This is a genomic window from Bacillus sp. KICET-3 (genome assembly GCF_033261025.1).
Classification (GTDB): Bacteria; Bacillota; Bacilli; order Bacillales; family Bacillaceae; genus Bacillus; species Bacillus sonorensis.
Genome location: NZ_CP137345.1, coordinates 57672 through 173014, shown reverse-complemented (window position 1 = coordinate 173014; position 115343 = coordinate 57672). Strand labels below are relative to the sequence as shown.

The following is a 115343-nucleotide window of genomic DNA, read 5'->3' as shown; positions in this document are numbered from 1 at the left end:
CAAATACAATCAGAAACAGCTGGATTGAATTCCATAAAGAGTGAGATCTGAATATTTCCAGCGCAAACCGGTGGATCGTCAAAAAAATAACAAATCCCATTTGGGCGATGACGCTGAAAATCATGCCCACACCGATAAACCAAAACAATACAGAAAGAATCTCCAAAACCTCAAACGATAGAAACAGCTCCTTGTATCTTCCCCATTCAATGGCAAAACCGACAATGCTTGTCGTCAGCGCTCCTACTCCTAAAACAGAAAAGAAAAATCGAACGAGATTACGGCTTTTCATTTAGACTTTCCAACCCCTAAGTTATCGCTTCACGATGCGATATTTTGTTATGCATAAATTTATGAAAGACATTCATATTAAAAGTAAGACGAGTTATCGAAAGGAGCTTAAGCATGTTAAAACCCGCAATGCTATGGATAAGCTGTTTTTTGTTCCTATCTGTAACAGCTTGTGCTCCCAAGGACCAAGCAGCTGAGATGGACTATGATGAAACCAAAAAAATGGTTGTCGATATATTAAAAACAGATGACGGAAAAAAAGCGATTCAAGAAATATTGAATGATGACAAAATGAATGAAACGCTTGTGATGGATGAAAAAACGGTCAAAGAAACGGTTGAAAAAACGCTGACTTCCAAAAAAGGAACTGAATTTTGGAAGAAGGTTTTCGATGATTCGAAATTCGCTGAAGGCTTCGCCAAAACGCTTCAAAATGAGCACGAAACTGTGCTTAAGAAGCTGATGAAAGATCCGGATTATCAGAAAATGCTGATGGGTGTCCTGCAGGATCCTGAAATGGCGAAAAGATACGGCGATCTCGTCAAAACCAGGGAATTTCGAACCCAACTTCAGCAAGTCATCACAGAAACTCTTGCAAGCCCTCTTTATAAAAAACAATTTGAAGAAGAGCTGAAAAAGGCAGTTGAAGAAAGCGTCAAAGACGAAATGAAAGGCGGCGGGGATAAACAAAGTTAAAGCACCCGCCACAAGCTTCTTCCTTGGAAGAAGCTTGTTTACATATTTTCCTTATATGCTGATGCTTTCATCAATTTTTTTGGCGATATCCATATAGATAAGACCTGTCGGGTGGGTTTCATCATATACTGACGGTGCAAAATCGCTGTCATCCCAATCCGGCTGCTTTAACGGGATTTTCCCCAATAAAGGAACGCCAAGCTCTTCGGCCAGCTTTTCTCCCCCGCCTTTGCCAAATACATACTCTTTTTCACCTGTTTTGGCGCTTTCATAGTAAGCCATATTTTCGACGATTCCCACGATGTCATGGTCGGTCTGCAAGGCCATAGCCCCTGCTCTGGCGGCGACAAAGGCAGCGGTCGGATGCGGAGTGGAAACAATGATTTCCTTGCAGCTCGGAAGCATTGAATGAACATCAAGGGCCACGTCTCCCGTACCAGGCGGAAGATCTAAGATAATATAATCGACATCTCCCCATTCCACTTCATTAAAGAAATTGTTCAGCATTTTTCCAAGCATCGGACCTCTCCAAATGACAGGCGCGTTGTCTTCAACGAAAAATCCCATAGAAATAACCTTGACGCCAAACCTTTCAACAGGTATGACCTTTTCGCCTTCTATTGTCGGTCTGACGGTGATTCCCATCATATCAGGCACGCTGAATCCGTAAATATCAGCATCAATTAACCCGACTTTTTTTCCGATCCGTGCAAGGGAAACAGCCAAATTGACTGAAACAGTCGATTTGCCGACACCGCCTTTACCGCTTGCAACCGCTAAAAAGACGGGCTGATTTTCCTTGTTCAGCAATGTCCTGTCCCCTTCGGGAGCGGATTGTGCATATTTCATAACAATTTCTTCCGGCAGCTCTTCAAAACGCAGGCCTACTGTTTCGGCTCCGGCTTCCTTCAGCCTTGTCACGATCTCCTGCTGCAGCTGCATTTGTTCGGCAGATCCCGTTTTTGCGAGCGCCACTTTTACGCTGACATGCTGTTTTTCAGGCTTTACTTTGACGTCTTTGACAGCAGCAAGCTCTCTAAGCGGCTTTTGAAGAAAAGGCTCGTACAAATCGCCGACTATTTTTTTTACATCGTCTTCTCGCATCATTGAATCTCACCCTCTGTTGTATTCGTTTACAAAATAAGTATAGCATATCTTTCCTTATAGTGTCTTTGACGTAAAAAGAAACCCTCCTTATTCAGGGGGGTCTCTGTCTTCTGTAAAGTAACGGAGCACGCCTTTATAAATTGACGCTGCGATCTTGTCCTGATATTTGGGCTTTGCCAGCTGTTTCGCTTCTTTCGGGTTCGATAAAAACCCGATTTCAACAAGCGCTCCCGGTTTTTTTACATTTTGCATCAGATAAATGCCATGAATCCGTTTTGCTCTCCGCTCCGTATTTTCAAGGTTGTGCCTTAATTCATCCTGAATAAACTTGGCTGCCCGTTCGTTTTCTTCATACTGCCCGTAGAAAAAACTTTGGGCGCCGCTCCACCGCGCTGAAGGAATCGCATTTAGATGAATGCTGAGATAAAGGTCGGCTTCCGAATTATTGATCATATCCACCCGCTTCCGCAAATCTTCAGCTTTTCTTCGGCTGAGTCCTTTCGTTTCTTCGAGCGCAAGATCATGATCATCTTCCCTTGTCAGCAGCACCAAAGCACCCTGCTCTTGAAGATAATCTCTGATTCGCATAGAAACTTCCAGCGCCACGTCCTTTTCGAGAATTTCTCCGCTTGTAGCGCCCCCGTCAGGGCCCCCGTGCCCTGGATCAATGTAAATGATTTTTCCGCTTAACGGCAGATTCCACGACTTCCATGAACCATCATTATTGAATTGATACTGAAACAAACATAATAAAACGACAAAGCCGAGCAAAAACCCGAGCCATTTTATTTTTTCTTTCATCCCTTTCCCTCCCGCTTGTCCTTAATACAAGATATGGGACAAGGAAAGGAAATATGATTCTGGTTCGGCGATCCGCCCATTTTATCTGAGGCGGAGCTTGATGCGTTTTTCCCTCTCGCTGAAACCTTCCTTCCACCAGGTTTGGATAAAGTGTTCACAGGCATAATAGAGCCCTTCATGGGAAATTGTAATATTGAAAGCCTCCGACCAGCTCAAGGCGTATTCATAAAGTTCATGCAGCAGCTGTTTTTCTTCTTGTTCGGAACGTGTCATTGCTTTTTGGACGGACTCTCCATAATAGCCGAACTTCCCGAATTGAGCGCCGAGCAAATATGCTTCAATCGCAAAATCAATACAGCCGTCATATAAAATATCCGTATGTTTTGAAAAAAAATGAATTAGAGGAGTGAAGCATTCCTCTGCAATATTCATGATTTTTTCAATCGAGAGCTCCCGCAGAAGCTTCTTTTCCAAATTCATCTGTTTCTTTTGTTTCTCATTCATAAAGGATAAAACAACTCCCATAACACCGCCTCCTTTTTACCTTGTATTGTGCAATTAGGATCGGAAAATCATGCTCAAGCGGTGAAGGGAAACAGAGGAAGAAGCCGAAAATATTAGGAGAGGTTAGTTTCAGCTCATTTATGCGCGCCATCCAAAAAGTGTTCTGCAAAGGAAAATCAGTTTTTAGTCTTTTCTTCTTTTCAATACTTGTTTAATCATCTGTCCAGCAGCATAAATAAAGGCGCAATGATCGATTGGCTAAATCGATTCATCGTGCCTTGTATCAAGCAAAAGTTTTACTTTTATATCACCGCGGTGAGAAGTTCTTTGAGCTCACGGTATTTGTTACGGCTCACATTGATAATCTTTTTGCAGTTTTTAATTTTTAGATTATACGACTTCATGTAGGTGTCTTGGATGATTTCCTCAATCTTATCCAACGGAACGAGGAAAGACTGATGGGTTCTAAAAAAGTTGCTCCCTTTAAGCATTTCCTCAAGTGTCATCAAACATTGACTTGACTTAATAATCTTTCCATTTTCAAGATTTATGCAGGATTTTCTCCCCACCTTTTCAATATACAAAATGCTGTCTACATCTACGAGATGGATTTTGCCGCTAGAACTGATGCCTATCTTTTTATTGTTTCTTTTTGAAAAAGCCTTATGATTTCGAAGAAGCTCTACAGCTGATTTGAGTCTTAAAATGTTAATCGGTTTGACTAAAAAATCAATAGGATAAAACTTATATCCATCCAGAGCGTATTCTGTGTAGGAACTCATGAACATGATGCTGATACTGGGATAATACTCTTTCAGATATTCAGCTAAATCGAAACCGCTTGACTGCTTCAGATTGATATCGATAATGACCAGATCGACTTCATTCACAGACTCCAGGTGGGAAATCAACTCGCTTATTTCTCTTGTGATTAATTCAAATCTAGCATGACTGATGCTGTCCGAAACCTCTTTGAAGAAATCAAGAATATCTTGATCATCATCAATCACGCATATTCTTACCGTCAATGATCGTCACTCTTTAAATCCTCAGGCAATTCCGGTTCATAAGCAAACCAGAAACAGCTGCTTAGTGAAGTAATTGAATTGAAAAACAAAGCGGATACACCAATCAAATAAGTAATAAATTTCACCATATCCCTAGTCCCCTTTTATTTTTTATTAAACCTCTTATCAAAAGATAAGATGATTTTATGCCATGAGTCAGTCAAGGTAATGCTTTGCATGATCATTGCGATCCAAATGCCGTATTGAAGCTGGCTGTCAACCAAAAGGCTGACCAGCATGAGACCCAGAAAAACGCCAATCGACCTATATTTAATCTTTGTTCTCTGTTGAGGACTGAATACCTGCATCTTTTTATGCAGTTTCGGTGATTTTTTTAAGATAATGAAAAATGACAAGACAATCAGGCCAATCAGCATCCATTTCATCCCCCGGGAGAAGTGAAAAGCAAATTCTATGGATATGTACGTGATCACCATAATTTGAAACGTGCTGAAAAATAAACAGGAGTAATAACCTTTAAAGTGGCTTCCCCCTGAAAACATTCTCAAAAATCCGCCCGCCGACAAGATGACCATGGCTTGTATCACGCAGTCAAAATAACAAGCTATAATAAATACCAGGAGTATTTGATTGATGGCGGCAAGCATCCACTCAAGCCCGTATCGTATGCTATCTTGCCTGCTACGAAAATCAGGGTTGTAATAAATGATCTGTTCCGAAATTTTTTTTGACAAGTAATTGGGTGTGAACTTAACCATCGCCTAACTCCTTCGGAATCCTGACTTTGAAGACGATCATCCTATCGATGATCTCCGGAAAGATGAATCCTTGATGCTTCTCAACGACTGATTTAACGATATGGAGGCCATATCCCCTTCCCTTCTTGCCTTTCGTAGAAAATCCTTCTTCAAAAATCCGATCTACCATCTCAGCGAACCGCTCTACGTCTCCAAAGTTGCCTACATCTATTCTGTAGTAACCTTCTCCGGAATCAATCTGGACATATACTGTCCGTTCTGGAATATCACCGAGTTCTTTTACGGCTTCCACTGCATTCATGATCAGGTTTCCAAATATTTTATTTGTTTCAAAAAGCTTGCATGGAAAATCCCTCAGACTATCGCTGATTTTATAGTGAATACGAATATCTTCCTTTAAGGCTTTATCCTTATACGAAAGGAGCAGGGCGCTGAGCGCGACAATCATCGAATCGGGCACACACCATGAGTTGCTGAAAAAGTCCAGTTTCTACAGTGAATTCTATAAAGAAATGATTTCATAACACGCTCTTGGATCGTCAAGAAGCGTGTCTTTTTCTAAAATTCGTAAAGCAAGCTTTACAATAAGTGAAGTATACTTTACAATTTAACTGAAATAACTAATTATGGAGGATGATTACCATGAATATCGAACAGATTGCGGTATACGGAAATAGTATTGGAGGAGTGGTGATCCTCGCCTGCCTGGCAATTATCTGGATAGTATCGAAGCGTATGGGCAGGGATGAACGGTCAGAAGCAATTTTCCTAAGAGTCTACTCCTCTATGTTTTATGTGCTTGCAGCGCTTATCGCACTGAGTATTTTCTTCGGATTCGGCCATGACATCAGTGGACTAATGTATCAAAAAATAACGTCATTAATGTTTGCACTAAGCGTAATTTTCGGTACTATCTATCTGTTCATTTTGAAAAGAAAGTACTGATTCCACATTTGACGAATAAAACAAGGAAAAATGCGATCAAGGGGATGAAAAAATGGATGAACATCAATATATTCTGGAAACGAGACAATTAACCAAAACATACCGTAAAACAGATGTTGTGAAAAACGTGAATTTGTGCATTCAAGAGGGAGAAATTTATGGCTTCCTCGGTCCAAACGGTGCGGGAAAAACGACGACGATTCGCATGCTGCTCGGACTCATCAACCCGACAAAAGGCGAAACGAGAATCTTTGGGAAGGACTTGAAAAGCAATCGGCTCGACATTCTGCGAAACGTCGGTTCACTTGTGGAATCGCCGTCATATTATCCTCATCTCACAGGCGAGGAGAATCTGGAGGCGATCCGGAAGATACTGAATGTTCCGAAGTCTAATATTGACGATGTGCTTGAGATGGTCAGATTGACGAAAATGGCGGACAAGAAAGCGGGAGAATATTCGCTCGGCATGAAGCAGCGCTTAGGCATAGCTGCAGCGCTGCTCGGATATCCGAAACTCGTCATTCTCGATGAACCAACAAACGGATTGGATCCGGCGGGAATCCTTGAAATACGCGAGCTCATCCTCAGACTGCCGTCCGATTACGGCATTACCGTCATGATCTCCTCGCATTTGCTTTCTGAAATTGAACAAGTAGCCACCCAGGTAGGAATCATCGCCAACGGAGAAATGCTCTTTCAAGACGCGATCGGAGAGCTCCGTTCGAAGGCCGATACAAAGATTGTATTTTCGACAAGTGACACGGACGGGGCGTTAGACATTTTCTCGCGTGAGGGCGTAGAGGCAGTTAAAACACAGCGCGGCCTGATGATTGAGGACAGGACTGATATGGAAATTTCCCGGCTCGCCAGAAAACTCTTTGAAAATGAGATTGACATCTTCCGAATTTACGACGAATCGAAATCACTTGAAGATATCTTCCTCGACATAACTAAAGGGGGAGAAACACTGTGATCTCTGAACTGTTGAAATCTGAAATTCTGAAGATCAGAAAACTGACATGGGTAATCGTCATTTTCGGCCCACTCGGAGTCGTCGCGATGCAAGGGGCCAATTATGCGCTCCGCTTTGATTACCTCATGTCGCGGAACCCGGATAAATGGCTGTTCCTGCTTGAAAACATCCATGCCTACTGGCCGCCTGCCCTCCTTCTCGGAACAACGATGATCAACTCGCTGCTCGCGGGAATGGAACATCATGCAAATATGTGGAAGAAACTCTTTTCCCTCCCCGTTAAACAATGGAAAGTGTACCAGTCCAAGATTATCATCATTATCACCATGATGCTGATCTCGACAGCTATACTTCCTGCGGGCACATATGTGCTCGGCAGACTGCTTGGATTTTCGGAGACATTTCCGCTCGGGGATGCGTTGATGATGAGCTTTTATACATTATTTGCAGCACTACCTTTCGTTTTTTTACAGTTTTGGCTCTCAGTGAAATATTCCAATCAAGGCATCGCTTTGACAATCGGCATCGCAAGTGCAGTGTTTATCATGTATGCTTACGGACTGCCTGAGTGGATGCCATGGAAATGGCCATTGTTAATAGATGGTATAGGGAAAAGCACCCTCTCAGTCATAAAGGGATTGGCCGTGGGACTGCTCATCTATTTATTTGCCTTGTTATCCCTATCACGAAAGGATGTCGCATAGTATGTTCTATCAACTATTGAACTTGGAGTGGCTGAAACTAAAAAATTCAAAAATCTGGTTTATCGTGCTCTCCAGTCCAGCCCTTTCCGCTGTCATCGGTTTTTTCCCGCTCTTCAGCATTGGCTCGAGCAAATGGCTTGCACTGAGCACACAAATGATCCTTACGCACAGTGCGCTGTTTTTGCCATTGTTGACAGGTGTACTTGCCGCTCTACTGTGCAGTAACGAGCATGCCCACGGCGGATGGAAGCAGCTGTTGACCCTGCCGGTGAGCAGGGTTCAAGTGTACGCTGCCAAATATGTCATCATCATGATCTTGCTGCTATTCACGCAGCTGTTTTTCCTGATCGGCGTCTGGTTTGTGGGAAGCGTTCAAGGATTCGGCTCTCCGTTCCCCTGGTACAGCCTGGTCATGAGCTGCCTTATGGGATGGCTGTCGTGCCTTCCGCTTGCCGCCCTTCAGTTTTGGCTTGCGACCTATTTTAAAAGCTTTGCCGGTCCAAGCACCGTCAATGTAATGCTGACATTGCCGGCTATCCTCATTGCCAACTCGGAGCTGTTGGGACCTCTTTATCCTTGGTCTCATCCAATGCTCAGCATGACACAGGCTTTTTCAGCTGCTATGGGCGGAGATGCTGGCTTTTTGGCGAATGAATCAGCTTTTTATCCGACGCTGATTGTCAGCTTCGTTGCATTCATCGGCGGCGGTGCTTTATATTTTCACAAAAAGGAATGGACATAGAAATTGATCAATGGGGGACAGGTATGAATGCAGAAAACAAACAGAAAAAAAAACTGACGAACCGGCTTCCGGAATGGCGGGCGCGCACCAAGATGACCCAGCAGCAATTAGCGGAACGGGCAGGTGTGAGCAGGCAAACAATCATCTCAATTGAAAAAATGAAATACACCCCTTCCCTCACGCTCGCATTTGAAATTGCACATGCGTTCGGCTGTTCGATCGATGATGTATTTGAATACAAAAAAGAAGATGTGTAACGAAATAGAAAGGAGCGACGATTCTTGATCATCGAAACGAAAGGCGTGACGAAAACATACAACCGCATCGATGTCGTGAAAGATGCCGGTTTGCTGGTTCCGGAAGGAGAAGTATACGGATTCCTCGGTCCTAATGGCTCAGGAAAAACAACGATGATGCGGATGTTGATGGGCTTGATCCGCCCCGATTCCGGTGAGATTCTTGTGTTTGGAAATAGAATGCCTGATAACCGGATTTCAATTCTAGCCAAGACGGGCGCCCTGATTGAAAAGCCCTCCTACTATGAACATCTGGACGGACGCGATAATTTACGTATACTGGCCACCCTGCGCGGAATCTCAGACAACAGGGCTATCGACTGGGCGCTTGAAAGAGTCGGTCTGCACCGCGTCGGGTCTAAAAAAGTAAAGTCATATTCACTCGGCATGAAGCAGCGGCTAGGCATTGCCAGCGCGATTCTTCACAACCCCAGGCTCCTGCTGCTCGATGAGCCGACAAACGGATTGGATCCTGAGGGGATCCATGAAATACGGGAGCTAATCCGCGAACTGCCGAAAAAAGAAGGTGCCACTGTTCTTGTATCGAGCCATCTTCTTGGAGAGGTCGAGCAAATGGCAAATCGGATAGGTGTCATTTACCATGGAAACCTTCTGTTTCAAGGAGAAATGGCGACATTGCTCTCCGATCAAAAATCTAGTTGCATCATCCGCTCGACTGAAAGCGGAAAAATCATCGATATTCTGCGCGAACATGGCTTAGAGACCCGCATTGACCGGGCCGAGCAAGTGCAAGTTTCTGGAGCAGTAAAAGACAAAATAGAAGGCATTTTGATTGAAAATGAAATAACCGATTTTCATATAAACGAATCTCCAGGGACGCTGGAAGAAGCCTATCTACAGCTAATCCGTTCCTCCGAGGTGTCTGTATGAAAAGCGTTTTTGCAGCCGAGTGGCGGAAACAAAGGCCGGCAGCCCTCCTGCTGCCATTATGTTCCGGACCGCTCCTGATTTTTGCGGCCTGTTGGACAGTGATGCTCTATTTGACAAAAAACGGGCGAACCGCGGAACAGGCCTTCACCGTCCTTTATGAGCTTTGCACCTTGACTTGGAGCTATCTCATCATCTTTGTGGTGATGATGTTCACCTTGTTAGTGAGCGGGGTTGAGCACAAATCGGGAATGTGGCCCGTTCTCCTTTCCACTCCGCATGCAAAGTGGAAGCATTTTTTTGTAAAAGTTATTCTAGCCACCTTACTTGTCCAGCTATTCGGTTTGATCCTGTGGCTGCTGATGGGCGGACTAGGCTTCATATTCGGAGAGACATTCCCTGAACCATTGCTCTACACGGCATTTCTGTTTGCACTTCCTTTTGTTGTCTTTCAGACGTCTGCATCAGTCGTGGTTGAAAATCCGTATATTTCCGTCAGCATCGGGATGGCGGTTTTCCTCTTTCATGCTGTGCTGCCTTATTGGTGGCTCCCATGGGGGCCGCTTGCTGAACTGTTGCAGGCCGGAACACAGGCAAACAGCTTATTACCAGTTCTCATGCTGGTGTCGACACTGGGGTACGGCATGTTATCTTTACTGACTTTTTACCAAAAAACTTTTTCTTCCGGAGGTGAGTGAAATGGCAAGCTTTCAGCAGGCGTTTTCGGCAGAATGGATCAAAATTAGAAAAATGAAAATCTGGCTGATGATCATTATCCTAGTTGCCCTGCCTGTCATCTACGGATGGATTATTCATACAAAAATCATGATTGGAAAGTACGATTACAATGAGGCGAATTCTTGGCAGATGCTGCTGATGATGACCCAGATGTTTTATGGTACGGTCTTCTTTCCGATTATCATCTCCCTGATTACGGGCACAATGTCCAAATACGAAAAACAAGCAAACAATTGGGAGCATTTGCTGATGATTCCTGCAAAGGGAACAGTGTTCTTTTTAAGCAAGATGGCTTGGACCGTAATCATCATTCTGTCCGCACAATTGCTGATGTTCGGTTTGCAGATTGTCCTTGGCTATGCTTCTGGATATACGGACCAAATCCCGATAGGCACTTACTTATCGGCCGTAATCCTTGGAACGGCCGGGGCAATCAGTCTCGGAACGCTACTGTTCTATTTTTATCTGCGAATGAAATCCGCTCGGACGGCCCTGATGATCAGCATATTCTTAAGTTTCCCCTCCTTCTTGGCCTTTTCGAACAATACGGACTCGTTGATTCCAGTCCTTTATCCATGGGCACTGCCGCTCTATGGGATGACAAATGTATATGCCGGCACCGACAGGCTGGCAGTATTTTTTATCGTCTGCGTCGCGATGACAGCGATCTTCTCGCTGCTCAGCATTAAAAAGTTGAATAACAGAACCTTTTATTCATGATAGCCTGATAAAAAAGCCAATAAAAACTACTAACTTCTCGGCAAATTCAACATGTACGGTAGGCTGGGAGGAAAAATCATGAACATAAAACGAATTCACATATTATTATTGTGCCTGCTCGTCGTGATCGTCTTTGCCCTGCCCGGGCAGGCTTCCGCTAATAACAGTCAACTTGATAGATATACGATTTACCTAGAGAGCCCAGCCCATCACGATGATTGGGTGAAGACACTTATTGAACGAAACATAAAACTTGTATACTCAGTCGAAGAAATCGGGCTTTATCAGATAGAAGGCAGACAAAAAGAGGTTCAAGAACTGGCGGCTGAAATAAACTACATAAACAGCCATAACCAATCTGTAGCCATGCAGCCTGCCTCACTGCATAACACTGCTCCGGCGGAGGCGACGATATTTGGGGGCACCCCTACTCTATGGGACGACTTCCAATGGGATATGAGAAAAGCGACCAATAATGGACAGACTTATCAAATCACCGAAGGAAGCAAAAACACAATCGTGGGTATCATTGATTCCGGAATTGACATGAACCATCCAGATTTGAAAGAAAACATCCTCTCCGTCCGAAACTTTGTGCCTAAAGGGGGACTGAGAGGACAGGAACCATATGAAAAGGGTGATATAAACGACAGCACAGATTACCTGGGACACGGAACATTTGTAGCCGGTCAAATTGCGGCAAATGGATTGATGAAAGGGATCGCACCAGAAACAGGAATCAGATCTTACAGAGTATTCGGCGGGAAAAGCGCTGACACAGTCTGGATTATTGATGCGATCATCCAAGCGGCGATCGATGATGTCGATATTATCAACGTCAGCTTCGGTACATTTCTTGTAAAACAAAATCGGAAGAACAAACAAATGCCTGATACGGATGATCTGGCTGAAATTAAAGCTTTTAAAAAAGCAGTCTCGTTTGCCCATAAAAAGGGCAGTGCCGTTGTAGCCTCAATTGGAAATGAAGGCCTTGACTTGAAAGACAAAAATGCCGTATTTGAATATTGGCGAAGTACCAAACAGGAGGACTTATCGGCAGACGGCAAAGTCATTTTGATTCCGGCCCAATTGCCGAATGTCGTCACCGTTTCCTCAATAGGTCCAAGCGGAATGAGATCCGTCTTTTCCAATTATGGAAAAAATGTCGTCGACATTGCAGCCGATGGAGGCGATCTCCGTCTTTTAAATGAAGTGGGCGAGGATCGATATTACGGAGAAGGACTGTTCAGGCAGGAATACATTCTCGGTGCAGCTCCCGGAGTAACCTATACATTCTCAATAGGCACTTCGATCGCGGCCCCAAAAGTATCCGGCGCTCTGGCCCTTCTGATTGATCAGAAACAATTGCATGACAAACCAGACAAAGCTGTTAAAATCCTGTTAAAAAATGCTAATCGGAACGCTGACAAAATAGACACCGGTGCGGGAGTATTAAATGTCTATCGAGCATTGACTGATTGAGTGTGCGAAACTAAAAAGTTTCCCCCTTCCCTTTGAAAAAGCAAAAGAACTCATCGGTTCTTTTGCTCTTTTTATAGCTGGACCATTATTTTAAGCCCGTTTTCACACATCATCCGGGGGCTATACCCTCTCGCTGCCCTCCCTCTCCTCAACAGCCTCAATAAACGTTTACAGCTCCGCTAAGAGGTCAAAGGACCAAGCACAACCAAAAACCCATTAAACCATTTTCAGAAGGCTGAGAACCGTCTTTTAAAGGCTTTTCTATGTCTGCTATCTTATACAATCGTCGTGGCTTCCAATCAAATGATTTGAGAGCATTTAACATGCTATATTTACGTTTTTAAAACTGAGGTGCACGGGCACGTTCTTTTATTCGCATCGCGAGTCAGAAGTCGAGCGCGTTTTTAGAATTGAACGGTATTCCGGATCTGCTTCAAGTAAAAATGAAAAATAAACGCCGGAAAATCCAATTAACCAGTTTCCTTTTATGCAGTTTGAAGCCCGATTTTCAGGAGAAGGAAAAGTCCGAACAGATAAAGAGAGGTGAGGCAATGAATGGATTGTTTCAATATAATTGGCAGGTTCGCAATGAAGGGTTTGACTGGTGCTTGCATCAGTCACAGGAGGAACTCGAAAAGAGGCGTTCAGGCGGTATGGAGAGCATTTTGATAAACCTGTTTCATATTGTCGATGTTGAGGTGAGCTGGATCTACGCCATTTTATAAAAGCCAGACTTCAACCCTAATTTTTCCGATTACAAGACGATTCAGCAAATCATTGAAAAATATCGCCCCGAAGAAGTTGAAAACGTGGTTTTCGAATTTACCAGCGCAGCCGAAAAAAACTGGTTAAAGCGTCTTGGTCTGAAGAAGCATACACGCAAGGTGATATTTTAAGGCACTTGATCGCCCATAAAATTCACCATATCGGACAAATTTCTGTCTGGGCAGGGGAGATGAACAGTGTTCCGGTATCCGCTTCGTATGTAGAACGGCGGATTTCTAATGATACACGTGAATGAGGAGAGCTAAAGAAATAGGCTCTTGGTTGAGTTGCCGCACTCATTACTGCTCTCCAAACCTACTTCATAATAACGGGTGCAGCTGTGAAAAAGGTGCATTTAGCTAATAAGAATACATCGGATATTAAATATACCTAAATGAAGCTTCATCTTCACAAAATAACAATGGGTAAGTATTAAGGAAGTCTAGCAGCGCTTAGTTCACTCTGATATACAAATCCCACTAAAAGAAAAAAGGTGTGGTCAAAGCTCTTTTCAGACATAAAAAACCCCCAAGCATAAAGCTTGAGGGTCTTTGAAACGCCATAATTAACGTTTTGAGAACTGAGGTGCACGGCGTGCGCCTTTAAGTCCGTATTTTTTACGCTCTTTCATACGTGCGTCACGAGTCAGAAGACCGGCACGTTTTAGAGTTGAACGGTATTCCGGATCTGCTTCAAGCAAAGCGCGGGCGATACCGTGACGGATTGCTCCAGCTTGACCAGATAAGCCGCCTCCATGTACGTTTACTAAAACGTCATAAGTACCAGCTGTTTCAGTCAAAGTCAATGGTTGTTTGATATCTTCGATTAGAGCTGCAGATGGGATGTGTTCGCTGATTTCACGATTATTAACGACGATACGGCCTTCTCCTGGAACTAAACGCACACGCGCTACAGAGCTTTTACGACGGCCAGTACCGTAATATTGAACCTGTGCCAAATTGGTAACCTCCTTTAATTAACCGCGAAGTTCGTAAACTTCAGGTTTTTGTGCTTGGTGTGGATGCTCAGAACCACGGTATACGTTCAATTTTTTGAACATTTGACGACCTAGAGAACCTTTTGGAAGCATGCCTTTGATCGCAAGCTCAAGCATTTTCTCAGGGTAGTTCGTACGCATTTCAAGAGCTGTTCTTGATTTTAATCCGCCTGGATGCTGAGTGTGGCGGTAGTAGATTTTGTCCGTTAACTTTTTACCAGTTAACTCGATTTTTTCAGCGTTGATGATGATCACATGATCTCCAGTGTCAACGTGTGGTGTGTAAGTTGGTTTGTGTTTTCCGCGAAGGATAGATGCAACTTCTGTAGAAAGACGTCCTAGCGTCTTGCCAGCAGCATCAACAACTAACCACTTGCGTTCGATATTACTTGCGTTAGCCATAGGTGTTGTACGCATTAAATTTCCCTCCTAAATGGATCTGCCATTTTCAATAAACTTCAATTACGTTCTATTTCAAAACACAATAAGTTTCCGGGGCTTATCGTGGGGTTGAAATACATACCATATGATATCTTATAACTTTCTGTACTCGCTGTCAAGAAAATGTTACACCTGGTTTAGTTGTCATAGATGACGTTCCATAAATACAACCCATGAGCCGGTGCAGTGCGCCCCGCCGCATCGCGATTTTTGGCAGCGATCATCTTTTCGATATCATCGGGTAAAAATTTGCCGGTACCGACATCAAGAAGCGTTCCGGCAATAATTCTGACCATGTTGTACAAAAATCCGCTTCCGACGATCCGCATTTGCAGACCGTCTTCGGTTTCAGACCATTCAAGCTCATATATCGTCCTGACTTTGTCCTTCACCTCGGTTTTGGCCGTGCAAAAGCTTGTAAAATCATGGGTGCCGACTAAATGTTGTGCTGCTTTTTCCACCATTTGCAAATCGAGCTCATATGGAACATGATATGCATAATGCCGTTTAAACACATTCAGGTGTCTGCCCCTGTAGATCATATACCGGTATTCCTTTTTTTTGGCGGAAAATCTCGCGTGAAATTGATCATCGACGGCCTCCGCTTTGGTTACCGCTATATCATCCGGGAGAAGGGCATTTAAAGCATACGGCCATTTTGTTTCAGGGATGGAGAGCTGGGTGTCAAAATGAATCGTCTGTCCGACCGCATGAACACCGCTGTCTGTCCTTCCGGATGCCACGACAGGGATGCGCTCCTTTGACTTGTGGAGGGTCTTTAACGCCCGTTCCAGCTCGTCCTGAACGGTTCTTTGCCCCGGCTGCACCTGATAGCCGTAAAACAGATGCCCGTCATATGAAATGGTGCACTTCATTCTCATCACATATCACCTAAGTCCGCAAGAGGATTAATAAAACGGCAAGAGCGGCTAACAAGAGGAGAACGGAAGTATCCTTCCATTTCCACGTCAGCTGCCTGTATTTCGTGCGGCCTTCCCCTCCCCGATAGCCGCGCGCTTCCATGGCCGTCGCCAGTTCTTCGGCTCTTTTAAAGGCGCTGACAAACAGCGGCACCAGAAGGGGCACGATCGCCTTGACGCGGTCTTTCAGCGGGCCGCTTGTGAAATCTGCGCCTCGCGCCATTTGCGCCTTCATGATCTTATCTGTCTCTTCGATAAGGGTCGGTATAAATCTCAGCGAAATGGACATCATTAAAGCGAGTTCATGAACGGGAAGCTTCAGCTTTTTAAACGGACCGAGCAGATGCTCAAGCCCATCGGTTACTTCGATCGGTGTCGTCGTCAATGTTAACAGCGTCGTGATGACGATCAAATAAATAAACCGAAGCGAAATAAAAATCCCCTGAACAAGTCCCTGCTCATAGATTTTAAACAAGCGAAGATCGGCGACTACGGGCCCTTCTCTTGTCATTAGGATGTGGAGCAGAAACGTAAACAGCACGATCCAGACAACCGGCTTCATGCCTTTTAAAAGGAAGCGGACCGGCACGCCTGATAAAGCGGCCGCAAGAACCGTGAACACGCCAAGCAAAGCGTAGGTTAATGCATTGTTAGCAAAAAAAACGATAAAGACAAAAAGAAAAATGGATAACAGCTTCGTACGCGGATCAAGACGGTGAATGACAGAGGAACCCGGGACATACTTGCCGATAATGATACTGTCCATCATAGGGCATTTTCCTCCTGAAAGAGTGCTTTGATTTCAGAAGCTGCGTCTTCAATCGTCAGGATGGGCGCTTTGAACGTAATGCCAAGCGTCTCTTCAAGCCGTTTTTGAAACTTAATCGTTTCCGGCAGATCAAGACCGAAAGCGGCTATTTCATCCCTTTTGGAAAAGATCTCCCGCGGGGTTCCTTTGGCTTTTACAGTGCCTTTATGCATCACGATAAGCTCATCGGCGTAGGCTGCCGCATCCTCCATACTGTGTGTGACAAGAATCGTCGTCAGCTTTTTCTGCTTATGAAGATCATAAAACATATCCATAATCTCTTTGCGGCCTCTCGGGTCAAGACCTGCAGTCGGTTCATCAAGAACGAGAACCTCGGGTTCCATCGCCAGCACTCCCGCGATTGCCACGCGTCTCATTTGTCCTCCGCTCAGCTCAAACGGTGACCGGCCTGACACCTCTTCAGGCAAGCCAACCAGATTCAGCATATCCCACGCCTTTTTTTCCGCTTGTTCCTGGCTCATGCCAAAATTAACGGGACCAAAGGCAATATCCTTCAACACCGTTTCTTCAAAGAGCTGGTGCTCCGGAAATTGAAAAACGATGCCGACTTTTTTTCTGAGGGCTTTGAGCTGTTTGTTCTTTTTGCCCGCTTCAATTACGTCGTCGCCAAGCCGAATCTGTCCTTTCGTCGGCATTAGCAGCCCGTTCAGATGCTGAAGCAAGGTTGATTTTCCCGACCCTGTATGCCCGATAACGGCGACATACCTTTCTTCCTTGATCACGGCATTGATGTCGTAAATCGCCAGGCGTTCAAATGGCGTTTTCATCTGGTATCGGTGTTCTACATCTTTGATCGCAATGTCCATAGCTCATTCACCAATCCTTCTTGTGTCAGATGATCGCCCTTTACAGCAAGCCCCTTTTCTTTTAAGAGCTGGCCGAGCTGATAGGAAAAAGGCAAGTCCAGTCCGATGTCAATCAGGTCTTTGTTGAGGCGGAAAACTTCCTCCGGAGAACCCTCGGCATATTTCTTTCCGCCGTTCATGACAATGATCCGGTCCGCTTTCGCCGCCTCGTTTAAATCATGGGTTATTGAAATGACTGTCACCATTCCTTGGTCTTTTAACCGTCTGACCGTTTCCAGCACTTCTTCTCTCCCCAGCGGATCAAGCATTGAAGTGGCTTCATCAAGAATCATGATGTCAGGCCGGGCGGCAAGCACTCCCGCAATCGCAACACGCTGCTTTTGTCCTCCTGAGAGATGGTGCGGCTCTTGATCGAGAAAGTCCTGCATGTTTACCTGTTTAACAGCCCAATCCACCCTTTCCACCATATCTTCTCTTGGAACTCCGTTGTTTTCTAAACCAAAAGCCACATCATCGCGAACGGTTGTCCCGACAAATTGATTATCGGGATTTTGAAACACCATGCCGACTTTTTTTCTGACATCCCAGACCGTATCTTCCGTCAGCTTGATGCCGGCGACTTCAATCGATCCTTCATCAGGCAGGATCAGGCCGTTCAAAGTACGGGCAAGCGTCGATTTCCCGGAACCATTGTGCCCGACAATCGCCAGCCATTCCCCTTTTGAAACATGAAAAGATACATGATCAAGCGCAGGTCTTTCCGCTTCTTTTTGATAACGGAAGGTGATATCCTCTACAGCTATTAATCGCTCTTGATTCATTTGCCCGTCCGGCCTCCTCTCATCTAAAAACTCCGCTGATCTGACTAGTCGTTCAATCTAAAAAAAGGGCATAGATCCAGTTAAAAACTGTCCCGCCCTTCTTTAGACACACAATATATGTGATTAAACCAATTCGATGATAGCCATTGGTGCTCCGTCACCACGGCGAGGACCAAGCTTCATAATGCGTGTGTATCCGCCTTGGCGCTCTTCATAGCGAGGTGCTACATCAGAGAAAAGCTTTTGAAGTGCATCTTGGTTTTTCTCTGCGTCCGCTACCTCATTGCGGATGTATGCAGCTGCTTGGCGGCGTGCGTGTAAATCTCCGCGCTTGCCAAGTGTAATCATTTTTTCTACAACAGAGCGAAGTTCTTTAGCACGAGCTTCTGTTGTTTCGATTCTTTCGTTGATGATCAAGTCTGTTGTAAGATCACGCAGCATTGCTTTACGCTGTGCACTAGTGCGTCCTAGTTTTCTGTATGACATGTAGTGTCCCCTCCTTTATTGAAATACTCTATCTGAAATAAAAAACACACGAAAATCCTAGTTCACATTGAAACTAGTCAATCGTCTTTGCGAAGGCCAAGTCCAAGCTCTTCAAGTTTCGCTTTCACTTCTTCGAGTGACTTGCGACCCAGGTTGCGGACTTTCATCATATCTTCTTCAGTCTTGTTCGCAAGCTCTTGAACCGTATTAATGCCCGCACGTTTCAAACAGTTGTAAGAACGAACGGAAAGATCAAGCTCTTCAATTGTCATTTCCAGAACTTTTTCTTTCTGATCTTCTTCTTTTTCAACCATGATTTCAGCATGCTGGGCTTCGTCGGTCAAACCGACAAAAATATTAAGGTGTTCAGTCAAAATCTTTGAACCAAGCGCAATCGCTTCTTTTGGTCCAGTGCTTCCATCTGTCCATACGTCAAGCGTAAGTTTGTCATAGTTTGTAATCTGACCCACACGAGTATTCTCAACTTGATAAGATACACGAGAAACAGGTGTATAGATGGAATCAATCGGGATGACGCCAATCGGCTGATCGTCTCTTTTATTCGCGTCAGCTGGGTTGTACCCGCGACCTCTTTGAGCGGTTAAGCGAACTCGGAAACTCGCGTTTTGGCCAAGAGTCGCAATGTGAAGATCAGGATTCAAAATCTCAACATCACTGTCGTGGGTAATATCAGCAGCCGTTACAACTCCTTCACCCTGAACATCAATCTCAAGCGTCTTCTCTTCTTCAGAGTAGATTTTCAGTGCAAGTTTTTTAATGTTTAAGATAATCGTTGTAACATCTTCAACAACGCCTTCGATCGTCGAAAATTCATGCAGTACACCATCTATCTGGATCGATGTTACAGCGGCACCAGGGAGTGAGGATAAAAGGATACGACGTAAGGAGTTACCCAAAGTTGTACCATATCCACGCTCAAGTGGCTCTACGACAAATTTACCATACTTGGCATCGTCGCTGATTTCAACCGTTTCGATTTTTGGTTTTTCAATCTCGATCATTTCATAAAACCCTCCTTCAAAACGTCGAAACCCCGGAAAGAACTTCTCTGATTCTATCCGAAATTCCCCATTGTTTAGTCCCGTATGTGCTCAGGCAACGAGTGTGCATTCGTTTTATAAATTAACTGTATCATAACCCATTATTGACAGGGACACAAAATCTATACAAACAAATTACACGCGGCGACGTTTTGGCGGACGGCATCCGTTATGAGGAACAGGTGTTACGTCTCTGATCGCTGTTACTTCAAGTCCGGCAGCTTGCAGCGCACGGATTGCAGCTTCACGGCCAGAACCTGGTCCTTTAACAGTAACTTCAAGAGTTTTAAGTCCATGTTCGATAGAACCTTTAGCAGCTGTTTCAGCAGCCATTTGTGCAGCGAACGGAGTGGATTTACGAGAACCTTTAAATCCTAGAGCTCCGGCACTTGACCAAGAAATAGCATTGCCATGAACATCAGTGATTGTAACAATCGTGTTGTTGAAAGTTGAACGAATATGAGCGATTCCAGATTCAATATTCTTTTTCACGCGACGTTTACGCGTGTTTGATTTACGAGCAGCAGCCATTGATTAATTACCTCCCTTGCTTATTTTTTCTTGTTAGCTACAGTACGACGCGGACCTTTACGAGTACGCGCGTTATTTTTAGTATTTTGACCGCGAACAGGCAATCCGCGACGATGACGAATTCCGCGGTAGCTTCCGATTTCGATCAGACGTTTGATGTTAAGAGACACTTCACGGCGAAGGTCACCTTCAACTTTCAATTTGTCGATTACGTCACGGATTTTACCAAGTTCCTCTTCAGTTAAATCACGAACGCGAGTGTCTTCAGAAACACCAGCTTCTTTTAACACTTGCTGAGCCGTTGTACGGCCGATTCCAAAGATGTATGTTAATGAAATAACAACACGCTTGTCACGTGGGATATCTACACCAGCAATACGAGCCATCTCTCTCGCACCTCCTTAAAAATTATCCTTGTTTTTGTTTATGCTTTGGATTTTCACAGATCACCATTACTTTTCCTTTTCTGCGAATGACCTTGCATTTTTCACAGATCGGTTTAACTGATGGTCTCACTTTCATGTGTTTCCAACCTCCTTCAATTTCCGGAGTGCTTTATTTGTAACGGTACGTAATTCTACCACGAGTTAAGTCATATGGAGATAATTCTACCGTAACTTTGTCTCCAGGTAAAATGCGAATGAAGTGCATGCGGATCTTACCGGATACATGAGCCAAAACCGTGTGGCCATTTTCAAGTTCAACTTTGAACATTGCGTTTGGCAGCGTTTCGACTACAGTACCTTCCACTTCAATTACATCGTCTTTCGCCATTCAAGTGTTCTCCCTTCTTCAAATCAGTAACTTGCTCTCTGACAAATTTCAATAGAGAAAACCTCAATTTTCCATTTGTCACACGCCCAGTTTCGTTTATACTGTTCTGAACTTCCGGAGATACGCAATCATAAAAGGTTAAATGATTGATATTCTTTTTCTTAGGAGAATGAAATTTACGCTTTTCTCCGTCTGCTACCAGCACATGATGATGATCGAATATTCCAATGACAATTGCGTATTGGTCCAATTCGCGACCTCGTATAATACGAACGAACTGTCCAATTTCAGGCGTTTTCCGACTCATCTCATTCACCTAGGCTTTTGTCAGTATATCAAAACCTGTCTCCGTAATCGCAATCGTGTGTTCAAAATGAGCACACTTTTTCCCGTCCACAGTAACAACCGTCCAGTTATCAGCCAGTGTTTTGACATACCGGCTGCCTGCGTTGACCATCGGTTCAATGGCCAAGACCATGCCAGGCTTTAACCGCGGGCCTTTGTTCGGCGGACCGTAGTGAGGAATTTGCGGATCCTCATGCAGATCCTGACCGACCCCGTGTCCGACATATTCCCTAACAACTGAAAAATGTTCGCTTTCGACATACGTTTGTATTGCGTGGGAAATATTCGACAAACGTTCACCCGGTTTTGCTTCCTGCAAGCCCCTATATAAAGATTCCTCTGTCACGTCCAGCAGCTTTTGATCATCATCGCTGATCGTTCCTACTGGATAAGTCCATGCAGAGTCACCATGATAACCGTTTAGCTTCGCACCGATATCGATGCTGATGATGTCTCCGTCACGAAGCACCCGGCTGCCCGGAATACCGTGAACCAGTTCTTCGTTGACCGAAACGCAAATGCTCCCGCGAAAACCATTATACCCTTTAAAAGATGGGATTGCACCCTGCTTCGTAATAAAACGTTCGGCAATTTGATCCAATTCTTTTGTCGAGATGCCGGGTTTAATGTGCTTTTTCAGCTCCTGGTGAGTTAAAGCAACAATCCGGCCCGCTTCACGCATGATTTCGATTTCTCGGGGAGTTTTACAAATAATCATTTGTCCAGGCCTCCGAGAAGCTTTCTTATATCAGCGTAAACTTCATTGATGTGCTGTTGCCCGTCAATGTTTACGAGATATCCTTTATCCGCATAAAAATCGAGTAAAGGCTGAGTTTGCTTCAAGTTAACCTCAAGCCGTGTGGAAACGGTAGCTTCATTATCATCTGCGCGCTGATAAAGTTCTCCTCCACACTTATCGCATACATTTTCTTTTGCAGGCGGATTAAAGACTAAATGATATGTTGCACCGCAATTTTTGCAGATTCTGCGTCCGGTAAGACGTTCCATCAATGCATCTTTATCGACTTGAATATTGATGACATGATCAATCGACTTGCCTAGTCCTTTAAGAATTTCCTCAAGTGCTTCAGCTTGTGCGACTGTTCTCGGAAATCCGTCCAGAAGAAAACCCCGGTCACAATCATTCTTGCCAAGTCTCTCCCTGACAATACCAATCGTCACTTCATCAGGAACAAGCTCGCCTTTATCAATGTATGATTTGGCTTCAAGTCCCAGATCCGTTTCTTCTTTCATCGCAGCGCGGAACATGTCTCCTGTTGAGATATGAGGTATCCCAAAATCGTCAACAATCCGTTCAGCCTGTGTTCCTTTACCGGCTCCAGGCAGTCCCATTAAGACTAAGTTCATTTTGGATTCCCCGTCCTCTCTATTTTAAGAGGGAATGGGCCCATCCCATTTCCTCTAGTGCTTCATAAATCCACGATAGTTTCGTTTCACCAGCTGGCTTTCAAGCTGCTTCATTGTTTCGAGTGCTACACCGATCACGATCAGCAAACTTGTTCCGCCAATTTGTGCAGAAGAAGGCAGCCCAGCAATATTAACGAACAAGACAGGAAGAATGGCAATCACGGCCAAAAATATGGAGCCGACAAATGTAAGTCGATACAAAATGCTCGTAATTCTATCCTGAGTCATTTTTCCTGGACGAACTCCCGGAATATAGCCACCTTGTTTTTTAAGATTATCGGCCATTTGTTCAGGGTTCACCTGGACAAATGCATAGAAATAGGTAAAGGCAATAATCAATGCTGCATAGATTGCCATTCCGACCGGATGCGTGTAATCAAACGTTTTTTGAATCCAGTTCGTTACATCATTGGAGCCAAAGAATGATGCCACAGTCCGCGGCGTAATGATAAACGAAACAGCAAAGATGACTGGAATGACACCCGCCGGATTGACCTTCAGCGGCAGATGTGTAGACTGACCGCCGGGAGCAGGTGAACGGCCTGAACCTTTCGCATATTGAATTGAGATTTTTCTAACTGCCTGTTGGATAAAAATAACGCCAACGACAATCGCCAAAATCGCAAGCAATATAATGACAACCTTTAAGATTTGCATGAACAGCTGATCTCCAGCATCTTCAAACTGCTGAACGTAGATCTGATTGATCGTCTGCGGAATGCCGGCAACGATCCCAGCAAAGATGATGATGGAAATTCCGTTGCCTACTCCATGGGACGTAATTTGTTCACCCAGCCACATTAAAAAAGCAGTTCCAGCAGTCAGAACAATCGCAATGGTCAAATAGGTGCCGACTCCCGGGTCACTGATTAACGCGCCGCCGGCCATGTTATTAAACCCGTAAGACATACCTAAAGCCTGGATAAATCCAAGAACGATTGTGAAGTACCTTGTGAACTGAGCTAATTTTCGGCGACCAACTTCCCCTTGCTTCGACCATTCCGTAAACTTCGGAACAACATCCATCTGCAGAAGCTGAATGATGATTGAAGCGGTGATGTACGGCATGATCCCCATCGCAAGAATGGAGAAGTTGTATAATGCACCGCCGCCAAATGTGTTTAGGATCCCAAATACGCTCATTTGATCCTGTGCCTTCAGGACATCTGTATTTACATTCGGCACAGGAATGAATGAACCGAGACGAAAGACGATAAGCATTAAAAGAGTGAAGATAATCTTATTCCGAATATCCTTCACACGCATAAAATTGGAGATTGTCTTAAACAAGTTAGATCACCTCAGCTGTACCGCCAGCAGCCTCAATTGCTTGTTTAGCAGAAGCGGAGAATTTATTGGCTTTAACAGTTAATTTTTTTTCTAATTTACCGTCGCCAAGAATTTTCACTCCAGATTTCAACTTGCTGATTACACCTGTTTCCAGAAGAAGTTCAGGAGTAACTTCCGTCCCTTCTGCAAAGCTGTTGAGTTTGTCTAGGTTGACCACAGCGAATTCCTTGCGGTTGATGTTTGTAAAACCGCGTTTAGGAAGACGTTGGAATAAAGGCATTTGTCCACCCTCGAATCCAGGACGTACACCGCCGCCAGAACGAGCGTTTTGACCTTTATGACCTTTACCAGCTGTTTTACCGTTACCTGAACCAATACCACGACCTACGCGGTTGCGCGTTTTGCGTGAACCTTCTGCGGGCTTTAATTCATGAAGTTTCATTAGGACACCTCCTTAGCCTATCATTTATTTTTATTGTTCTTTTACAGAAACTAAATGAGATACTTTGTTAATCATTCCGCGGATAGCAGCGTTATCTTCGTGAACGACTGTTTGGTTTGTTTTCTTTAAACCAAGCGTTCTCACAGTGATGCGCTGATCTTCCGGGCGACCGATTACACTGCGTTTGAGGGTAATTTCTAATTTAGCCATTAATGTTCCCTCCTTATCCTAACAGTTCTTCTACAGATTTTCCACGAAGCTTCGCAACATCTTCAGCGCGTTTCAGTTCGCTTAATCCTTGAATTGTTGCACGGATCATGTTGATCGGTGTGTTAGAACCTAAAGATTTAGAAAGGATATCAGATACACCGGCAAGCTCAAGCACCGCACGTACTGGGCCTCCAGCGATAACTCCCGTACCTTCAGCAGCAGGTTTTAACAAGATGTTTCCTGCACCGAAACGTCCGATGATTTCGTGTGGAATTGTAGTTCCAACCATTGGTACTTCGATCAAATTCTTTTTCGCATCTTCAACAGCTTTGCGGATCGCTTCCGGCACTTCTTGTGCTTTACCAGTTCCGAATCCGACGTGACCGTTTTTGTCACCGACAACGACTAGAGCTGCGAAACGGAAACGACGACCACCTTTAACAACTTTCGCTACGCGGTTAACGGTAACTAAGCGTTCTTCTAACTCTAATTTGCTTGGGTCAATACGACGCATATTCATATGTCCCTCCTTCTTTTATTAAAATTCCAATCCAGCTTCGCGTGCAGCGTCAGCCAAAGCTTTTACACGTCCATGGTAAAGGTATCCGCCGCGGTCAAATACGACATTGGTAATACCTTTCTCAGAAGCGCGTTTTGCAACAAGCTCTCCAACTTTTGCAGCCGCAGACGTATCGCCGCTGTTCTCGGCGTTAAAGTCTTTATCAAGAGTAGATGCACTCACAAGTGTAACACCGTTCACGTCATCGATCACTTGCGCGTAAATATGTTTGTTTGAACGGAAAACATTTAGACGAGGTCTCTCAGGCGTTCCTGAAAGCTTCGCACGAACACGAGCGTGTCTTTTAAGACGTGCAGCATTCTTGCTTGTTTTCGTAATCATCTGGGTCACTCCTTTCTCACTTTAAGCGGTTTTACTTAGCAGATTTACCTTCTTTACGACGAACCATTTCTCCTTCATAGCGGATCCCTTTACCTTTGTAAGGCTCTGGAGAACGTACAGCACGGATGTTGGCAGCAGTAGCTCCAACGCGCTCTTTATCTGTACCTTTTACGACTATTTTTGTTTGAGATGGAACTTCGATTTCAATTCCGTTTTCAGGAACGATTTCTACAGGATGTGAGTATCCAACGTTTAAAACAAGTTTGTTTCCGGATTTAGAAGCACGGTAACCGACACCGACTAATTCCAAACCTCTTTCAAAGCCTTTGGATACACCTTCAACCATGTTTCCGATGATGCTGCGGGTCGTACCATGCAGCGCGCGATGTTCTTTATTATCAGAAGGACGTTCTACAGTCAGTACATTGTCCTCAATTTTGATGTTCATATCAGGATGAAACGTACGAGTTAATTCTCCTTTTGGTCCTTTCACGGTTACAGTGTTGTCGTTCAACGCAACTGTAACGCCTGAAGGAATCTCAAGTAGCTTCTTACCTACACGAGACATACCAAGCACCTCCATTCATGTTAAACTTTCTTACCAAACGTATGCTAATACTTCTCCGCCAGCTTGTTTAGCGCGGGCTTCTTTATCTGTCAACACACCATGTGATGTAGAAAGAATTGCGATTCCGAGTCCGTTAAGTACGCGAGGCACTTCGTTTGACTTAGCGTAAACGCGCAGACCAGGTTTGCTGATTCTTTTAAGACCAGTGATGACACGTTCGTTGTTTTGTCCGTATTTCAAGAAAACACGGATGATGCCTTGTTTGTTGTCTTCAATGTATTCTACGTCACGGATGAAACCTTCTCTTTTCAAGATTTCAGCGATTTCTCTTTTCAATTTAGAAGCAGGAATTTCAAGCTTCTCATGACGTACCATGTTTGCATTACGAATACGAGTCAGCATATCTGCAATCGGATCTGTCATAACCATTATTTAATAACCTCCTTCCCATAAACGGGGATTACCAGCTGGCTTTTTTAACGCCAGGAATTTGTCCTTTATATGCAAGTTCACGGAAACAAATACGGCAAAGCTTAAATTTACGAATAACAGAGTGTGGACGTCCGCAGCGTTCGCAGCGAGTGTACTCTTGTACTTTAAACTTCGGTGTACGTTTTTGCTTCGCAATCATTGACTTTTTAGCCACGATTTCGCCTCCCTTTCATTGATTATTTCTGGAATGGCATACCTAATTGAGTTAATAGTTCACGTGCTTCTTCATCTGTATTGGCAGTCGTTACAATAACGATGTCCATACCGCGAACTTTAGTTACCTTATCATAGTCAATTTCAGGGAAGATCAGCTGTTCTTTAATTCCTAATGTGTAGTTTCCGCGTCCGTCAAAAGATTTTTTGGAGATTCCGCGGAAGTCACGTACACGCGGTAAAGAAACAGAAATCAGTTTATCAAGGAAATCATACATGCGCTCTCCGCGAAGAGTTACTTTCGCACCGATCGGCATTCCTTCACGAAGACGGAATCCAGCAATAGATTTCTTCGCACGAGTAACAACAGGTTTCTGACCTGCGATAAACGTTAGTTCTTCAACAGCGCTATCGATTGCTTTAGCGTTTTGAACAGCGTCACCAACACCCATGTTGATTACGATTTTTTCGATTTTAGGCACTTGCATCACAGATTTGTAGTTAAACTTTTTCATTAATGCAGGTGAAATTTCTTTATTGTACTTTTCTTTAAGGCGGTTCATGAGATAGACCTCCCTTCCTTTATTACTAGTTATCTAGAACTTGCCCAGATTTTTTTGCAATACGAACTTTTTTGCCATTTTCTACTTTGTATCCTACGCGAGTCACTTCACCTGTTTTAGGATCGAGCGGCATTACGTTTGACACATGAATTGGCGCCTCTTGGTTCAAGATTCCGCCTTGAGGGTTTGCCTGAGTCGGCTTTGAGTGTTTCTTAACAATGTTGACACCCTCGACAATTACACGGTCTTTCTTAGGGAATGCAGCAAGGATCACTCCTTGTTTCCCTTTATCTTTACCAGAGATAACCATTACTTTATCGCCTTTTTTAACATGCATCCTGATCGCACCTCCTTAAAGTCCGGCATTGATATCATTAAAGTACTTCTGGAGCTAGAGAAACAATTTTCATAAAGTTGTTGTCACGAAGTTCACGTGCTACAGGTCCGAAGATACGAGTTCCGCGCGGGCTTTTGTCATCACGGATGATAACACATGCATTCTCATCGAATTTGATGTAAGATCCGTCGTTTCTGCGTGCTCCGCTTTTTGAACGAACGACAACAGCTTTTACGACATCACCTTTTTTGACAACGCCTCCTGGTGTTGCTTGTTTAACCGTGCAAACAATGACATCACCAATGTTAGCTGTCTTGCGTCCGGAACCGCCAAGAACTTTGATCGTTAATACTTCACGAGCACCAGAGTTGTCAGCTACTTTTAAACGAGTCTCTTGTTGAATCATTATTTGTTACCTCCCTTCGGAAAAAGGTTTCCGAACTTTATTAGATAATAACAGCTTCTTCGACAACCTCAACTAGACGAAAACGTTTAGTCGCAGATAATGGACGAGTTTCCATGATCTTTACGATGTCTCCGATTTTAGCTTGATTATTTTCATCATGTGCTTTGAATTTTTTAGAGTACTTTACGCGTTTACCGTAAAGCGGGTGTTTTTTGTATGTTTCAACAACAACAGTAATGGTTTTATCCATTTTGTCAGAAACGACACGTCCTTGGTAAACTTTGCGCTGATTGCGTTCGCTCATGTTTTAGAGAACCTCCCTCCGGTATTATTTGTTGGCAGCAATTTCTCTTTCCCGAATCACAGTTTTCATGCGCGCGATTGACTTGCGCACTTCACGGATGCGAGCAGTGTTTTCAAGTTGTCCTGTCGCTAATTGAAAGCGAAGATTGAAAAGTTCTTCTTTAAGAGACTTTACTTTTTGTTCAATTTCAGCAGTGGTAAGGTCACGAATTTCATTAGCTTTCATTTGATTCACCACCAATTTCTTCACGTTTTACGAACTTCGTTTTAATTGGCAATTTGTGAGATGCAAGACGAAGAGCTTCACGAGCGACTTCCTCAGACACACCAGAAATTTCAAATAAAACTTTGCCCGGTTTTACAACAGCTACCCATCCTTCTGGAGCACCTTTACCGGAACCCATCCGAACCTCTAGAGGCTTAGCTGTGTATGGTTTAGAAGGGAAAATTTTGATCCAAACTTTACCGCCACGTTTCATGTAACGAGTCATCGCAATACGGGCAGCTTCGATTTGGCGGTTTGTAATCCAAGAAGCTTCTTGAGCCTGGATACCGTATTCACCGAAATGCACTTCAGTGCCGCCTTTGGCACGGCCGCGCATTTTTCCGCGATGCTCTCTGCGATATTTAACGCGTTTTGGCATTAACATATTATTTTCCTCCTTCCTCAGTTTTCTTCTTAGTAGGAAGAACCTCTCCACGATAGATCCAGACTTTTACACCAAGCTTACCGTAAGTCGTATCAGCTTCTGATGTAGCATAGTCAATGTCTGCACGCAATGTGTGCAATGGAACAGTTCCTTCACTGTAGTATTCAGAGCGAGCGATATCTGCGCCGCCAAGACGACCGGATACCATTGTTTTCACACCTTGTGCACCAGCGCGCATTGTGCGTTGGATTTGTTGCTTTTGCGCACGACGGAATGAAATACGGTTTTCCAATTGACGAGCGATATTATCTGCAACCAGCTGAGCATCAAGATCAGCTTTTTTGATTTCAAGAATGTTAATGTGAACACGCTTGCCAGTAAGGTTGTTAAGGGCTTTGCGAAGCGCTTCGACTTCAGAACCGCCTTTACCGATAACCATACCAGGCTTAGCTGTGTGGATCGTAATGTTTACACGGTTTGCCGCACGTTCGATTTCCACTTTGGAAACAGAAGCGTCAGACAAGCGTTGGTTAATAAATTCACGGATTTTTAGATCTTCGTGAAGGAAGTCAGCGTAATCTTTGCCAGCGTACCACTTAGATTCCCAATCACGTATAACCCCAATACGAAGACCGACTGGATTTACCTTTTGACCCACGAGTTATCCCTCCTTCTTTTCTGATACAACGATAGTAATGTGGCTCGTACGTTTGTTGATTTGGCTTGCACGTCCCATAGCACGTGGACGGAATCTTTTTAACGTAGGGCCTTCGTTCACGTAAGCTTGAGTAACAACCAGGTTGTTTGCGTCCATTTCATAGTTGTGCTCAGCGTTAGCGACAGCAGATTTTAAAACTTTTTCAATAATCGGAGAAGCAGCTTTTGGCGTGTGATTTAAAATCGATACTGCTTCACCTACTTGCTTGCCTCGAATCAGGTCCATTACTAGACGTGCCTTACGAGGAGCAATACGGACTGTTCTTGCGACAGCTTTAGCTTGTTGCATTTAAAAGCCTCCTCTCATTAGCGTCTTGTTTTTTTGTCATCACTAGCATGACCTTTGTAAGTGCGAGTTGGTGCGAATTCACCCAACTTGTGACCTACCATATCTTCAGAGATGTAAACAGGCACATGTTTGCGTCCGTCATAGACTGCGATTGTGTGACCGATAAATTGCGGGAAAATAGTAGAACGGCGTGACCAAGTTTTCACAACTTGCTTCTTATCCGTTTCATTTAATTTCTCGATTTTTGTCATTAGATGATCATCGACAAATGGTCCTTTTTTTAAGCTGCGAGCCATTTTGGAACCTCCCTTCGTGATTGCACTACGGTCCGATAAGAACCGTAGACAACCCCGTTATTTATTTTTACGACGACGTACGATGAATTTATCTGATTTGTTCTTCTTCTTACGCGTTTTGAATCCAAGAGTTGGTTTACCCCATGGAGACATAGGTGATTTACGTCCGATTGGAGCGCGTCCTTCACCACCACCGTGCGGGTGATCGTTAGGGTTCATAACAGAACCGCGAACTGTAGGGCGAACGCCTTTCCAGCGAGAACGTCCGGCTTTACCGATGTTGATCAGTTCGTGCTGTTCGTTACCCACTTGGCCGATTGTGGCGCGGCAAGCAGAAAGAATCATGCGAACTTCACCGGAGTTAAGACGTACAAGAACGTATTTACCTTCTTTACCAAGAACTTGGGCAGATGTACCAGCTGAACGTACCAGCTGTCCGCCTTTTCCAGGTTTCAATTCAATGTTGTGCACAACTGTACCAACTGGGATGTTGATAAGTGGAAGTGCATTACCTACTTTGATGTCAGCTTCTGCACCTGACATAATTTCAGTTCCTACTTGAAGGCCTTTAGGAGCCAGAATGTAGCGTTTTTCTCCGTCTACATAGTTAATTAGAGCAATGTTCGCTGAACGGTTTGGATCGTACTCAACTGTAGCAACGCGTCCAGGTATACCATCTTTATCGCGTTTGAAGTCGATAATACGGTATTGGCGTTTATGTCCGCCGCCTTGATGACGTACAGTTAATTTACCTTGGTTGTTGCGTCCGCCTTTTTTGTGAAGCGGGGCAAGCAAGGATTTTTCCGGCTGATCTGTCGTGATTTCTGCGAAATCTGAAGATGTCATGCCGCGACGTCCGTTAGAGGTCGGTTTGTACTTTTTAATCGCCATTTTGAATTTCCCTCCTTCTTTTTACAAGTGATTAAGCTTCAAAAATTTCGATTTCTTTGCTGTCTGCAGTAAGTTTTACAATTGCTTTTCTGCGACGGTTTGTCATACCAGAGTAGCGGCCGACACGTTTGAATTTCCCTTTGTAGTTCATAATGTTGACTTTTTCAACCTTCACTCCAAAGATTTCTTCAACTGCGTCTTTCACTTCTGTTTTATTAGCTTTAACGTCTACTTCAAACGTATATTTCTTTTCAGCCATTAAATCAGCAGAACGTTCAGTAATGACGGGGCGCTTAAGAACATCACGAGGATCTTTCATTATGCAAGCACCTCCTCTACTTTTTCAACCGCTGCTTTTGTCATCACAAGCTTCTCGTGACCGACAACATCAAGTACGTTGATTCCGTTTGCTTCAACAACAGTAACTCCAGGAAGGTTGCGAGCAGATAGTGCAACTGTTTCGTTAGAGTCTGCAGTAACGATTAAAGCTTTCTTTTCGATAGACAGGCCTTTAAGGACAGCTGCCATTTCTTTTGTTTTAACCGCATCAAGAGTAAGATCTTCAAGTACGATCAGGTTGTTGTCGTTCACTTTAGAAGACAATGCTGATTTGATTGCCAAGCGGCGAACTTTTTTCGGTAATTTATAAGCATAGCTGCGTGGTGTCGGACCGAATACGATACCACCTCCGCGCCATTGTGGTGAACGGATAGATCCCTGACGGGCACGGCCAGTGCCTTTTTGACGCCAAGGTTTGCGACCTCCGCCACTAACTTCAGAACGATTTTTGACTTTGTGAGTTCCTTGTCGCAAGGAAGCTCTTTGCATAAGAATAGCGTCGAATACCACGCTCTCATTTGGCTCGATTCCAAATACAGAGTCGTTCAATTCGATTTCACCAGCAGTAGAACCGTTTTGGTTATATAATGCTACTTTTGGCATGATCAATTTCCTCCTTTCCTAAGAGAATTATTTAGATTTAACAGCACTTTTAATAGTGACTAGTGATTTTTTGGCACCAGGAACGTTTCCTTTGATTAAAAGAAGATTGCGCTCAGCATCAACTTTTACGATTTCAAGGTTTTGAACAGTGATTTGCTCTCCGCCCATGCGTCCAGGCAACAGCTTTCCTTTGAATACACGGTTAGGGTCTACCGGTCCCATTGAACCAGGACGACGATGGTAGCGTGAACCGTGAGACATAGGTCCGCGAGATTGTCCGTGGCGTTTGATCGCACCTTGGAAACCTTTTCCTTTTGATGTTCCTGTTACATCTACGATTTCTCCGTTAGAGAAAATATCAACTTTGACTTCCTGACCAACTTCATACGCATCCATATCCACTCCGCGTAATTCTTTAACGAAGCGCTTAGGTGCAGTTTCCGCTTTTGCGACGTGGCCTTTTTCCGGCTTGTTGGCAAGCTTTTCACGCTTGTCGTCAAAACCGATCTGAATCGCTTCATAGCCGTCGTTTTCAACAGTTTTCTTTTGAAGTACAACGTTAGCTGCAGCTTCAACAACAGTTACCGGAATAAGATCACCGTTTTCTGCGAAAACTTGCGTCATACCAATTTTTCTTCCTAAGATTCCTTTGGTCATTCGTCACACCTCCTGTTAAGATCATTCTATATTTAGATTAAAGTTTAATTTCGATATCGACACCAGATGGTAAATCTAATCGCATTAATGCATCGACAGTTTGTGGGGTTGGGTTCACAATGTCGATTAAACGTTTATGTGTACGCATTTCAAATTGCTCACGAGAATCTTTGTATTTGTGCACCGCACGAAGGATTGTGTAAACTGATTTTTCAGTTGGCAACGGAATCGGACCAGATACGCTGGCACCGGAGCGTTTTGCCGTTTCAACAATCTTCTCAGCGGATTGATCAAGGATTCTATGATCATACGCTTTTAAACGAATACGAATTTTTTGTTTTGCCATTATTTTCCCTCCTTTTCGCCTACTTACATTAGACAATTCTCCGTGAGAAAAACCTGAATCACCTTGCCATGGCAAAGCGGCCGGGTGTGTCAGCAACCTCTCACTTCATCGCAGTCAAAGACCAACATGCACTATTATACAAAATTTATAGGCATGTTGCAAGGTAATATTGAATATTACCGGCATTTGCACACTTTTTTAATTATACAGATTGAGCCTCCGGTAATCAAGAACTTATCAGCGGAAAATATCTCCCATCATGAAAGCATATTGATCTTGAAAAATCGCTGACTGAATAAGAAAAAAACGAGATCCAAGCGGATCCCGTTTTTTTATTGAAATAAGTATTATTCAACGATAGAAGTTACAACGCCTGATCCAACAGTACGTCCGCCTTCACGGATAGAGAAGCGAGTACCGTCTTCGATCGCGATCGTTGAGATCAGTTCAACGTTCATTTCGATGTTGTCTCCAGGCATAACCATTTCTACGCCTTCTGGAAGCTGAATGATACCAGTTACGTCAGTTGTACGGAAGTAGAACTGCGGACGGTAGTTAGAGAAGAATGGAGTGTGACGTCCACCTTCTTCTTTAGAAAGAACGTAAACTTCAGCTTTGAATTTTTTGTGCGGAGTGATTGTACCTGGTTGAGCAAGTACTTGACCGCGTTGAATTTCTTCACGGGATACACCGCGAAGAAGTGCACCGATGTTGTCTCCAGCTTCAGCATAGTCAAGAAGCTTACGGAACATTTCAACACCTGTAACAGTTGTTTTCTTGTTTTCTTCTTGAAGACCGATGATTTCAACTTCGTCACCGACTTTAACTTGACCGCGTTCTACACGACCAGTAGCAACAGTACCACGACCAGTGATTGAGAATACGTCCTCAACCGGCATCATGAACGGCTTGTCAGTTTCACGTTCTGGAGTTGGGATGTACTCGTCCACAGCAGCCATCAGTTCAAGAATTTTTTCTTCGTATTGAGCGTCTCCTTCAAGAGCTTTAAGAGCAGAACCTTTGATAACTGGTACATCGTCACCAGGGAATTCGTACTCAGAAAGAAGATCGCGAACTTCCATTTCAACTAGCTCAAGAAGCTCTTCGTCGTCTACCATGTCGCATTTGTTAAGGAATACAACGATGTAAGGCACGCCTACGTTACGAGAAAGAAGGATGTGCTCACGAGTTTGCGGCATTGGACCGTCAGCTGCAGAAACAACCAGGATCGCTCCGTCCATTTGCGCAGCACCAGTGATCATGTTTTTAACATAGTCAGCGTGTCCTGGGCAGTCAACGTGTGCATAGTGACGAGTGTCAGTTTCGTACTCAACGTGTGCAGTAGAGATTGTGATTCCACGCTCACGCTCTTCCGGCGCACCGTCGATTTGATCGTATGCACGAGCTTCCGCTTTACCTGTTTTAGATAGAACAGTTGTGATAGCTGCAGTTAATGTAGTTTTACCATGGTCAACGTGTCCAATTGTACCGATGTTGGCATGTGATTTGGAACGGTCGAATTTTTCTTTAGCCATTCTGAAAATCCTCCTTAAAAGGGTTTATTTTTAATATATAGAGTGATAGAAAGTGAAAGCTTAGTTTCACTTTCTCATCTTACAATAGTAGTTATACTTTAATGAAGTGGCAAAATCAATTATTCGCCTTTATTTTTTTTGATGATCTCATCAGCGATGCTCTTAGGCACTTCTTCGTAGTGGTCAAAGACCATTGTGAACGTACCGCGTCCTTGTGTGTTTGAACGGAGCGCCGTAGCGTAACCGAACATTTCAGAAAGCGGAACCATCGCGCGAACGACCTGAGCGTTTCCGCGTCCTTCCATACCTTCTACGCGACCGCGGCGTGATGTAATGTCACCCATGATGTCTCCCATGTATTCTTCTGGGATAACGACTTCAACTTTGGAGATCGGCTCAAGAATAACCGGGTTACACTTGCTTGCCGCGTTTTTAAGCGCCATGGAAGCGGCGATTTTAAACGCCATTTCGTTAGAGTCGACATCGTGGTAAGAACCATCAAACAGTTTTGCTTTGATGTCGATGACAGGGTAGCCTGCGATAACACCGTTTTGCAGTGCATCTTCAAGCCCCGCCTGAACAGCCGGGATGTATTCACGTGGAACGACACCGCCGACGATTGCATTTTCGAATTCAAAGCCTTTTCCTTCTTCGTTTGGAGAGAATTCGATCCAAACGTGTCCGAATTGTCCGCGTCCACCGGACTGACGTACGAATTTACCTTCAACTTGCGCGCTCGCACGGAATGTTTCACGATACGCAACTTGAGGAGCACCGACGTTGGCTTCTACTTTAAATTCGCGTTTCATACGGTCAACGATGATATCAAGGTGAAGCTCACCCATACCGCCGATGATCGTTTGGCCTGTTTCAGCGTCTGTATGCGCACGGAATGTTGGATCTTCTTCAGCCAGTTTAGCCAGTGCGGTAGACATTTTGTCTTGGTCAGCCTTAGATTTAGGCTCGATCGCAACGTGGATAACAGGCTCAGGGAATTCCATTGATTCAAGGATAACAAGGTTTTTCTCGTCACATAGAGTGTCACCTGTTGTTGTATCCTTCAGACCTACAGCTGCTGCGATATCCCCTGCGTAAACAGTAGAGATTTCTTCACGGCTGTTGGCGTGCATTTGCAGAATACGGCCGACACGCTCACGTTTGCCTTTTGTTGAGTTTCTTACGTATGAACCTGAATCAAGCGTTCCTGAGTACACACGGAAGAACGTCAGTTTACCAACGTAAGGGTCAGTCATAACTTTAAACGCCAATGCTGAGAAAGGTGCGTCGTCAGAAGACTCACGCGTAACCTCTTCGTCAGAATCAGGCAGAATACCTTTGATTGCTGGTACGTCAGTTGGAGCTGGAAGGTAGTCAAGAACTGCGTCAAGCACTAATTGAACACCTTTGTTTTTGAAAGCTGAACCACAAAGAACCGGATAGAATTCAACGTTACAAGTTCCTTTACGGATCGCTGCTTTCAGCTCGTCAACTGTGATTTCTTCTCCTTCCAAGTACTTCATCATAAGCTCTTCATCAAGCTCTGCAACAGCTTCGATTAAGCTGGCGCGAAGCTCTTCAGCTTTGTCTTTGTACTCGGCAGGGATTTCACGCGCATCAGAGCGTGTTCCAAGATCATCTTCGTAGTAGTATGCTACGTTTTCTACAAGATCGATGATCCCTTCGAAGTTGTCTTCGGCTCCAATCGGTAATTGGATCGCATGAGCGTTTGCCTCAAGACGGTCTCTCAGAGTACCTACAGAGTAAAGGAAATCCGCACCCGTTTTGTCCATTTTGTTGACGAATACGATACGGGGTACTCCGTAAGTAGTTGCCTGACGCCAAACTGTTTCAGTTTGCGGCTCAACGCCGGATTGTGCGTCAAGAACAGCAACGGCACCATCAAGCACGCGCAGGGAACGTTCAACTTCAACTGTGAAGTCTACGTGTCCTGGTGTGTCGATGATGTTGACGCGGTGTCCTTTCCATTGTGCAGTAGTCGCAGCAGATGTAATCGTGATACCGCGTTCTTGTTCCTGCTCCATCCAGTCCATTTGGGAAGCCCCTTCATGAGTTTCACCAATTTTATGGATACGGCCTGTGTAGAACAAGATACGTTCAGTTGTAGTCGTTTTACCGGCATCAATGTGAGCCATGATCCCGATATTACGAGTTTTTTCTAAGGAGAACTCTCTTGCCATTGGGTCTTTCTCCTTCCTTCTTAGGAAATAATATTTTATCGCGTAAGATTACCAGCGATAGTGAGCAAACGCTTTGTTCGCTTCAGCCATCTTATGAGTATCTTCACGTTTCTTAACAGCAGCACCAGTGTTGTTGGCTGCATCTAAAATTTCGTTAGCTAGACGCTCTTCCATCGTTTTTTCACCGCGAAGACGAGCGTAGTTTACTAACCAGCGAAGTCCAAGAGTCGTACGACGTTCAGGACGAACCTCTACAGGCACTTGGTAGTTCGCACCACCTACACGGCGTGCTTTAACTTCAAGTACAGGCATGATGTTTTTCAAGGCTTGTTCGAAAACCTCCATTGCATCGTTGCCGGTACGTTCTTTAATGATATCGAATGACTTGTATAGGATTGTTTGAGCTTTACCTTTTTTACCGTCGATCATCATTTTGTTGATCAAACGAGTAACCAGCTTAGAGTTGTAAATTGGATCAGGTAAAACGTCTCTTTTTGCTACAGGACCTTTACGTGGCATCTGATTATCCTCCCTTCTCTTGTTGCGGGCTTAAAGCAAGCAAAGGGATTTGTTCCGGCTTCTGATACAGCACGGAAGCATCCGCTTCCCGCGGAAGTCCGATACCCTAACAGCTTTGCCAGAATTCCCCGCTTTTAAAAACCCTTTTATTTATATGAAACTGAATTATTTTTTCTTAGGACGTTTTGTACCGTATTTAGAACGGCCTTGTGCACGGTTTTCAACTCCGGCAGTATCAAGTGCGCCACGCACGATGTGGTAGCGTACCCCCGGTAAGTCTTTAACACGTCCGCCGCGGATCAATACGACACTGTGCTCTTGCAGGTTGTGCCCGATACCAGGAATGTAGGCAGTAACCTCGATTCCGTTTGTCAAGCGAACACGGGCATATTTACGAAGCGCTGAGTTCGGCTTCTTCGGTGTCATTGTACCAACACGAGTACAAACCCCGCGTTTTTGTGGTGAAGATACGTTAGTGTGCTCTTTCTTAAAGCTGTTGTATCCTTTGTTAAGTGCAGGAGACTTAGAAGTTTCTACTTTGTTCACGCGTCCCTTGCGTACTAATTGATTAATTGTAGGCATGTTGTATTTCCTCCCTTCATCATGTTTTATAACCCACATACCCAGGTGGTTCATTTAAAACCAAAAAACAATGTCTTTGCAAGATTAGCAAAAACAGCGAGTACGTTATTGAATAATGGCAACAGTTGCCGCACCGACTTCAATTCCGCAGGCTTTGCCGAGCTTTTTCATGGACTCCGCCATTGAGACGGGAATGCCTTGTTTATTTGCCAGATTGATAACACCTGCCGTCAGACAAGGATCTGCGTCTTTTGCGACGACAACTTCCTTTACAGAATTGCGTTTGAGCGCTTTGACTGTCTGCTTCGTACCGATAATAATAGATTGAGCCTGTGATACTTTATCATAAGACATTATACATCCTCCAAAGTAACAGGTTTAAATTGAGCACCTTGGTTATATTATCATCCTGAAAGAAGGATGTCAACACAGTATGACAATTTTTAGTGACATCCTTCTTTAGGATTCTTTATCTCTATTCTGCCGGAACCATTTCTTCGGAAGATTTGACTTGCAGCACCGGCTTCACTTTACGGTAGTTCAGCATACCTGTTCCAGCCGGAACAAGCTTACCGATAATGACATTCTCTTTCAGACCGAGAAGCTCATCTCGTTTTCCTTTGATCGCTGCATCTGTCAGGACACGTGTTGTCTCCTGGAATGATGCGGCAGACAGGAAGGAATCTGTTTCAAGTGATGCTTTTGTGATACCGAGAAGCACCGGACGGCCTGTCGCAGGTCGTTTTCCTTCAAGCAGCACTTTTTTGTTTGCTTGAGTAAACTGGTGAATGTCGAGCAATGTGCCAGGCAGCACGTCTGTGTCGCCGGCATCGATGACACGAACTTTGCGAAGCATCTGGCGAACCATAACCTCGACGTGTTTATCCCCGATTTCAACACCCTGCATGCGGTAAACCTTCTGCACCTCATGCAGAAGATATTCCTGAACGGTTGTGATGTCCGTTACTTTCAGAAGCTCTTTCGGATCAACCGAACCTTCTGTCAGGACTTGACCGCGGGAAATCTTATCGCCTTCTGCCACTTTCAGGCGGGCGTTGTAAGGCGCCGTGTAGGAGCGGGTTTCAACTTCACCCTGAACGACGATTTCCTGCTGCTTATCGCGCACTTCATTGATTTCGGCTACGACACCGTCAATTTCGGAGATCGTCGCCTGGCCTTTAGGATTACGCGCTTCGAACAATTCCTGAATACGCGGCAAACCTTGTGTAATATCGTCTCCGGCAACCCCGCCTGTGTGGAAGGTACGCATTGTTAACTGAGTACCCGGCTCACCGATAGACTGGGCGGCGATGATTCCGACTGCTTCCCCGACTTCAACATCGGTTCCAGTCGCCAGGTTGCGGCCGTAGCATCGTTTGCATACTCCGTGCGACGTATTACATGTAAATGCGGAGCGGATCCACACTTCTTCAATGCCTGCTTCGACAATTTCGATCGCTTTGTCTTCGTCGATCAGTTCATTTTCTTTAACAAGGATTTCTCCCGTTTCAGGATGTTTCACAGGTTTTCTTGCAAAGCGGCCGACGAGACGTTCTTCAAGACGCTCGATCACTTCAGTGCCTTCAGTGATGGCTTTCGCCAGAATACCGCGGTCAGTACCGCAATCTGTCTCACGAATGATGACATCCTGAGCCACGTCTACGAGACGGCGTGTCAAGTAACCTGAGTCAGCCGTTTTCAGGGCTGTGTCGGCAAGACCTTTACGCGCACCGTGGGTGGAGATAAAGTACTCCAACACTGTTAAACCTTCGCGGAAGCTTGATTTGATCGGAAGCTCGATAATCCGTCCGGCCGGGTTGGCCATCAGACCGCGCATTCCTGCAAGCTGTGTAAAGTTTGACGCGTTACCCCGGGCTCCAGAGTCACTCATCATGTAGATCGGGTTGATTTCATCCAAGGATTTCATCAGCTTGCCTTGAATGGTATCTTTAGCGGCGCTCCAGATGGAAATGACGCGTTCATAACGCTCTTCTTCAGTAATCAGACCGCGTCTGAACTGTTTCATGACATTATCGACTTTTCCTTGTGCTTCTTCAAGAATTTCCTGCTTATCATCCAAAACGACGATATCAGAAACACCGACCGTAATTCCGGCTTTTGTTGAATATTTAAAGCCGAGGTTTTTCATGCGGTCAAGCATTTTGGACGTTTCGGTAATGTGGAATCTTTTGAAGATCTCCGCAATGATTTTACCCAAAATGCCTTTTTTGAACGGCGCATTGATTTCTTGGTTTCGGATTGCCTCTTTTACATCGACGCCGTAATCCACGAAGAAACGGTCAGGCGTTTTTTCTTCGATGTTGCTCTTCGTCGGTTCGTTCATGTACGGGAACGATGGCGGAAGAATTTCGTTGAAGATCAGCTTACCGACTGTTGTGATCAGCAGTTTGGAACGCTGTTCTTCCGTGAATGTTTCATTTTTCAAGGAGTTGACCGCAACGGCCACTCTTGTATGCAGATGAACATATCCGTTTTGATATGCAAGCAGCGCTTCATCCGTATCTTTGAAAATCATACCTTCGCCGACAGCGCCTGGCCGTTCAAGCGTGAGGTAGTAGTTTCCAAGAACCATGTCCTGAGACGGCGTAACAACCGGTTTTCCGTCTTTAGGGTTTAAGATGTTTTGCGCAGCAAGCATGAGAATGCGCGCTTCAGCTTGCGCCTCTGCTGATAAAGGAACGTGAACCGCCATTTGGTCACCGTCAAAGTCGGCGTTGTATGCCGTACATACGAGCGGGTGAAGACGGATGGCACGGCCTTCAACAAGCGTAGGCTCAAATGCCTGGATTCCGAGTCTGTGAAGCGTAGGTGCACGGTTGAGAAGAACCGGGTGCTCCTTGATAACTGACTCAAGAACATCCCAAACTTCAGGCTGAACGCGTTCAATTTTACGCTTCGCACTCTTAATGTTATGAGCAAGACCTTTTTCAACAAGCTCTTTCATGACGAAAGGCTTGAACAGTTCCAAAGCCATTTCTTTCGGAAGGCCGCATTGGTACATTTTCAGGTTCGGACCAACGACGATAACCGAACGTCCTGAATAGTCAACACGCTTACCGAGAAGGTTTTGACGGAAACGGCCTTGTTTACCTTTCAGCATGTGGGAAAGGGATTTTAGCGGCCTGTTTCCAGGACCCGTAACCGGACGGCCTCTGCGTCCGTTATCGATTAATGCGTCAACGGCTTCTTGAAGCATCCGCTTTTCGTTTTGAACGATGATGCTTGGGGCTCCAAGATCGAGCAGGCGTTTCAAGCGATTGTTACGGTTGATCACGCGGCGGTACAAATCGTTAAGGTCGGAAGTCGCAAAACGTCCGCCATCAAGCTGTACCATTGGTCTCAGCTCAGGAGGAATAACCGGAAGAACATCAAGGATCATCCAAGACGGTTTATTTCCGGAATTACGGAATGCTTCCAACACTTCAAGACGCTTGATCGCACGTGTACGACGCTGCCCCTGTGACGTTTTCAGCTCTTCCTTGAGCATATCGACTTCTTTATCAAGATCGATATCCTGAAGGAGCTTATGAATCGCTTCAGCCCCCATGGAAGCTTGAAATTTATTGCCGTATTTATCAAGGTACGCACGGTATTCTTTTTCAGAAAGAAGCTGCTTTTTCTCAAGCGGCGTGTTTGCCGGATCTGTTACGACATAAGAAGCAAAGTAGATGACTTCTTCCAATGCACGCGGAGACATATCCAGCACAAGACCCATACGGCTTGGAATTCCTTTAAAATACCAGATGTGAGAAACCGGGGCTGCCAGTTCGATATGCCCCATTCTCTCACGACGGACTTTAGCCCGGGTTACTTCAACTCCACAACGGTCGCAAACTACGCCTTTATAACGAACTCGCTTGTACTTTCCGCAATGGCATTCCCAGTCCTTTTGAGGACCGAAAATGCGCTCGCAGAACAGACCATCTTTTTCAGGTTTCAAAGTACGATAGTTGATTGTTTCAGGCTTTTTCACTTCTCCGTAAGACCATGAACGGATTTTATCAGGTGAAGCGAGACCGATGTTCATATACTCAAAATTGTTCACATCCAGCAAGGGGCCTACCTCCCTTTTTATCTTCGGGTTATACCCATGTCACTTGCGTAAAAAATCGTTTATTCTTTTGTGACGACATCGCGTTCTGCGTCGGCAGAAACAAACTCTTCAGCTTCTTCATCATTGGCTAATGAAAGGCCTTCGTTTTGTTTTGCATCTTCATCGTCTTCCAAGTCTCTCATTTCAATTTCTTCTTCATCACTTGACAGAATTTTGACGTCCATTCCCAAGCTTTGAAGCTCTTTAATCAATACTTTGAATGATTCCGGAACACCCGGTTCTGGAACGTTGTCGCCTTTTACAATAGCTTCGTATGTTTTCACACGGCCCACGACATCATCGGATTTAACAGTAAGAATTTCTTGAAGCGTGTATGCTGCGCCGTAAGCTTCAAGCGCCCATACTTCCATCTCACCGAAGCGCTGTCCGCCGAACTGCGCTTTACCTCCGAGAGGCTGCTGGGTAACGAGTGAATAAGGACCAGTTGAACGGGCATGGAGTTTGTCATCAACCATGTGGGCAAGTTTGATCATATACATGATACCCACGGAAACCCTGTTATCAAATGGCTCTCCGGTACGGCCGTCATATAGGACGGTTTTCGCATCTCTTGACATGCCGGCTTCTTCAAGCGTTTCCCAAACGTCTTCCTCACGGGCACCGTCAAATACCGGTGATGCGACGTGCAGGCCGAGACGGCGTGCAGCCATACCAAGGTGAAGCTCCAGTACCTGCCCGATGTTCATACGCGATGGAACGCCGAGCGGGTTTAACATGATGTCAATCGGTGTTCCGTCTGGAAGATACGGCATATCTTCTTCAGGAAGAATCTTCGAAATAACACCTTTGTTACCGTGACGTCCGGCCATTTTGTCCCCTTCAGAAATTTTACGCTTCTGAACGATATACACGCGGACAAGCTGGTTGACGCCAGGAGGAAGTTCATCTCCGTCTTCACGGTTGAAGACTTTCACATCAAGGATGATACCGCCGCCGCCGTGCGGAACACGGAGTGACGTATCACGGACTTCGCGCGCTTTTTCTCCGAAAATGGCATGAAGCAGGCGTTCTTCCGCTGTAAGCTCTGTAACCCCTTTTGGTGTTACTTTTCCTACCAGCAGGTCTCCGTCTTTTACTTCAGCACCAACGCGGATAATTCCGCGCTCATCCAGATTGCGGAGAGCATCCTCACCGACGTTTGGAATATCACGGGTGATTTCTTCAGGTCCGAGTTTTGTATCCCGGGCTTCTGATTCGTATTCTTCAATATGGATAGACGTATAAACGTCGTCTTTTACAAGGCGTTCGCTCATGATGATGGCATCCTCATAGTTGTAGCCATCCCATGTCATAAAGCCGACCATGACGTTGCGTCCCAGGGCAAGCTCGCCTTTTTCCATAGATGGACCGTCAGCTAAAATTTCACCTTTTTCAACCTCGTTTCCGACGCTTACGATCGGACGCTGATTGTAGCACGTTCCCTGGTTGGAGCGGACGAATTTCAGCAGGCTGTATTTATCAAGGTTTCCTTTTACTTTTTGTCCGTCTACTTCTTCGTATCGGCGCACCCAAATGTTTTTCGCTTCTACCCGTTCAACGATACCCGGGTGGCGGCAAATAACGGCGGCGCCGGAGTCTTTCGCAGATACATATTCCATTCCAGTTCCGACGATCGGAGACTCAGGCTGCATAAGCGGAACAGCCTGACGCTGCATGTTCGCTCCCATCAGGGCGCGGTTGGAGTCGTCGTTCTCCAAGAAAGGAATACATGCAGTCGCCGCAGAAACAACCTGTTTAGGCGAAACGTCCATGTAATCAACGCGGTCTTTAGGGACAACGGTGTTTTCCCCTCTGAAGCGGGCGACGATGCTGTCGTCTACAAATGAACCGTCTTCATTAAGGCGGGCGTTTGCTTGTGCCACTACATAGTTATCTTCTTCATCAGCCGTCAAATAATCGATTCTCGGCGTTACTTTTCCAGTCTCAGGATCAACGCGGCGGTAAGGCGTTTCAATAAAGCCGAACCGGTTCACTTTCGCAAATGTAGAAAGCGAGTTGATCAGTCCGATGTTCGGACCCTCAGGCGTTTCAATCGGACACATCCGGCCATAGTGGGAGTAGTGAACGTCACGCACTTCCATTCCGGCGCGTTCACGCGTCAAACCACCTGGCCCAAGGGCTGATAAACGGCGTTTATGCGTCAGCTCAGCAAGCGGATTCGTCTGATCCATGAACTGAGAAAGCTGAGAGCTTCCGAAAAACTCTTTAATTGACGCGATGACAGGGCGAATATTAATCAGCTGCTGAGGCGTAATCGTGTTTGTATCCTGAATGGACATTCTTTCACGAACAACGCGCTCCATTCTGCTCAGACCGATTCTGAACTGATTTTGCAGAAGCTCGCCTACGGAACGAAGGCGGCGGTTTCCTAAATGGTCGATATCATCAGTATCGCCTACTCCGTGAAGCAGGTTAAAGAAATAGCTGATGGAAGAAATAATGTCGGAAGGTGTAATGTTTTTTACGCCTTCTTCGATATAAGCATTTCCGATCACATTGATCGTCTGCTCCCCTTCCGGGTCATTCGGAGCATAAATTTTAATAGATTGAAGCGTCACTTCATCTTCGACTACTCCGCCATTTGGATACAGCTTTTTAAAACCGATTCCGTTTTCCAGGTATGGCAGCACTTTGTCAAGGGTTCTTCTATCTAAAATCGCTCCTTTTTCAGCAAGGATTTCACCTGTTTCAGGATCCACAAGCGTTTCAGCAAGCCGCTGGTTGAAAAGGCGATTTTTGATATGAAGCTTTTTATTAATTTTGTAGCGTCCTACACTTGCAAGATCATATCTTTTTGGATCAAAGAATCTGGAATCAAGCAAGCTTTTCGCGTTTTCTACTGTCGGCGGCTCTCCCGGACGGAGGCGCTCGTAGATTTCAAGCAGCGCTTTGTCGGTGTTTTCTGTATTATCTTTATCAAGTGTATTGCGCAAGTACTCGTTTTCACCGATCAGATCGATGATTTCCTGATCAGATCCGAAGCCAAGAGCACGCAAAAGAACCGTAACCGGCAACTTACGTGTGCGATCAATGCGGACATAAACAACATCTTTCGCATCAGTCTCGTATTCTAACCATGCGCCACGGTTTGGAATGACAGTCGCAGTAAAACCTTTTTTACCGTTTTTGTCTACTTTACCACTGTAATATACACTTGGAGAACGGACGAGCTGAGATACGATAACACGCTCCGCACCGTTAATAATGAAGGTTCCAGTGTCAGTCATAATAGGGAAATCGCCCATAAAGACATCCTGATCCTTAACCTCGCCGGTCTCTTTGTTGATTAAGCGAACTTTGACCCGCAGCGGTGCTGAGTAAGTCACATCTCGTTCTTTTGATTCTTCTACCGGATACTTAGGCTCACCCAAGCTGTAGTCGATAAATTCCAGAGAGAGGTTACCAGTGAAATCCTCAATTGGCGATATGTCTTGAAACATCTCTCTAAGCCCCTCATCAAGAAACCACTGATAAGAAGAGGTTTGAATTTCAATGAGATTTGGTAATTCTAACACTTCGCTAATGCGTGCATAGCTTCTGCGCTGGCGGTGTCGTCCATACTGAACTAGTTGACCTGTCAACTGATTCACCCCTCAAATCATGCGTAATATATGTGTAACAAGTATTTCTCCCTCATATATGTAAGAAATACTTTTACAAGACAAAAGAAAAAAGGGTTTCTAATTTAGAAAACCACATCCAAAAACAAAATACCGATTTTATTAGTGTTCCCATAAATGTATATTTTATACAAGCCTGGGCGTTTCTTAAAAACGGCAGGCAAAATATATACATTGGCATTTTATAATGTTAACATAGCTGAAAATCCGAGTCAAACTTTTTTTGCTCTGAGGATATAATAGCCTTTCTTTTTCTGGACGACTTCAACATCCGCAAAAAATTCTTTTAATTTTTCAATGGCAGAAGGTCCGCCTTGTTTTTTCTGAATGACGACCCACAAATCACCAGAAGGCCTTAAGTGTTCAGCGCTTTTTTCAAAAATGGCGTGTACGGTTTTTTTCCCGGCTCGTATGGGGGGATTGGTGATAATGGAAGCGAATTGTTTTGCAGGTTCGACGTTGGAAAACAGATCACTTTGATAAATTTCAACATTCACGATCTGATTATTTAACGCATTTTCCTTTGAAAGTTCGACAGCTCTTTCATTGACATCGATCATATGAACCGTTCGATCTTCGAAATCCGCAGCAAGAGAAAGGCCAATCGGGCCGTAGCCGCAGCCCACATCCAAAAAATCACCGTCTGCATCAGGTTCACGGAAAGCTTCAATCAGCAGTCTGGAACCAAAGTCCACCTCTTTTTTTGAAAAGACTCCGCTGTCGCTGATAAATGCAAACGCCCGGTTTCTTAATTGGAATGTCCACGTTTTTCTGCTGCTTTTTGCTGAAGGTTTTTCCGAATAATAATGGTCAGTCATCCTAGAACCTCCTCAGTTGGTGAACTCTCTGAATATCTTGAAACAAGATGGCTTATCTTATGCGGAAAGGACTCATTATTTAGCAAAGAAAAAGCCCGCTTTTAAAAGCGAGCTTTCCCCTAAAGATTAGGCGAAGATTACTTAACTTCTACAGAAGCGCCAACTTCTTCAAGTTTAGCTTTAAGCTCTTCAGCTTCTTCTTTCGCAATACCTTCTTTAAGAGGTTTTGGAGTGTTGTCAACAAGTTCTTTAGCTTCTTTCAAGCCAAGACCAGTGATTTCACGCACAACTTTGATAACTTTGATCTTTTGGTCTCCTGCACCAGCAAGGATAAGATCAAATTCAGTTTTCTCTTCAGCAGCACCGGCAGCAGCTCCGCCAGCTACAGCTACAGGAGCAGCAGCAGTTACGCCGAATTCTTCTTCGATTGCTTTTACTAAGTCGTTCAACTCAAGAACAGTTGCTTCTTTAACGGAAGCAATGATTTCTTCGATATTTAAAGCCATTTGTAATTCCTCCATTTGTTTTAATTTTTAATAACTGATTGAATTAAGCGCCTTGTTCTTCCTTCTGATCTGCCACAGCTTTTGCAGCAAGAGCAAGGTTGCGAACTGGAGCTTGAAGTACGCTAAGCAACATAGAAAGCAAGCCTTCGCGTGATGGAAGTTCAGCAAGAGCTTTCACTTCTTCAACAGTAGACACTTTGCCTTCGATAACGCCAGCTTTGATTTCAAGAGCTTCATGCTGTTTAGCAAACTCGTTAAGAACTTTAGCCGGAGCGACAACATCTTCAGTACTGAATGCAATCGCATTCGGTCCAGTTAAGAAATCGTTCAAACCATCAAGTTCAGCTTGTTCTACCGCACGGCGAGTCATTGTGTTTTTGTAAACTTTGAACTCAACGTTAGCTTCGCGAAGCTGTTTACGAAGTTCTGTTACTTCAGATACGTTAAGACCGCGGTAGTCAACGATGATCGTTGATTTACTTTCTTTCAGTTTAGAAGTAATCTCTTCAACAACAACTTTTTTTGTTTCAATTGCGCTGCTCATGGTTACACCTCCTGTTAGATTCATGTGTAACACTTATACCGTTTGGTGATCACGTTCTTTAACGACGGGTTCCATATAAAAAGCCTCCATTCGACATGGAGGCTGTATATACAAGCATACGTAGCGTAAAAGCTGTGATATATATACACCTCGGTAGGAAATTAAGCCTTTGGGGCACCTACTGTCTACGGTATAAATGGACATATTTTATTTTACAACGTTTTGAATTATATCAGAACGTGTGATGCGAGTCAATATTATTTTACGTTGAAAGTTGAAGGGTCCACTTTGATTCCAGGTCCCATTGTAGATGTAACGGATACATTCTTCACGTATACACCTTTAGCAGCAGCAGGTTTCGCTTTTAGAATTGTGTCATACATTGTCGCGAAGTTTTCAACAAGCTTCCCTTCTTCGAATGACACTTTACCGATTGGAACATGTACGTTTCCGGCTTTATCAACGCGGTATTCAACTTTACCCGCTTTGATTTCTTTAACTGCTTTTTCAACTTCAAATGTTACTGTTCCTGTTTTAGGGTTTGGCATAAGACCTTTTGGTCCAAGCACGCGTCCGATTTTACCGACTTCACCCATCATGTCAGGAGTCGCAACGATCACATCAAATTCAAACCAGCCTTGCTGGATTTTGTTGATGTAATCTGTATCGCCTACATAATCTGCACCAGCAGCTTCTGCTTCTTTCGCTTTTTCTCCTTTAGCGAAAACAAGGACGCGCTGAGTTTTTCCTGTTCCGTTTGGAAGAACAACCGCACCGCGGATTTGCTGGTCGTTTTTACGAGGGTCAACACCTAAACGAAATGCCGCTTCAACAGTAGCATCGAATTTAGCTGTGTTTGTTTTTTTCACGAGCTCAATCGCTTCGTTTACATCGTAAGCTTTTGTACGGTCTACAAGCTTGGCAGCTTCGACGTACTTTTTACCTTTTTTTGCCATTTTAAAATTTCCTCCTTAGTGGTTTTAGCGGAATAACCTCCCACGAATAAGGGTTGCGAACTTGTCTGATCCAAACTCGCAACCCACAAAGAAACAAAAAATTAGTCTTCGATCACAATACCCATACTGCGGGCAGTTCCTTCAACCATACGCATAGCCGCTTCAACATCTGCCGCATTCAAGTCAGGCATTTTTGTTTCGGCGATTTCACGTACTTTATCGCGTTTAACGGTTGCGACTTTATTACGGTTAGGCTCACCAGAACCTGACTCAATTCCAGCCGCTTTTTTAAGCAATACAGCAGCAGGCGGAGTTTTTGTGATAAATGTAAATGAACGGTCTTCGTAAACCGAAATTTCTACAGGAATGATAAGACCAGCCTGGTCAGATGTACGAGCGTTGAACTCCTTACAGAATCCCATGATGTTAACACCGGCTTGACCTAATGCAGGACCAACTGGCGGAGCTGGATTCGCTTTTCCAGCAGGAATTTGCAATTTCACAACTTTAACTACTTTTTTAGCCACGAGACACACCTCCTTAAGTCCGTGATGTGGTAATAGGGTGAACCCTCCCACTCAAGGTCTCATTCTTTATATGAATGATGAAAATATCAAGCTAGCTGCCTTGACCAATTTGCCAAGACGCACCTTTGTATATTACCACTTTTATATAGTGATTTCAAGCGCTTTTCCGTTACAATTTGTCAACTTGAGTAAATTCAAGTTCAACAGGGGTCTCTCTCCCGAACATGTTAACGAATACTTTGACTTTGTTTTTATCATGGTCGATTTCTTCGATCGTCCCTGTGAAATCAGCAAACGGCCCGTCAATCACCTTCACGGTTTCTTTCAATTCAAAGTCAATTTCTGTTTTCCGTTCTTCAAGCCCCATGCGCTTCAGAATTTTTTCGGCTTCGCCCGGAAGGAGAGCCGTCGGCTTCGAGCCTGATCCGGCAGATCCGACAAATCCCGTCACACCCGGCGTATTCCGCACAACATACCAGGAATCGTCCGTCATGACAAGCTCTACAAGAACATAGCCAGGGAAGACTTTCTTTTTCACAACTTTCTTCTTGCCGTTTTTAATATCTGTTTCTTCTTCTTCAGGCACGACGACGCGGAAGATTTTATCTTGCATACCCATCGATTCGACCCGTTTTTCCAAATTCGCTTTTACCTTGTTTTCATAGCCGGAGTACGTATGCACAACATACCATTTCTTTTCCATTCTCATTCAGGACCCTTTTAAGTCCTTCCCTCCCCACACCTTAATGTTTATTGGCCGTACCGGGAAACTGACGCTTTCTTTTATACGAGCCTCATATTTTGAAACAATGAAAAAACCCGTTGAACGGGTTTTTTGGCTAGTCATATTAAGATCTATTATAACACGTTATGCTGATCATTATTCAACTATTAAACGAATTAATTGCGTAATTCCTGAATCGATCAATGCGAAAAAAATGGCGAAAAAGATAACGGTGGTAATAACAGTGATGGTATAGCGCGTTAATTCTTTTCCTTTAGGCCATGTGACCTTTTTCATTTCTTTTCCGACATTCTTAAAGAATTTCATAATACCCATGGTAAGAAACCTCCACAACCTAAAAACAAAAATCCTATTTTGTTTCCAGATGTACTGTATGTGAATTGCAGTTATTGCAGTATTTCTTTACTTCGAGTCGTTCAGCCAAAGCTGCGGAGCTTTTCATTGTCGTATAATTACGGTTCCCGCAATTTTTACAGGCCAACGTTATTTTTTTCTTCATGTCTACACCTTTTTCTGGACAATCATTTCTTTAGTAACATTATCACAGTCCCAAAATTGATGTCAATATGCCGTAGGCATTGACTACAAGCTGATTTCGCGGAGCTCCAGGTACTTCTCCAGCTTTCTTTTGACGCGCTGGAGCGCATTATCAATTGATTTTACATGGCGGTTTAATTCTTCGGATATTTCCTGATAGGATCTTCCGTCGAGATAGAGCGTAAGAACTTTTCTTTCCAAATCGCTGAGCAGTTCGCCCATTTTCAGTTCGATGTCATCAAATTCTTCCTGATTGATGATCAGTTCCTCCGGATTCATCACTTTGGCTCCTGAAATTACATCAAGAAGCGTCCGGTCTGACTCTTCGTCATAAATAGGCTTGTCCAGCGACACATAAGAATTCAGCGGAATATGTTTCTGGCGAGTAGCTGTTTTAATAGCGGTAATAATTTGGCGGGTAATGCACAATTCTGCAAAAGCTTTAAATGAAGTCAGCTTGTCCTCTCTAAAATCACGGATAGATTTGTAGAGTCCAATCATGCCTTCCTGAACGATATCCTCACGATCAGCCCCTATCAGAAAATAGGATCTCGCTTTTGCCCTTACAAAGTTACGGTACTTTGTAATCAAGTAATCTAACGCATCACTGTCTCCGACATGAACCATTTCAATGACCTGCTCGTCTTCCAACTGGCAAAACCGTTCTTTGTTGAACTGTTCTTTGCTGAATTTTCCCTGGTTGTTTTGTAAGTTCACTCCGATCCCCCCGACCGCACGTAGATAGAAATATTATACAGTAATGGGCAAAAAAGCGTCAACCTACTCCAAGTCGCCCCGCCGCCATTTTTCGAATATCTTTAAGACATCCTCTGATAAAGGAATCTTTCCGGCGGGACGCTCGGACGTAATTTTTTTTACCCTTTTTTCAATTTTTCTTTCGATCGCTTCAACTTCCCTCAGCAGCTCCCTCGCAGACTTTCGAAGCGCTCCCTGTCCAAAGATCGCCCACTGCTCGGTATAATCTGATGTGGCGACATGGATTTGCGTCTGGATATTGTTCAGATCTGACGCAAGCTTTTCAATCCGTTCGTCAGCCGTTTCATTTTCCTTCGTGAAGATCACCTCCACGCGGTGATTGATCCTTTTCTTCTCGATTCCTTTTACAAGATGCGCATCGAATACGACAATCACCCGATAACCGGTATAAGATTGATATTCCGCCATTTTTTGAATCAAAAGGTCCCTTGCTTCCTCAAAACTGTTCGCTTTTAGATCCTTCAGCTGTGGCCATGCCCCGATCATGTTATAGCCATCGACTAACAGGATGTCCATCCTTTTCTATTCTCCCAGGGGGCTTCGTTTACGGTACACTTCATACAGCAGCAGTCCGGCTGCAACTGAAGCGTTTAGGGATGTGACTTTTCCTGCCATCGGGAGGCGGATGAGAAAATCACATTTCTCTTTGACAAGCCTTCCCATGCCTTTGCCCTCGCTGCCGATCACAAGCGCGAGAGGCATGTTTCCATCCAGCGACCTGTAGTCCTGCCGGCCTGAAGCATCGGTGCCGACGATCCATACGCCCCGCTCTTTCAATTCTTCCAATGTCCGCGAAAGGTTCGTCACTTTCACTACCGGGATATGCTCAATCGCTCCTGTCGAGGCTTTTGCGACAGTTGTCGTAAGGCCGACGGCACGCCTTTTCGGAATAATAATGCCATGGGCCCCGACAGCGTCAGCCGTACGCATGATCGATCCAAGATTATGCGGGTCTTCGATTTCATCCAACACGATCAAAAACGGCTGTTCGTCCCTGTCCTCGGCCTTTTGAAAAAGGTCTTCCAATTCGGCGTACTCATAAGCCGCGACTTGAGCGACGACGCCCTGATGCTGGCCAGAAACCATTTGATCGAGTTTTTTGCGCGGGACATAGTGAATCGTGATGCCTTTTTTAGCTGCGAGATCAACGACTTGCTGAGCCTGTCCCTTCACCGTGTTTTCCGCCATCCATAGCTTGTAAAGTTCACGGCCGGATTTTAACGTCTCAATGACCGCGTTTTTGCCTATGACGTAGTCGTGCTGCTGACTCATTTGATTTCCTCCCTGCCGTCCCGTTTTTCCAACGCTTTTTTGATAAGCTCTTCAAGCCGCGCTTCCTTTTTCTCCAGAAAGAGGTAGCCGATAACAGCTTCAAAAGCCGTGCTGTATCGGTATGTTTGGACATCCGTGTTTTTAGGCACGGTTCCGGATTTTGCGTTTCGCCCTCTTCTTAGTACAGCCTTTTCTTCTTCGGTGAAGAATCCCTGCTCTTCAAGAGCAAACAGCATGCTCGCCTGTGATTTTGCGGAAACATAGCGGCTTGACTGCTTGTGTAAATCATTGGGCTTTGTCATTCCCTGCTTTAACAGGTGATGCCTGACGTATATCTCCAAAACGGCATCACCCATGTAAGCAAGCGCCAAACCATTTAATTGTTTGGCATCTTTAATGGTGTCCAAATTCATGTTTATGATTCTCCTCTTTTCCAGCGCGTTCCTTGAGGAGTATCCTCCAAGATGATGTTCATGCTTTTCAGCTGGTCACGAATTTGGTCGGAAGTGGCAAAGTCTCTGTTTCTGCGGGCTTCATTTCTCTTTTCGATAAGTTCTTCAATTTCCGCGTCAAGCAGCTCCTGCTCCTGAAGCGAAAAACCAAGAACCGAGCAAATTTCGTCAAACAGGTTAAGAAATGCCTGTATGACGTGTTCAGCGGTATTCTTTTCCTGCAGGTAGTAGTTCGCATGTTTAGCCAGGTCAAACAGGACAGAAATCGCATTGGCCGTATTAAAGTCATCATCCATTGCCGTTTCGAAGGCTTTTCGCTGCTCCTCGATTTTTTCAAGCCATTCGGAATCGCCCTCTGTTAAATTTGTACTGCTTTTCAGGCGGTGGCGCAAATTGCTATAAGCCGTTTTTAAGCGGCCAAAAGCATTTTTTGTGTTTTCAAGAAGTTCGACCGAATAATTGATCGGATGTCTGTAATGAACGGAAAGCATAAAAAACCGCAGCACTTGCGGGTCATGCTCTTTAATGATGTCATGGACAAGCACGAAATTCCCGAGTGATTTTGACATTTTCTCATTATCAATATTGATGTAGCCGTTATGAAGCCAATATTTTGCAAAAGGCTTTCCGGTTAACGCTTCAGACTGGGCAATTTCATTTTCATGGTGAGGGAAGGTCAAATCCTGACCGCCGGCATGAATATCGATTGAATCCCCCAAATATTTTCTTGCCATGGCAGAGCATTCAATGTGCCAGCCCGGACGGCCTTTGCCCCATGGGCTCTCCCAAGAGATTTCGTTTTCTTTGGCGGATTTCCATAATGCGAAGTCGAGCGCGTCTTCTTTTTTCTCGCCCACTTGAATCCGGGCGCCGGATCTTAATTCATCGATCGATTGGTGTGAAAGCTTTCCGTAATCTTTAAATGACCTTGTTTTATAGTAAACATCACCGTCCGCTTCATATGCATAGCCTTTATCAATAAGCGTCTGAATAAAGTCAATGATGTCGTCCATATTTTCAGTGACGCGCGGATGGCAGTCGGCTTTTGAGCAGCCGAGCGATCCGACATCCTCAAAATAAGCTTTAATAAAGCGTTCGGCAATGACCGGCACTTCTTCTCCAAGCTCGTTTGCCGCTTTAATCAATTTGTCGTCTACATCTGTAAAGTTTGAGACGTAGTGAACATCATAGCCTTTATACTCCAAGTATTTTCTGACCGTATCATAAACGATGGCCGGCCTTGCATTTCCAATGTGAATGTAATTGTATACGGTCGGGCCGCATACATACATTTTGACCTTGCCTTCTTCAAGAGGCACAAACGGCTCTTTTTTTCTTGTCAGTGTATTATAAAGTGTAATGGTCACAACTCATCTTCCCTTTCTTTTCTCTGAAGCGCCTGTTTCAGCTGCCTGATTTCTTTTTCCAATTCTTTGAAACGATCAGCAACCGGATCCGGCAAATCCTGATGGTTCAGGTCGCGTTTTATTTTCTTTCCGTTTTGGACCACGACGCGTCCGGGGATGCCGACAACAGTTGAACATTCAGGCACATCGTGGAGAACAACGGAACCGGCGCCGATTTTCGAGCCTCTTCCGATCGTAATCGAGCCGAGCACTTTCGCACCGGTTGATATCATGGCATCATCCTCTATTGTCGGATGCCTCTTCCCTTTTTCTTTTCCGGTACCTCCGAGCGTGACGCCCTGAAAGACGGTCACATTGTTCCCGATCTCGCAGGTCTCGCCGATCACAACCCCCATCCCGTGATCTATGAAAAAGCGTCTGCCGATCTTCGCTCCCGGATGAATTTCAATTCCCGTGAAGAAGCGGGCGATTTGAGAAATTGCTCTCGCGATAAAAAACCTTTTTCTCTTATATAAAGCATGTGCAATTCGATGTGCCCATATAGCATGTAAACCTGAATATGTTAATATGACTTCGATGTAGCTTCTTGCAGCCGGATCCTGGTCAAAAACGACATCTACATCTTCTTTCAGCATTTTAAAGAACACATGATTCCCCCCGTTCCCCGCTTCCTGCTTTCTTCTATCAGCTCTTTAACTAAAACCATATAAAAAGCGCCTCTGTCTAATGACAGAGACGCTTTAAACACGCGGTTCCACTCTGTTTAGAAAACAGCAGACCTGTTTTCCCAACTTAAATCCCATAACGGCGGATACCGCCTTTGAATACTTGTTTCTTAAACGTTCTTCAAAGGTCTCAAGAGGCGCATTTCTAAAGCCGGGCGCTTAAGTCTTTTCCAGCCGATGAAGACTCTCTCTTTAAAGGCCGCTGGCTTTATACTTCTCCCTGTCAACGATTTTACTTATTGATCAATGTATTCAGACGTTTTAAAACAGTGTCTTTCCCTAATAATTCAATGGACTGCGGCAGCTCCGGACCGTGCGTCTGGCCGGTTGTCGCTACGCGGATCGGCATAAACAGCTTCTTCCCTTTATGCCCTGTTTCTTTTTGAACCGCTTTGATGGATGCTTTGATCTGGTCAGCCGTAAACTCTTCCAGCTCCCCGAGCTTGCCGGCAAATGCACTCAGCACTTCAGGCACCTGCTCTTCATCCAAAACAGTCCTTGCTTCACGATTATACTGGATTTCTTCTTTAAAGAACAACTCTGTTAACTCGACGATTTCGGCGCCGTAGTTTAATTGATCCTGATAAAGGGAAATCAGCTTGCGGACCCATTCTTGTTCGCTTTCGGAAAGTTCTTCAGATACTTTGCCGGCTTTTTTCAAATGGGGAACCGTCAGATCGATGACCTGATCAAGGTCAAGCTTTTTCACATACTGGTTGTTGACCCATTTCAGCTTATGCGCGTCAAACACGGCCGGTGATTTTGACAAACGGTTGACATCAAAGATCTCAATAAACTGTTCTTTTGTAAACAGCTCTTCTTCTCCGACCGGAGACCATCCAAGCAGTCCGATAAAGTTAAACAGCGCTTCCGGCAAATAGCCGAGCTCTTCATACTGTTCGATGAACTGAATAATGGATTCATCGCGTTTGCTGAGCTTTTTGCGGTTTTCATTGACGATCAGCGTCATATGTCCAAAAGTCGGAATATCCCAGCCAAACGCATTGTATATCATAATTTGTTTCGGCGTATTTGAAATGTGATCCTCTCCGCGAAGCACATGAGTCATTTTCATTAAGTAGTCATCGACCGCTACCGCAAAGTTGTAGGTAGGCGTTCCGTCTTTTTTAACGATAACAAAATCGCCGATGCCGTCAGTTTCAAAAGAAATTTCATCTTTGACAATATCCTTGAAAGTGATGACTTCCCCTTGAGGGACTTTAAAGCGGGTGCTCGGCTGCCTTCCTTCAGCCTCAAGCTTTTCCTGCTCTTCTTCAGTCAAATGGCGGCATTTTCCGGAGTAGCGCGGCATCTCTCCTCGGGCCGCCTGTTCCTCGCGTTCTTTTTCAAGCTCTTCTTCCGTACAATAGCACTTATAGGCGAGGCCTTTTTCAAGAAGCTCATCATAATATGTTTTGTATATGTCGTTTCTTTCAGATTGGCGGTACGGTCCATATTCTCCGCCGACATCAACGCTCTCATCCCAATCGATGCCAAGCCATTTCAAGTAGTTAAGCTGACTTTGCTCTCCGCCTTCAATGTTCCGCTTTCGATCCGTATCTTCAATGCGGATAATGAACTTTCCGCCTTGGCTGCGGGCAAATAAATAGTTGAAGAGAGCTGTTCTTGCATTTCCGATATGTAAATGGCCGGTTGGACTCGGCGCATAACGGACCCGAACTTCGTTTCCCATCTGTCAAACTTCCTTTCATCTCAATCAGAGTTCAAATTTATTCTTATTCTATCATCAAATGAAATGCTCTTCAAAATGAATTATGCCTTTTGGAGCAGAACGGAAGCCTGAGCGGCGATCCCCTCAGCCCTGCCCGTAAATCCGAGCTTTTCTGTTGTTGTCGCTTTTACATTAATTTGCGATTTTTCCGCTTCTAAACCTTCGGCAATTCTTGCCCTCATGTCTTCGATATATGGAGCCATCTTTGGCTTTTGGGCAATAATTGTGCAATCAAGATTTCCAAGCGTGTAGCCTTTTTCTTTCACAAGATTCCACACATGCTGGAGCAATTTGAACGAATCAGCGTCCTTGAATTCCGGATCAGTATCCGGAAAATGCTTGCCGATATCGCCTTCGCCTATTGCACCAAGACAGGCGTCTGCAATCGTATGTAACAGCACATCAGCATCTGAATGTCCCAGAAGCCCTTTCTCATAAGGAATGGTTACTCCCCCTATAATGAGCGGTCTGCCTTCTGTGAGCTGATGAACGTCAAATCCTTGACCAATTCTAAACATGTTCATTCCTTCTTTCCGCTTCTAATATCGCTTCTGCAACAAGCAGATCATCAGGGGTCGTCAGCTTAATATTTTGATAATCCCCATGAATAATGGCGACCTTCCCTCCGGCTTCCTCGACCAGACTCGCATCATCCGTCCCCAGAAAGCCATTTGCTTCCGCTTGGATATGTGCGTTCATCAAAATAGAAAGACGAAAAGCTTGTGGGGTTTGAGCGGCCCACAAGCTTGAACGTTCAATCGTCCCGGCTACCTCTTTGTCTTGAACGCGTTTTATCGTGTCTTTTACAGGTACGGCAACGATCGCTGCGCCCGTCTGTCTTGCTTTCATGACGAGCTGTTCGATATGCTCCCGTTTGATAAAGGGTCTGGCTCCGTCATGAACGAGAACGATCTCTTCTTTTCCAGCAGCTTTAATTCCTTGAAACACGCTTTGCTGACGTTCTTTCCCGCCCGGAATGATCTCGATCGGAGTCGTGAAATGATGCTTTTTCAAAAGGATCTCGAATTCTCCGAATTCCTGTTCATTGATGACGAGGATGATCCTTTTGCAGGCGTCATGGCCTTCAAACACCTTTAATGTATGGATAATGACTGGCAGTCCTTTTGCCTCGATAAACAGTTTGTTTTTCCCGGCATTCATTCGCTTGCCTTGTCCGGCAGCGGGAATGACGACTTCGTAATTCATCTTCTGTCTCCCTTTTTAAAGCGCCTTTTCCAGCAGCTTCGGCTTGGCGAAAATCATTCTGCCGGCCGCTGTCTGCAGCACACTGGTCACCAGCACATCAATATGTTTGCCGATATAGTTTCGTCCCTCTTCCACGACAATCATTGTGCCATCGTCCAAATACGCCACGCCCTGATTATGTTCTTTACCGTCTTTAATAACCTGTACTTTCATTTCTTCCCCTGGAAGCACGACAGGTTTGACAGCATTGGCCAAATCATTAATGTTTAATACGGCTACCTTCTGAAGCTCGCATACCTTATTTAAATTGAAATCGTTTGTGACGACGACTCCCGAAGTCAGTTTTGCCAGCTTGACCAATTTGCTGTCGACCTCTTGAATGTCTTCAAAATCGCCTTCATAGATTTCAACTTTGATATCCAGTTCCTTTTGAATCCGGTTTAAAATATCAAGTCCTCTTCGTCCTCTGTTTCGTTTCAGGACATCAGAGGAGTCGGCGATATGCTGAAGCTCTTCCAGCACAAACTGCGGAATCACAATCACCCCTTCTAGAAAACCGGTCTGACAAATATCAGCAATTCTCCCATCTATAATAACACTTGTATCTAAAATTTTCAGCTTTTTGTCCTGTTCTGTACGCTCTTCTTCTGCCGCGCCTTTCTTCTTGCGGGATGAGAAGAGAGTGAGCATCTCATCTTTCTTCTTAAAGCCTACCCGGAACCCGAGATAGCCCAGAAAAGCGGCCAGGACAATCGGAATCACCGTGCCGATCAGCTGATATGGGATGTTCTTTAACGGAATAACGTTGACGATAAGATAAGCTAGCATGAGTCCGAAGATTAATCCTAAAGAGCCAAACAACAAATCTGATACAGGAGCTTTTATTAGAGAATCCTCAATCCCTTTCACCCAATTGATCACATGATCCGCACACCAGATGCCCAGAAGAAAAAAGATGACGGCTCCCAAACAAGCGGACGTATACGGGTTTGTTACTAAAGGTATGTCCTGTACGTTCAACAGCATAAACAATTCCGGTATGAGAAATATACCGATAACGCCTCCTATAATCGCAAAGAACGCTTGAACTATTCGTTTCAACATACCTTCACCTCCTTTGTTTACGGTTATTTTTTTATGAATGCAGCTGCTTTCATCTGTAAAGGGGAAAACAAAAAGTAAAAATAATATACCCATAAATTGCAATTTTTAATCATTTTCAGAAAAAATTTCTTACAGCTGCCTATCAATATAATGTTTTTCCTGAAGCCTTTTTAACCCTTTCTTTATCTTTTGGGCACGGACTGCCCCAATTCCTTCCACTTCATCCAATTCTTTTACATCCGCCTCGATAATCAGTTTTAAATGGCCGAACGCTTCAACGACATTTTCGACAATCGGCATAGGGAGTCGGGGTATTTTGTGAAGAAGTCTGTAGCCTCGCGGAAATACATATTCCTCCATATTCGTTGCGGCCGGATAACCGAGAAGTTTCAGCAGTATGGAATCATCCAGAAGCTCAAAGCTCGACATATCCTGAAGCTGTTTCAGAAGGACAAACGGGTCTTTGATTTTCTCTTTAACATAATCTTTAACAAAAAGCGCCGCTTCCTGTTCCATGTCTGTGATCAGCTCGCTTACTTGAAGCCTGATCAAATGGCCTTCAGTCCCCAGCTCTTTAATGTACATGTTAATCTCATTTTTGATTCTGAGCACCATTTCATACCGGTGCAAGACGGAAATCACATCACCAAATGTGACAAGCTCTTCAAACTCCAAAGCGCTTAAAGTTGAAATCGCATTGTCCAAAATCAATTTGTATTTTTCAAGCGTCTGAATCGCCTGATTGGCTTTAGTTAAAATAAAGCCGATATCTTTGAGAATATATTTCATATTTTCCTGATAAAGCGTAATGACATTTCGTCTTTCAGAAATGGCAATGATCAGACATCCTGTCTGCTTTGCCACACGCTCGGCGGTTCTGTGCCGCATTCCCGTTTCTGAGGACGGGATTGTCGCTTCAGGCATAAGCTGTGTATTGGCATAAAGGATTTTCTGACCTGAGTCACTCAAGATAATCGCGCCGTCCATTTTGGCAAGCTCGTACAAATGAGCGGGGGAAAAAGAAGAATTGATATGAAATCCGCCATCGACCACTTCTTTTACCTTGTCGTTATATCCAACAACGATTAACCCGCCGGTTTTCGCCCGCAGCACATTTTCAATCCCCTCGCGGAGGGGCGTTCCCGGCGCGACAAACTGCAAAATTTCTGATAGATCCTGTTTCGCTCCCTTTTTTTCTTTTTCCATCTATTATGATCCTCCTAATGAAGTTCGAAGAGCCTCAGCTACATTTTCAACACCGACGACCTCAATTCCTTTCGGTTTGGTCCATCCTTCCAAATTTGCGGCGGGAATAATCATTCTTTTGAACCCAAGCTTTGCCGCTTCCTGAACCCGCTGTTCGATTCTAGATACTCTGCGGACTTCTCCGGTAAGGCCCACCTCGCCGATAAAACAATCCGTCGGATGGGGAGGTGTATCTCTAAAGCTTGAAGCAATGCTGACCGCCACGGCAAGATCTATCGCCGGTTCATCAAGCTTTACTCCGCCGGCGACTTTTAAATAGGCATCCTGATTTTGAAGCAGCAGGCCGACTCTTTTTTCCAATACAGCCATGAGCAGCGAGACGCGGTTATGATCAATGCCGGTGGCCATTCTCCGCGGATTTCCGAAGCTTGTAGGTGAAATGAGCGCCTGAATTTCGACCAGAACCGGCCTCGTTCCTTCCATTGATGCTACAACACTTGACCCGGCCGCTCCCGCCGAGCGTTCTTCAAGAAAAATTTCCGACGGGTTCAGCACCTCAGTAAGGCCCTCTTCCCTCATCTCAAATATTCCCATTTCATTTGTCGAGCCGAATCGGTTTTTGACGGCTCTTAAAATCCGGAAAGTGTGATGCCTTTCCCCTTCAAAGTAAAGGACGGTGTCGACCATATGCTCCAACAGTCTCGGCCCGGCAATCGAGCCTTCTTTCGTAACATGTCCGACGATAAATATCGGAATTCCTTTTGTTTTGGCGAGTCTCATCAGCTCCGCGGTGCATTCCCTCACTTGGGATACGCTGCCCGGAGCTGAGGTAATGTCGCTTTGATAAACGGTTTGAATTGAATCCACCACAACAAAAGAAGGATTCATCTCTTCTATAGAAGACGTAATATACTCCATATCGGTTTCAGATAAAACGTGCAGAGTTGAACTGTTGATGCCTAACCGGTCCGCTCTTAATTTCGTTTGTTTGACAGATTCCTCCCCTGATATGTACAGGACGTTTTCATTTAAATCGGCAAGCTGCGCGGAAACCTGGAGCAGCAAAGTCGATTTTCCGATGCCTGGATCACCGCCGATTAAGACAAGCGAGCCTTTGACGATGCCATTTCCCAGCACGCGGTTAAATTCGCCGAGATTCGTCTTGATCCGCGGTTCTTCTGACGTTTCGATTGATGAGATGGGCGACGGTTTTTGAACCCTTTGAACGGAATGAGAAAATGCAGTTCTTCTGTTGGCGGCCGGTTTTTTAATCGTTTCTTCGACCATCGTGTTCCATGCGCCGCAGCCCGGGCATTTCCCCATCCATTTTGGAGATTCATAGCCGCATGATTGACAGATAAATTTAGTCTTTGTTTTAGCCATTGTTTTTTTAAATCTCCCTTTATAAGAAAGTGAGGCATACCTGTTACACGTATGCCTCTTTCTCTTTTCTCTATATTAGTTCGTTTTCGCTTCGGTTTTTACGACAAACTCTCCGTTTTCCACATCGAGCACGATGTGCTGTCCTTTTGTAATGTTGCCCTTCAAGAGCTCTTCAGACAGCCGGTCTTCGACATGCTTTTGGATGGCCCTTCTGAGCGGACGGGCCCCGTATTCAAGGTCTACCCCTTCTTCGGCGATTTTTTCTTTGGCCGCTTCTGTCAGTTCAATTGAAAGATCCTGTTCTTTCAGACGCTTTGTCAATTGGTCTGACATGAGGGAGACGATGTCTTTCAAATGTTTTTTCTCCAAGGAGTGGAAAACGATGATTTCATCAATCCGGTTGATGAATTCCGGTCTGAAGGCGCGTTTTAATTCGCCCATGACCTTGTCTTTCATATCTTTGTAGTTCTGCGTTTCGTCCTGTACGTTAAATCCGACGTATTTATTTCTTCTCAGTTCGCTTGCGCCGACGTTTGACGTCATAATCAGGATCGTATTTCTAAAGTCGACTGTACGTCCTTTTGAATCGGTCAAACGGCCGTCTTCAAGCACTTGCAGCAGAATATTGAAGACGTCGGGGTGGGCTTTTTCAATTTCATCGAGCAGGACGACAGAATAAGGTTTTCTTCTTACTTTTTCAGTAAGCTGTCCGCCCTCATCATAGCCGACATATCCCGGAGGAGAACCGACGAGCCGTGATGTTGAATGCTTCTCCATATACTCTGACATATCGATGCGAATCATCGCTTCCTCATCGCCGAAAATCGATTCGGCAAGAGCGCGGGCAAGCTCAGTCTTACCTACACCTGTCGGACCAAGGAAGATAAACGAACCGATCGGACGCTTCGGATCTTTTAGACCCGCACGAGCGCGCCTTACAGCTTTCGCAACGGCGACAACCGCTTCATCCTGACCGATAACACGTGAATGAAGAATGCTTTCCATATTCAGCAGCTTATCTGTTTCAGTCTGGGCGATTTTTGAAACCGGCACTCCGGTCCAGCTGGATACGACCATCGCAATATCATCGACTGTCACTTCGGAGTTTTCTTGTCCTTGCTTTTCTTTCCACGTTTTCTTCGTTTCCTCTACCTGTTCGCGCAAACGCTGTTCTGTGTCACGCAAAGACGCTGCTTTTTCAAATTCCTGGCTTTGAACTGCGGCATCTTTTTCTTTGCGGACTTCATCGAGTTTTTGTTCAAGCTCTTTCAGGTTAGGAGGCGTTGTAAATGAACGCAGACGAACCTTTGAACCGGCTTCATCGATTAAATCGATCGCTTTGTCAGGCAGGAAACGGTCAGAAATATAACGGTCTGACAGCTTCACGGCCGCTTCGATCGCTTCATCTGTAATGGATACACGGTGATGGGCTTCATAGCGGTCACGCAAGCCTTTCAAAATCTGAATGCTTTCCTCTGGTGAAGGCTGATCAACCTGAATCGGCTGGAAGCGCCGTTCGAGGGCCGCGTCTTTTTCAATGTATTTACGATATTCGTCTAGAGTTGTGGCCCCGATACATTGCAGCTCTCCGCGCGCAAGAGACGGTTTCAGAATATTGGACGCGTCGATTGCGCCTTCAGCGCCGCCGGCGCCGATTAATGTATGAAGTTCATCGATAAACAGGATGATGTTTCCCGCCTGGCGGATTTCATCCATCACTTTTTTAAGGCGGTCTTCAAACTCCCCGCGGTATTTTGTACCTGCGACGACAGTTCCCATATCAAGCGTCATAACCCGCTTGTCGCGCAAGATTTCAGGTACTTCATTATTGATAATCTGCTGGGCCAAGCCCTCAGCTATCGCCGTTTTTCCTACGCCTGGCTCCCCGATTAATACAGGGTTGTTTTTCGTTCTACGGCTCAGAACTTCAATGACGCGCTGAATCTCTTTGCTCCGTCCGATGACAGGATCAAGGCTGTCTTCTTTAGCAATAGCGGTTAAATCACGTGCGAGACTGTCCAAAGTAGGTGTGTTGGCATTGCTGTTAGCACCTGAGGCGCCTCCTCCGCTTTCATTGCTGCCCAAAAGCTGCAGCACCTGTTGTCTTGCTTTATTTAAGCTGACGCCCAGATTATTCAGCACTCTGGCAGCGACGCCTTCGCCTTCACGTATTAATCCCAGGAGGATGTGCTCGGTTCCGACATATGAATGGCCGAGCTTTCTCGCTTCATCCATCGCTAGTTCTGTTACTTTTTTCGCCCTAGGTGTGTAGTGGATCGACTGGGACATTTCCTGCCCCCGGCCAATCAGGCTTTCTACCTCTTTTTGAATTTTATCAGGGCTCAGCCCCAGCGCCTGCAGCGCTTTTGCCGCGATTCCTTCACCTTCGCGGACAAGGCCCAGCAGGATATGTTCAGTTCCAATATTATTATGCCCGAGACGCAGAGCCTCTTCCTGGGCAAGGGCCAATACTTTTTGTGCTCTTTCTGTGAATCTTCCAAACATCATATCGTTTCATCCTCCTGTCTATTGCCGTTATTTTCTAATTTTAATCGTTCTCTAATGAGGGCTGCTCTCCTGATATCTCTCTCGTTGGCCCTTAATACGCCCCCCGAATATTGCTGAAGGAAGCCGGGCTGAGTCAGAATCATCAGTTCATTTAATATATTTCTGGAAAGACCTTTAATAATTCCGAGATCAATTCCAAGACGAACATCTGAGAGGCATCTTGCCGTCTCTTTTGATTCGATCATCCGGCAGTTGGATAAAACGCCGTAGGATCTGTACACACGGTCTTCAAGCTCGATTTGCGAAGTCTGATAAAGCGCTCTTCTCGCAGACCGTTCCTGTTCGATTAATTGCGCAACCACACTGTTAAGGTCTTCAACAATGTCGTGCTCCGACTTTCCAAGAGTGATTTGATTCGAGATTTGAAAGATATTCCCTAATGCTTCGCTGCCTTCACCGTAAATTCCTCTCACAACAAGGCCCAATTGATTGATTGCCGGTATAATTCGGTTGATTTGCCTAGTTAACACGAGAGCAGGAAGGTGCATCATGACCGATGCCCTGAGCCCCGTTCCTACATTTGTAGGACAGCTTGTCAAATATCCTCGTTGTTCTGAAAAAGCATAATCGACTCTTTCTTCAATCCAATCATCGACTTGATTTGCCGCTTTTAAGGCCTCAGTGAGCTGAAACCCGGGGAAAAGACATTGGATGCGTACATGGTCTTCTTCGTTTAACATGATGCTGACCTCTTCATTTTCAGAAAGAAGACAAGCGCCAAAAGAAGCTTCTGTCAAATGCGGGCTGATTAAATGCTTTTCAACAAGGACCCTTTTCTCCAGCGGCTGAACCTGTTCCATTTTCACCAGCTCAAATTTGCCTAAGCCAGGCACTTCATATCCGGTGAATTGTTCTTCAAAAAGTGCGATAATCGCTGAAGCCTCTTCATTTGAGAAAAGGGTAGGAAAGCGGACTTTCTCCAAGTTCCGGGCAAGACGGATCCGGCTGCTCAGCACGATGTCACTTTCAGGGCCTTCCTGCCGCATCCAATTGCTTAAAGCATCCTGAATAAAATGCTGCAGTGACATCAGTCTTCCCCCTCCTTTTGATTAGCGTTCAAGTTTTGTTCAAGGGATCTGATTTGATCCCTGACACTGGCCGCTTTTTCAAACTCTTCCTGCTGAATCAGTTCTTTCAGCTCTTTTTTCAGCGTTTCAATTTGTCGTCTGACATGCAGGTTTCCGCCGATTCGCTTAGGAATTTTTCCGGCATGGACAGTGTTGCCGCTGTGAACTTTTCTTAAAATCGGGGTGATGTAAGAGTGAAACGTTTTATAGCACTCAGAGCATCCAAAACGCCCCGTTTTGCAGAATTCCGAAAATGACATATTGCACTTTTTGCAACGCAGGACTTGTTCCGGCTGTTGAAACAGCTGGGCCTCCCCGGTGTTTGTAAAAGATGAGTCAAAATTTAAAAGTCCGGATAATAAATTATGGATCGAAAATCCGTTGTTTTCACTCATAGAATATGATTCACTGTTCTCCTTCGCACATTGTTCACAAATATGCATTTCCTGTTTTTCTCCGTTAATGACTTTTGTAAAGTGAAAAGTAGCCGGTCTTTCATTACATTCTTGACATATCACGCTTTTCACCCGCTTTATTTAAATTTAAGTGACGTAAGCATGGCTTTCATCATTCTCGCTCTTAATTCATCACGTTCAGGTAAATCAATATATAAAACAGAACGATCCATCACACTGACCATCAATTTTGCTTCGCTTTCTGTGATCACTCCATTTTCCAACAGTCTTAAAATGATGTCATCTGAAGCTGCTTGTGAAAGCCTTGTGTAGATTTGATCCATTATGTTATTGATCAAATCGATTTTGTCGTTCATTTTAATTTTAATAATGCGGATATATCCTCCGCCGCCTCGTTTACTTTCAACAATGTATCCGCGTTCACTTGTAAATCGCGTATTGATTACATAATTGATTTGAGAAGGAACGCACTGGAACTTATCGGCTATTTCGCTTCGTTTTATCTCCAAAATTTCCTTCCCGTTTTGTTCCAATACTTGTTTTAAATATTGTTCGATGATATCGGAAATATTTTGCCCCACTCAGCCCCCTCCTTCACTTGACTTTGACTATATTTGACTTTAACTTTACTATAAGTGGTTTTTGATTTTTTTTCAACTAATTGCTCTTCATTGCTTTATTATTTCCACTTTTAACCCTCATAAAACCTTAATTGCATACAAAAAAAGACCAGCTTATCTAAGCTGGTCTTTCGCTTGCTTGGCGGCGTCCTACTCTCACAGGGGGAGACCCCCAACTACCATCGGCGCTGAAGAGCTTAACTTCCGTGTTCGGCATGGGAACGGGTGTGACCTCTTCGCTATCGCCACCAAACCTATTTGAGAGGTGTTCTCTCAAAACTAGATAACGGGTAAAGACCATTCACAAATATTTAGGTTAAGTCCTCGATCGATTAGTATCTGTCAGCTCCATGTGTCGCCACACTTCCACCTCAGACCTATCAACCTGATCATCTTTCAGGGATCTTACTTCCTTGCGGAATGGGAAATCTCATCTTGAGGGGGGCTTCATGCTTAGATGCTTTCAGCACTTATCCCGTCCGCACATAGCTACCCAGCGATGCCCTTGGCAGAACAACTGGTACACCAGCGGTGCGTCCATCCCGGTCCTCTCGTACTAAGGACAGCTCCTCTCAAATTTCCTGCGCCCGCGACGGATAGGGACCGAACTGTCTCACGACGTTCTGAACCCAGCTCGCGTACCGCTTTAATGGGCGAACAGCCCAACCCTTGGGACCGACTACAGCCCCAGGATGCGATGAGCCGACATCGAGGTGCCAAACCTCCCCGTCGATGTGGACTCTTGGGGGAGATAAGCCTGTTATCCCCGGGGTAGCTTTTATCCGTTGAGCGATGGCCCTTCCATGCGGAACCACCGGATCACTAAGCCCGACTTTCGTCCCTGCTCGACTTGTAGGTCTCGCAGTCAAGCTCCCTTGTGCCTTTACACTCTGCGAATGATTTCCAACCATTCTGAGGGAACCTTTGGGCGCCTCCGTTACCTTTTAGGAGGCGACCGCCCCAGTCAAACTGCCCACCTGACACTGTCTCCCTGCCCGATAAGGGCAGCGGGTTAGAAGGTCAATACAGCCAGGGTAGTATCCCACCGATGCCTCCACCGAAGCTGGCGCTCCGGTTTCCAAGGCTCCTACCTATCCTGTACAAGCTGTACCAACATTCAATATCAGGCTGCAGTAAAGCTCCACGGGGTCTTTCCGTCCTGTCGCGGGTAACCTGCATCTTCACAGGTACTATAATTTCACCGAGTCTCTCGTTGAGACAGTGCCCAGATCGTTGCGCCTTTCGTGCGGGTCGGAACTTACCCGACAAGGAATTTCGCTACCTTAGGACCGTTATAGTTACGGCCGCCGTTTACTGGGGCTTCAATTCGCACCTTCGCATACGCTAAGCGCTCCTCTTAACCTTCCAGCACCGGGCAGGCGTCAGCCCCTATACTTCGCCTTACGGCTTCGCAGAGACCTGTGTTTTTGCTAAACAGTCGCCTGGGCCTATTCACTGCGGCTCTCTCGGGCTTGCACCCTAACAGAGCACCCCTTCTCCCGAAGTTACGGGGTCATTTTGCCGAGTTCCTTAACGAGAGTTCTCTCGATCACCTTAGGATTCTCTCCTCGCCTACCTGTGTCGGTTTGCGGTACGGGCACCTCTCACCTCGCTAGAGGCTTTTCTTGGCAGTGTGGAATCAGGAACTTCGCTACTATATTTCACTCGCCATCACAGCTCAGCCTTATATGGGAAACGGATTTGCCTATTTCCCAGCCTAACTGCTTGGACGCGGATATCCAATACCGCGCTTACCCTATCCTCCTGCGTCCCCCCATTGCTCAAATGGTGAGGAGGTGGTACAGGAATATCAACCTGTTATCCATCGCCTACGCCTTTCGGCCTCGGCTTAGGTCCCGACTAACCCTGAGCGGACGAGCCTTCCTCAGGAAACCTTAGGCATTCGGTGGAGGGGATTCTCACCCCTCTTTCGCTACTCATACCGGCATTCTCACTTCTAAGCGCTCCACGAGTCCTTCCGGTCTCGCTTCACAGCCCTTAGAACGCTCTCCTACCACTGTTCGCAAGAACAGTCCGCAGCTTCGGTGATACGTTTAGCCCCGGTACATTTTCGGCGCAGAGTCACTCGACCAGTGAGCTATTACGCACTCTTTAAATGGTGGCTGCTTCTAAGCCAACATCCTGGTTGTCTAAGCAACTCCACATCCTTTTCCACTTAACGTATACTTTGGGACCTTAGCTGGCGGTCTGGGCTGTTTCCCTTTCGACTACGGATCTTATCACTCGCAGTCTGACTCCCAAGGATAAGTCTTTGGCATTCGGAGTTTGACTGAATTCGGTAACCCGGTAGGGGCCCCTAGTCCAATCAGTGCTCTACCTCCAAGACTCTTACCTTGAGGCTAGCCCTAAAGCTATTTCGGAGAGAACCAGCTATCTCCAGGTTCGATTGGCATTTCACCCCTACCCACACCTCATCCCCGCACTTTTCAACGTGCGTGGGTTCGGGCCTCCATTCAGTGTTACCTGAACTTCACCCTGGACATGGGTAGATCACCTGGTTTCGGGTCTACGACCACGTACTCATGCGCCCTATTCAGACTCGCTTTCGCTGCGGCTCCGTCTTTTCAAACTTAACCTTGCACGGGATCGTAACTCGCCGGTTCATTCTACAAAAGGCACGCCATCACCCGTTAACGGGCTCTGACTACTTGTAGGCACACGGTTTCAGGATCTCTTTCACTCCCCTTCCGGGGTGCTTTTCACCTTTCCCTCACGGTACTGGTTCACTATCGGTCACTAGGGAGTATTTAGCCTTGGGAGATGGTCCTCCCGGATTCCGACGGAATTTCACGTGTTCCGCCGTACTCAGGATCCACTCAGGAGAGAACGAAGTTTTGACTACAGGGCTGTTACCTCCTATGGCGGGCCTTTCCAGACCTCTTCATCTACCCCGTTCTTTTGTAACTCCGTATAGAGTGTCCTACAACCCCAAGAGGCAAGCCTCTTGGTTTGGGCTGTTCCCGTTTCGCTCGCCGCTACTCAGGGAATCGCATTTGCTTTCTCTTCCTCCGGGTACTTAGATGTTTCAGTTCCCCGGGTCTGCCTTCTCATACCCTATGAATTCAGATATGGATACTGCTCCATTACGAGCAGTGGGTTTCCCCATTCGGAAATCTCCGGATCAAAGCTTGCTTACAGCTCCCCGAAGCATATCGGTGTTCGTCCCGTCCTTCATCGGCTCCTAGTGCCAAGGCATCCACCGTGCGCCCTTTCTAACTTAACCGTTAAAAAGAATCACTACGTGATATCTTGCATTACAATTGAATGTGAATGTCTACTTTCGTTATCTAGTTTTCAAAGAACACGTTTTGAAGGAATGATCCTTCAAAACTAAACAAGATCCAAACGCACCTGTCTATAAGACCGCGAGGTCTTATATTCCGTATAATATCCTTAGAAAGGAGGTGATCCAGCCGCACCTTCCGATACGGCTACCTTGTTACGACTTCACCCCAATCATCTGTCCCACCTTCGGCGGCTGGCTCCAAAAGGTTACCTCACCGACTTCGGGTGTTACAAACTCTCGTGGTGTGACGGGCGGTGTGTACAAGGCCCGGGAACGTATTCACCGCGGCATGCTGATCCGCGATTACTAGCGATTCCAGCTTCACGCAGTCGAGTTGCAGACTGCGATCCGAACTGAGAGCAGATTTGTGGGATTGGCTTAGCCTCGCGGCTTCGCTGCCCTTTGTTCTGCCCATTGTAGCACGTGTGTAGCCCAGGTCATAAGGGGCATGATGATTTGACGTCATCCCCACCTTCCTCCGGTTTGTCACCGGCAGTCACCTTAGAGTGCCCAACTGAATGCTGGCAACTAAGATCAAGGGTTGCGCTCGTTGCGGGACTTAACCCAACATCTCACGACACGAGCTGACGACAACCATGCACCACCTGTCACTCTGCCCCCGAAGGGGAAGCCCTATCTCTAGGGGTGTCAGAGGATGTCAAGACCTGGTAAGGTTCTTCGCGTTGCTTCGAATTAAACCACATGCTCCACCGCTTGTGCGGGCCCCCGTCAATTCCTTTGAGTTTCAGTCTTGCGACCGTACTCCCCAGGCGGAGTGCTTAATGCGTTTGCTGCAGCACTAAAGGGCGGAAACCCTCTAACACTTAGCACTCATCGTTTACGGCGTGGACTACCAGGGTATCTAATCCTGTTCGCTCCCCACGCTTTCGCGCCTCAGCGTCAGTTACAGACCAGAGAGTCGCCTTCGCCACTGGTGTTCCTCCACATCTCTACGCATTTCACCGCTACACGTGGAATTCCACTCTCCTCTTCTGCACTCAAGTTCCCCAGTTTCCAATGACCCTCCCCGGTTGAGCCGGGGGCTTTCACATCAGACTTAAGAAACCGCCTGCGCGCGCTTTACGCCCAATAATTCCGGACAACGCTTGCCACCTACGTATTACCGCGGCTGCTGGCACGTAGTTAGCCGTGGCTTTCTGGTTAGGTACCGTCAAGGTACCGCCCTGTTCGAACGGTACTTGTTCTTCCCTAACAACAGAGTTTTACGATCCGAAAACCTTCATCACTCACGCGGCGTTGCTCCGTCAGACTTTCGTCCATTGCGGAAGATTCCCTACTGCTGCCTCCCGTAGGAGTCTGGGCCGTGTCTCAGTCCCAGTGTGGCCGATCACCCTCTCAGGTCGGCTACGCATCGTCGCCTTGGTGAGCCGTTACCTCACCAACTAGCTAATGCGCCGCGGGTCCATCTGTAAGTGGTAGCTAAAAGCCACCTTTTATAATTGAACCATGCGGTTCAATCAAGCATCCGGTATTAGCCCCGGTTTCCCGGAGTTATCCCAGTCTTACAGGCAGGTTACCCACGTGTTACTCACCCGTCCGCCGCTAACCTAAGGGAGCAAGCTCCCGTCGGTTCGCTCGACTTGCATGTATTAGGCACGCCGCCAGCGTTCGTCCTGAGCCAGGATCAAACTCTCCATGAAGTTTGATAATGACTACGCACATATTCATGCGCGATTTATTTAATGAATTAACAGGTACGTTTTGTCTTGTTTAGTTTTCAAAGATCATTATTTAAAGCAACTCTATTACTATATCACTTATATAATGAATAGTCAAGTGCTTTATTAAAAATAAATGGTGGAGCCTAGCGGGATCGAACCGCTGACCTCCTGCGTGCAAAGCAGGCGCTCTCCCAGCTGAGCTAAGGCCCCGAAGAATGGTCGGGAAGACAGGATTCGAACCTGCGACCCCATGGTCCCAAACCATGTGCTCTACCAAGCTGAGCTACTTCCCGTTACACATAATGGCGCGCCCGAGAGGAGTCGAACCCCTAACCTTTTGATCCGTAGTCAAACGCTCTATCCAATTGAGCTACGGGCGCATATGTCAATGCCGAGGGCCGGACTTGAACCGGCACGGTAGTCACCTACCGCAGGATTTTAAGTCCTGTGTGTCTGCCAATTCCACCACCCCGGCGTGGATGGTTGGAGCGGAAGACGGGATTCGAACCCGCGACCCCCACCTTGGCAAGGTGGTGTTCTACCACTGAACTACTTCCGCAAACTAAATTTTATAATGCGGGTGAAGGGACTCGAACCCCCACGCCGTAAAGACACTAGATCCTAAGTCTAGCGCGTCTGCCAATTCCGCCACACCCGCATAAAAATGGTGAGCCATGAAGGACTCGAACCTTCGACCCTCTGATTAAAAGTCAGATGCTCTACCAACTGAGCTAATGGCTCTTTAAAAGAGACTTTAATATAATATCATATAAAAATGGTGCCGGCAAGAGGACTTGAACCCCCAACCTACTGATTACAAGTCAGTTGCTCTACCAATTGAGCTACACCGGCTTATTATAAAAATATAATGGTGGAGGATGACGGGATCGAACCGCCGACCCTCTGCTTGTAAGGCAGATGCTCTCCCAGCTGAGCTAATCCTCCATTTGCACTTGCGTGCAACAGCTTGGCGGCGTCCTACTCTCACAGGGGGAGACCCCCAACTACCATCGGCGCTGAAGAGCTTAACTTCCGTGTTCGGCATGGGAACGGGTGTGACCTCTTCGCTATCGCCACCAAACCTATTTGAGAGGTGTTCTCTCAAAACTAGATAACGGGTAAAGACCATTCACAAATATTTAGGTTAAGTCCTCGATCGATTAGTATCTGTCAGCTCCATGTGTCGCCACACTTCCACCTCAGACCTATCAACCTGATCATCTTTCAGGGATCTTACTTCCTTATAGGAATGGGAAATCTCATCTTGAGGGGGGCTTCATGCTTAGATGCTTTCAGCACTTATCCCGTCCGCACATAGCTACCCAGCGATGCCCTTGGCAGAACAACTGGTACACCAGCGGTGCGTCCATCCCGGTCCTCTCGTACTAAGGACAGCTCCTCTCAAATTTCCTGCGCCCGCGACGGATAGGGACCGAACTGTCTCACGACGTTCTGAACCCAGCTCGCGTACCGCTTTAATGGGCGAACAGCCCAACCCTTGGGACCGACTACAGCCCCAGGATGCGATGAGCCGACATCGAGGTGCCAAACCTCCCCGTCGATGTGGACTCTTGGGGGAGATAAGCCTGTTATCCCCGGGGTAGCTTTTATCCGTTGAGCGATGGCCCTTCCATGCGGAACCACCGGATCACTAAGCCCGACTTTCGTCCCTGCTCGACTTGTAGGTCTCGCAGTCAAGCTCCCTTGTGCCTTTACACTCTGCGAATGATTTCCAACCATTCTGAGGGAACCTTTGGGCGCCTCCGTTACCTTTTAGGAGGCGACCGCCCCAGTCAAACTGCCCACCTGACACTGTCTCCCTGCCCGATAAGGGCAGCGGGTTAGAAGGTCAATACAGCCAGGGTAGTATCCCACCGATGCCTCCACCGAAGCTGGCGCTCCGGTTTCCAAGGCTCCTACCTATCCTGTACAAGCTGTACCAACATTCAATATCAGGCTGCAGTAAAGCTCCACGGGGTCTTTCCGTCCTGTCGCGGGTAACCTGCATCTTCACAGGTACTATAATTTCACCGAGTCTCTCGTTGAGACAGTGCCCAGATCGTTGCGCCTTTCGTGCGGGTCGGAACTTACCCGACAAGGAATTTCGCTACCTTAGGACCGTTATAGTTACGGCCGCCGTTTACTGGGGCTTCAATTCGCACCTTCGCATACGCTAAGCGCTCCTCTTAACCTTCCAGCACCGGGCAGGCGTCAGCCCCTATACTTCGCCTTACGGCTTCGCAGAGACCTGTGTTTTTGCTAAACAGTCGCCTGGGCCTATTCACTGCGGCTCTCTCGGGCTTGCACCCTAACAGAGCACCCCTTCTCCCGAAGTTACGGGGTCATTTTGCCGAGTTCCTTAACGAGAGTTCTCTCGATCACCTTAGGATTCTCTCCTCGCCTACCTGTGTCGGTTTGCGGTACGGGCACCTCTCACCTCGCTAGAGGCTTTTCTTGGCAGTGTGGAATCAGGAACTTCGCTACTATATTTCACTCGCCATCACAGCTCAGCCTTATATGGGAAACGGATTTGCCTATTTCCCAGCCTAACTGCTTGGACGCGGATATCCAATACCGCGCTTACCCTATCCTCCTGCGTCCCCCCATTGCTCAAATGGTGAGGAGGTGGTACAGGAATATCAACCTGTTATCCATCGCCTACGCCTTTCGGCCTCGGCTTAGGTCCCGACTAACCCTGAGCGGACGAGCCTTCCTCAGGAAACCTTAGGCATTCGGTGGAGGGGATTCTCACCCCTCTTTCGCTACTCATACCGGCATTCTCACTTCTAAGCGCTCCACGAGTCCTTCCGGTCTCGCTTCACAGCCCTTAGAACGCTCTCCTACCACTGTTCGCAAGAACAGTCCGCAGCTTCGGTGATACGTTTAGCCCCGGTACATTTTCGGCGCAGAGTCACTCGACCAGTGAGCTATTACGCACTCTTTAAATGGTGGCTGCTTCTAAGCCAACATCCTGGTTGTCTAAGCAACTCCACATCCTTTTCCACTTAACGTATACTTTGGGACCTTAGCTGGCGGTCTGGGCTGTTTCCCTTTCGACTACGGATCTTATCACTCGCAGTCTGACTCCCAAGGATAAGTCTTTGGCATTCGGAGTTTGACTGAATTCGGTAACCCGGTAGGGGCCCCTAGTCCAATCAGTGCTCTACCTCCAAGACTCTTACCTTGAGGCTAGCCCTAAAGCTATTTCGGAGAGAACCAGCTATCTCCAGGTTCGATTGGCATTTCACCCCTACCCACACCTCATCCCCGCACTTTTCAACGTGCGTGGGTTCGGGCCTCCATTCAGTGTTACCTGAACTTCACCCTGGACATGGGTAGATCACCTGGTTTCGGGTCTACGACCACGTACTCATGCGCCCTATTCAGACTCGCTTTCGCTGCGGCTCCGTCTTTTCAAACTTAACCTTGCACGGGATCGTAACTCGCCGGTTCATTCTACAAAAGGCACGCCATCACCCGTTAACGGGCTCTGACTACTTGTAGGCACACGGTTTCAGGATCTCTTTCACTCCCCTTCCGGGGTGCTTTTCACCTTTCCCTCACGGTACTGGTTCACTATCGGTCACTAGGGAGTATTTAGCCTTGGGAGATGGTCCTCCCGGATTCCGACGGAATTTCACGTGTTCCGCCGTACTCAGGATCCACTCAGGAGAGAACGAAGTTTTGACTACAGGGCTGTTACCTCCTATGGCGGGCCTTTCCAGACCTCTTCATCTACCCCGTTCTTTTGTAACTCCGTATAGAGTGTCCTACAACCCCAAGAGGCAAGCCTCTTGGTTTGGGCTGTTCCCGTTTCGCTCGCCGCTACTCAGGGAATCGCATTTGCTTTCTCTTCCTCCGGGTACTTAGATGTTTCAGTTCCCCGGGTCTGCCTTCTCATATCCTATGAATTCAGATATGGATACTGCTCCATTACGAGCAGTGGGTTTCCCCATTCGGAAATCTCCGGATCAAAGCTTGCTTACAGCTCCCCGAAGCATATCGGTGTTCGTCCCGTCCTTCATCGGCTCCTAGTGCCAAGGCATCCACCGTGCGCCCTTTCTAACTTAACCGTTAAAAAGAATCACTACGTGATATCTTGCATTACAATTGAATGTGAATGTCTACTTTCGTTATCTAGTTTTCAAAGAACACGTTTTGAAGGAATGATCCTTCAAAACTAAACAAGATCCAAACGCACCTGTCTATAAGACCGCGAGGTCTTATATTCCGTATAATATCCTTAGAAAGGAGGTGATCCAGCCGCACCTTCCGATACGGCTACCTTGTTACGACTTCACCCCAATCATCTGTCCCACCTTCGGCGGCTGGCTCCAAAAGGTTACCTCACCGACTTCGGGTGTTACAAACTCTCGTGGTGTGACGGGCGGTGTGTACAAGGCCCGGGAACGTATTCACCGCGGCATGCTGATCCGCGATTACTAGCGATTCCAGCTTCACGCAGTCGAGTTGCAGACTGCGATCCGAACTGAGAACAGATTTGTGGGATTGGCTTAGCCTCGCGGCTTCGCTGCCCTTTGTTCTGCCCATTGTAGCACGTGTGTAGCCCAGGTCATAAGGGGCATGATGATTTGACGTCATCCCCACCTTCCTCCGGTTTGTCACCGGCAGTCACCTTAGAGTGCCCAACTGAATGCTGGCAACTAAGATCAAGGGTTGCGCTCGTTGCGGGACTTAACCCAACATCTCACGACACGAGCTGACGACAACCATGCACCACCTGTCACTCTGCCCCCGAAGGGGAAGCCCTATCTCTAGGGGTGTCAGAGGATGTCAAGACCTGGTAAGGTTCTTCGCGTTGCTTCGAATTAAACCACATGCTCCACCGCTTGTGCGGGCCCCCGTCAATTCCTTTGAGTTTCAGTCTTGCGACCGTACTCCCCAGGCGGAGTGCTTAATGCGTTTGCTGCAGCACTAAAGGGCGGAAACCCTCTAACACTTAGCACTCATCGTTTACGGCGTGGACTACCAGGGTATCTAATCCTGTTCGCTCCCCACGCTTTCGCGCCTCAGCGTCAGTTACAGACCAGAGAGTCGCCTTCGCCACTGGTGTTCCTCCACATCTCTACGCATTTCACCGCTACACGTGGAATTCCACTCTCCTCTTCTGCACTCAAGTTCCCCAGTTTCCAATGACCCTCCCCGGTTGAGCCGGGGGCTTTCACATCAGACTTAAGAAACCGCCTGCGCGCGCTTTACGCCCAATAATTCCGGACAACGCTTGCCACCTACGTATTACCGCGGCTGCTGGCACGTAGTTAGCCGTGGCTTTCTGGTTAGGTACCGTCAAGGTACCGCCCTGTTCGAACGGTACTTGTTCTTCCCTAACAACAGAGTTTTACGATCCGAAAACCTTCATCACTCACGCGGCGTTGCTCCGTCAGACTTTCGTCCATTGCGGAAGATTCCCTACTGCTGCCTCCCGTAGGAGTCTGGGCCGTGTCTCAGTCCCAGTGTGGCCGATCACCCTCTCAGGTCGGCTACGCATCGTCGCCTTGGTGAGCCGTTACCTCACCAACTAGCTAATGCGCCGCGGGTCCATCTGTAAGTGGTAGCTAAAAGCCACCTTTTATAATTGAACCATGCGGTTCAATCAAGCATCCGGTATTAGCCCCGGTTTCCCGGAGTTATCCCAGTCTTACAGGCAGGTTACCCACGTGTTACTCACCCGTCCGCCGCTAACCTAAGGGAGCAAGCTCCCGTCGGTTCGCTCGACTTGCATGTATTAGGCACGCCGCCAGCGTTCGTCCTGAGCCAGGATCAAACTCTCCATGAAGTTTGATAATGACTACGTACATATTCATGCACGATTTATAAATGAATTAACAGGTACGTTTTGTCTTGTTTAGTTTTCAAAGATCATTGTTAAAGCGACTTTTATATTATATCCATTACTCAATATAAAGTCAAGAACTTTTTTTAAGTTCTTTTTTGTTTCATTGCCTGTTTAGCGGCAACGAATAATAATATACCACCGTATTTACGATTGCGCAATACTTTTTTAGAAAAAAATAAAAATCAATTTAAATTCAGCCGGAACCGCTATAATAGCGCCTCCGACTGAAAGGTCTTTAACGATGCCTCATTTGTGGAAATAATAAAACATCCCTGATTGAAGGTGAATTCGTCAAAAGCATAATAAGTCTGTCAATACCGATACCTAAACCGCCAGTAGGAGGCATTCCGTACTCTAATGCTTCGACAAAGTCCTCATCCATCATATGAGCTTCGTCATTTCCTTCTTCACGTTCTTTTAATTGCGCCTCAAAGCGCTCTTTTTGATCAATCGGGTCATTTAGTTCAGTAAATGCATTCGCGTGCTCACGACCCACGATAAACAGCTCAAAACGGTCTGTAAAACGAGGGTCTTCAGGATTCTTCTTAGCAAGCGGTGAAATTTCTACCGGATGTCCATATATAAAGGTTGGCTGGATCAATGTCTCTTCTACTTTTTGTTCAAAGAACTCATTGATGATATGTCCCACTGACATATTTTCAGTAATTTCAACCCCATGTTCTTTAGCATAAGCTTTCGCTTCATCTACAGATACTTCTTTCCAGAAGTCTACGCCAGTCAATTCCTTAACGGCATCAACCATGTGAAGCCTTTTCCATTCAGGTTTGAGTTCGACCTGATGCTCTCCATACTGAACCGTCGTTGTGCCAAGCACCTCTTCAGCAATGTGAGCGATCAGATTCTCTGTTAATCTCATGATATCTTTATAGTCGGCATAAGCTTCATAAAGTTCAATCATCGTAAACTCGGGGTTATGACGGGTAGAAACCCCTTCATTACGGAATACGCGCCCGATTTCATAAACCTTTTCCAATCCGCCGACAATCAGCCTTTTCAAATGAAGCTCAATTGCGATTCTCATATAAAGAGGCATATCCAGCGCATTATGATGAGTAATGAACGGACGTGCGGATGCGCCTCCAGGGATCGAGTGCATCATAGGTGTTTCAACCTCTAAATACCCATGGTTATTCAGGTATCTTCTCATGGATTGAATGATTTTGCTGCGCGTAATAAATGTATTTTTGCTGTCCGGATTCACGATCAAATCTAAGTACCGCTGGCGATAGCGCTGCTCAATGTCTTTTAATCCGTGATATTTATCCGGAAGAGGGCGAAGAGCCTTCGTTAAAAGATCAAAGGATGTCGCTTTTACAGACAGTTCGCCTACATTCGTTTTGAACATAACGCCTGTGACGCCGACGATATCGCCTAAGTCAGAGCTTTTAAATAGCTCATACTGCTCTTCACCAACGCTGTCTTTTCTTACGTAAATCTGAATTTGGCCTTGCAGGTCTTGAATATGAGCGAATCCCGCTTTTCCTTTACCGCGTTTTGTCATCATCCGTCCTGCAATGGTGACCTCAATCGCTTTTTCTTCTAATTCTTCTTTTGAAAACTTATCGTATAAGCCAATAAGTTCAGCTGATTGATGAGAGCGGTCAAAACGCTGACCAAACGGGTCTTTTCCGCTTTCCCTCATTTGATTCATTTTTTCCCGTCTGACTTGCAGTTGGTCGTTTAACTCTTCATGGTTATGCTCTTCATGACTCATCAGTATCACTCCGTTACTTTTATTCTTTCAGGAAAAAAGCAGAAAAACTGCCAGTTAAAACTGGCAGTGAGCAGAGGTCGGATTTATCCCACTTTTGCATCCTGAAGCTCTTTTGCCTCGGCTTCAATCGTAAACGCATCTAGCAGCTGAACAAGTTCATCTCTTGTTTCACAATTGTTGATTTCGTTCCGGACCTTTGCGTTTCCTCTTATGCCTTTTAAATACCAGGCTGCATGCTTTCTCATCTCGCGAACAGCAACATGTTCTCCTTTGAGTTTGATTAAACGGTCAAGGTGAAGCTTGCAGACAGTTATCTTTTCCCGTACTTTAGGTTCATCTTTCAACTCGCCGGTTTCAAGATAATGAACCGTACGGTAAATCATCCAAGGATTCCCCAAAGCGGCGCGGCCGATCATGACGCCGTCCACTCCTGTTTCATCAAGCATGCGCTTTGCATCTTGAGGGGTTTTCACGTCTCCATTGCCGATGACAGGTATTGAAACAGACTGCTTTACTTCTTTGATAATATCCCAGTTCGCTGTTCCTTCATACATTTGTACACGGGTCCGTCCATGGAGAGCCACCGCTTTTCCGCCTGCGCGTTCTACTGCTCTCGCATTTTCCACCGCATAGATGTGGTCTTCATCCCAGCCCATTCTCATTTTAACGGTAACAGGCTTATCAACGGAATCCACCACGGCAGAAACCATTTCGTAAATTTTATTCGGATCCAGAAGCCACTTGGCTCCCGCATCGCATTTTGTGATTTTTGGCACCGGACATCCCATGTTTATATCAATAATATCAGCAGTTGTGTTTTGGTCAACAAATTTTGCAGCTTCGACCAGCGTCTCTTTTTCACCGCCGAAGATTTGCAGGCTGAGCGGCTTTTCGCGCTCATCGATGTACAGCATTCCCATCGTTTTTGCGTTGTTGTAAAGGATTGCCTTGTCACTGACCATTTCGGCGCATACGAGGCCCGCTCCGAACTCTTTAACGGTCAAGCGGAAAGCGGAGTTGCACACTCCGGCCATCGGCGCCAGCACAACTCTGTTTTTCAATTCAATATCACCGATTTTAAACATTTTTCGTCCTCCTTTCTTATTCTTCTGATGGAGATAGTTCCTCCACTGTTATATTTAAAGTATTGGCTACATCCCTGAGCATGCTTTCCGACGGCATACGGTTTCCCCGTTCAACTTCGCCAAGCACAGAAACGGATATACCCAGCGCTTTTGCAAACCCTTCTTGAGTATAACCTTTCAGTTTTCTGAACGCACGAATTCGTCTACCCCAGATCTCTGCTTCCATATCCTTACACCTTCCCGATTTATTGCATGATCACAAGATCCCTCATAGTCCGGATAAATCTCCAGTAGCGGGACGAGTACAAACATACGTTCATGCATTCTCGGATGGGGAACTGTGAGTTGCTCTGTCTCAATATTTTCACGATTATAAAGCAAAATGTCAAGGTCTGCCGTTCTCGGCCCCCATCTGATATCGCGTGTCCGGCCGAGCTCATTTTCAATGTGCTGGGTCAAATCAAGCAATTCAAACGGAGTAAGAGACGTCTTGACCTCAGCGGCCATGTTTAAAAACGCATCCTGATCTGTGTAACCGACAGGGTCTGTTTCATAGATGGAGGAAATATCGGTAACCGCCACAGACGGATGCTGATGAAGGAGAGCGACCGCTTTTTTTAAAAATTCTTCCCGCGGACCGATATTGGAGCCAAGCGCGATATATGCCGTATGCTTCATTTCCGCTTTCTCGTCATTTCTATGGCAACGGATTTATAATGGCCGGGAATCGGCGGATCAGGCTTTATCACTTTGACGGTGCATTCCTGAACCGTTTGAAATCGCTTGAGCACTTTAGCGGCTATCGTTTCCGCAAGGGTTTCGACAAGGTTGACCGGCTCTCCTTCGACAACCTCTTTGCAAAGCTTATACAGCTCGGCATAGTTAATCGTCGCATCAATGTCATCGGTTTTTCCCGCTTCACTCAAATCAAGATGCGCCGTCAAATCGACGCGGAATCGCTGACCGAGTTTGTTTTCTTCTTTGAAAACGCCATGATACCCGTAAAACTCCATCCCTTCAACATACACTTTATCGATGATAAGCGCCTCCTTTATCAATCATGGCATCCATCATTTTCGCCATTCTCGAGATTTGCTTGACATCATGCACCCTGACAATGTCGCATCCTTTTTGAATACCTAGACATACCGTCGCCCCCGTGCCTTCTGCCCGCTCCTCAGGCGGCAGATCCAACACACGGCCGATGAATGTTTTGCGTGAAGTCCCTAATAAAACCGGATATCCAAGATCACAGAATGCCTCAAGCTGATTCATGACTGCGAGGTTGTCCTTGTATGTTTTTGCAAATCCGATCCCGGGATCAATGATAATATGATGATCCGGCACACCGGCTGCTTTTGCGATGCTTATGCATTCCCCCAAATCAGCCATCATATCCGGTATCAAATCTGTATAATTCCGCTCATGGCGGTTGTGCATTAAAACAATCGGCACATCATGGGAAGCTGCAACCGGCGCCATTTCCGGATCGGCCTTTGCCCCCCAGACATCATTGATAATGGAAGCCCCGGCTTTAACGGCTTCGTCGGCGACTTGCGCCTTGTATGTGTCAATAGAAATCGGCACATCGATTTCCTGAACAAGCTTTTCAATCACCGGTATAACCCTTGTGAGCTCTTCATCAGCAGAAACTTTGCCGGCGCCGGGCCTTGTTGATTCCCCGCCGATATCGAGGATATGCGCGCCGTCTTCTATCATTTGTTTCGCATGTATCACGGCGCGATCGATGCTGTTGTATTTCCCTCCGTCTGAAAATGAATCCGGAGTCACATTTAAAATTCCCATAATCAATGTTTTATCTTCATATGACAATGTGTGGTGTTTTGCTATCAACCGTTTTGAACGGGCCAATGTTTGCGGCGCCATATCCTTCACCCTTTAGATCAATAATAGTCTTTGTTGCGTTGTCTATCGTTAGTGTATACCTCTTGCAGACTTTTTGTCAGGCTTCCATCCTTTCCCGGAAACAGGGCATTGCCGATTTTCCGGAAAGGGACGATTTCCTGAACGGAATTGGTCATCCAGGCTTCATCCGCACGAAGCAGATGTTCCAAAGGGTATTCCCCCTGCCTGACTTCAACACCCATTTTGGGAAAACGTTCTATGATATAACGCCTTGTGACCCCGTCTAAAATTCCAGTCTTGAGTGAAGGTGTATACACACATCCGTCCTTCGTCCAAAAAACGTTGGAAATGATTCCTTCAGCTACAGCTCCGCCGTCCGTAAGAAAAATCCCTTCTTTCTGCGGATCATTTCCCACTTCTCTTTTTCCGTACAAATTATTTAAAAAATGATGTGATTTCAGGCGAAGCGGACCCTCAGGCGTGTTTCGCCTGACTTGTAATACGACCCCTTCTTTTTCAGCCGGTATTGAAGAAGGATCGAAAGCATTCATGGTCACCATGACGCCGGGCTGTTTGTAAGAGTCGGCAGAAAGCCCAGATGCAGAGGGGCCTGCAGATATATTAAGACGAACACGAGCATGTCCGTTTGGCGGCTGATTCAGCTTCAAAAGCTCGTCAAGCACTTCCAGAATATCATCCTTCGTCAGCGAAATGTCGATTTTCAGCTCGCTGACCGCCCTCTCCAGCCTTTCCATATGCCATTCAAAGAGGAAAGGTTTCCCCTCATAAAGGCGGAATGTTTCAAAAACGCCGATTCCGTATAGAAAACCGTGGTCAAAAGGAGAAAGTCTCGCTTCCCCCTCCTCCAAGTATTGACCGTTCAGGTATATGATCATGCGTTCACTTTCTTTCGGTAAGTCTCAATAAAATTCTTTAGCATTTCTTTTCCAAAGGAGGTCATGATGGACTCTGGATGGAACTGAACGCCTTCAATCGGCAACTCTTTATGCCTGATGGCCATAATCTCGCCTTCTTTTGTCCAGGCGGATGTGATGAAGCAGTCAGGCAGCGTTTCCGGCTTTACAATCAGCGAATGGTATCTGGTCGCGGTCAGCGGATTTTCAAGATCCTTAAATACGGTCAACCCGTCATGGGAAATCTCGGATGTCTTTCCGTGCATTAAGCGCTCCGCCCTCACTACCTCACCGCCGAACACCTGGGCGATCGACTGGTGTCCGAGACAAACTCCGAAAATCGGTATCTTTCCGGCAAACGACCGGATGGCTTCAAGGCTGATTCCCGCTTCATCCGGGCTGCACGGCCCCGGCGAAATCATCAAAAAGTCAGGGGACATCTCTTCTATTTCCGCAATCGTGATCTCATCATTCCGCTTTACCATCAATTCTTCACCAAGCTCACCTAAATACTGAACCAAATTGTAAGTAAACGAATCATAGTTATCGATCATTAAAATCATATCTCAGCTCTCCTCTGCTCTTTTTTCTCTTCTTCGCTCAACTGCAGCGCCTTTTTCATCGCAGCGGCCTTCTTACACGATTCTTTGTATTCATGCTTAGGATTGGAATCAATGACGATGCCCGCTCCTGATTGCATGAATGCATGGCCTGCTTTGGCATAGATCGTTCGGATGACAATATTAAAATGCATATCCTGATTATATCCGAACCACCCTATAGAACCAGTATAAAGCCCGCGCCTCGTCGGCTCAAGCTCCTCGATAATTTCCATCGTTCTCACCTTTGGCGCCCCGGTGATCGTCCCTCCCGGAAATACGGCATGGATCACATCCACGGCGTCGCACTCTTCTTTTATTTCTCCGCACACATTTGAAACAATGTGCATGACGTGAGAGTATTTTTCAATCACCATGAATTCATTGACGCTTACAGTGCCATATTTCGAGACCCTTCCAAGGTCATTTCGCTCCAGATCAACAAGCATGACATGCTCCGCACGTTCTTTCTCATTCATGATCAGCTCGTTTGCAAGCGATTGATCCTCTGCTTCGTCTGTTCCCCGGGATCTTGTCCCGGCGATCGGCCTCGTTTCAAGGAGGTTTCCTTTTTTCTTGATCAGCAGTTCCGGTGATCCGCAAATCACTTGAAAATCGGGCGTTTCCAAATAAGCCATGTAAGGCGACGGATTGACCTTCCTTAACATTTTATAGACGTCAAAAGGCGGTGCCGACAGCCGCTCCGACTGCCGCAGAGAAAGGTTAACCTGAAACACATCGCCGCTTGCAATATATTGTTTGATTTTTTCCACCGCTTGGGTAAAGCCGGCTTCAGTAAAAGAAGAAGCGAATGATGCACCTTTATTTTCAGCGGCTTTTTCACGCTTTGCGGCTCCGCTCTCTTCCGATGTCCACATCGTTTCAAGCATATCAAGCATCTCTTCCGCTTTTGAGGGCTCATTTTCCTCGGTATGGGTAATCACCCACAGCTTCTCTTCCGCATGATCATAAACAGCCAAATCATCGAACACGAGAAAGAATAAATCAGGCGTTTGCAGATCATCGATAGACAGGAGCTTAAACTTTTCAATATAGCGGGCATAGTCATAGCTTAAAAAACCGACAGCCCCTCCCTGAAAATCGGGAAAATCTGCAACCGTCTCCGTTTTTAGCGTTTGAAACCACTTTGTAAACTGCAAAAACGGATCTCCCTCTTTGAAAATGATGTCCCCTTTATATTGGATCGTCGTGATTCCATCCTTTCCTTTCGCTATGGCCACAGGATCAAGTCCGGCGATGCTGTATTCGCCGCCTCTGGCGCTTTCCAGCAAAACATGGTGCTCTTTGCCTTTTGAAAGAAATTCATACCGTTTTACAAATCGTTCCTTAGAGAAAGGAAATGTTCTAGCTACAGGCCTTCGTTGTCTCATCTCATCATTCCTCTGCCGTTTTTCTACTGTCCTTATTGTAATGCAAATCTTTTTTCTTGGAAAAGAGAAATTATTTTCCAATCGCAAAAAGCCCGTGAGTTTTACTCAGAGGGGCGCAGTTGGGTCAACTAAAAAAGGGCCGTCGGCATTGCCGATAGCCCCGTCCGTTTCGATCTTATTCAAATTGATAAAGAGGTGTGCTCAAATATCTCTCTCCGTTACTAGGAAGAACAGCAAGTACTTTTTTGCCTTTTCCAAGCTTTTTAGCAACCTGGATTGCGGCAAAGATGGCCGCGCCTGAAGAAATTCCCCCGAGAACCCCTTCTTCTTTCGCCGCTTTGCGCGCGAATTCAAAGGCTTCTTCATTTTTTACCGTAATGATGTCATCATAAACATCGGTATTTAAGATTTTAGGGACGAAGCCTGCTCCGATTCCCTGTATTTTATGCGGACCCGGTTTTCCTCCGGAGAGAACCGGGGAATCCGTCGGTTCAACCGCGTAGATTTTAATTGATGGGTATTTTTCTTTCAGCACTTCTCCTGCGCCTGTAATCGTACCGCCTGTTCCGATACCGGCGATGAATGCATCAAGTCCGTCATCACCGAACTGTTCAACGATTTCCCGCCCTGTCGTACGGCGGTGAACTTCGGCATTCGCAGGATTGTTGAATTGCTGAGGCATGAAATAGCCATGCTCTTCCGCAAGCTCTTCCGCTTTTTTAATAGCGCCTTTCATGCCTTCTGCACCAGGCGTTAATACCAGCTCAGCACCGTAGGCGCGCAGAAGGTTGCGGCGTTCTGAGCTCATCGTGTCAGGCATGACAAGAATCGCCTTAATACCTTTGGCCGCAGCGACCATGGCAAGGCCGATTCCTGTGTTTCCGCTTGTCGGCTCAATGAGGGTATCGCCCTCTTTCAAAAGGCCTTTCTCTTCGGCGTCTTCGATCATTGCAAGCGCAATCCGGTCTTTTACGCTGCTTCCAGGATTCATATACTCAAGTTTTACATATACATCAGCACTGTCTTCGTCGACTAAACGATTTAATTTTACGATAGGTGTGTTTCCGATTAAGTCATAAACAGAGTTTGCAACGCGAACCATGTGAACACCTCAATTTCCGAGTAATTGTATTGGGATTATATTTAATTTATCAATATCAAAATATTTTGTCAATCTTTATTTTTCGCGTCATAGAACCAAGACACGTCCGCATCTTTCCACAATGTTTTGACTGATGCCTTGTCACCTAATTGATCCATTGCAATCTGCCTTCTGATTTGGCTCTTCACTTGATTATAAGTAAAAGCCCGTCCGTCAAGCTTTTCTTTCCGCTGGAGGATCGCATATCCCCCGCTGACTTTAAGCGGTTCTGCCGTCCATTGATTGTCCTTTAGCTGTTTAGCCGCTTCTATGTATGCCGAAGGGACGTTATCCCGCTGATCATTGACAAATCCTAGGTCTCCGCCATAAGGTGCCGTATACCGGTCTGTTGAATGTTCTGCTGCGGCTGCTTCAAAGCTTGATCCGCCTTTTAATTCTTGTAAAACCCGCTCGGCTTCGCTTTTATCTTTTACAACGATATGCTTCAGCCGATATGAATCATCAAATTAATATAAGGTCTTGTTTTGTTGATAAAACGACTTTAATTCTTTTTCAGAAATCACGATATCTTTTGTAAGCAGCTCTTCAAGCAGAATATTATGCCGGATTTGCTCCCTCCACTCTTTTTCGGTTGTGCTTTCATCCTCATAAAAAGAATTATAAACGGCTTTGACCAGGATAAACTCCCTGTCAATGTCGGCTTCAGAAACGCTGATTTTGTTTTTTTCGGCTAGCTGGTCAACGACCCGGTCATTAATCATATCCTCCAGCGTCGATTTGCCGTACCTCTCTTCCATTTTACTCAGCCATTCTTCTCTTGTGATTTCGTTTTTGCCGATGTTGGCTATTACTTCGCGATCAGATGAAGAAGAAGCGACTTGCGACTTCGTGAGGACATACGCGATCACGATGCAATTGACGAAAACTGCGATTAACACAATCGGAACCAGCATTTTTGACTTCAACATAAATTCTCCCCTTTCCCCATTGTAAAAGACCCGCTAATAGATAGCGGGCATTATATTTCATCTCGAAGAGCTTCGAGCTCTTCCTTTGTAAACAAATACGTTTCATTGCAGAAATGGCACTGCGCTTCAGCCTGGCCATCTTCATCAATCATCGCTTGAATCTCCTGCTTGCCAAGTCCGATAATTCCTCTTGCAAACCGCTCTTTGGAACAATTGCATGTAAAGCGGACAGGGACGGTTTCCAGCACTTCAGCATCTTCTCCCAAAACTGCGCCCAGCACTTCCTCAGGTGTAAGACCTTTTTGAATCAGCTTAGATATCGGTTCCACTTTTGATAAGTTGGTTTCAAGCTTTGTAATTGTATCATCGTCAGTACCGGGGAGAACTTGAAGTATAAAGCCCCCGGCAGCCAAAATCGTATTATCCGGATTGACGAGCACGCCGACTCCTACGGATGAAGGCACTTGCTCGGATGATACGAGGTAATATGTAAAATCCTCGCCGATTTCTCCGGAAACAATCTCAACCTGGCCCGTAAATAATTCGCGCAGGCCGAGATCCTTTACAACGCTTAAAGTGCCCGCAGTTCCGACAGCTCTTCTGACGTCAAGCTTTCCATGTTCATTTAAATCAAAATGAACGTGCGGATTTGACACATATCCCCTGACGTCTCCCTTTGCGTTTGCATCGGCGACGATGGCTCCGATCGGCCCGCCCCCTTCGATTTTGACTGTAAGCTTGTCTTCGCCTTTCAGCATCGCGCCAAGCATTACGGCGGCCGTCATCGTCCGTCCCAAAGCAGCAGATGCTGTCGGCCATGTGTTATGGCGTTTTTGCGCTTCATGAATGGTCTCTGTCGTTCTTGCTGCATATGCACGGATTTTACCGTCATATGCAATGGCTTTTACTAAATAATCCATTGTCACCCTCCTAAACACTTTCAACGCGATTCCGTTCGTAAATCAGTTCTAGCCCTTTTAGGGTAAGAAAGGGGTCTACCACATCGATACAATCGGACTCATCCGCGATTAATGATGCAAGACCGCCAGTCGCAATGACTTTCGGATTTTGTCTTGACTGCCATTTCATCCGTTTGACAATGCCTTCAACTTGTCCGACATACCCGTAAAGAATTCCGGACTGCATGGCGCTGACCGTGCTTTTGCCGATAATATTATCCGGCCGCGCAATTTCAATTCTCGGGAGTTTTGCGGCTCTGGAATAAAGAGCTTCCGTTGATATCGTAATACCCGGCGCGATCGCTCCGCCCATGTATTCCTTATTCTCGTTAATATAACAGTACGTTGTAGCAGTTCCAAAATCAACAACAATCAGCGGGCTTCCATAGAGATGAATGGCCGCCACCGCATTTACGATGCGGTCCGCACCGACTTCTTTTGGGTTGTCGTATTTGATATTCAGACCGGTTTTCACTCCGGGGCCGACAATTTGCGGCTCAATATGAAAGTATTTTGTGCACATTCTTTCAAGTGAAAACATGATCGGCGGCACCACTGAAGAGATGATGATCCCTTCGATCTGATCAAACATCAGGCCTACATAATCAAATAAAGAACGGAGGAGCATGCCGAATTCATCCTCGGTTTTATGGCGGCTCGTTTCAATCCGCCAGTGGTATTCGAGCTCTCCGTTATGGTATACACCAAGAACGGTGTTTGTATTTCCCACATCTATAACAAGTAACATCTTATCACCACTTTTGACTAGTTTCTCTTACTTGGACATAAAACATTCTACCATCATACAATACACGATGCCGATTCTGTTTGTAAACGAATCAAAACCGAACTGCCGCGGCGGTGTTCAGTCATAAAAAATAAGAAAACTGCCAAAAAGCACAGCTTGGCAGTTTTCTTTAAAGAAACGAATGTGAGCAAATTGACTTACTCTTTTTCATCTTCTTTTGTTTCTTCTTCTCTTTTGTTGATGTTTACCTTCACATCATCGTTTTTCTCTTGATCATCTTCATAATGACGATCCGGCAGTCTTCCGTGTTCAATCAAATACTTGATTTGTTCCGCATCGAGCGTCTCAACCTCAAGCAATGTTTGGGCTATCAGCTCAAGCTTATCGCGGTTCTCAGTCAGGATTGTTTTCGCACGTTCATAGCATTCCTTAATGAAGCGCTGAATTTCCTTGTCGATCTCATATGCGATCGCATCGCTGTAGTTTTGGTCATTGTTGAAGTCGCGGCCTAAGAACACCTGACCGCCTTGTGACTGTCCAAACTGAAGCGGACCGAGTTTTTCAGACATACCGAATTCGGTTACCATCCGTCTTGCGATGCCTGTTGCACGCTGGAAGTCATTATGGGCTCCGGTGCTGACTTCGCCGAATATAATCTCTTCAGCTACACGGCCTCCAAGCAGACCGACGATTTTGTCAAGCAGCTCCGGCTTCGTTTGGAAATAACGGTCTTCCCTAGGAAGCATGACGGCATATCCGCCCGCTTGACCGCGGGGAACGATCGTTACTTTATGCACCATATCAGCTTCATCCAGGACAAGTCCGATGACAGTGTGTCCAGCTTCGTGATATGCAACGATATTGCGTTCTTTTTTGGAAATGACCCTGCTTTTCTTGGCAGGACCGGCGATGACGCGGTCTGTCGCTTCATCAATGTCACGCATATCGATTTTCTTTTTGTCATGTCGGGCAGCTACAAGAGCCGCTTCATTTAAAAGGTTCTCGAGATCCGCACCGGAGAATCCAGGCGTTCTCATCGCAATCGATTTCAAGTTTACTGATTCGTCAAGCGGTTTGTTTCTCGCATGCACCCGAAGCACAGCTTCACGGCCGTTCACATCCGGACGGTCGACTGTGATTTGACGGTCAAAACGTCCCGGACGCAGCAATGCCGGGTCTAAAATATCGGCGCGGTTTGTCGCCGCGATAATGATGATCCCTTCATTCGCACTGAAACCGTCCATTTCGACAAGAAGCTGGTTCAGCGTCTGTTCACGTTCATCATGGCCGCCGCCTAAACCGGCTCCACGCTGACGTCCGACAGCATCGATTTCATCGATGAAAATCAGGCATGGCGCATTTTTCTTAGCATTTTCAAACAAATCGCGGACACGGGATGCACCGACACCGACGAACATTTCGACGAAGTCTGATCCGCTTATGCTGAAGAAAGGAACGCCGGCTTCTCCTGCACAAGCTTTCGCCAGCAATGTTTTACCCGTACCCGGAGGTCCGACTAACAGCACGCCTTTTGGAATTCTCGCCCCGAGCTCAACAAATTTGCGCGGGTCTTTCAGGAAATCAACAACTTCCACCAGCTCTTGCTTTTCCTCATCCGCTCCTGCTACATCTTTAAATTTGACTCGCTTCTTCTCTTCTGTATAGAGCTTCGCTTTGCTCTTGCCGAAGTTCATGACACGGCTTCCGCCGCCCTGAGCCTGATTAAGCAGGAAGAAGAAAAGAATGAAGATAATAACAAAAGGGATTATGGTTGTAAAGAAGGTCATCCATCCGTTCGTTTCCTGTGCAGGCTCAACTTGTACCTTCGTCTTTTTCACTGCATCAAAAATCTGGTCTGCCCCTTTTCCTTCAGGAACATGGGTTAGGAAATACTGGTCTTTGGCATAGTTTTTAAGCTGTCCTCTGACCTCATAAACACCTCTGACAGGCTGGATAGAAACATTTTCAACCTTCCCGTTATCAAGGTTTGAAACAAAGTCACTGTACGTCATATTTTCGGTTTTCGGATTTGCGGTTTGGAAGTAGCTCACAACTCCGATCACAACTAATAAAATAAGTAAATAAAAAATGGTATTACGGAAGACCCGATTCATTCCTTACCTCCTCCCACAGTAAGCACAACTATGTTCAATAGTATCATAGAAAATCGTTCCAATACAACAGATATCCCTTTCCCAATCAGCTCTCATAAACCGCCGGTTTGAGCACTCCGATATACGGGAGATTGCGGTAGCGTTCCGCATAATCAAGACCGTATCCTACGACAAAGGCATCCGGCACTTCAAAGCCGACGTAGTCCGCTTTGATATCCGCCTTGCGTCCGCTCGGTTTATCAAGAAGGGTCACAATCTTAATCGATTTTGCCTTGCGGTATCGGAAAAGCTCTACAAGATAACTCAAAGTCAGCCCACTGTCGATGATGTCCTCAATAATTAAGATGTCACGGCCCTCTACAGATGTATCCAAATCCTTAATGATTTTTACCTCACCTGAAGAGACCGTGGAATTGCCATAGCTTGATACATCCATGAAATCCATTTCCAAATATGTATCAATATGCTTTAAAAGATCCGCCATAAATGGCATGGCCCCTTTTAAGACGCCGATGGCCAGGGGGAACTTGTCGCTATACTCTTCGGTTAAAGCAGCGCCGAGCTCCTTGACTTTTTTTTGGATCTCTTCCTCGGAGATCAAAATATTTTCAATATCGTGTTTCATTCTTTGCTAGCCCCCTACACTTTTCATGCTGTCTATATTGTAATACAATGCGATCATTGTTTGTAACATCAAGTTCCTCAAAAATGGATTTTTTCAGACCCGGTATCCAGATAATCCTTCCATCCGCGTCTGTGACAATGGGCCAGCTGTCTCTTTTCGAAAGAGGCACTTTTTCATTAATAAATATATCTTTTACCTTTTTTGAGCCGTTCATCCCTTTAAGTTTGATTCTATCCCCTTTTTGCCTTGTCCGTACATAAAGGGGGAAATGAACCTGCTGCGGACTTGTTGCGAAAACATCATTTCCATTCAAAGCACGGTCTTCGCCTTGTTTGCTCACATGAAGGGAGAAGCCGCCCGGAAGCATCAGGTCTTCTTCGTCTGCTCCGCTAATTTCATATTGATAGGAAATATTTTCACATTGCAACCGATGAAATGTAAACAAACATGTATGATATGATTTTATCACTTTTAACCCATTTGGAAAATCAAGGGAACCGGATGGATCTTTTTTTGCAATCCATTCCAGAAACACCTTAATATGATGGGATGAAAACGCAGTTGGAACGTTTTCATAAAGATAGTTTAATATTAGTTGAACTCCTCTTCTTTGTAAAGGCAAAGGAAGTGCAAGAAGGCTTTCCACATTGATTTCGATACAGGAACTTGACTTGTTTGTGATTACTGTATTCATTTTATCTTTCGTTAATGCCTGTAAGTATAATTCATCTTCTGTCAGCGATTCACTGACAGATTGAAACCGTTTATGGACATCTTCCGACTCCTCCTTCAAAAAAGGAAGAACATGATGCCTGAATCTGTTCCGGGTATAATCGTCTTCATTGTTGCTTGGATCTGTTCTGAACGGTACATGATTCGCTTTGCAGTACTGTAAAATATCCTCCTTTGCAAGATCGAGAAACGGCCTGATCAGCCACCCTTCTCCAAACCGGCGCACCGGCCGGATGCCGGCAAGTCCTAAACCGACGGTTCCTTTCGCCAATTTCATCAGCATCGTCTCGATCTGGTCATCGCCATGATGAGCCAGGGCCAAATATGTGGCATGGTGCTTTTCCATTTGATCTTTAAAGAACCGAAAGCGGCATTCTCTTGCAGCTGCCTGTTTATTGAGGTTTTTTTCGGCAGCATACTTCTGAACGTTGATTTGCAGCGCTTCACAGAGAATCCCCTCCGCTTTGCAGAAATCCTTTACAAAGCGCATGTCCTGTTCAGACTCCAAGCCTCTGAACATATGATCGACATGTGCAGCAATCAGTGACGCAGATCCGGGAATCATGCGTTTCAGCGCATGAAGCAAAGCCATTGAATCAGGCCCTCCGGAGACTCCGACAATGATTGTCGCATCATCAAACGACAGATCGTTTTTTTTCATAAATTCCTCAATACTTTTCACGATGTCCTCCCACTATAAGCAGGGTGAATTTCAAAAGATATAAATATCCTAACACTTTCAAACTGTCCCTGCAAAGAAGAGCTATCGCCGCATGATCTGCTTAAATGAAAAAGAGCACAATATAAGCGAAGTAGAGAGCAAGCACACTGACGACAATCAGCAGCGTTTCAAACGTGCCGCCTTGCGACTGGCGCTTTTTTTGCAGTTTTCGGCCGCTTCTCGACCGGGGCTGCGACGCGCCCGGCCGTTTTTGCCCCGCGCTGTTCGGTGAGGCGGCCATTGAAGAAGAGCGCGCTGTTCTGGATGGACGCGAACTTTGTGTGCCGGCGGGACGGCCCGCCTCAAGCAGATCGTTCTTCATTTCATCCGCCGTTTTGTACGCTCCTTTTAAAGCCGATACCAATACCGTTTTGTATTCTTTTAAAAATGGATGGCTGTCAATGACCGAAAGAAGCTGGTTCATCGGATTTCCGGCTTTTTTAAACTCCTTCTTCGTCACGCAGTTCACCATGATCATAGCGACGGAAAACAAATCATATGAAGGTTCTGCTTTACGTGTCCCGCATTCCCAATAGCCTCTGTCGAAAAACTCAGTATATTCCTTGATGGCCCGGCCTTCCTTTGTCGTCCCGCCGACATCGATGCAGCGGATCGTTGCCGGGGGCCCTGTCACAATCAGATTTTCAGGCTTTAAATCACCAAACACCCACCCTTCGCGATGGATGATTGATAAATTTGACAGAAGCTGACTGATCAATACGGGAATCCATTCTTCCCCTTTTTCGGTGATATAGCGTAAAAGAAGCGGACCTTCAATATATTCCATTACATAAAATGAAAGTTTTTTGCCGCTATTTGGCGCCGGCATATCATCAACGTCAAAAAAAGAAGGCCCCATTGCTCTCGCCTGGGCCTTTGAGAAAGATTTTAGAACATTCACTTCCGAGGTAATCGATAGGCTGTCATCACTGACTTTTAAAGCTACGCGGCCTCTTTTTGAATCAGCCAGATAAACAACGCCATTCGCCCCTTTTCCAAGCTGTCTGATGATCTTGTAGGAATGATTGTTCCACTTTCCAACAATGGATGAACCCGGCTTTAAACTACCCGCCAAACTCGTCGAAGCGTCTTTCATCATCTTCTAACATGCCCCTTCTTGAGCCGATTTTCTTGAAATGCTGGATCGCCTCCCGGATTGCCGGACCTGTCGGCGTAATACCTCCAGCAGAAAGCTTGGAAAATATTGAAGAAAGGGATTCAAACTTTGGCGTCCAATCCAGCACAAGTTCAACCTCTTGTTTTTTCCCGGGAAATATAAACACCGCAAATTCGTTATCACCGATCCGTGAATTCAAACTGATGGACAGATCGATCAAAGCTTCTTTGACTGTCGGAAGCTTCGGATTCATGCTTGCGCTCGTATCAACCAGCACCAGGACGTGCAAATGAACGGTTTCACCGAGCTCGTCAACGACCTCCATGACTTCGCCTCGTTTATCGGGAGGCAGTTCATCCATTTCCGTATGTTTTCCGAGAATTTGTTTGAGTTCATTGTTGACAACGCCTTGGAGCGTCTGAGTCATCGCTTTCTTCGTGACCATCTGCACCGTCTGCGAAAGCTGTGATGCATAGACAACTTGATGAACTCCGCCTCCAGCAAGGGCGATTCCTTCGACTTCCTTCATTGCTTCTTGATCCATTGAATGTTCATCCATAATCCCGATGACATTGACGGTTATTCCCTGCTCTTTCGCAAAGGCTGCCATAGCCTGCGGATCTTCACCCCGGTTTGAACAGCCGTCGGTGATCAGCAGAATTTGATTCAAATGCCCCTTTTTCATATTGATTCCTCCTGGACAAAGATATCTATCTAATTCCATCATCGCCAGAAGAAATCTGATTTATACGAATGCTAAGAAATCTCTTGGCTCTTTTGGAAAAAAGCGGGCGCCGGGATTGAAGCCCATTTCGGTGTATTATGATCAATCTTAATGACGATCACCGTCATGTCATCCTCTATGAGCCCCGACCTTGTCCGAATCACTTCTTCCATGATTAAATCAGCTATTTCTTGAGGGTCTTCGGTTTTGAGCGATTTCAGCTTTCGCTTCATCCAAAGGTCATGATTTTCAACATGTCTCGGGCCTTCAAAAATGCCGTCGCTCATCATGACCAGTATATCCCCGGCTTTCAGCTGCTCGCTGACGACATCCACGTCAAATTCGGTAATAATGCCGATCGGCAGATTGCTCGCCTGAATTTTGATAATTTGATCAGCCCGCTTAATAAAGCTTGGCGTTGATCCGATTTTTAAAAACTTGCAGCTTGCATCCTGCAAATCGATGATGGATAAATCCAACGTCGAGTAAATCTCATCAGTCGTTCTTAATGAAAGGATGCTGTTAATCGTTTTAATCGCGACTTTTTCATCAATTCCCGACTGAAGGATTTTCTCAAGAAGCTTGATCGTTTCATTGCTTTCAAAGTGTGCTCTTGCGCCGTTCCCCATGCCGTCGCTGATGGCCGCGGCATACTTGCCCGCGCCAAGTTCCATCATATTGTAGCTGTCGCCGGAGACGAGGCCGCCGCCTTTCGCCGCATGGGCCGCACCTGTTGACACCCGGTAAGATTTCGCTGAGCCGAAGGCGACATGACAGTACCCGTTCGGGTGTCCGGCGCATTGTTCAGCCTTGACGATAATTTGCTCTTCTAAAATATCGGAAAGCATCGGGGCGACGATTTTTTCACATTCTCCGTGCCCGTTGCAAAACGGAATGCTCATTTCAATATCAATGTTTCCTTGATCAAGACTGTAGATTTCGACTTGCTGAATTTCAATTCCAAAGTGCTGCAGCGCTTCCCTGATTTGTTCTTCCTGGATGAAATGCTGTTCCCTTTCCCTTTTTATTTCCCGAGAAAAGTCGGCCATTACCTGGGATACGCCCAAAAGCTGTTCCGCAACGAGCCGCCTGCTGTCATGAACTTTTTGCTTTAATGTCTGATTGGCTCTGAAATGCGTGAGTTCATCCTCTATTAATGCTTCAACCTGTTTTGATTTTGAACAGTGCTGATGAAATTCTTTTTTCAGCTTGCGGTTTTTATAATATTGCTTTTCCTCCGTTTCTTGCATAACCCGCTTCATTAAATCATATGTTTTATCAAAGTTCTGAACCCAGCATTTATTTTTCTTATAGCACGATTGACAGGAATGTTCCGTCACAGCGCTTAAAAACAAGTCAATTTCTTTCTCTTTGCCTTCTTCTTCAGGAACCGCGTGATAAAATGTGGAAAAACTGTCAGATAAGGCTTGGAAAACATTTGAAAATTGATCGACTTTTTGAGCCGTGACATCCCGGATTTTTCTTGCGTATTGCTGCTGTTCCTGTGCATGCTCTGTCGTGCCGGGAATATATTTGGCCATTTTTTTTGTAAGCGACTGAGGTGTCAACAGAAACAGGGCGATCGCGATCAGCGATTCATAAAGCGTCGGTACAAGCTCGGCCGAACCCTCGCCATAGAGCGAAATCAAGAGGGATCCGATCAGCAGGCCGACCGCGGCACCCGCTTTTTTCCCTTCTTTTAAAAGGCCGCCAAGCAAGCCTGAAAAAGCCAGCAGGCTCATCTGATATAAATTGCCGATATTTGAAAGACTGAGAATCAGCCCTGTCACAACCCCGACTGTACAGCCGATGCTGGCTCCGCCGATAAACGCGAAGGTCAGCACGACATAGCGGGCCAATATCAGTTCAGCCTGCATGCCTTGAAATGAAACTCCGGTAAAGCCGGTGAGAACAGAGGCGATTAAAATCATAAAGCAAATGATTTCCTCAATTTTCAATGATTGTTTCGCCCGCTTAGACGTGACAATCGGCAGACTTTGCAAAAAAATCAACGTTAATATAAACGACAAACCGGCTTCCACAAAAGCCATAATGTAATGATAGCTTGAAACCGTACCATATTGAGCATAGACGAAACAGCACCTTGTCAGAGCCATTGACAAAAACACGACGACAGGCAACGTTCTGACACGGTCTTTTATAATAAGAGAGGTCATTTTTGAACATATCGCAAATGCGACAAGCGCTGCGAGAACAAATAACGAATGCTGCGGGGATATACTTACAGCTCCCGCAAGCAGCGCCAGACACGCCATCAAGGCCTTGTCCTTCTTAATTAAAAGCATCGCTCCGAAGAATGGAAGAGCAAAAGGAATCACCTCTGACAGAATGAAGGCCCGTCCCAATAAAAAGCCGATGATCATGTAGATAAGGCCTTTATAAAAAAAGAGCGAATACAAGTGCTGCATCATGAGTTTTGTCATTTTGCCAAACCATGCATACATTTTTTGAACAACAGGCCCCGCCATTGGGCTGTTAACTCTTCTTTCCGCTTTTTCCATGCTCTCATCTCCCACCTGTTTTATTCGTTGCTTGCCATTATAACGAAAGATGAAATAGGATTTTGTCAAAAGAAGGTAACGAATTGAAAGAACTCTTCGACGGTTTCTGTAGAAAGCGTCAATCTCTCTTGGTAAGTCGAGTTCATTCTCGCTATTTTGCATATTCGGCTATTTTTCCGCACCAAAAAACCGGTTTCTGATCGAAACCGGTTTTCACTATGACCCGTACGGGATTCGAACCCGTGTTACCGCCGTGAAAGGGCGGTGTCTTAACCACTTGACCAACGGGCCTTCATAAAAGTAGCGGCGGAGGGGATCGAACCCCCGACCTCACGGGTATGAACCGTACGCTCTAGCCAGCTGAGCTACACCGCCATGTTATTCGTTTGTTCGTTTAACGCACAAGTTCTATAATACAAAGGTTTGTCCGCTCCGTCAATAGAAAATTGAATAAAATTTTTATAAATAATAAAAAAGGCATCCGTAGGGATAAGACGAATGCCTTTCGTATATATAGAAAGCAGCAAGTTAACCTCTTCTTGCTCCGCGCCCTCCACGTTTTGATTCCGTGTTGCGTTTTAGAGACGATAAGCGATCTTCACTATCTTTTAAAAACTTATTCATTTTCTGTTCAAACGTTTCTTTAGAGCGGAAATCGTTTCTTGGTCTTGATTGAGGACGGTCTACAGCCTTTTTGATGGACAAGCCGATTTTTCCATCTTTTTCAACATTGATGACTTTAACCTCTACCTGGTCTCCTACCTTCAGGTGATCATTAATGTCCTTCACGTAATTATCGGCGACTTCACTGATATGAACAAGACCTGTTGATCCTCCAGGCAATTCAACAAACGCTCCAAAATTTGTAATACCTGTTACTTTCCCTTGCAACTTGCTGCCAACTTCAATCGACATAAAAAAAGTGCTCCTCCTTAGACTTAAAAAAGATCATTTCTTTAATTATACATAAAGAAAAAAATAAGTGTCAACAAGGCTACTTGCTCTTCTCATCAAACTTGAAGATGATTTCGCCATCCTTTGATAAGTAATAATCCTTTCTGGCAAGCTCGGCAACATAGTCCTCGTCTTTTAGTTTGACTATCTCATCCTTTAAATCCGCTTTTTTTGCTTCCAGTTGATCCAATTGTTTCAAAAGCTGCGCTTTTTTCTCTTCTTTCGCATTGATATCCGAAGTCTGTGACCAAAGCGAGCCGGCAAACACGATCGCCGCCAGCAGCGCAACCGCCCCAAATACCGTCAACCGTCTGTAAAGACCGCGTCTTTTTCGTTTCAGATACTGCTGTTTCCGTTCCATCTGTTCTTTATATTCATTCTGTATTTGAGAAATATTTCGTTTCCTAGAATCGTTCAATTCCAGACGGCCTCCCTTCACTTTTTCAAAAATTTCGTTTGGATCGTTATGAATAGTTTCTTTCCCTTTTTTAAAAATCCTGCTCCCTTTTGAAAAAAGCGCTTCACCGCATGCCGGATACGGGCGGGAAGAAGTCTGAAGCATTGGCGCATCAACACATAGATCGGGTAGCAGACAATTTTTATGATCTTATATAAAGATAACGCAAAAAAACGAAAAAGAACATATATATTTCTCATCGTAAATAGAATCGTCGCAAAAATGGCGTAAAATGTCCACACAATAGGGCGGAACACCATCATCCGCATCATTTTTCCGAATATTCGGCAGATCAAAACAAAGAATGAAATCATCCAATCCAGTATTTTGAGATAGATTCGTTTAAAAAGGCTTTGATAAGCGGCAAACCCGAGCAGCACGGCCAACAGAATATAAATTCGGAACTCCCCTTCGTTCACGCTCAGGAGGACGTAGAAAAAAAGGAGGCCTTGTACCATCCAAAACAAAAGGTCGTGTATGAACAAAAGCCATCTTGCCGTGTTCGAACGAATGACAAAACGGGTGTAAGTATCAAGGGAAGCGCCCAGCCATGCCCCCATTCCGGCCATGGCCAGCATCGTGTAGAACTGCGTCGTCAGCGTCATTTAAACAACTTGCTAAAAAACCCTTTAGCTTTCTCCCCCTGCTGCTCATCCAAATAGACGAGATCAAGCACCCTGCCTTTAATGGAGACAACGCCTTTTTCAACATCCAGATTTTTCATTTGCAAATTTTCGCCTCTGACAGCAAGCATCCCCATCACCGTTTCCAGCAAAAATTCTTCATTGTCAAAACTCTCAACCTGCTTGACGCCTGAAATATCTAACAGCTTGCGGCCCTTCATCATTACATTATGCTCAGGAGCAGATGACCCGCCGGAAGGGTTGTGCTGATCATAATATAAACTCATCTATTCATCCCCCATATCCTCATGCTAAGATTCGTTACTGCATTGTATGAGAGGGGGGATTTTTTTAGAACAAGCCTATTCTCCTCCGAGCTTTTCTTCCTTCAGGACGGTGTACATATTTGCGGCTTCCTCTTTTTTCGTCGTATCTTTTAATTCATTGACCCTGACGGTGACGAGCTTTTGGCCGAAACGCACTTCAAGCTCGTCTCCCGCTTTTATGTCAGTGCTCGCTTTCGCCTGGTTGCCGTTTACCGTGATTCTCCCTTGGTCTGCCACTTCTTTTGCCAAGGTGCGTCTTTTGATCAGTCTTGACACTTTTAGAAATTTATCAAGTCTCATGGCTATCGCTCCTTTCGATTTCTTTCGCTTCATTCCAAAGTTCGTCCATTTCTTCCAATGTCATGCTTTCAAGGTCTTTACCGGAACGCTTCGCCGCTTGTTCAATGTAGGTGAACCTTCTGTAAAACTTGGAGTTCGTCATCGCAAGCGCTTCTTCCGGTTCTATTTTATAGTATCTGCCGACATTGACGAGAGCAAATAAAAGGTCGCCGAATTCTTCCTTGATTTTCTTAGCATGAGGTTCGGCGTCGGAAACTTCGAAAGAAAATTCTTTCATTTCTTCATTGACTTTGTTCCACATATCTTTTACATCAGACCAGTCAAACCCGGTCTTAGCCGCTTTTTTCTGAAGCTGGTTTGCTTTTGAAAGCGCAGGCAGCGGCTTGGGAATATCGTCAAGAAGGGACTTTTGGGCAGTCTGTTTTTCTTGCTTTTTAATATCTTCCCAGTTTTTCACGACGTCAGCCTCATCACGTACAGTGATGTTTCCAAAGACATGCGGATGCCTTCTGATCATTTTCCCGGTGATTCCGGCTATGACATCATCGATTGTAAAGAAGCCGTCATCTTCCCCGATCTGCGCATGGAGAAGGACTTGCAGCATGACATCTCCCAATTCTTCAACCAGGTGATCCGGGTCCTCCTCATCGATGGCTTCGAGCACTTCATAGCATTCTTCTATTAAGTATTTTTTCAATGACTGGTGGGTTTGTTTCCGATCCCAAGGACAGCCGTCAGGCCCGCGCAGTTCCCGAATGACGCGGCGGAACATCGAAAATTCCTGATGCAGGAGGGCTTCGTCTTTGACAGGCGGCACATAGATGCTCGTCAAATTGTTGATGCCGATGCTCCTGTCCAGCTCATAAAGAGGCACTCTTCTGGTCTCTTCCAGGCTGCTTCCCGCTGCCGTGACAATAACGATTTCATAATCGTCGGGAAGCTTTTCCATTAAAGTCAGCTTCACTTCGGAAGCCGTCATCTGGTCATAAACCTGGCTAATGATCAAATGATGGCTGAGCTCGATTTCATCCGCTGAAAATTGGACGGCGTCAACAAACTGAAATCCTTCGATCGGGTCGATCTGCAAGGCATTGAATGTCGCATCAAGAAAGCTGTGTCCTCCCTCCACCGCGACTTCAACCTGATGACGACTTTGCCCCTCAAGCAAAAGCTGAACGGTTTTTTCAGCGACAAACGGATGCCCAGGCACGGCGTAAAGCACGTCCTGATCCTGCGCTTTTTGAAAAAGCGTTTCAACGATTTCTTCATAAACCTCTTCAAATCCGTCGTGTTTCTCATACACTTCATCAAAGAAATACATCGATGGGATTTCGTTCTTCAGCTCTTCTATTAAAGGATGATCTTTTGTCCTGACATAGAGCGCCTCAGCCTGGGTGAGGCGCTTGTATACGCCGAGGGTTAATTGGTTCATATCGCCCGCCCCGAGGCCGACAACTGTTATTTTACCTGCCATTTTCGGCTGCCCCTTTCTTGTTTAATGTAATCAGCTTGTTTCCAAAAGGCACAAGCTCAAGTTCTTTATCGGAAAACACGCGGCACTTTAAGATGCTGTATAAAAAGACAGCTCCACCGATGAACACGGCTGTCAGGCTTTCAATTGCGGAGATCCATCTGCCTTCATGCGGTATCACCGCTTCAAACGTGTAAAGCCAAATGATCAATACGGCGGACATGATCAAAGCGGAGATGAACATGCCGCCGATTCTGCAATCCGAAAAACGAATCAAACCTGTCCTTTTCAGACGGAAAAGGTTGAGACCGGCGACTGCGGCAAACGATATTACAGTAGCCAAGGCCGCTCCGGCAATACCGAGGACAGGGATCAGCACGACATTCAGAACAATCTTGAAGAAAAAGCCGGCTAAAACGGCGACGGCCGGATAAACAGTGTCTCCAAATCCTTGCAAAACGGCAGTAATGGTCATGGCAAGCGACGCAAAAAAGATCGATACGCTGAAAATTTGAAGGGCTGCCGTTCCTTCACTGTTTTTAAACAGCATGACATTGACCGGCTCCAAAATGCAAATCAGGCCCATCGCCGCTCCTATTCCGATGACCAAGCTCATTTTCAATGAATATTGTGTTTTTTCTTGAACAGCCGTCATCTCCTGCTGTTTCTTCGCCTTTGTAAGGGACGGGACAAGAGCCGTCGCAATGCCCGCTGCAAAAACGGTTCCCAATTGCAACAGCGGCTGCCCCCTGTCGTATACGCCTTTTGTGTGTTTTGCCTCCATCTCGTCCATCCCCTGACCGGCCAGAAGGGAATATAAGTTTAAGGCATCTACAAGCTGAATAAGTATCATCATGAGGCTGGTGACACAGATGGTGACCGTATACAGGCAAAGCTGTTTCAATATGGTCTTCGTCTCAGCCTCAGCCCGCCCTTTTGAACGGTTCCTTTCCCTCTTGATCCAACACAGCCCCAAAATGAAGAGCGCCGTAAGGCCTCCGACAAGAGATCCAAAGGCCGCGCCAGCCCCCGCATCATATAAAGTATAGCCATTGTTGACGAGCCACCATGTAAAGCAGAGGATGGCGGCAACCCGGAACATCTGCTCACCGATTTGAGAAAATGCCGTCGGCATCATCAGCTCATTTCCTTGAAAATAACCTCTGAATATTGATACGAACGGAATCAGCAAATAAGAATAAGAGGCGGCGCGTATAACTTCGGCTAAACCCGGGTCGCCCATCAATCCTGCAATGCCTTTCGCTCCTGCAAACAGCAGGAGAAAAAAACTGATAGCCACACCGGATATAAACAGCATGGATACACGAATGATTTTGGTTTGGCTTTCCGCCCCAAAATCATTCAGCAGCTTTGAAATGATGACCGGAAAGCCTGAAGTCACTAGCATCACTGAAATTCCTATCATGGGATACACTTGCTGAAAAATATAGAAGCCGACGTCTCCCACTATATTTTGAAAAGGCACTCTGTATACAGCGCTTAATATTTTAGATAAAATTCCCGCCAATGATAATACAAAGGCGCCTTGCCAAAGCCGGCTGCTTTGGCCGTTTAAAAAGCCCATCTGCAAGCTCCTTCCAATGTGCTTTTCTTTGGAAAAACACAACGAAACGTGCTTATTATACCATATCCCGCGCCGCAGCCCCCTCCATCATAGGCAACTAAAAAAAGAACAGCCCAAAGGGGTGCTGTTCCAGCTCGTTTACACTTATATCAAAAGCAAGTTTCGCCATTCCTGCCCGGGTGAACAGGAATGACAAAATAAAAGGAATAAGACCTATTGTTCCATTTGGCGCGCCAAAAAACCAGCGGCGGTTTCAACTGCCTTATGCTCCACTTCTCCAATTGACTGGTCTTTTGAAAAAATCACAACGGCTCCGATCGGGTCACCGTTCGCAACAATCGGTCCGACCGTATAGGAAGCGACTTCTTCGTCAATGCCGTCAATCAGCTGAATCGTTTTTGCATCACCGTCTAATACAGAGTTGCGCTGATCCATTACTTTTTCGATCATGTCACTGATGGACTTATTTAAATAGTCTTTTTTAGAGCTTCCTGATACGGCAATATACACATCCCTGTCACAAATCAAGACGGAATGGCCCATGCTGTCATAAAGGGCGTCTGCATATTCCTTTGCAAAATCGCCAAGCTCGCTGATGGGAGAATACTTTTTTAAAATAACCTCGCCATCGCGGTCAACGAATATTTCCAGCGGGTCTCCCTCGCGAATCCGCAATGTCCTCCGTATTTCCTTAGGGATCACGACCCGTCCTAAATCATCAATTCGACGTACGATACCAGTTGCTTTCATCTGTGCTGCCTCTCTTTCATTTGATGATATATCTGGTGGATAAAACAGAGCTGTGCATTTCCTAACACTCTCCACTCTTGATTGATTTTAGTATCCGTCACATCAAATGTAATATACGCGAGAAGCAACAAATTTTTACGATGAAGCAATCGTTTGTTTTTTGACGTTTTCCAAGCCTTTCAGAATATCCAGCAAGGTTGCGAGCCATTCTTCCGGCTTGCGGTTTTTAATCTGAATCGAGATTTTTAATTTCTTGCCTTCCATCCCGAGGCCGATCTGCCTGCCGTATTTGCTGCCAAGCTCAAACAGCTTTTGTCCGTCGATTTCAGCGCTCGCCTTTTCATCGATCGTCAGTCTGACGGCGTCTTTATCCTGTTTGATCAGCTCAACGCGCTCTTTTATGGCATATACTTTCATTTCCGCGATGGCAAATAAATATTCGACCTCTTTCGGATATTCGCCAAAACGGTCGATCATTTCATCCTGAAGCTCATCTTTTTCTTCAATGGTTGCAACCGATCTGAACCGTTTATACATATCTATTTTTTGCTTGCCGTCCGTCACATATGTTTGCGGAATATACGCGTCAAGCTCTAAATCGATTTCCGGTTCAAACCGTTCGACCTGCGGCGCGTCTCCTTTTCGGGCCTCTATCGCTTCCTTCAGCATTTGCGAGTATAAATCAAAACCGACGGAATCTATGAAGCCATGCTGCTGAGCGCCCAGCAGGTTGCCGGCGCCGCGAATCGTCAAATCGCGCATCGCAATTTTAAAGCCTGATCCAAGCTCCGTGAATTCTTTAATGGCTTGAAGCCTTTTTTCCGCTACCTCAGTCAGAACTTTGTCTTTTCGATACGTAAAGTACGCATATGCAACCCTGTTGGAGCGGCCGACGCGCCCTCTCAGCTGATAAAGCTGGGAAAGCCCCATCTTGTCTGCATCATAGACGATCAGCGTATTGACATTCGGAATATCAACGCCTGTTTCAATAATCGTCGTGCTGACGAGAACGTCTGATTCTCCCTCTAAAAAGTTAAGCATGACAGATTCCAGTTCATTTTCCGTCATTTTTCCGTGGGCATACGCCACCTTCGCATCAGGCACGAGCATTGAAATTTCTTCGGCTTTTCTTTCAATGTCCTCGACGCGGTTGTACAGAAAGTATACTTGGCCCCCTCTGGCAAGTTCGCGCTCAATCGCTTCCCGCACCAAAGCGCCATTGTATTCGACAACATATGTCTGTACTGGAAAACGGTTTTCCGGCGGCGTTTCAATGACTGATAAGTCTCTGACCCCGAGCATGGACATATGAAGGGTTCTCGGGATTGGAGTCGCTGTTAAAGTCAAAACATCGACATTCGCTTTAATTCGTTTAATTTTTTCTTTATGCGTGACACCAAACCTTTGTTCTTCATCAATGATGAGCAGTCCGAGATCTTTGTACACGACATCTTTTGATAAAAGCCTGTGAGTTCCGATGACAATATCGACTGTACCGTTTTTCAGGCCTTTAATCGTTTCCGTCGCCTCTTTCCGCGTCCGGAATCGGCTAAGCAGACCAATGTTGATCGGATAATCCTGAAAACGCTCCTGAATCGTTTCATAATGCTGCTGGGCCAAAATGGTGGTCGGTACGAGGAGAGCAACCTGTTTTCCGTCGGCGATCGCTTTAAATGCCGCTCTTATGGCCACCTCTGTTTTTCCATAGCCGACATCTCCGCAAAGCAGCCGGTCCATCGGGCGTTCTTTTTCCATATCTTTTTTAATTTCTTGGATCGATCTCAGCTGATCTTCTGTCTCCTGATAAGGAAAAGCCGCTTCAAATTCGCGCTGCATTTCGTGGTCGGGAGAAAACGCGTATCCCTTGCTCGCCTCTCGTTCCGCATAAAGCTTGATCAAGTCATCGGCGATGTCCTGAACGGACGATTCCACCTTTTTCTTGACGCGCTTCCATTCGCTTCCTCCCAGTTTGTACAGCTTCGGTTCCTTGCCTTCTGAACCGACATATTTTTGCACCTGGTCAATTTGATCGACTGGCACATAAAGCTTATCGCTTCCCTGGTAATGAATGTTTAAATAATCTTTGTGGATTCCGTTGATCTCAAGCGTTTCAATACCTAAATATTTTCCGATCCCATGGTTGACGTGAACGACATAGTCGCCGACTTGGAGCTCAGAGTAGCTTTTGATTCTCTCGGCATTCGTCAGTTTTTGTTTACGGGCCTGTTTTTTCACGCGTTTTTTAAAGAGCTCTTCCTCAGTGATGACGGCAAGCTTCATCAGAGGAAGCTCAAATCCCGATTGGAGGCCGCCGTCCATGATATAAATCTGGCCTTGGGCAAGCGCTGTATTCTCATCCGCTTGAGCAGCTTCTATTTCATAATCCGACAGAACGGATGCGAGTTTTTCGACGCGCTCTCGGCTGTCTCCAAGAAAAACAGTCGTGTATCTCGATTTTTTAAACCGTTCGATTTCATTTTTGAGCACATTCATCTGACCGTGAAAGTTTTGCATTTGCTTGCTCGACACATTCACGATATTTTGCGGGCTTGTATGCTGAACATGCCGTAAAAACAGCGAATAGTATAAAATCGGGCGAGACTGTTTTGATATGAGGCTGTGAAAAGGAAATGACATCGATATGTCATGAAGAATTTTGCCTTCTTCAAGAAGACTTGTAATCCATTCGGCCTCTTCCTTTTGCAGTTGTTCTTCCATCTCATGGATGCGGCTGATTTCATCCAGAATGAGCAATGTATGTTTCGGAAAATAATCTAGCAAACTAGCAGGCTTTTCATAAAAATAAGAAAGGTATTTGACCATCTCCTGGCTGATGTTTCCTTCCGTGAGCCGCTCTTTGTCCTCCGCGATATTTTGATGGAGAATTTCCTTTTGTTTATCGAGCTTCAGCTTTTTAAGGCTGGCGGCAAGACCTTGATCCATTTGTTCAAGCGCCCGTTTCCGATCTTCTTCACGCACGATCAGCTCCTTTGCCGGACCGATCGTCACTTCATCGCGCGACTCCAAAGAACGCTGGTCATCTGAATTGAAAATGCGGATGGAATCGATCTCCGTATCAAACAGCTCAATACGAATTGGATTGTCTTCAGTCAATGAATAAACATCGATAATGCCCCCGCGAATGCTGAATTCACCGGGAGCCGCAACCATGTCTGTACGTTCATATCCAATTTGCACGAGAGTCTGAAGGAGTTTTTCCGGATCGATATCCCGTCCCGTTTTCAAATGAATCTGGCTGTTTTTCCATACCTCCACCGGGGGCAGCATTCTTCTGACGGCGGCTGCCGGAGCCACTACAATCGGCGTTTCTCCTGCCGCAAGCCTGTTCAAAACATCGAGCCTCTGTGAACGCAGTTCAGGGCTTGCCACAGCAATCTCGGATGAAATCAATTCATTAACAGGATATAAAAGGACAGGCTGATCTTTTATCAGCCCCGTCAAATCGTCTGTAATTTTTTGAGCTTGATAAAGGTTATGCGTAATTAAAAATACCGGCCGGTTTGTTTCTTTTGAAAGAGCGGCTGTAAATAAGGACCGGGCAGATCCGGAGAGCCCCGCAAGCAGCTGTTCCTTCAGCCCTTCGTTCAAACCGTTGACGATGGATTTGAAATCGTCGCTTTTCGTAATATAGGATTGAATATTGTTCAAATGAGCCCCTCCTCTCTTCCTCAAATAGAAAAATGCTTTGGTCTAGTCTCTACACCAAAGCTTTTATTGAATAAACGAATGATATTGATGATAATCCGGATTCCGTTCAAGCGCTTCCTGGCAATCTTCGCATATCGTCTTCACGTGTAAATCCCCATTATCTTTATAAGAAATCATATCGTTTCTTTCCTCATTTGTTAAGTGGTCAAAACCCAATTTTTCACTGTGTACGTAAGAATGGTCAAGACTTCCTACTTTAACGCCGCAATGGCGGCAGTAATAATGCAAAGCCATACGGGAACCTCCAATAACCAGTCTTTTTAAGACTAGTATGATCCGTTCCCATACGTATTATACCTTTGCATTAAATTCATTCATTACTTCTAAAAAAGGTTTTTCCAAAGAAGCTTCACAGGCTTTTACCGTTTTTTGAACAGCTTCCTGTATCGCCGGCTCCTCGTCAGCCGTAAAAGCACCAAGTACATAATCGACGATTTTCATACCGTTTACAGGACGGCCGATTCCGATCCTGATCCTGTGAAAATCAGATGTCCCGAGATGCTGAATCATTGATTTAATCCCATTGTGCCCTCCTGCGCTTCCCTTAACCCTGAGACGGATTTTTCCGGCAGGAAGATCCAAATCATCATAAATCACTTTCAGATTTTCAATCGGGATCTCGTAATAATCCAAAAGCGGCCTCAAACATTCTCCCGATAAGTTCATATATGTAAGCGGCTTAACAAGTAGAACCTTTCTGCCGGAAACAAATCCTATTCCATATTGTCCGTTAAATTTTGTTTTATCAAGGGCAATATTCCATTCTTTTGAAAGCTCGTCAATCGTCATGAAACCGACGTTGTGCCTCGTTTTCTCATATGTTTTTCCCGGATTGCCCAATCCTGCAAACACAAGCATTCTACATCCTCCCTTAATCAAAACCCTGCCTCATCCAGTATGAGGGGGAGCGTCCTAATTTCCTCATTCTAGCACAAAAGACGTAACCGCGGGAGGATTACGCCTTACGTATTTATTCATTTTTTCCCTCTGCATTGCTTTCTTCTGGTTCCTCAACTTCTTGAGCTGCTGATTCGGCTTCTGTTTCCTCTTGCTTTTGAGGAGGGACGATGGATGCGACGACTTCATCCGGTTCATGGTTAAATGAATAATCCCCCGTCGGTTTGATGTCGCCGACGGTTAACACACCATGGATTTCTAACTGCGAAATATCGGCTTCAATGGCCTGAGGAATGTTCTTCGGCTTGGCTGTAACCGACAGTTCGTAAAGCGGCTGCTGGAGAACGCCTCCCTGCTTGACGCCCTCTGCTTCTCCCGTCAGATTCACGGGAACGGCCGCTTCCATTTCCGCTTCCATATCAACCACTTTGAAATCAGCATGTACAATCGAATCTTTCAATGGGTCCGTCTGAATCTCAGTCACCATGACCGAATGCTGTTCACCGTTTATATCCAGATTGATGATCGTGTTCTTTCCCTCGTCACGCAAAATTTTTAAAAGCTTGGTACTGTCAAGTGAAACAGACTTGTTTCCTATATGTTTCCCGTATACAACACCCGGTACAAATCCGGCTGACCGGATGCTCCTTAAAGAAGAACGCCTGGAGCCTGTTCTTTCTTCCGCTTTTAAAGTTGCCATATTCAGCACCATCCTATCGTAAGATTGGTTTTTTCTAAAACCATACCCATAACGACAAAACTTTAAACCAAAATGAGCAAATCAATCGAACAGGAAGCTGACAGATTGTTTTTCATGAACGCGAATAATCGCTTCCGCCAATAGCGGCGCTACGGAAAGCTGTTTGAACTTTTCGATTTTCTTTTCTTCCGGAAGCTCGATGCTGTTTGTCACAACAAGCTCTTTAATCTTGGAATTTTTGATTCTTTCGATTGCCGGACCGGAAAGTACTGGATGCGTACAGCAGGCATATACTTCAGAGGCGCCGCTTTCGACAAGCGCATTTGCCGCCAGCGTAATCGTTCCTGCCGTATCGATGATGTCATCGATTAAAATGGCTGTTTTTCCTTCTATATGTCCGATAATATTCATGACTTCCGCCACATTCGGCTTCGGACGGCGTTTGTCAATAATCGCTATCGGCGCTTTCAGACGGTCGGCCAGCTTGCGCGCCCGAGTCACCCCGCCATGGTCAGGAGACACGATAACAATATCCTTTAAATTTTTCTCTTCAAAATAACTTCCTAAAATCGGAACACCCATTAAATGATCAATCGGTATATCAAAGAAGCCTTGAATTTGCGGCGCATGCAAGTCAAGAGCAATCACCCGGGTGGCACCGGCTGTTTCGAGCAAGTTCGCCACCAGCTTAGCTGTGATCGGCTCACGTGCGCGCGCTTTTCTGTCCTGACGGGCATACCCGTAATAAGGCATTACAATGTTAATCGTTTTAGCAGACGCGCGTTTCAATGCATCAACCATGATTAAAAGCTCCATGATATGCTCGTTGACCGGAGCGCTTGTCGATTGAATGACATAACAGTCACAGCCGCGGATGCTTTCCTCGATATTGATTTGGACTTCTCCGTCGCTAAAACGTTTAACAGAACACTTTCCCAGCTCTACTCCGACGATCTCTGCGATTTCGGCCGCAAGAACCGGATTTGAGTTTAAAGAAAAAATCTTCAAATTGTCGTCTTCATATTGATTAGACATGGTAAACCTCCGATTTAGGATTATTTTTTGTGCTTATTCTTAGCGTAGTCTTCCTTATTAACCTGTCTTGCTCTGGCAATAGACAAAGCCTGGCCGGGTACATCGTCCGTTATTGTTGACCCCGCAGCTACGTAGGCTCCCTTGCCGATTGTAACTGGAGCGATCAAATTTGAGTTGCAGCCGACAAAAGCACCGTCTTCAACTTTGGTCATAAATTTATTTTTTCCATCATAATTAACGGTAATCGAACCACAGCCAAGATTGACATCCGTCCCAATTTCCGCATCCCCTATGTAGCTTAAATGAGAGGCTTTGCTGCGATCACCGAATTGCGCTTTCTTCACTTCGACAAAATTGCCGATTCTGACTTGATTGCCGATTTTCGAGTCGGGTCTGATATGAGCAAACGGACCGATCGTGACATCATCGCCGATCTCGCTGTCGACGATCACAGATTGTTTAATGACCGTCCGGCTTCCGATCGTGCTGTTTTCCAGCTCGCTGTTTTGTCCGATAACCGTGTCCTCGCCGATAACCACCCGTCCTTTGATCACGGTTCCGGGATAGATGACGGTATCACGGCCGATGACAGCTTCAGGTGAAATATACGTATGATCAGGATCGATTAAGCTGACGCCATTTTGCATATGTCGCTTGTTGATGCGCCGCTTCATGTATCTTTCTGCTTGAGAAAGAGCGACTCTGTCGTTGACGCCGAGCGTTTCTTGGAAGTTATCAGTCTGATAAGCGGCAACAGTTTCACCTTGATTTTTCAAGATTTCAATAACATCCGGAAGATAGTATTCCCCTTGGACATTATCATTTGACACCTGCTCGATCGTCCTGAAAAGAGCTTCATTATCAAAACAGTAAGTCCCAGTGTTGATTTCTTTGACAAGCCGTTCCTCATCTGTCGCATCTTTATGCTCGACAATCTTCGCAACGTCGCCGTTTTCATTACGGATAATCCGCCCGTAGCCTGTCGGGTCCTCTGCAACCGCCGTTAAAATTGTAACCTTTGCCCCTTTTTCCTGATGCTCCCGGAGCATGGCTTCCATCGTCTCGGCCGTTAACAGCGGTGTATCCCCGCATATCACGATCGTCGTTCCTTTTTCATCAGCAAGAATCGATTTGGCTTGCTTAACAGCGTGCGCCGTACCGAGCTGTTCAGCCTGAAGAGCGTACTCGCTCTTTTTCCCCAGCTGCTTCTTGACATCTTCCGCACCATGTCCGACAATTGTGACAAGTTTGGTCAATGATAGCTTAAGAGCTTCATCGACGACATGCTCGACCATCGGCTTTCCGCAAACAGGATGAAGAACTTTATATAACTTTGATTTCATTCTCGTTCCTTGACCAGCTGCTAAAACAACTGCAAACCGCTTATCCATTTATTGGCCTCCATTATCCCTTTTATCCATAGAAAAATATATCCTAAATATGAGTTGATTTCAAGCAAGCCCAAAAGAGAAATCAGCAAACAGAATAAGCAATTTTTGGATGTCAAGCTTGCATCTGGAATTCCATCCTGAAGCGGGAATCCCGGCCATGGGACACAAATCCGCCGATAGAACGGTGCTCTGCGAATACCGGCCCTCACTTTGTTCTTTTTACCCATTTACTGATATATGCAGAAAACAACCATATATTGTCATTTTATTCATTTCATCATTTTTTCCGCAAAATAAAAAGGGCTTCCATAAGCCCTCTTTTTTTTAAGAAGCTCCAGCTTCTTCATATTCTATTTCCTCAACTTCACCCAAACGATGATATTCATTTAACACCGCGTCCTGAATTTTTCCGCGGGTGCTTGAGTTGATTGGATGAGCGATATCACGAAATTCTCCATCAGGTGTACGCTTACTTGGCATCGCAACGAAAAGACCATTGTTTCCATCAATTACACGAATGTCATGCACTACAAATTCGTGATCCAGCGTGATGGATGCAATCGCTCTCATGCGACCATCGGTATTCACGCGGCGTAATCTTACGTCGGTAACTTCCACAGTAGTTCACCACCTTTTCCCAATATAAAAACATTAGTGTAATTATTCAACGGCTTTTTTTGTTTTCCTGCATAATTAAAAATATTTTTGTAATATTGGGATAAAAACACACTGAATTGTCAAAAATCCAACAAAAAAAGATGATTTTGCTAACCAAAACCACCTTTTTAAAAATTCAACTATTTCACAAGGGCGATGACTTCTATTTCAACGAGCGCGTCTTTTGGCAGCCGCGCAACCTCCACACAGGAACGCGCCGGTTTATGCTCATGAAAATACTGGCCATAGACCTCGTTAACTTCTGCAAATTGATTCATGTCAGCCAAAAACACAGTCGCTTTGACGACGGTTTCCAGTGAAGCGCCCGCTTCCTTGAGGACAGCTTTTAAATTGCGGAAAACCTGATGCGTCTGTTCCGTAATATCCCCTTTTACCATTTCACCGGCCGGAGTTAAAGGGATTTGTCCTGAGCTGTAAAACATGTTATTTACGATAATCCCCTGCGTATATGGTCCGATCGCTTCCGGCGCTTCTTTTGTCTGCACAACCTTTGTCATCTCAAACTCCCCCATTCTTTATTCATTGTCTTTAAAAAACCGCTGAAAATTTCCGTTTTGAATATTGACCTTCTTTTCCTTCATATCAATTTCCGAAAGGGTGAGAAGCGACATATACTCATCGACCAGCCGCTCCTTCACGCCCTGGGCTTCAACAAGGACGCCGATTCCGGCGACATGTGCATTGAATTCATCCAGCAAATTGATCATACCATTGATCGTTCCGCCCGCTTTCATAAAGTCGTCAATAATTAAAACGTGTGATCCCGTCTTTAAACTGCGTTTTGCAAGCGACATTGTCTGTATGCGATTGGATGAACCTGATACATAATTAATGCTGACCGTTGACCCTTCAGTGACCTTATTATCCTTTCTGACGACAACTGTGGGCACGTCCAAATAACTGGCCACCGCATATGCCAGAGGAATTCCTTTCGTTGCCACAGTCATGACGACATCGATTTCCCTGTCTGAAAAGGCGGAAGCGAAAATCTTCCCGGCCTTTGTCAGCACGGACGGTTTCCCGAGAATATCCGTTAAATATAAGTAGCCTCCGGGCAAAATACGTTCCGAATCAATCAATGAGTCCCCGAGTTCATTAATAAATTCCTCTGCCTCACCAAGTTTTACCTTTGGAATATATTTAACGCCCCCAGCTGCCCCGGGAACCGTCTGAAGCGTTCCAATTCCCTGCTGCTCGAAGGTCTGCTTAATGATGGTTAAATCTTCACTAATTGATGATTTAGCAGATTGATACCGTTCTGAAAAGAAGGTTAATGGCACTAAGACATGCGGATGGGTCAGCAAATAATTCGTCAGATCCACCAATCTGCCGCTTCGACGAAACTTCATGCACTTACCTCCAAAATCCGAATATTTTTAAAAATAATATAACTTAACATACGGATTTAATCAAGGTCATTTTGTTCCCCGATCATCCGGACTGCATATACCTGATCGCAAAACCCTCTTAACCCGTTATATATTCTTTGCACTTTTGATTCATATTGGACAAGCCCAAACACCGTCGGACCGCTTCCGCTCATTAATACCGCATCCGCGCCAAAGCGCTTCATCTGATTTTTAATCACCGCAACTTCAGGATGCATGTTTAATGTAACAGATTCGAGAACATTTCCAAGCTTGTCACACATCTTGTGAAAATTTTTCTCTTCGATGGCGGAAATCATCCCCTGTACATCCGGATGTTCAACACTGTCGATCTTCAGCTGCCTGTATACCTCTGCGGTCGATACGCCGATCGTCGGTTTCGCAAGCACGACCCAGCAATGCGGAGGAGTCTCAATGTGGCGGATTTTTTCTCCTCTGCCTGTTGCAAGTGCCGTTCCGCCGTGAACGCAAAACGAGACATCCGATCCGATCTCCGCGCCAAGCTCTGCAAGCTCATTTACAGAAAGCTTCATATCCCACAGGCGGTTCAAGCCTCTGAGGACTGCGGCGGCGTCGCTGCTTCCCCCCGCCAGTCCCGCAGCTACCGGAATGACCTTCGTAATCAAAATGGAAACGCCTTTTTTAATGCCGTACCGTTTCTTCATCAGCATTGCAGCCTGATAAGCAAGATTCCGCTGGTCATCCGGAACAAAGCGGTTATGGGAAGAAACCGTTATTTTATCTTCTGCCAGCTCCGTTAACTCAACCCTATCCGCCAGATCAATCGTCGTCATAACCATCTCAACTTCATGGTATCCGTCAGGACGTTTGCCGCGGACGTCAAGAGACAAATTGATTTTAGCCGGCGCCTTCTCTAAAATACGCAATCCTTTTTCACCTACTTCTCCATCTAAACATAAGTATCCACATTGTAACATATTTTGAAGTACAGGTCGTACAAATGCATGTACTGCGGCAAAAGGACTCGTCTTACCGGATGCGCTCCGCCCGATTCTTTAAACAAAAAACGGAGGACAGCAGCGTCCTCCGTTTGTCACCGTTTTACTGGTTCTGTTGATTTTGAGCCATATGCTGTTCGGCTAATTCAATGGCCCGCTTCACCATGTTTCCGGCGTCTCTGGCCCGAATCGCTCCCCAGCCTTCATTCTTGACAGTATCGTAAAACCCAAGATCTTTTGCCAATTCATATTTGAATTCTTCTGACATGATGCTTCGACGTCTGCCCATGCGAAACAGCCCCTTTCAAGTATCATACCATGTGCCAGAACTCATCATAAAACGGGTGACATTTATAGCTTTTCTTGATCGCCTGCAGATCTTTCCCGAGAAATTATGGATAAACAAAAAGCAGTAAACATGACGTCTACTGCTAATTAAAGTGCTACTGAGCTCGTTTTGTCATCGGAAAACCTTAACTCAACCGTCTCAGTAAGAATATCTGCATAACTGTATGAAACTCTTTCGAACGAATTCTCGTCTTGATCTAGTTGTATCACAAAAACAGAAGGGTACGTCTCAGCTAAAATGCCCGAACGCTCAATCGTTTTTCGGCGGCCTCCGTTTGCTTTTAACGTAAGCCTTTTTCCTAAATGTCCATCAAGCGATCTTTTAATATCGGACAACGTTTTCGCCATTGCATCCACCTCACTACATTCAGTATACAACAACCGCCCATTTTTGTCAAATAAAATTTAAATTATATCAACGTTTATAAGCGATTGTCAATAAAATAATTGTGACAAATTGCACGTCGACTTTCCCTTATTTTCCTCATTTTTCGCTTCATTATGTATGTTTTTTAAAAATATGGCGAAAACCTGACA

General features: G+C 45.6%; 123 protein-coding genes, 11 tRNA genes, 6 rRNA genes, 3 pseudogenes and 2 other annotated features (1 of these 145 only partly in view). Of the genes and pseudogenes, 11 read left to right on the top strand and 132 right to left on the bottom strand.

Going from position 1 to position 115343, the window contains the following annotated elements:
- Positions 1-292, bottom strand: partial view of a KinB-signaling pathway activation protein gene (locus R5H20_RS01020; RefSeq protein ID WP_006640364.1) — the 5' portion only. The gene continues 308 nt to the left of window position 1, outside the view; the window shows 292 of its 600 coding nt (coding positions 1-292); it begins with the start codon at positions 290-292; its stop codon lies off the left edge, out of view.
- Between the two features lie 113 nt (positions 293-405).
- Here R5H20_RS01020 and gerD point away from each other — a divergent pair, with 113 nt between their 5' ends.
- Entirely contained in the window at positions 406-987 is a 582-nt protein-coding gene (gene gerD / locus R5H20_RS01015) for a spore germination lipoprotein GerD (protein WP_029418427.1), read from the top strand.
- A gap of 51 nt (positions 988-1038) precedes the next feature.
- Here the strand turns inward: gerD and R5H20_RS01010 are convergent, their stop codons facing one another.
- The 7 genes from R5H20_RS01010 to R5H20_RS00985 form a co-directional block, all read right to left on the bottom strand.
- Positions 1039-2094, bottom strand: coding sequence for an Mrp/NBP35 family ATP-binding protein (locus tag R5H20_RS01010; RefSeq protein WP_006640362.1), 1056 nt, complete (start codon positions 2092-2094; stop codon positions 1039-1041).
- A gap of 87 nt (positions 2095-2181) precedes the next feature.
- Positions 2182-2895 (bottom strand): N-acetylmuramoyl-L-alanine amidase CwlD, encoded by a 714-nt coding sequence (gene cwlD / locus R5H20_RS01005; protein ID WP_006640361.1) that lies wholly within the window; start codon positions 2893-2895, stop codon positions 2182-2184.
- Positions 2896-2976: 81 nt separating this feature from the next.
- Positions 2977-3420, bottom strand: coding sequence for a YbaK family protein (locus tag R5H20_RS01000; RefSeq protein WP_006640360.1), 444 nt, complete (start codon positions 3418-3420; stop codon positions 2977-2979).
- Between the two features lie 281 nt (positions 3421-3701).
- Positions 3702-4427, bottom strand: coding sequence for a LytR/AlgR family response regulator transcription factor (locus R5H20_RS00995; protein ID WP_006640359.1), 726 nt, complete (start codon positions 4425-4427; stop codon positions 3702-3704).
- Positions 4424-4555, bottom strand: coding sequence for a cyclic lactone autoinducer peptide (locus tag R5H20_RS23485; protein WP_006640358.1), 132 nt, complete (start codon positions 4553-4555; stop codon positions 4424-4426). Before R5H20_RS23485 ends, R5H20_RS00995 begins: the two co-directional genes overlap by 4 nt.
- 15 nt (positions 4556-4570) lie before the next feature.
- On the bottom strand, positions 4571-5185 hold the full coding sequence (locus R5H20_RS00990) for an accessory gene regulator ArgB-like protein (RefSeq protein ID WP_006640357.1): 615 nt from the start codon (positions 5183-5185) through the stop codon (positions 4571-4573).
- Entirely contained in the window at positions 5178-5486 is a 309-nt protein-coding gene (locus R5H20_RS00985) for an ATP-binding protein (RefSeq protein WP_157678823.1), read from the bottom strand. Before R5H20_RS00985 ends, R5H20_RS00990 begins: the two co-directional genes overlap by 8 nt.
- A gap of 341 nt (positions 5487-5827) precedes the next feature.
- Between R5H20_RS00985 and R5H20_RS00980 the strand changes: the two genes are divergently transcribed.
- From R5H20_RS00980 to R5H20_RS23480, 10 genes and pseudogenes are all read left to right on the top strand, one after another.
- Entirely contained in the window at positions 5828-6130 is a 303-nt protein-coding gene (locus R5H20_RS00980) for a hypothetical protein (RefSeq protein ID WP_006640355.1), read from the top strand.
- Between the two features lie 52 nt (positions 6131-6182).
- The gene (locus R5H20_RS00975; protein WP_006640354.1) at positions 6183-7103 is read left to right on the top strand and encodes an ABC transporter ATP-binding protein; all 921 of its coding nucleotides are present in this window, start codon (positions 6183-6185) and stop codon (positions 7101-7103) included.
- Positions 7100-7807: an ABC transporter permease gene (locus tag R5H20_RS00970; RefSeq protein WP_006640353.1), complete on the top strand. Its 708-nt coding sequence runs from the start codon at positions 7100-7102 to the stop codon at positions 7805-7807. Before R5H20_RS00975 ends, R5H20_RS00970 begins: the two co-directional genes overlap by 4 nt.
- Position 7808: 1 nt before the next feature.
- Positions 7809-8549 (top strand): ABC transporter permease, encoded by a 741-nt coding sequence (locus tag R5H20_RS00965; protein WP_006640352.1) that lies wholly within the window; start codon positions 7809-7811, stop codon positions 8547-8549.
- Positions 8550-8572: 23 nt separating this feature from the next.
- Positions 8573-8806: a helix-turn-helix transcriptional regulator gene (locus tag R5H20_RS00960; protein ID WP_006640351.1), complete on the top strand. Its 234-nt coding sequence runs from the start codon at positions 8573-8575 to the stop codon at positions 8804-8806.
- 24 nt (positions 8807-8830) lie between these two features.
- Positions 8831-9736: an ABC transporter ATP-binding protein gene (locus tag R5H20_RS00955; protein WP_006640350.1), complete on the top strand. Its 906-nt coding sequence runs from the start codon at positions 8831-8833 to the stop codon at positions 9734-9736.
- The gene (locus tag R5H20_RS00950) at positions 9733-10431 is read left to right on the top strand and encodes a hypothetical protein (protein ID WP_006640349.1); all 699 of its coding nucleotides are present in this window, start codon (positions 9733-9735) and stop codon (positions 10429-10431) included. The genes R5H20_RS00955 and R5H20_RS00950 overlap by 4 nt, the downstream gene beginning before the upstream one ends.
- 1 nt (position 10432) lies before the next feature.
- Positions 10433-11191 carry an ABC transporter permease gene (locus tag R5H20_RS00945; RefSeq protein ID WP_006640348.1) on the top strand — a complete coding sequence of 253 codons (759 nt, stop codon included), beginning with the start codon at positions 10433-10435 and terminating at the stop codon, positions 11189-11191.
- A gap of 78 nt (positions 11192-11269) precedes the next feature.
- On the top strand, positions 11270-12673 hold the full coding sequence (locus R5H20_RS00940) for a S8 family peptidase (RefSeq protein ID WP_006640347.1): 1404 nt from the start codon (positions 11270-11272) through the stop codon (positions 12671-12673).
- A gap of 551 nt (positions 12674-13224) precedes the next feature.
- A pseudogene (locus R5H20_RS23480) lies at positions 13225-13694 on the top strand (DinB family protein).
- A 309-nt stretch (positions 13695-14003) separates the two neighbouring features.
- On the opposite strand, the gene rpsI reads toward R5H20_RS23480, so the two are convergent.
- The 124 genes and pseudogenes from rpsI to veg form a co-directional block, all read right to left on the bottom strand.
- The gene (rpsI, locus tag R5H20_RS00925) at positions 14004-14396 is read right to left on the bottom strand and encodes a 30S ribosomal protein S9 (RefSeq protein ID WP_006640345.1); all 393 of its coding nucleotides are present in this window, start codon (positions 14394-14396) and stop codon (positions 14004-14006) included.
- Positions 14397-14414: 18 nt separating this feature from the next.
- A complete protein-coding gene (rplM, locus tag R5H20_RS00920) occupies positions 14415-14852 on the bottom strand; it encodes a 50S ribosomal protein L13 (RefSeq protein ID WP_003178393.1) in 438 nt (145 codons plus the stop codon).
- A 161-nt stretch (positions 14853-15013) separates the two neighbouring features.
- On the bottom strand, positions 15014-15757 hold the full coding sequence (truA, locus tag R5H20_RS00915; RefSeq protein ID WP_006640344.1) for a tRNA pseudouridine(38-40) synthase TruA: 744 nt from the start codon (positions 15755-15757) through the stop codon (positions 15014-15016).
- Positions 15758-15767: 10 nt separating this feature from the next.
- Positions 15768-16565: an energy-coupling factor transporter transmembrane component T family protein gene (locus R5H20_RS00910; protein WP_029418437.1), complete on the bottom strand. Its 798-nt coding sequence runs from the start codon at positions 16563-16565 to the stop codon at positions 15768-15770.
- Positions 16562-17431, bottom strand: a complete 870-nt coding sequence (locus R5H20_RS00905) for an energy-coupling factor ABC transporter ATP-binding protein (protein ID WP_006640342.1) — start codon at positions 17429-17431, stop codon at positions 16562-16564. Before R5H20_RS00905 ends, R5H20_RS00910 begins: the two co-directional genes overlap by 4 nt.
- Positions 17407-18252, bottom strand: a complete 846-nt coding sequence (locus R5H20_RS00900) for an energy-coupling factor ABC transporter ATP-binding protein (protein WP_006640341.1) — start codon at positions 18250-18252, stop codon at positions 17407-17409. The genes R5H20_RS00905 and R5H20_RS00900 overlap by 25 nt, the downstream gene beginning before the upstream one ends.
- A 123-nt stretch (positions 18253-18375) precedes the next feature.
- Positions 18376-18738, bottom strand: a complete 363-nt coding sequence (gene rplQ, locus R5H20_RS00895; RefSeq protein ID WP_003178384.1) for a 50S ribosomal protein L17 — start codon at positions 18736-18738, stop codon at positions 18376-18378.
- Between the two features lie 77 nt (positions 18739-18815).
- Positions 18816-19760: a DNA-directed RNA polymerase subunit alpha gene (locus R5H20_RS00890; RefSeq protein WP_006640340.1), complete on the bottom strand. Its 945-nt coding sequence runs from the start codon at positions 19758-19760 to the stop codon at positions 18816-18818.
- 174 nt (positions 19761-19934) lie between these two features.
- On the bottom strand, positions 19935-20330 hold the full coding sequence (gene rpsK / locus R5H20_RS00885; RefSeq protein ID WP_006640339.1) for a 30S ribosomal protein S11: 396 nt from the start codon (positions 20328-20330) through the stop codon (positions 19935-19937).
- Positions 20331-20350: 20 nt separating this feature from the next.
- On the bottom strand, positions 20351-20716 hold the full coding sequence (gene rpsM / locus R5H20_RS00880) for a 30S ribosomal protein S13 (RefSeq protein ID WP_006640338.1): 366 nt from the start codon (positions 20714-20716) through the stop codon (positions 20351-20353).
- Between the two features lie 22 nt (positions 20717-20738).
- The gene (rpmJ, locus tag R5H20_RS00875) at positions 20739-20852 is read right to left on the bottom strand and encodes a 50S ribosomal protein L36 (RefSeq protein WP_003156543.1); all 114 of its coding nucleotides are present in this window, start codon (positions 20850-20852) and stop codon (positions 20739-20741) included.
- Positions 20853-20885: 33 nt separating this feature from the next.
- The gene (gene infA / locus R5H20_RS00870) at positions 20886-21104 is read right to left on the bottom strand and encodes a translation initiation factor IF-1 (protein ID WP_003178377.1); all 219 of its coding nucleotides are present in this window, start codon (positions 21102-21104) and stop codon (positions 20886-20888) included.
- Positions 21082-21411: a KOW domain-containing RNA-binding protein gene (locus R5H20_RS00865; protein ID WP_006640337.1), complete on the bottom strand. Its 330-nt coding sequence runs from the start codon at positions 21409-21411 to the stop codon at positions 21082-21084. Before R5H20_RS00865 ends, infA begins: the two co-directional genes overlap by 23 nt.
- A gap of 9 nt (positions 21412-21420) precedes the next feature.
- A complete protein-coding gene (gene map, locus R5H20_RS00860) occupies positions 21421-22167 on the bottom strand; it encodes a type I methionyl aminopeptidase (protein WP_006640336.1) in 747 nt (248 codons plus the stop codon).
- Positions 22164-22817: an adenylate kinase gene (locus R5H20_RS00855; RefSeq protein ID WP_006640335.1), complete on the bottom strand. Its 654-nt coding sequence runs from the start codon at positions 22815-22817 to the stop codon at positions 22164-22166. The genes map and R5H20_RS00855 overlap by 4 nt, the downstream gene beginning before the upstream one ends.
- Positions 22818-22871: 54 nt before the next feature.
- A complete protein-coding gene (secY, locus tag R5H20_RS00850) occupies positions 22872-24167 on the bottom strand; it encodes a preprotein translocase subunit SecY (protein WP_006640334.1) in 1296 nt (431 codons plus the stop codon).
- Position 24168: 1 nt separating this feature from the next.
- Positions 24169-24609, bottom strand: a complete 441-nt coding sequence (rplO, locus tag R5H20_RS00845) for a 50S ribosomal protein L15 (protein WP_003178364.1) — start codon at positions 24607-24609, stop codon at positions 24169-24171.
- Between the two features lie 30 nt (positions 24610-24639).
- Complete coding sequence (gene rpmD, locus R5H20_RS00840) at positions 24640-24819, bottom strand: 50S ribosomal protein L30 (RefSeq protein WP_006640333.1); 180 nt, start codon at positions 24817-24819, stop codon at positions 24640-24642.
- Between the two features lie 13 nt (positions 24820-24832).
- Positions 24833-25333 (bottom strand): 30S ribosomal protein S5, encoded by a 501-nt coding sequence (gene rpsE, locus R5H20_RS00835; protein WP_006640332.1) that lies wholly within the window; start codon positions 25331-25333, stop codon positions 24833-24835.
- 24 nt (positions 25334-25357) lie between these two features.
- Positions 25358-25720 (bottom strand): 50S ribosomal protein L18, encoded by a 363-nt coding sequence (gene rplR / locus R5H20_RS00830; RefSeq protein WP_006640331.1) that lies wholly within the window; start codon positions 25718-25720, stop codon positions 25358-25360.
- A 31-nt stretch (positions 25721-25751) separates the two neighbouring features.
- On the bottom strand, positions 25752-26288 hold the full coding sequence (gene rplF / locus R5H20_RS00825; protein WP_006640330.1) for a 50S ribosomal protein L6: 537 nt from the start codon (positions 26286-26288) through the stop codon (positions 25752-25754).
- A 30-nt stretch (positions 26289-26318) separates the two neighbouring features.
- A complete protein-coding gene (gene rpsH / locus R5H20_RS00820; protein ID WP_006640329.1) occupies positions 26319-26717 on the bottom strand; it encodes a 30S ribosomal protein S8 in 399 nt (132 codons plus the stop codon).
- Positions 26718-26748: 31 nt separating this feature from the next.
- Positions 26749-26934, bottom strand: coding sequence for a 30S ribosomal protein S14 (gene rpsN, locus R5H20_RS00815; protein ID WP_003178353.1), 186 nt, complete (start codon positions 26932-26934; stop codon positions 26749-26751).
- A gap of 22 nt (positions 26935-26956) precedes the next feature.
- Positions 26957-27496, bottom strand: coding sequence for a 50S ribosomal protein L5 (gene rplE, locus R5H20_RS00810; RefSeq protein ID WP_006640328.1), 540 nt, complete (start codon positions 27494-27496; stop codon positions 26957-26959).
- Between the two features lie 25 nt (positions 27497-27521).
- Positions 27522-27833 (bottom strand): 50S ribosomal protein L24, encoded by a 312-nt coding sequence (gene rplX / locus R5H20_RS00805; protein WP_006640327.1) that lies wholly within the window; start codon positions 27831-27833, stop codon positions 27522-27524.
- 37 nt (positions 27834-27870) lie between these two features.
- Positions 27871-28239, bottom strand: coding sequence for a 50S ribosomal protein L14 (rplN, locus tag R5H20_RS00800; protein ID WP_006640326.1), 369 nt, complete (start codon positions 28237-28239; stop codon positions 27871-27873).
- 40 nt (positions 28240-28279) lie between these two features.
- Positions 28280-28543, bottom strand: a complete 264-nt coding sequence (rpsQ, locus tag R5H20_RS00795; RefSeq protein WP_006640325.1) for a 30S ribosomal protein S17 — start codon at positions 28541-28543, stop codon at positions 28280-28282.
- A 24-nt stretch (positions 28544-28567) separates the two neighbouring features.
- On the bottom strand, positions 28568-28768 hold the full coding sequence (gene rpmC, locus R5H20_RS00790; RefSeq protein WP_003178343.1) for a 50S ribosomal protein L29: 201 nt from the start codon (positions 28766-28768) through the stop codon (positions 28568-28570).
- Positions 28758-29192 (bottom strand): 50S ribosomal protein L16, encoded by a 435-nt coding sequence (gene rplP / locus R5H20_RS00785; protein ID WP_006640324.1) that lies wholly within the window; start codon positions 29190-29192, stop codon positions 28758-28760. The genes rpmC and rplP overlap by 11 nt, the downstream gene beginning before the upstream one ends.
- 1 nt (position 29193) lies before the next feature.
- Positions 29194-29850 (bottom strand): 30S ribosomal protein S3, encoded by a 657-nt coding sequence (rpsC, locus tag R5H20_RS00780; RefSeq protein ID WP_006640323.1) that lies wholly within the window; start codon positions 29848-29850, stop codon positions 29194-29196.
- Positions 29851-29853: 3 nt separating this feature from the next.
- The gene (gene rplV / locus R5H20_RS00775) at positions 29854-30198 is read right to left on the bottom strand and encodes a 50S ribosomal protein L22 (RefSeq protein WP_006640322.1); all 345 of its coding nucleotides are present in this window, start codon (positions 30196-30198) and stop codon (positions 29854-29856) included.
- Positions 30199-30215: 17 nt separating this feature from the next.
- On the bottom strand, positions 30216-30494 hold the full coding sequence (rpsS, locus tag R5H20_RS00770) for a 30S ribosomal protein S19 (protein WP_006640321.1): 279 nt from the start codon (positions 30492-30494) through the stop codon (positions 30216-30218).
- Positions 30495-30551: 57 nt separating this feature from the next.
- Positions 30552-31385, bottom strand: a complete 834-nt coding sequence (rplB, locus tag R5H20_RS00765; protein WP_029418439.1) for a 50S ribosomal protein L2 — start codon at positions 31383-31385, stop codon at positions 30552-30554.
- 31 nt (positions 31386-31416) lie between these two features.
- Entirely contained in the window at positions 31417-31704 is a 288-nt protein-coding gene (gene rplW, locus R5H20_RS00760) for a 50S ribosomal protein L23 (RefSeq protein WP_006640319.1), read from the bottom strand.
- Positions 31704-32327 carry a 50S ribosomal protein L4 gene (gene rplD, locus R5H20_RS00755; protein ID WP_006640318.1) on the bottom strand — a complete coding sequence of 208 codons (624 nt, stop codon included), beginning with the start codon at positions 32325-32327 and terminating at the stop codon, positions 31704-31706. The genes rplW and rplD overlap by 1 nt, the downstream gene beginning before the upstream one ends.
- A gap of 27 nt (positions 32328-32354) precedes the next feature.
- The gene (rplC, locus tag R5H20_RS00750; RefSeq protein WP_006640317.1) at positions 32355-32984 is read right to left on the bottom strand and encodes a 50S ribosomal protein L3; all 630 of its coding nucleotides are present in this window, start codon (positions 32982-32984) and stop codon (positions 32355-32357) included.
- Positions 32985-33021: 37 nt separating this feature from the next.
- Positions 33022-33330, bottom strand: a complete 309-nt coding sequence (rpsJ, locus tag R5H20_RS00745) for a 30S ribosomal protein S10 (protein WP_003156464.1) — start codon at positions 33328-33330, stop codon at positions 33022-33024.
- Positions 33331-33677: 347 nt separating this feature from the next.
- Positions 33678-34865 (bottom strand): elongation factor Tu, encoded by a 1188-nt coding sequence (gene tuf, locus R5H20_RS00740; protein WP_006640316.1) that lies wholly within the window; start codon positions 34863-34865, stop codon positions 33678-33680.
- A 119-nt stretch (positions 34866-34984) separates the two neighbouring features.
- A complete protein-coding gene (fusA, locus tag R5H20_RS00735; protein ID WP_006640315.1) occupies positions 34985-37063 on the bottom strand; it encodes an elongation factor G in 2079 nt (692 codons plus the stop codon).
- A 48-nt stretch (positions 37064-37111) separates the two neighbouring features.
- Entirely contained in the window at positions 37112-37582 is a 471-nt protein-coding gene (gene rpsG / locus R5H20_RS00730) for a 30S ribosomal protein S7 (protein ID WP_006640314.1), read from the bottom strand.
- A 165-nt stretch (positions 37583-37747) separates the two neighbouring features.
- Positions 37748-38164, bottom strand: a complete 417-nt coding sequence (gene rpsL / locus R5H20_RS00725; protein WP_006640313.1) for a 30S ribosomal protein S12 — start codon at positions 38162-38164, stop codon at positions 37748-37750.
- A gap of 105 nt (positions 38165-38269) precedes the next feature.
- On the bottom strand, positions 38270-38518 hold the full coding sequence (locus R5H20_RS00720) for a 50S ribosomal protein L7ae-like protein (RefSeq protein ID WP_006640312.1): 249 nt from the start codon (positions 38516-38518) through the stop codon (positions 38270-38272).
- Positions 38519-38639: 121 nt separating this feature from the next.
- Positions 38640-42239, bottom strand: coding sequence for a DNA-directed RNA polymerase subunit beta' (gene rpoC, locus R5H20_RS00715; RefSeq protein ID WP_006640311.1), 3600 nt, complete (start codon positions 42237-42239; stop codon positions 38640-38642).
- Positions 42240-42298: 59 nt separating this feature from the next.
- Entirely contained in the window at positions 42299-45880 is a 3582-nt protein-coding gene (gene rpoB / locus R5H20_RS00710) for a DNA-directed RNA polymerase subunit beta (protein ID WP_006640310.1), read from the bottom strand.
- Positions 45881-46131: 251 nt separating this feature from the next.
- A complete protein-coding gene (locus tag R5H20_RS00705; RefSeq protein ID WP_006640309.1) occupies positions 46132-46737 on the bottom strand; it encodes a class I SAM-dependent methyltransferase in 606 nt (201 codons plus the stop codon).
- Between the two features lie 137 nt (positions 46738-46874).
- Entirely contained in the window at positions 46875-47243 is a 369-nt protein-coding gene (gene rplL / locus R5H20_RS00700) for a 50S ribosomal protein L7/L12 (RefSeq protein ID WP_006640308.1), read from the bottom strand.
- Between the two features lie 43 nt (positions 47244-47286).
- Positions 47287-47787, bottom strand: a complete 501-nt coding sequence (gene rplJ / locus R5H20_RS00695; protein WP_006640307.1) for a 50S ribosomal protein L10 — start codon at positions 47785-47787, stop codon at positions 47287-47289.
- A gap of 67 nt (positions 47788-47854) precedes the next feature.
- Positions 47855-47996, bottom strand: a sequence feature (ribosomal protein L10 leader region).
- A 48-nt stretch (positions 47997-48044) separates the two neighbouring features.
- The gene (gene rplA / locus R5H20_RS00690) at positions 48045-48743 is read right to left on the bottom strand and encodes a 50S ribosomal protein L1 (RefSeq protein ID WP_006640306.1); all 699 of its coding nucleotides are present in this window, start codon (positions 48741-48743) and stop codon (positions 48045-48047) included.
- Between the two features lie 101 nt (positions 48744-48844).
- Positions 48845-49270, bottom strand: coding sequence for a 50S ribosomal protein L11 (gene rplK / locus R5H20_RS00685; protein ID WP_003178300.1), 426 nt, complete (start codon positions 49268-49270; stop codon positions 48845-48847).
- A 169-nt stretch (positions 49271-49439) separates the two neighbouring features.
- Positions 49440-49973 carry a transcription termination/antitermination protein NusG gene (nusG, locus tag R5H20_RS00680; RefSeq protein WP_003178298.1) on the bottom strand — a complete coding sequence of 178 codons (534 nt, stop codon included), beginning with the start codon at positions 49971-49973 and terminating at the stop codon, positions 49440-49442.
- Positions 49974-50150: 177 nt separating this feature from the next.
- Positions 50151-50330 (bottom strand): preprotein translocase subunit SecE, encoded by a 180-nt coding sequence (gene secE / locus R5H20_RS00675; RefSeq protein WP_006640305.1) that lies wholly within the window; start codon positions 50328-50330, stop codon positions 50151-50153.
- Positions 50331-50364: 34 nt separating this feature from the next.
- Positions 50365-50514 (bottom strand): 50S ribosomal protein L33, encoded by a 150-nt coding sequence (rpmG, locus tag R5H20_RS00670; RefSeq protein ID WP_006640304.1) that lies wholly within the window; start codon positions 50512-50514, stop codon positions 50365-50367.
- Between the two features lie 83 nt (positions 50515-50597).
- Entirely contained in the window at positions 50598-51269 is a 672-nt protein-coding gene (sigH, locus tag R5H20_RS00665) for an RNA polymerase sporulation sigma factor SigH (RefSeq protein ID WP_006640303.1), read from the bottom strand.
- Positions 51270-51332: 63 nt separating this feature from the next.
- Positions 51333-51845 (bottom strand): ribosome-dependent mRNA decay endonuclease Rae1/YacP, encoded by a 513-nt coding sequence (gene rae1 / locus R5H20_RS00660; protein ID WP_006640302.1) that lies wholly within the window; start codon positions 51843-51845, stop codon positions 51333-51335.
- A gap of 6 nt (positions 51846-51851) precedes the next feature.
- Positions 51852-52601, bottom strand: coding sequence for a 23S rRNA (guanosine(2251)-2'-O)-methyltransferase RlmB (rlmB, locus tag R5H20_RS00655; protein ID WP_006640301.1), 750 nt, complete (start codon positions 52599-52601; stop codon positions 51852-51854).
- Positions 52555-53014: pseudogene (locus R5H20_RS00650) on the bottom strand (Mini-ribonuclease 3). Before R5H20_RS00650 ends, rlmB begins: the two are co-directional and overlap by 47 nt.
- A 2-nt stretch (positions 53015-53016) precedes the next feature.
- A complete protein-coding gene (gene cysS, locus R5H20_RS00645) occupies positions 53017-54420 on the bottom strand; it encodes a cysteine--tRNA ligase (RefSeq protein WP_006640299.1) in 1404 nt (467 codons plus the stop codon).
- The gene (gene cysE, locus R5H20_RS00640; protein WP_006640298.1) at positions 54417-55067 is read right to left on the bottom strand and encodes a serine O-acetyltransferase; all 651 of its coding nucleotides are present in this window, start codon (positions 55065-55067) and stop codon (positions 54417-54419) included. The genes cysS and cysE overlap by 4 nt, the downstream gene beginning before the upstream one ends.
- Positions 55068-55148: 81 nt before the next feature.
- Positions 55149-55381 (bottom strand) — a binding site (T-box leader).
- Positions 55378-56838 (bottom strand): glutamate--tRNA ligase, encoded by a 1461-nt coding sequence (gltX, locus tag R5H20_RS00635; protein ID WP_006640297.1) that lies wholly within the window; start codon positions 56836-56838, stop codon positions 55378-55380. Its footprint overlaps the feature before it by 4 nt.
- A gap of 80 nt (positions 56839-56918) precedes the next feature.
- Complete coding sequence (gene ispF / locus R5H20_RS00630) at positions 56919-57395, bottom strand: 2-C-methyl-D-erythritol 2,4-cyclodiphosphate synthase (protein WP_006640296.1); 477 nt, start codon at positions 57393-57395, stop codon at positions 56919-56921.
- Positions 57388-58083, bottom strand: coding sequence for a 2-C-methyl-D-erythritol 4-phosphate cytidylyltransferase (ispD, locus tag R5H20_RS00625; protein ID WP_006640295.1), 696 nt, complete (start codon positions 58081-58083; stop codon positions 57388-57390). Before ispD ends, ispF begins: the two co-directional genes overlap by 8 nt.
- Positions 58084-58098: 15 nt before the next feature.
- Positions 58099-59187, bottom strand: coding sequence for a PIN/TRAM domain-containing protein (locus R5H20_RS00620; RefSeq protein WP_006640294.1), 1089 nt, complete (start codon positions 59185-59187; stop codon positions 58099-58101).
- Between the two features lie 129 nt (positions 59188-59316).
- On the bottom strand, positions 59317-60393 hold the full coding sequence (gene disA / locus R5H20_RS00615) for a DNA integrity scanning diadenylate cyclase DisA (RefSeq protein ID WP_006640293.1): 1077 nt from the start codon (positions 60391-60393) through the stop codon (positions 59317-59319).
- A gap of 3 nt (positions 60394-60396) precedes the next feature.
- Positions 60397-61776 carry a DNA repair protein RadA gene (radA, locus tag R5H20_RS00610; RefSeq protein ID WP_006640292.1) on the bottom strand — a complete coding sequence of 460 codons (1380 nt, stop codon included), beginning with the start codon at positions 61774-61776 and terminating at the stop codon, positions 60397-60399.
- A gap of 75 nt (positions 61777-61851) precedes the next feature.
- Complete coding sequence (gene clpC / locus R5H20_RS00605; RefSeq protein WP_006640291.1) at positions 61852-64284, bottom strand: ATP-dependent protease ATP-binding subunit ClpC; 2433 nt, start codon at positions 64282-64284, stop codon at positions 61852-61854.
- Positions 64281-65372 carry a protein-arginine kinase McsB gene (locus R5H20_RS00600; RefSeq protein WP_006640290.1) on the bottom strand — a complete coding sequence of 364 codons (1092 nt, stop codon included), beginning with the start codon at positions 65370-65372 and terminating at the stop codon, positions 64281-64283. The genes clpC and R5H20_RS00600 overlap by 4 nt, the downstream gene beginning before the upstream one ends.
- A complete protein-coding gene (locus tag R5H20_RS00595; RefSeq protein WP_006640289.1) occupies positions 65372-65929 on the bottom strand; it encodes a protein-arginine kinase activator protein McsA in 558 nt (185 codons plus the stop codon). The genes R5H20_RS00600 and R5H20_RS00595 overlap by 1 nt, the downstream gene beginning before the upstream one ends.
- 14 nt (positions 65930-65943) lie before the next feature.
- Positions 65944-66408 (bottom strand): CtsR family transcriptional regulator, encoded by a 465-nt coding sequence (locus tag R5H20_RS00590; protein WP_006640288.1) that lies wholly within the window; start codon positions 66406-66408, stop codon positions 65944-65946.
- Between the two features lie 176 nt (positions 66409-66584).
- A 5S ribosomal RNA gene (rrf, locus tag R5H20_RS00585) occupies positions 66585-66700 on the bottom strand.
- Positions 66701-66759: 59 nt separating this feature from the next.
- Positions 66760-69691: ribosomal RNA gene (locus R5H20_RS00580) — 23S ribosomal RNA — on the bottom strand.
- A gap of 174 nt (positions 69692-69865) precedes the next feature.
- A 16S ribosomal RNA gene (locus R5H20_RS00575) occupies positions 69866-71415 on the bottom strand.
- Between the two features lie 155 nt (positions 71416-71570).
- A tRNA-Ala gene (locus R5H20_RS00570) sits at positions 71571-71646 on the bottom strand.
- 6 nt (positions 71647-71652) lie between these two features.
- Positions 71653-71729 (bottom strand) — tRNA-Pro (locus R5H20_RS00565).
- Between the two features lie 10 nt (positions 71730-71739).
- Positions 71740-71816: transfer RNA gene (locus R5H20_RS00560), tRNA-Arg, on the bottom strand.
- A gap of 9 nt (positions 71817-71825) precedes the next feature.
- A tRNA-Leu gene (locus tag R5H20_RS00555) sits at positions 71826-71911 on the bottom strand.
- Between the two features lie 9 nt (positions 71912-71920).
- A tRNA-Gly gene (locus tag R5H20_RS00550) sits at positions 71921-71995 on the bottom strand.
- A 16-nt stretch (positions 71996-72011) separates the two neighbouring features.
- Positions 72012-72094 (bottom strand) — tRNA-Leu (locus R5H20_RS00545).
- 7 nt (positions 72095-72101) lie between these two features.
- A tRNA-Lys gene (locus R5H20_RS00540) sits at positions 72102-72177 on the bottom strand.
- A gap of 35 nt (positions 72178-72212) precedes the next feature.
- Positions 72213-72288: transfer RNA gene (locus R5H20_RS00535), tRNA-Thr, on the bottom strand.
- A gap of 17 nt (positions 72289-72305) precedes the next feature.
- Positions 72306-72381 (bottom strand) — tRNA-Val (locus tag R5H20_RS00530).
- A gap of 20 nt (positions 72382-72401) precedes the next feature.
- Positions 72402-72517: ribosomal RNA gene (rrf, locus tag R5H20_RS00525) — 5S ribosomal RNA — on the bottom strand.
- Positions 72518-72576: 59 nt separating this feature from the next.
- A 23S ribosomal RNA gene (locus tag R5H20_RS00520) occupies positions 72577-75509 on the bottom strand.
- A 174-nt stretch (positions 75510-75683) separates the two neighbouring features.
- Positions 75684-77233: ribosomal RNA gene (locus R5H20_RS00515) — 16S ribosomal RNA — on the bottom strand.
- Together the 16S, 23S and 5S rRNA genes with 9 tRNA genes alongside form the textbook arrangement of a ribosomal RNA operon.
- Positions 77234-77528: 295 nt before the next feature.
- Positions 77529-79028: a lysine--tRNA ligase gene (gene lysS / locus R5H20_RS00510; protein ID WP_006640423.1), complete on the bottom strand. Its 1500-nt coding sequence runs from the start codon at positions 79026-79028 to the stop codon at positions 77529-77531.
- Positions 79029-79111: 83 nt separating this feature from the next.
- Positions 79112-80113, bottom strand: coding sequence for a tRNA dihydrouridine synthase DusB (gene dusB, locus R5H20_RS00505; RefSeq protein ID WP_006640422.1), 1002 nt, complete (start codon positions 80111-80113; stop codon positions 79112-79114).
- A 16-nt stretch (positions 80114-80129) separates the two neighbouring features.
- A complete protein-coding gene (locus tag R5H20_RS00500; RefSeq protein ID WP_006640421.1) occupies positions 80130-80339 on the bottom strand; it encodes a helix-turn-helix domain-containing protein in 210 nt (69 codons plus the stop codon).
- Positions 80291-80791 (bottom strand): 2-amino-4-hydroxy-6-hydroxymethyldihydropteridine diphosphokinase, encoded by a 501-nt coding sequence (folK, locus tag R5H20_RS00495; protein WP_006640420.1) that lies wholly within the window; start codon positions 80789-80791, stop codon positions 80291-80293. Before folK ends, R5H20_RS00500 begins: the two co-directional genes overlap by 49 nt.
- Positions 80788-81150 carry a dihydroneopterin aldolase gene (folB, locus tag R5H20_RS00490; protein ID WP_029418747.1) on the bottom strand — a complete coding sequence of 121 codons (363 nt, stop codon included), beginning with the start codon at positions 81148-81150 and terminating at the stop codon, positions 80788-80790. The genes folK and folB overlap by 4 nt, the downstream gene beginning before the upstream one ends.
- The gene (gene folP / locus R5H20_RS00485) at positions 81143-82000 is read right to left on the bottom strand and encodes a dihydropteroate synthase (protein WP_006640418.1); all 858 of its coding nucleotides are present in this window, start codon (positions 81998-82000) and stop codon (positions 81143-81145) included. The genes folB and folP overlap by 8 nt, the downstream gene beginning before the upstream one ends.
- Positions 82001-82017: 17 nt before the next feature.
- Positions 82018-82875 carry an aminodeoxychorismate lyase gene (gene pabC / locus R5H20_RS00480; RefSeq protein ID WP_006640417.1) on the bottom strand — a complete coding sequence of 286 codons (858 nt, stop codon included), beginning with the start codon at positions 82873-82875 and terminating at the stop codon, positions 82018-82020.
- A complete protein-coding gene (gene pabA / locus R5H20_RS00475) occupies positions 82872-83456 on the bottom strand; it encodes an aminodeoxychorismate/anthranilate synthase component II (protein WP_006640416.1) in 585 nt (194 codons plus the stop codon). The genes pabC and pabA overlap by 4 nt, the downstream gene beginning before the upstream one ends.
- On the bottom strand, positions 83453-84883 hold the full coding sequence (locus R5H20_RS00470; RefSeq protein ID WP_006640415.1) for an anthranilate synthase component I family protein: 1431 nt from the start codon (positions 84881-84883) through the stop codon (positions 83453-83455). Before R5H20_RS00470 ends, pabA begins: the two co-directional genes overlap by 4 nt.
- A gap of 175 nt (positions 84884-85058) precedes the next feature.
- Positions 85059-85985, bottom strand: a complete 927-nt coding sequence (gene cysK, locus R5H20_RS00465) for a cysteine synthase A (protein ID WP_006640414.1) — start codon at positions 85983-85985, stop codon at positions 85059-85061.
- Between the two features lie 68 nt (positions 85986-86053).
- A pseudogene (locus R5H20_RS00460) lies at positions 86054-86938 on the bottom strand (peptidyl-prolyl cis-trans isomerase).
- 65 nt (positions 86939-87003) lie between these two features.
- Positions 87004-87873: an Hsp33 family molecular chaperone HslO gene (hslO, locus tag R5H20_RS00455; protein WP_006640413.1), complete on the bottom strand. Its 870-nt coding sequence runs from the start codon at positions 87871-87873 to the stop codon at positions 87004-87006.
- A 10-nt stretch (positions 87874-87883) separates the two neighbouring features.
- On the bottom strand, positions 87884-88660 hold the full coding sequence (locus R5H20_RS00450) for a type III pantothenate kinase (protein WP_006640412.1): 777 nt from the start codon (positions 88658-88660) through the stop codon (positions 87884-87886).
- Between the two features lie 197 nt (positions 88661-88857).
- Entirely contained in the window at positions 88858-90774 is a 1917-nt protein-coding gene (ftsH, locus tag R5H20_RS00445; RefSeq protein ID WP_006640411.1) for an ATP-dependent zinc metalloprotease FtsH, read from the bottom strand.
- Between the two features lie 85 nt (positions 90775-90859).
- The gene (hpt, locus tag R5H20_RS00440; RefSeq protein WP_006640410.1) at positions 90860-91399 is read right to left on the bottom strand and encodes a hypoxanthine phosphoribosyltransferase; all 540 of its coding nucleotides are present in this window, start codon (positions 91397-91399) and stop codon (positions 90860-90862) included.
- Positions 91383-92813, bottom strand: coding sequence for a tRNA lysidine(34) synthetase TilS (tilS, locus tag R5H20_RS00435; RefSeq protein ID WP_006640409.1), 1431 nt, complete (start codon positions 92811-92813; stop codon positions 91383-91385). The genes hpt and tilS overlap by 17 nt, the downstream gene beginning before the upstream one ends.
- Before the next feature lie 100 nt (positions 92814-92913).
- Complete coding sequence (locus R5H20_RS00430; protein ID WP_006640408.1) at positions 92914-93951, bottom strand: protein kinase domain-containing protein; 1038 nt, start codon at positions 93949-93951, stop codon at positions 92914-92916.
- Entirely contained in the window at positions 93917-94654 is a 738-nt protein-coding gene (locus R5H20_RS00425) for a VWA domain-containing protein (RefSeq protein ID WP_006640407.1), read from the bottom strand. The genes R5H20_RS00430 and R5H20_RS00425 overlap by 35 nt, the downstream gene beginning before the upstream one ends.
- A 71-nt stretch (positions 94655-94725) precedes the next feature.
- The gene (spoIIE, locus tag R5H20_RS00420) at positions 94726-97215 is read right to left on the bottom strand and encodes a stage II sporulation protein E (protein WP_006640406.1); all 2490 of its coding nucleotides are present in this window, start codon (positions 97213-97215) and stop codon (positions 94726-94728) included.
- A 219-nt stretch (positions 97216-97434) separates the two neighbouring features.
- Positions 97435-97506, bottom strand: a tRNA-Glu gene (locus R5H20_RS00415).
- Positions 97507-97516: 10 nt separating this feature from the next.
- Positions 97517-97590 (bottom strand) — tRNA-Met (locus R5H20_RS00410).
- A gap of 153 nt (positions 97591-97743) precedes the next feature.
- Positions 97744-98130 carry a S1 domain-containing RNA-binding protein gene (locus tag R5H20_RS00405; RefSeq protein WP_006640405.1) on the bottom strand — a complete coding sequence of 129 codons (387 nt, stop codon included), beginning with the start codon at positions 98128-98130 and terminating at the stop codon, positions 97744-97746.
- A gap of 79 nt (positions 98131-98209) precedes the next feature.
- A complete protein-coding gene (locus tag R5H20_RS00400; RefSeq protein WP_006640404.1) occupies positions 98210-98587 on the bottom strand; it encodes an FtsB family cell division protein in 378 nt (125 codons plus the stop codon).
- Between the two features lie 17 nt (positions 98588-98604).
- A complete protein-coding gene (gene yabQ, locus R5H20_RS00395) occupies positions 98605-99231 on the bottom strand; it encodes a spore cortex biosynthesis protein YabQ (RefSeq protein WP_006640403.1) in 627 nt (208 codons plus the stop codon).
- On the bottom strand, positions 99228-99536 hold the full coding sequence (yabP, locus tag R5H20_RS00390; protein ID WP_006640402.1) for a sporulation protein YabP: 309 nt from the start codon (positions 99534-99536) through the stop codon (positions 99228-99230). The genes yabQ and yabP overlap by 4 nt, the downstream gene beginning before the upstream one ends.
- A gap of 75 nt (positions 99537-99611) precedes the next feature.
- Entirely contained in the window at positions 99612-99875 is a 264-nt protein-coding gene (locus R5H20_RS00385; RefSeq protein ID WP_006640401.1) for an RNA-binding S4 domain-containing protein, read from the bottom strand.
- The gene (gene mazG, locus R5H20_RS00380) at positions 99865-101349 is read right to left on the bottom strand and encodes a bifunctional methyltransferase/pyrophosphohydrolase YabN (protein WP_006640400.1); all 1485 of its coding nucleotides are present in this window, start codon (positions 101347-101349) and stop codon (positions 99865-99867) included. Before mazG ends, R5H20_RS00385 begins: the two co-directional genes overlap by 11 nt.
- A complete protein-coding gene (locus tag R5H20_RS00375) occupies positions 101339-102931 on the bottom strand; it encodes a putative polysaccharide biosynthesis protein (protein WP_006640399.1) in 1593 nt (530 codons plus the stop codon). The genes mazG and R5H20_RS00375 overlap by 11 nt, the downstream gene beginning before the upstream one ends.
- 213 nt (positions 102932-103144) lie before the next feature.
- A complete protein-coding gene (spoVT, locus tag R5H20_RS00370; protein ID WP_006640398.1) occupies positions 103145-103681 on the bottom strand; it encodes a stage V sporulation protein T in 537 nt (178 codons plus the stop codon).
- Between the two features lie 135 nt (positions 103682-103816).
- Entirely contained in the window at positions 103817-107350 is a 3534-nt protein-coding gene (gene mfd, locus R5H20_RS00365) for a transcription-repair coupling factor (RefSeq protein ID WP_006640397.1), read from the bottom strand.
- Positions 107351-107413: 63 nt separating this feature from the next.
- On the bottom strand, positions 107414-107644 hold the full coding sequence (locus R5H20_RS00360; protein ID WP_006640396.1) for an anti-sigma-F factor Fin: 231 nt from the start codon (positions 107642-107644) through the stop codon (positions 107414-107416).
- Between the two features lie 57 nt (positions 107645-107701).
- Entirely contained in the window at positions 107702-108268 is a 567-nt protein-coding gene (pth, locus tag R5H20_RS00355) for an aminoacyl-tRNA hydrolase (RefSeq protein ID WP_006640395.1), read from the bottom strand.
- A gap of 112 nt (positions 108269-108380) precedes the next feature.
- On the bottom strand, positions 108381-109007 hold the full coding sequence (locus R5H20_RS00350) for a 50S ribosomal protein L25/general stress protein Ctc (RefSeq protein WP_006640394.1): 627 nt from the start codon (positions 109005-109007) through the stop codon (positions 108381-108383).
- A gap of 81 nt (positions 109008-109088) precedes the next feature.
- Positions 109089-110042 carry a ribose-phosphate diphosphokinase gene (locus R5H20_RS00345; protein WP_006640393.1) on the bottom strand — a complete coding sequence of 318 codons (954 nt, stop codon included), beginning with the start codon at positions 110040-110042 and terminating at the stop codon, positions 109089-109091.
- A gap of 20 nt (positions 110043-110062) precedes the next feature.
- Entirely contained in the window at positions 110063-111433 is a 1371-nt protein-coding gene (gene glmU, locus R5H20_RS00340) for a bifunctional UDP-N-acetylglucosamine diphosphorylase/glucosamine-1-phosphate N-acetyltransferase GlmU (protein WP_006640392.1), read from the bottom strand.
- A gap of 324 nt (positions 111434-111757) precedes the next feature.
- Positions 111758-112051 (bottom strand): septation regulator SpoVG, encoded by a 294-nt coding sequence (gene spoVG / locus R5H20_RS00335; RefSeq protein ID WP_006640390.1) that lies wholly within the window; start codon positions 112049-112051, stop codon positions 111758-111760.
- Positions 112052-112230: 179 nt separating this feature from the next.
- Positions 112231-112608: a 2-iminobutanoate/2-iminopropanoate deaminase gene (gene ridA / locus R5H20_RS00330; RefSeq protein ID WP_006640389.1), complete on the bottom strand. Its 378-nt coding sequence runs from the start codon at positions 112606-112608 to the stop codon at positions 112231-112233.
- Between the two features lie 18 nt (positions 112609-112626).
- Positions 112627-113460: a pur operon repressor gene (gene purR / locus R5H20_RS00325; RefSeq protein WP_006640388.1), complete on the bottom strand. Its 834-nt coding sequence runs from the start codon at positions 113458-113460 to the stop codon at positions 112627-112629.
- A 56-nt stretch (positions 113461-113516) separates the two neighbouring features.
- Positions 113517-114386: a 4-(cytidine 5'-diphospho)-2-C-methyl-D-erythritol kinase gene (gene ispE, locus R5H20_RS00320; protein ID WP_006640387.1), complete on the bottom strand. Its 870-nt coding sequence runs from the start codon at positions 114384-114386 to the stop codon at positions 113517-113519.
- Between the two features lie 175 nt (positions 114387-114561).
- The gene (locus R5H20_RS00315; protein ID WP_006640386.1) at positions 114562-114747 is read right to left on the bottom strand and encodes a small, acid-soluble spore protein, alpha/beta type; all 186 of its coding nucleotides are present in this window, start codon (positions 114745-114747) and stop codon (positions 114562-114564) included.
- Positions 114748-114893: 146 nt separating this feature from the next.
- A complete protein-coding gene (gene veg, locus R5H20_RS00310; RefSeq protein ID WP_003178187.1) occupies positions 114894-115154 on the bottom strand; it encodes a biofilm formation stimulator Veg in 261 nt (86 codons plus the stop codon).
- Positions 115155-115343: the final 189 nt, after the last annotated feature.

Bases quoted from the DNA above. Each gene is read 5' to 3' on its own strand.
- rpsJ (WP_003156464.1), bottom strand. From the start codon at position 33,330: ATGGCAAAACAAAAAATTCGTATTCGTTTAAAAGCGTATGATCATAGA.
- rplD (WP_006640318.1), bottom strand. From the start codon at position 32,327: ATGCCAAAAGTAGCATTATATAACCAAAACGGTTCTACTGCTGGTGAA.
- fusA (WP_006640315.1), bottom strand. From the start codon at position 37,063: ATGGCAAGAGAGTTCTCCTTAGAAAAAACTCGTAATATCGGGATCATG.
- rplC (WP_006640317.1), bottom strand. From the start codon at position 32,984: ATGACCAAAGGAATCTTAGGAAGAAAAATTGGTATGACGCAAGTTTTC.
- rlmB (WP_006640301.1), bottom strand. From the start codon at position 52,601: ATGAGTCAGCAGCACGACTACGTCATAGGCAAAAACGCGGTCATTGAG.
- R5H20_RS00470 (WP_006640415.1), bottom strand. From the start codon at position 84,883: ATGAGACAACGAAGGCCTGTAGCTAGAACATTTCCTTTCTCTAAGGAA.
- R5H20_RS00500 (WP_006640421.1), bottom strand. From the start codon at position 80,339: ATGGAAGCAGAGATCTGGGGTAGACGAATTCGTGCGTTCAGAAAACTG.
- R5H20_RS00990 (WP_006640357.1), bottom strand. From the start codon at position 5,185: ATGGTTAAGTTCACACCCAATTACTTGTCAAAAAAAATTTCGGAACAG.
- R5H20_RS00600 (WP_006640290.1), bottom strand. From the start codon at position 65,372: ATGTCACTGCAGCATTTTATTCAGGATGCTTTAAGCAATTGGATGCGG.
- cwlD (WP_006640361.1), bottom strand. From the start codon at position 2,895: ATGAAAGAAAAAATAAAATGGCTCGGGTTTTTGCTCGGCTTTGTCGTT.
- infA (WP_003178377.1), bottom strand. From the start codon at position 21,104: ATGGCGAAAGACGATGTAATTGAAGTGGAAGGTACTGTAGTCGAAACG.
- rae1 (WP_006640302.1), bottom strand. From the start codon at position 51,845: ATGGACATCCTGTTAGTCGATGGCTATAACATGATCGGGGCATGGCCA.
- disA (WP_006640293.1), bottom strand. From the start codon at position 60,393: ATGGAAAAAGAAAAAAAGGGAGCGAAACAGGATCTATCAGAAATTTTG.
- ftsH (WP_006640411.1), bottom strand. From the start codon at position 90,774: ATGAATCGGGTCTTCCGTAATACCATTTTTTATTTACTTATTTTATTA.
- R5H20_RS00620 (WP_006640294.1), bottom strand. From the start codon at position 59,187: ATGTTGAAACGAATAGTTCAAGCGTTCTTTGCGATTATAGGAGGCGTT.
- rplR (WP_006640331.1), bottom strand. From the start codon at position 25,720: ATGATTACGAAAACAAGCAAGAATGCTGCACGTCTTAAAAGACACGCT.
- rplA (WP_006640306.1), bottom strand. From the start codon at position 48,743: ATGGCAAAAAAAGGTAAAAAGTACGTCGAAGCTGCCAAGCTTGTAGAC.
- rpmJ (WP_003156543.1), bottom strand. From the start codon at position 20,852: ATGAAAGTGAGACCATCAGTTAAACCGATCTGTGAAAAATGCAAGGTC.
- lysS (WP_006640423.1), bottom strand. From the start codon at position 79,028: ATGAGTCATGAAGAGCATAACCATGAAGAGTTAAACGACCAACTGCAA.
- rplL (WP_006640308.1), bottom strand. From the start codon at position 47,243: ATGGCTTTAAATATCGAAGAAATCATTGCTTCCGTTAAAGAAGCAACT.
- purR (WP_006640388.1), bottom strand. From the start codon at position 113,460: ATGAAGTTTCGTCGAAGCGGCAGATTGGTGGATCTGACGAATTATTTG.
- rpsK (WP_006640339.1), bottom strand. From the start codon at position 20,330: ATGGCTGCTGCTCGTAAATCAAACACGCGTAAACGTCGCGTGAAAAAG.
- rplM (WP_003178393.1), bottom strand. From the start codon at position 14,852: ATGCGTACAACACCTATGGCTAACGCAAGTAATATCGAACGCAAGTGG.
- rplB (WP_029418439.1), bottom strand. From the start codon at position 31,385: ATGGCGATTAAAAAGTACAAACCGACCTCTAACGGACGTCGCGGCATG.
- cysK (WP_006640414.1), bottom strand. From the start codon at position 85,985: ATGGTTCGCGTTGCAAACTCTGTTTATGACTTAATCGGAAACACACCT.
- pabA (WP_006640416.1), bottom strand. From the start codon at position 83,456: ATGATTTTAATGATCGATAACTATGATTCGTTTACTTACAATTTGGTT.
- rplN (WP_006640326.1), bottom strand. From the start codon at position 28,239: ATGATTCAACAAGAGACTCGTTTAAAAGTAGCTGACAACTCTGGTGCT.
- R5H20_RS00980 (WP_006640355.1), top strand. From the start codon at position 5,828: ATGAATATCGAACAGATTGCGGTATACGGAAATAGTATTGGAGGAGTG.
- rpsS (WP_006640321.1), bottom strand. From the start codon at position 30,494: ATGGCTCGCAGCTTAAAAAAAGGACCATTTGTCGATGATCATCTAATG.
- rplP (WP_006640324.1), bottom strand. From the start codon at position 29,192: ATGTTAATGCCAAAACGCGTTAAATATCGCAGAGAGCATCGCGGAAAA.
- rplJ (WP_006640307.1), bottom strand. From the start codon at position 47,787: ATGAGCAGCGCAATTGAAACAAAAAAAGTTGTTGTTGAAGAGATTACT.
- map (WP_006640336.1), bottom strand. From the start codon at position 22,167: ATGATTATTTGTAAAACTCCCCGAGAAATCGAAATCATGCGTGAAGCG.
- R5H20_RS00900 (WP_006640341.1), bottom strand. From the start codon at position 18,252: ATGAATCAAGAGCGATTAATAGCTGTAGAGGATATCACCTTCCGTTAT.
- rpsQ (WP_006640325.1), bottom strand. From the start codon at position 28,543: ATGAGCGAACGCAATCAGCGCAAAGTTTACCAAGGACGTGTCGTTTCT.
- R5H20_RS01010 (WP_006640362.1), bottom strand. From the start codon at position 2,094: ATGATGCGAGAAGACGATGTAAAAAAAATAGTCGGCGATTTGTACGAG.
- R5H20_RS00315 (WP_006640386.1), bottom strand. From the start codon at position 114,747: ATGGGCAGACGTCGAAGCATCATGTCAGAAGAATTCAAATATGAATTG.
- R5H20_RS00385 (WP_006640401.1), bottom strand. From the start codon at position 99,875: ATGAGACTTGATAAATTTCTAAAAGTGTCAAGACTGATCAAAAGACGC.
- yabP (WP_006640402.1), bottom strand. From the start codon at position 99,536: ATGAGTTTATATTATGATCAGCACAACCCTTCCGGCGGGTCATCTGCT.
- glmU (WP_006640392.1), bottom strand. From the start codon at position 111,433: ATGGATAAGCGGTTTGCAGTTGTTTTAGCAGCTGGTCAAGGAACGAGA.
- rpsL (WP_006640313.1), bottom strand. From the start codon at position 38,164: ATGCCTACAATTAATCAATTAGTACGCAAGGGACGCGTGAACAAAGTA.
- gerD (WP_029418427.1), top strand. From the start codon at position 406: ATGTTAAAACCCGCAATGCTATGGATAAGCTGTTTTTTGTTCCTATCT.
- R5H20_RS00975 (WP_006640354.1), top strand. From the start codon at position 6,183: ATGGATGAACATCAATATATTCTGGAAACGAGACAATTAACCAAAACA.
- R5H20_RS00720 (WP_006640312.1), bottom strand. From the start codon at position 38,518: ATGTCTTATGATAAAGTATCACAGGCTCAATCTATTATTATCGGTACG.
- truA (WP_006640344.1), bottom strand. From the start codon at position 15,757: ATGAGAATGAAGTGCACCATTTCATATGACGGGCATCTGTTTTACGGC.
- ispF (WP_006640296.1), bottom strand. From the start codon at position 57,395: ATGTTTAGAATTGGTCAAGGATTTGACGTTCATCAGCTCACAGAAGGC.
- rpsE (WP_006640332.1), bottom strand. From the start codon at position 25,333: ATGCGTCGTATTGACCCAAGCAAATTAGAGTTAGAAGAACGCTTAGTT.
- hslO (WP_006640413.1), bottom strand. From the start codon at position 87,873: ATGGATTATTTAGTAAAAGCCATTGCATATGACGGTAAAATCCGTGCA.
- R5H20_RS00965 (WP_006640352.1), top strand. From the start codon at position 7,809: ATGTTCTATCAACTATTGAACTTGGAGTGGCTGAAACTAAAAAATTCA.
- rpsM (WP_006640338.1), bottom strand. From the start codon at position 20,716: ATGGCTCGTATTGCTGGTGTAGATATCCCACGTGACAAGCGTGTTGTT.
- R5H20_RS23485 (WP_006640358.1), bottom strand. From the start codon at position 4,555: ATGGTGAAATTTATTACTTATTTGATTGGTGTATCCGCTTTGTTTTTC.
- pth (WP_006640395.1), bottom strand. From the start codon at position 108,268: ATGCTTGTGTTTGCAGGATTGGGCAATCCGGGAAAAACATATGAGAAA.
- R5H20_RS00345 (WP_006640393.1), bottom strand. From the start codon at position 110,042: ATGTCTAATCAATATGAAGACGACAATTTGAAGATTTTTTCTTTAAAC.
- rpsH (WP_006640329.1), bottom strand. From the start codon at position 26,717: ATGGTTATGACAGATCCGATTGCAGATATGCTGACTCGTATTCGTAAT.
- R5H20_RS00865 (WP_006640337.1), bottom strand. From the start codon at position 21,411: ATGAGTCGGAAAACGCCTGAAATTGGACAGTTCGTTCGTATTATACGA.
- R5H20_RS00430 (WP_006640408.1), bottom strand. From the start codon at position 93,951: ATGATGAAAGACGCTTCGACGAGTTTGGCGGGTAGTTTAAAGCCGGGT.
- spoVT (WP_006640398.1), bottom strand. From the start codon at position 103,681: ATGAAAGCAACTGGTATCGTACGTCGAATTGATGATTTAGGACGGGTC.
- tuf (WP_006640316.1), bottom strand. From the start codon at position 34,865: ATGGCTAAAGAAAAATTCGACCGTTCCAAATCACATGCCAACATCGGT.
- ispD (WP_006640295.1), bottom strand. From the start codon at position 58,083: ATGAATTACGAAGTCGTCATTCCCGCTGCCGGACAAGGCAAGCGAATG.
- radA (WP_006640292.1), bottom strand. From the start codon at position 61,776: ATGGCTAAAACAAAGACTAAATTTATCTGTCAATCATGCGGCTATGAA.
- R5H20_RS00905 (WP_006640342.1), bottom strand. From the start codon at position 17,431: ATGGACATTGCGATCAAAGATGTAGAACACCGATACCAGATGAAAACG.
- R5H20_RS00950 (WP_006640349.1), top strand. From the start codon at position 9,733: ATGAAAAGCGTTTTTGCAGCCGAGTGGCGGAAACAAAGGCCGGCAGCC.
- R5H20_RS00405 (WP_006640405.1), bottom strand. From the start codon at position 98,130: ATGTCGATTGAAGTTGGCAGCAAGTTGCAAGGGAAAGTAACAGGTATT.
- rpsG (WP_006640314.1), bottom strand. From the start codon at position 37,582: ATGCCACGTAAAGGTCCTGTAGCAAAAAGAGACGTTTTACCTGATCCA.
- hpt (WP_006640410.1), bottom strand. From the start codon at position 91,399: ATGAAACACGATATTGAAAATATTTTGATCTCCGAGGAAGAGATCCAA.
- R5H20_RS00940 (WP_006640347.1), top strand. From the start codon at position 11,270: ATGAACATAAAACGAATTCACATATTATTATTGTGCCTGCTCGTCGTG.
- R5H20_RS00360 (WP_006640396.1), bottom strand. From the start codon at position 107,644: ATGGCTTTGCATTATTACTGCCGCCATTGCGGCGTTAAAGTAGGAAGT.
- rplW (WP_006640319.1), bottom strand. From the start codon at position 31,704: ATGAAAGATCCTCGTGATGTTCTTAAGCGCCCCGTCATTACTGAACGT.
- rplO (WP_003178364.1), bottom strand. From the start codon at position 24,609: ATGAAACTTCATGAATTAAAGCCCGCAGAAGGTTCACGCAAAACGCGC.
- R5H20_RS00450 (WP_006640412.1), bottom strand. From the start codon at position 88,660: ATGTTACTTGTTATAGATGTGGGAAATACAAACACCGTTCTTGGTGTA.
- R5H20_RS00985 (WP_157678823.1), bottom strand. From the start codon at position 5,486: ATGAATGCAGTGGAAGCCGTAAAAGAACTCGGTGATATTCCAGAACGG.
- clpC (WP_006640291.1), bottom strand. From the start codon at position 64,284: ATGATGTTTGGAAGATTCACAGAAAGAGCACAAAAAGTATTGGCCCTT.
- rpmG (WP_006640304.1), bottom strand. From the start codon at position 50,514: ATGAAGAAAAAAATAACGTTGGCCTGTAAAAATTGCGGGAACCGTAAT.
- R5H20_RS00375 (WP_006640399.1), bottom strand. From the start codon at position 102,931: ATGGGCTTTTTAAACGGCCAAAGCAGCCGGCTTTGGCAAGGCGCCTTT.
- gltX (WP_006640297.1), bottom strand. From the start codon at position 56,838: ATGGGAAACGAAGTTCGGGTCCGTTATGCGCCGAGTCCAACCGGCCAT.
- R5H20_RS00890 (WP_006640340.1), bottom strand. From the start codon at position 19,760: ATGATCGAGATTGAAAAACCAAAAATCGAAACGGTTGAAATCAGCGAC.
- rplE (WP_006640328.1), bottom strand. From the start codon at position 27,496: ATGAACCGCCTTAAAGAAAAGTACAATAAAGAAATTTCACCTGCATTA.
- rplF (WP_006640330.1), bottom strand. From the start codon at position 26,288: ATGTCTCGTGTAGGTAAGAAGCTACTTGAGATTCCTTCAGGCGTTACA.
- rpmC (WP_003178343.1), bottom strand. From the start codon at position 28,768: ATGAAAGCTAATGAAATTCGTGACCTTACCACTGCTGAAATTGAACAA.
- folK (WP_006640420.1), bottom strand. From the start codon at position 80,791: ATGAAGCATACGGCATATATCGCGCTTGGCTCCAATATCGGTCCGCGG.
- mazG (WP_006640400.1), bottom strand. From the start codon at position 101,349: ATGGCAGGTAAAATAACAGTTGTCGGCCTCGGGGCGGGCGATATGAAC.
- R5H20_RS00705 (WP_006640309.1), bottom strand. From the start codon at position 46,737: ATGACTGACCATTATTATTCGGAAAAACCTTCAGCAAAAAGCAGCAGA.
- R5H20_RS01000 (WP_006640360.1), bottom strand. From the start codon at position 3,420: ATGGGAGTTGTTTTATCCTTTATGAATGAGAAACAAAAGAAACAGATG.
- veg (WP_003178187.1), bottom strand. From the start codon at position 115,154: ATGGCGAAAACGTTGTCCGATATTAAAAGATCGCTTGATGGACATTTA.
- pabC (WP_006640417.1), bottom strand. From the start codon at position 82,875: ATGATCATATACCTGAACGGTCAATACTTGGAGGAGGGGGAAGCGAGA.
- rpmD (WP_006640333.1), bottom strand. From the start codon at position 24,819: ATGGCTAAATTAGAAATTACCCTCAAACGCAGTGTAATCGGTCGCCCG.
- R5H20_RS00945 (WP_006640348.1), top strand. From the start codon at position 10,433: ATGGCAAGCTTTCAGCAGGCGTTTTCGGCAGAATGGATCAAAATTAGA.
- ridA (WP_006640389.1), bottom strand. From the start codon at position 112,608: ATGACAAAGGTTGTGCAGACAAAAGAAGCGCCGGAAGCGATCGGACCA.
- R5H20_RS00910 (WP_029418437.1), bottom strand. From the start codon at position 16,565: ATGATGGACAGTATCATTATCGGCAAGTATGTCCCGGGTTCCTCTGTC.
- rplQ (WP_003178384.1), bottom strand. From the start codon at position 18,738: ATGTCATACAGAAAACTAGGACGCACTAGTGCACAGCGTAAAGCAATG.
- rplV (WP_006640322.1), bottom strand. From the start codon at position 30,198: ATGCAACAAGCTAAAGCTGTCGCAAGAACAGTCCGTATTGCTCCTCGT.
- folP (WP_006640418.1), bottom strand. From the start codon at position 82,000: ATGGCGCCGCAAACATTGGCCCGTTCAAAACGGTTGATAGCAAAACAC.
- R5H20_RS00350 (WP_006640394.1), bottom strand. From the start codon at position 109,007: ATGGCAACTTTAAAAGCGGAAGAAAGAACAGGCTCCAGGCGTTCTTCT.
- R5H20_RS00855 (WP_006640335.1), bottom strand. From the start codon at position 22,817: ATGAACTTAGTCTTAATGGGACTGCCTGGAGCCGGTAAAGGAACACAG.
- R5H20_RS00960 (WP_006640351.1), top strand. From the start codon at position 8,573: ATGAATGCAGAAAACAAACAGAAAAAAAAACTGACGAACCGGCTTCCG.
- yabQ (WP_006640403.1), bottom strand. From the start codon at position 99,231: ATGACGCTGACGACGCAGTTCTACACGATGCTGGCCATGGCCGGAATG.
- rplX (WP_006640327.1), bottom strand. From the start codon at position 27,833: ATGCATGTTAAAAAAGGCGATAAAGTAATGGTTATCTCTGGTAAAGAT.
- secE (WP_006640305.1), bottom strand. From the start codon at position 50,330: ATGGGTATTATGAAATTCTTTAAGAATGTCGGAAAAGAAATGAAAAAG.
- spoIIE (WP_006640406.1), bottom strand. From the start codon at position 97,215: ATGGAAAAAGCGGAAAGAAGAGTTAACAGCCCAATGGCGGGGCCTGTT.
- dusB (WP_006640422.1), bottom strand. From the start codon at position 80,113: ATGTTTAAAATCGGTGATATTGAATTGAAAAACAGAGTTGTGCTGGCG.
- R5H20_RS00425 (WP_006640407.1), bottom strand. From the start codon at position 94,654: ATGAAAAAGGGGCATTTGAATCAAATTCTGCTGATCACCGACGGCTGT.
- nusG (WP_003178298.1), bottom strand. From the start codon at position 49,973: ATGGAAAAGAAATGGTATGTTGTGCATACGTACTCCGGCTATGAAAAC.